Genomic DNA, 112510 nt, shown 5'->3' with positions numbered 1-112510 from the left:
GCCGACGCGGTGGCGCGCGGAGCGCTGGTGCGCGTGCTGGCAGACTGGGAATTCGACAGCGCGCCGGTGACGCTGCTGGTTCCTACGCGACGGGGACGCACGGCGCGCGTGCAGGCGCTGATGCAGTTCCTGGAAGAGGCCCTGGGAAGCGGCAAGCGGAACCAGGTGCCGGCGCGCCGGGCCCGTCCGCCAGGCTGAGACCTTATCCCGCTACCCCCCTGCGTGATCCCTGCGCCAGCTGGCCGGCGCCATCCCGAACTGCGCAGAAAACCACCGGGTAAAGGAGCTGGCCGACCCATACCCCAGCAACTGCGACACCCGCAGCAGCGAATAGCGCGGGTTCTCCACGTACCGTCGCGCCAGTTCGCGCCGCACGTCGTTCAGGATCTCAGTAAAGGTCTCGCCCGCGTCGTCGAGCTGGCGCTGCATGGTGCGCAGGCTCAGGCCCAGGCCCTCCGCCACGGCCTCGCAGGTGGCGCGGCCCATCGGCAGCATCAGGTAGATGGCGGCGCGCACTTCATGGCCGATGGACTGCGGGTTGGCGCGTGGCAGCGTGTCGATAAACTGCTGCGCGTAGCGTGCCATGACCGGATCCGCCGTCGGGTTCGGCGCGTCGAGGTCGGACGCGCGGCAGATGATGCCATTGCAGTCCGCGTTGAATTCCAGCGGGCAGCCGAACAGGCGGCGGTGGATGCGCAGGTCGGCCGGGGGCGCGTGCGTGAAGCTCACGCCGATCGGCTGCCAGCGCGGACCCAGCAGCAGCGCGCACATGCGGAAGACGACGCCGATGGCCAGCTCGGTGGCCTGCCGCGAGGGCGCGTCGCTGAGCACTTCCTGCCGGATGACCACGGCGCTGCCGGCATCCTCGAGCAACAGCGCCACCGAGTCGTTGACCAGGTGCCGGTAGCGGATGGTGGTGGCCAGCGCGGCGCGCAGCGTGGGCTGCTGGCTGATCAAGAGGCTCATCACGCCAAAGTCCGACAGCTGGCGCGACTCCGCCATGCGCAGCCCGAAGGTCGCGCAGGCCGAGGCCTGCGCGGCGGCTTCCAGCAGTGCCACGCAGGCGCTGAGCGGGACGCGCTGGTCGGGATCGTCCAGCCAGGCGCGCCGCAGCCGCGCCTGGCGCAGCAGCGGCTGCGGATCCAGGCCGAGGTCACGTGAAACCTCGAGGAAGTTGGTCAGTGCGGCTGCACGTATCAGGGTTTCCAAGCAGCGTTGCCTTGCGATGAGATGTCTGTTGGCGGCGCAGTCTGCCCGCCCGCAGCAGCGATCATAGGGCCGCGTGGCATGAAATGCAAAGTCATCGGTAGCCAATGCAAAGCCACCCGGGGCAGCAATCTCTACAGTTCCCTGCAGCTGCAGCGTGTTCTGCACCAACCAGATTCCAGGAGACAAGACCATGGCAAACGTTGTCCGCATGTACGAGACCGGCGGCCCCGAAGTGCTGCGCTATGAACACATGGAAGTGGGCGATCCGGGCCCGGGACAGGTCCGCATCCGCCACGTGGCGGTAGGACTGAACTACGCCGACACCTACTTCCGCAATGGCACCTATCCCGTGCCGCTGCCCAGCGGCATGGGCGTGGAGGCCGCCGGCGTGGTGGTATCCGTCGGCCCGGGCGTGACCAACGTGGCGGCGGGCGACCGCGTCACCTACACCGGCTTCGTCAACACGCTGGGCGCCTACAGCACCGAGCGCCTGGCACCGGCCGCGCCGCTGATCCGCCTGCCCGAGAGCATTGCCTTCGAAACCGCCGCGGCCATGACCATGCGCGGGCTGACCTCGGCCTACCTGATGCGCCGCATCTATCCGTTCAGCCAGGGCGACACCATCCTGCTGCACGCCGCGGCGGGCGGGGTCGGGCTGATCGTTTCGCAGTGGGCCAAGCTGCTGGGCCTGACCGTGATCGGCACGGTATCCACCGAAGCCAAGGCCGAAGTGGCGCGCGCGCACGGCTGCGACCACATCATCCAGTACACCCGCGAAGACGTGGCCAAGCGCGTGCGCGAGCTGACCGACGGCGTGGGAGTCTCGGTGGTATTCGACAGCGTCGGCAAGACCACCTTCATGGCGTCGCTGGATTCGCTCAAGCGGCGCGGCACCATGGTGTGCGTGGGTACCGCATCGGGCCCGATTCCGCCGTTCGACCCGGTGCTGCTGGCGATGAAGGGATCGCTGTTCCTGACGCGCCCGGCGCTGGCCGACTACATCGCCGACCCCGCGGAAAAGCAGGCGCTGGCGGGCGAGCTGTTCGACCACGTGGGCGCGGGCCGCATCCGCATCGGCATCAACCAGCGCTATGCGCTGGAAGACGCGGTGCAGGCGCACCAGGACCTGGAGGCGCGCCGCACCACCGGTTCGTCGATCTTCGTCATCTGAGAACAACAACAGAGGAGACCACACCATGCATGCAGAACCCCTGACCTGCACCATCGGCGCCGAACTGAGCGGCGTCAGCCTGGCCGACGCATCACGCGACGCCGGCCTGTTCGCCGAGATCAAGGCGCTGCTGCTGCAGCACAAGGTGCTGTTCCTGCGCGACCAGGACATCACCCGCGCCGAACACGTTGCCTTTGCGCGCCGCTTCGGCGAACTGGAAGACCACCCGGTGGTGGGCAGCGACCCGGAACACCCGGGCCTGGTGCAGATCTACAAGTCGCCCGACAGCAAGGTCGAGCACTACGAGAACTCCTTCCATTGCGACGCCACCTGGCGCCAGGCGCCGCCGATGGGCTGCGTGCTGCGCTGCCTGGAAACGCCGGCAGTGGGCGGCGACACCATCTGGGTGAACATGGGCGAGGCCTACCGGCGCCTGCCGCAGGACATCAAGGCCCGCATTGAAGGCCTGCGCGCCAAGCACAGCATCGAGCACACCTTCGGCGCCAATATGCCGCCGGAGAAGCGTGCGGCGCTGGCGGCGCAGTTCCCGATGGTGGAGCATCCCGTGGTGCGCACCCATCCGGAGACGGGCGAGAAGGTCCTGTTCGTCAACGCCTTCACCTCGCACTTTGCCAACTACCACCGCGACGACGTGGTCCGCTTCGGCAAGGATTTCATGCCCGGCGCGGGCGATCTGCTGCACTACCTGTGCGCGCAGGCGGAGATCCCGGAGTACCAGGTGCGCTGGCGCTGGAAGAAGAACAGCGTGGCGATCTGGGACAACCGCTGCACCCAGCATTACGCAGTGCAGGACTATGCGCCCACGGTGCGCAAGATGGAGCGCGCCGGCATCATCGGCGACGTGCCGTTCTGAAGGAGGCAGACATGCAACCAAACCTTGTGTCTGCGGCGCCGCAGGCTTACGCCTATCCCTTGCTCGTCAAGCAACTGCTGCTCAATTCGCTGTCGCTCTACGGCGACCAGCAGATCACGTACCGCGGGCAACTGCGCCATAGCTATCGCGAATTCCGCCAGCGCGTCGGCCGGCTGGCTTCAGCGCTGGCCGCGCAGGGGGTGGCGCACGGCACCACCGTGGCGGTGATGGACTGGGACAGCCACCGCTACCTGGAATGCTATTTCGGCGTGCCGATGATGGGCGCGACGCTGTTCACGGTCAACGTGCGGCTGTCGGCGCAGCAGATCCTGTACACGCTGAACGATTCCGGCGCCGAGGTGGTGCTGCTCCATCCGGACTTCCTGCCGGTGATGGAAGAGATCCGCGGCCAGCTGACCAGCGTGCGCAGCTTTGTCCTGCTGGCCGACGGCCAGCAGGTGCCGCCGACATCGCTACCGTTCAGCGGCGAGTATGAGGCCCTGCTGAGCGCGGCCTCGCCCGACTTCGACTTCCCCGAGTTCGACGAGAACACCCGCGCCGCCACCTTCTACACGACGGGCACCACCGGCGATCCCAAGGGCGTGTGCTACAGCCATCGCGATATCGTGCTGCATGCGCTGGCCTCGGCCACCAGCCTGTGCGCGCCGCGCGAAGGACAGCGCCTGCATCGGGAAGACGTCTACATGCCGATCACGCCGATGTTCCATGTGCTCGCCTGGGGCATCCCGTATGTCGCGGTCATGCTCGGGCTGCGCCTCGTGCTGCCGGGGCGCTATGCGCCTGACATGCTGCTGCAGTTGCGCGAGACCGAGCGGGTCACGTTCTCGCACTGCGTGCCGACCTTGCTGCAGATGCTGTTGCAGGCGGCGCAGGCAAGCGGCCAGGACCTGTCGGGCTGGAAGCTCATCATCGGCGGCTCGGCGCTGCCGGCGGCCTTGTGCGAGGCTGCCCTCGAGCGCGGCATGGATGTGTTTGCCGGCTATGGCATGTCGGAGACCGGCCCCATCGTCGCGCTGGCCCAGTTGCCGCCGGGCGACGCGCCTCGCGACCACGAGACCGAAGTGCGCATGCGCTGCTCGACGGGCCGGCCGGTGGCGATGGTGGACTTCCGCCTGGTGGATGAATCGATGCACGATGTGCCGCGCGACGGCCAGGCGCGCGGCGAGATCGTGCTGCGCGCACCGTTCCTGACCAGGGCATACCACGGCAAGCCCGAGGCATCGGCCGAGCTGTGGGCCGGCGGCTACCTGCATACGCAGGACATCGCGGTAATGGGGACCGACGGCTTCGTGCAGATCGTCGACCGGATCAAGGATGTGATCAAGACCGGCGGCGAATGGGTCTCGTCGATCGAGGTCGAGAGCCTGGTCACGCAGGTGCCGGGCGTGCTGGAGTGCGCGGTCATCGGCGTGCCGGACGCCAGGTGGGGCGAGCGGCCGATGGCATTCGTGGTGCGCAAGCCAGGTGCAACGGTGACCGCGGATGCGATTCGTACGTCGCTGCTGGCGCGCGTCGAGGCCAACCGGCTCAGCAAGTATGCGGTGCCGGAATCTGAGCGGATCCTGTTTGTCGACGAGATCCCGAAGACCAGCGTCGGCAAGATCGACAAGAAGCGCTTGCGCGGCACCCGCGCCTGAGCCGGCAGCAGGAAGAAGAAAGGGCAGCCTCGGATGAGGCTGCCCTTTTGCGTTGCCGGGAACTGACTCAGGGCTGGATATTGAACGCCTTGACGATGCCGGCATTGCGCTCGAACTCCGTGCGCACTGATTCGCTCAGTTGCGGCAGGGGCTGCGCCGGCAGCGGCTCATAGCCAAGCGCCTCCATGCGGTCACGCACCTTGGCAGAAGCCGCAGCCTTGTAGGCAGCCGCGTGGACCTTCTCGGCCAGTTCGGGCGACAGCTTCGACGACGCAATCACGCCCACCCAGTTGCTGAACTCCATGTCGGGGTAACCCATTTCCGCAAAGGTCGGCACCTGCGGCAGCAGCGCCGAGCGGCTCTTCGACGCCACGGCATAAACCTGCACCTTGCCGGCACGGATCATCGGCAGCGAGGTCACCATGCCGTCGTACATCACGGCGATCTGATTGCCCATCACCTGCGTCAGCGCCGGCGCGGAACCGGCAAAGGGCACATGCTGCAAGTCCAGCCCGGCCTTCTGGTTCATGATCATGCCCGCGTAGTGCGAAGCGGTGCCGGCGCTGTAAGAGGCAAAGCTGAGCTTGCCCGGATTGGCCCGGGCGTAGCTGACCAGGCCCTTCAGGTCCTTGGCCGGCAGGCCAGGCGCGCCAATCATCACCATGCGCGAACGCGCCACGGCGGCGACGGGCCTGATGTCTTTCAGCGGGTCGAACGGCTGCTTGAGCACATGCGGGATCTCGGTCAGCACATTGCTGGCGGTGACCATGATGGTCTGACCATCAGCGGGCGCGGCCAGCATGGTAGTGATGGCAATGCCGCCGCCGGCGCCCGGCTTGTTGTCGACCACCACGGGATGGCCTAGGTCCGCCGACAGCTGGTCTGCCAGCAGGCGCGCGAGCACGTCCATGGTGCCGCCCGCGGGGGCGGGCACCAGCATCCGGACCGGCTTGCTGGTCCAGGCCATGGCAGCGGGAGCCGCCAGCGCCAGGCCGGCCGCCACGGCGGCGATGCGCAGCAGGAATGAAGGGTGGGTGGGCATGTTGTCTCCGTTATGTAGTATGGATCTTCTGTCCAGCATTGCCGGGCGCGGCGTCACCGGGCGGTGAGCGCGATGCCTGGCGGGGGTGGGGAAGCGGGAGATGCGCGGGCCAGCGCCCGCAGCATTGCCTCCAGCAAGGCACGCGGCGGCCTGGCGCCGGCGATCGGCGGCGCACCGTTGATCACAAAGCGTGGCACGCCCAGGCCGGGATTGGGTAGCGGCACCTCCTCGCCATGCAGCGGCGGCAGCCATGCCAGGTCTTGCGCAGTGGCTGGTGCCGCCGCTTGCGGCATCGGCATGCCGGAGGCGATCGCCGCGGCGTGCAGCACGCGTGGATCGCCGAGGTCCTCACCGCGCAGGAAGTACCCTTCAAACAATCGGTCGATCAGCACGGATGCGGCCGCTTCGCCACCAGCCTGGCGCGCATACCGGATCAGGCGATGCGCAAGCACGGTGTTGGGCAGCACTTCGATGCGGTCGAGTTCCAGCGTGATGCCGGCCTCGCGCGCGGCGGCGCACACCTGCGCCTTCCGCAGCGCCACGGCTTCGGCACTGCCGAGCCGCGCCAGGCTGAACTTGCGATAGGGGATGCCGGCAGGCGGCAGCGTCGGAAACAGGAGAGAGCTGCGCCATTCGACCGTGACTGCTACATCGGGCCGTTGCTGGGCCAGTTGCGCCAGCGCCGTTTCAAGATGGCGCTTGCCGATCATGCACCAGGGGCAGACCAGGTCGAACCCGACCTGGATGAAGAGGGAGACGGGCTGGTTCATGGCAGAGCGCCCGTAGCGGCACGCTGCCCGCGGCGGGCCGGCGCCGCCGCCAGCACTTGCGCGCGTTCGGCCTCGCTCATCTGCGCCCAGCGCCCGATTTCCAGCCGCGTCCTGGCGCAGCCCTGGCAATAGCGGTTGGCGAGGTCCATGCGGCAGATGTTGATGCAGGGATTGGCGAGGGCGTCAGGGTGATGCATCACGAACTCCGGTAGTGCATGGCCAGGGCCGGCCGTTATGCCGGCCCCGCGGCCAGGATCAGGCCGCCGCGCGCAGCGGCAGGTTCTTCTGCCCTGCCTTGCGGTTGGGCGCCATGCCATTGGCTTCCAGCGTGGCGTCGGCGCTGTCGTACCAGGTGCCGATGCGGTAGATCTCGCGGGCTTCCTTGCCGGATGCGATCTCGCGGCCCAGTTCCTGCGCCACGCGCACGCACTGTTCGATCTGCTGCACCGAGGTCATGCGCTTGCCGTGCTGGTCGATGATGGTGTCTTCGATGCCGCAGCGCGGGTGCAGGCCCATCGCCATCGCCATCATGTTGAACGGCAGCACGTTCTTCAGCAGCGACTCGGCGGTCAGCGTGCAGCCGTCCGGCGCGCGGTGCACGAAGTTGAAGAAGTTGAACGGGTTGGGGCCGTCGAAGCCGCCGCCGATGCCGATCCAGGTCAGGTTCAGCGGGCCGGTGTAGATGCCGGCGCGCACCAGCCGCTCCAGCGTTTCCAGCGCGTGCATGCCGGTCAGCTGGAAATGCGGCTGGATGCCCGAGGCCTGCAGCCGGCGCAGGTGCTCTTCCACCCAGCCCGGGCCGGCCGGCACGGTCATTTCGCGATAGGCGGCCTGGTAGGCCGGGTGTTCCAGCGAGGTGCCCTTCAGGTATTCCGGATAGAGCAACTCCATGATGTTCATCTGCGTGGTGTTGATCGCCACGGTCACCTGGTCGGGCTTGGGCTCCAGCTCCGCCAGCATGTGGCGGGTGTCGTCGGACAGCCACTTGGCCGCCTGGCCGTCGTCTTCCGGCGCAAACGAGATCGAGCCGCCCACCTGGATGATCATGTCCGGCACCGCGGCGCGCACGCCGGCGATCAGCTCGTTGAACTTGGACAGGCGCTTGGAGCCCTTGCCGTCCGGTTCGCGCACGTGCAGGTGCAGCACCGTGGCGCCGGCGTTGTAGCAGTCCACGGCTTTCTGGACCTGCTCTTCCATGGTGACGGGGATGTCTTCGGGGAAGTCCTGCGGCATCCATTCCGGGCCATAGGGGGCAACGGTGATCACCACCTTGTCCATGTTTTCGGGGTGCAGGGAATCGTCAAGGAATTGCATGGATGGCTCCGGTTGGTTAGTGGTTGGAGTATCGGTGAACGACCGGCCGCGATTTGACGATTGGGGACATCCGATTTACATTTCGGGACACTCAGGGAAAGCACGGAATCCGCCCAATGTCCTACTATCTGCGCAGCGCCAGCCTGACCAATTACGTGGAAGTCGCGCGTTCGCTGGGGCTGGATCCATACCAGCAACTGAGGGCGGCAAAGATCAACCGCTCGGTGCTGCTCGATCCCGATATCCGCATCCCCGCGGCCTCGGTCGGCCGCTTGCTGGATGCGTCGGCACACGCCACCGGGGCCGACGACTTCGGCCTGCGCATGGCCGAGCTGCGCGAGTTCTCCAACCTCGGCCCGCTCGCCTTCGTGGTGCGTGAAGAGCCCACGCTGCGCCGCGCGCTGGAGTCGATGGTCCGCTACATGGGCCTGCAGAATGAGTCGCTGTCGATGCGCATCGAAGACAGCGATGAACTGGTGATGATCCGGCTGCAGGTGCTCACCGAAGCGCCGGGGACCTTGCGGCAGGCCGCCGACCTCGCGGTCGGCGTGGTGTTCCGGATGCTGAGGCTGTTCCTGGGGCAGTCCTGGCGGCCGCGCAGTATCTGCTTCACCCACCCCGCGCCGGCCAACGCGGCCACGTTTTCACGCGTGTTCGGCATGCCCTGCACCTTCAACCAGGATTTCGACGGCATCGTCTGCCTGGCCTCGGACCTGGAGGCGCCGTTGCCGTCGTATGACCCGGTGATGGCGCAGCAGGTCAAGCACTATCTCGGCACGCTGCTGGCGCAGTCGACCGCGGCGACCATGTCGGACATGGTGCGCAAGCTGGTCTATGCGCTGCTGCCCACCGGACTGTGCTCGGTCGAACGCGTGGCCCAGCACCTGAGCGTCGACCGGCGCACCGTGCATCGGCGGCTCGGGCAGGAACATACGACCTACTCCGACATCCTTGCCGAGGCCCGTGCCGACCTGGTGATCCGCTACCTGGAGAACCGCGAGCGTCCGCTGTCGGAAGTGGCTGCGCTGCTGGGGTTTTCGTCGCTGAGTGCGTTTTCGCGGTGGTTCAGCGGGCGTTTTGGGCGCAGTGTGTCGGCATGGCGGGCGCAGGTGGGGTAATTGAGGAAAGGTCCTTTGCGGATTTGAGGGTGGTGGCTGTTGGCGGTGTGGTTGATTGGGCTGTCGCTATGCAACAATCCAACAGCAGCCAACTCAGAACTTGTGCCGCATCCCCAAAGCCACGCCAACCATGCTGCGCTGCCCGTTGGCCGCAGCATAGCTGTTGCCCAACGACAGGCTGTTGGCATAGACCGTGGCCAGCGACTCCAGCATCAGCCCGGCATTGCGAGCATAGGCCGTAGACAGGTACACATCCGTGCGCCGCGAGAACGCATAGTTGGCAACAAAGGCAACCTGCCACGGATTGGCCACCTGCGTATTGCCGAACAGGCTCCTGACATTGTCGTAGTTGTACTCCAGCGTCAGCCCCACGGCGGGGGTGACCTGGTAGTTGGCGCCGATCCAGTAATAGTCATCGCGCTGGATCACCACGTCAGCGGCATTCTTGTTCTGGCCCCAGCGATAGCCACCCATGATCTTGGCCGGACCGAAGGCATAGCTCGCCGCCACGACCGCCTTGCGCACGGTGCCATTGCTGGTGCCGATGGTGGGGTTCCACTGGTCATAGCCGATAGTGGCGCCGAACGGCCCGGTGGCATACGCCAGCGAAGCCCCGTAGGCGGTGTCACGCCGGAACTGTCCGGGCACTTCGCCATTGCCGCCGATCGGCGTGGCAATGCCAACCGTTTGCGGCAGCGCCAGCCCGGCGCCGAACGACCAGTGCGCGCGCGCCGTCAGCGGACCGAACTGGCCGGTGTACTTGACCGTGTTGTCCTCGCGGAAATTGGCGCCCGCCTGCAGCACCACCGGTTCATATTGCGTGGCGTAGGCAGTAGGCGAGAAGTTCGCCAGCGCTTCAAAGATCGACGTGTACTGGCGGCCCAGGCTGAGCTGGCCGATGCCGGCGCGCTGCAGCGCGACAAAGGCCTGGCGGCCGAACAGGCGGCCGCTCTGCTGCATGGTGCCGTTGTCCAGGCTGAAACCGCTTTCCAGCACGAACGACGCCTGCCATCCCGCACCAAGATCTTCCGCGCCGCGCAGGCCCCAGCGCGACCCGGACAGCCCGCCCGAGGCCATGCGGAACACCTTGTCGCCCGGCCCCGGGTTGAAGCCGTTAGTGGCAACCGGCACAGCGCCGACGCGGTTCACGTATTCGACGTTGACGTCCGCCACGCCATACAGCGTGACTGACGATTGCGCGGCGGCCGCGAGCGGGCAGCCCAGCATCAGGGCCATCACGGTGCTTCTGGTTTTCATTTATCTCCTCCTTGATTGCCCGGCCTTTGCGGCCGGATTCTTTTGTTGTGCCGCGGATGCGGCGGGGTCACGAATCGCGCGTGACCAGGGTGCCCAGTTCCGCCAGCAAGTCATGGGCACGCGGCCACGGGCCGTAGCCCGCGGCAGGGTTGAGGTGGCCGACGTTGCCCAGGTCCACCAGGCGGCCGCCCCATGCGGCGGCCATCTCTGCGACACGCGCATGGCTGGCCAAAGGGTCGTTGCCGCTGGCAGCAACCAAAGTTGGGAACGGCAGAGGCGCGAGCGGCGTCGGCAGCCAGCCCCCCTGCACCAGCGCGTCCTGCGCCGGATAGCCGGGCGGCAGCGGCTGCGAGAAATCCGGCGGCGTCACCAGCAGCGCGCCCAGGATCTGGCGCTGGTGCCGTGCCGCCCAGTGCACGGTGATCATCACGCCAGCGCTGTGCGCGACCAGCACGACCGGCTTGTCGATGGCCGCCAGTGCCGCATCGAGTGCAGCGACGCGCGCCGCGCAGCTGAGCTTGTCGTGCTCCAGCGGCGGCACGCAGCGGACGTCGTGCCCCTGCGCCTGCAGTTCGGCTTGCAGCAGCGTTTGCCAGTGCTCGGCGACGTGGTCGCGCAGGCCCGGCACCATCAGGACAGTGTGGGTGGGTGTAGCAGTCATGGTCGGATTGGAAAGAGTCAGGCAGGAACAACGTCAGGCACAGCGTGGCCATCCAGGCGGCGCAGGTCCGCCGCGTAGTGCCGGCGGCCGAGGCAGAACAGCAGGGCCGCGGCCGCACCGGCCAGCGGAATCCATTGCAGCGCGCCGGTCAGGCCAATGTGGTCGGCCAGCACTCCGGTCAGGAACGGTCCCGGCGCCAGCCCCAGCAGGTTGTTGATCAGGGTCAGCGTGGCAAACGCGGTCGCATGGATGGCAGGCCGCGTCAGGTTGGCCACCATCGCGCTGGCGGGGCCGGCGGTGCCGCCCACCACCAGCATGCCCGCGCCGATCAGCACCAGCTGCGCGTGGCCCGCGGGCAGCCGGAACGCCGTCATCAGCAAGACGCAGCAAATCACGCTGTAGGCGATGGCCATCTGCCATTTGCGCGCGGGCACGCGCCGCGCCACGCGGTCGGTCAGCGCACCGCAAGCCACCATGCCTACGCCGGCCACCAGCACCAGCATTGCCGCGGCCACGCCGGCGCGCCCGGTCGCCATGCCGTAGTCGCGCGACAGGAAGCTGGGCAGCCAGCCCAGCAGCGCCGCCATCACCAGCAGTTGCAGCGCACTGCCCGCGCAGGCGCAGAGCATGGAAGGCACCGTCAGCAGCTCGCGCACGATCCGGCGCGGCTCCAGTTGCCGGGCCGAGGCCGCCGCGTCGCCGTTGGCCGCGCCCACACGTTGCTGGAGCCCGCGCAGCCGATGCTCGCTGATGGTCAGGTAGTAGAGCGCCACCATCACCAGGCCGAAGCCGGCGATCCCGGCAAAGGCGATGCGCCAGCCAAAGTGGGCCGACAGGATGCCGCCCAACCCCATACCAAGCACCGAGCCGAAGGCACCGCCGGCAATAAACGCAGCGCTGAGGCTGGCGCGCAGATGGCGCGGGAACACCGACACCACCACCGCGATACCCACGCTGCCATACGCCGCCTCGCCGATGCCGACGCAAAGCCGCGCCAGGAACATCTGGCCGAAGCTGTCCGCCACCGCGCAGCCCAGCGTGGCCAGGCTCCACAGCGCCGCCATCAGGATCAGGCTGCGCACGCGTCCCCAGCGGTCGGCCAGCAGCGACAGCGGAATCGCGAGCACGCCCACCATCAGCGCCACCACGCCGCCGAGCGCGCCCAGCTCCGTATCACCGAGCTGCCATTCGGCCTTCAGCAGCGGAAACACCGCGTTGAGCACCTGGCGCGACATATAGTCCGACAGCAGCAGCGCGAACGTCAGCGCAAAGACGAGCCACGCATAGCGCGGTCCGGCAGCAGCCGGCAGGACCGGCGTGGCCGGCTCTGCGGCAAGGGCAAGGCGGGGTCTGGACATGGGCGTCTCCGGAAGCAGACCGGCGGTCTTCGCGCCGCCGTGCGTTCACAGCCCGCCCCCGAAGGGCGACGAGCGCACGCAGTATCTGGCGATCGGGACCGCGCGGTTTGATATTCCGGGACGTATGTTTGACATTCCGGGACAGCTGGGGAAAACGCCGAGACGAAAAAAAAACCGGCACCCGAAGGTGCCGGTTTCTCGCTGGCCCGCCGTCAGGCGAGGCGCGGCGACGCTCAGTCTTCCAGCTTCGGCAGCGAGGCGCTGACCTTGGTCGACAGCAGGCCGCTCTTGGCATACGTCTGCAGCTTCTCGCGCGTGTCGACGATATCCAGCGTGCGCATGGTCAGCTGGCCGATCCGGTCCAGCGGCGTGAACATCGACTCGCCCTTTTCCATGGTCAGCCGTTCCGGCTTGTAGGTCAGGTTCGGCGAGGTGGTGTTCAGGATCGAGTAGTCGTTGCCGCGACGCAGTTCGATGGTGACTTCGCCGGTGATGGCGCCGGCCACCCAGCGCTGGGCGGTTTCGCGCAGCATGATGGCTTGCGGGTCGAACCAGCGGCCCTGGTACAGCAGGCGGCCCAGGCGGCGGCCGTTGTCGCGGTACTGCTCGATGGTGTCTTCGTTGTGGATGCCGGTGATCAGGCGCTCGTAGGCGATGAACAGCAGCGCCAGGCCCGGAGCTTCGTAGATGCCGCGGCTCTTGGCTTCGATGATGCGGTTCTCGATCTGGTCGCTCATGCCCAGGCCATGGCGGCCGCCGATGCGGTTGGCTTCCATGAACAGGTCGACGCTGTTGGCGAAGGTCTGGCCGTTCAGCGCGACCGGCTGGCCTTCCTCGAAGCGCACGGTGACTTCCTCGCGCTTGACTTCCACGTCATCGCGCCAGAACTGCACGCCCATGATCGGCTGCACGATGCGGATGCCCGAATCCAGGTGCTCCAGGTCCTTGGCCTCGTGGGTGGCGCCCAGCATGTTGGAGTCGGTCGAGTACGCCTTTTCGGCCGACATCTTGTAGTCGAAGCCGTTCTGGCGCATGAACTCGGACATCTCGGCGCGGCCGCCCAGTTCATCAATGAACTGCTGGTCCAGCCACGGCTTGTAGATCTGCAGGCCGGGGTTGGTCAGGAGACCGTAGCGGTAGAAGCGCTCGATGTCATTGCCCTTGAACGTGCTGCCATCGCCCCAGATATTGACACCATCTTCCTTCATCGCAGCAACCAGCATGGTGCCGGTGACGGCCCGGCCGATCGGGGTGGTGTTGAAGTAGGTGATGCCGGCGGTCGAGATATGGAACGCGCCGCACTGCATGGCGGCGATGCCTTCGGCCACCAGTTGCGTGCGGCAGTCGACCAGGCGGGCTTCCTCGGCGCCGTAGGCCTTGGCGCGGCGCGGGATGTCGTCGTAGTCGGGCTCGTCGGGCTGGCCCAGGTTGGCGGTGTAGGCGTAGGGGACAGCGCCCTTCTGGCGCATCCAGAGGAGTGCCGCGCTGGTGTCAAGGCCGCCGGAGAAGGCGATTCCGACGCGCTGGCCGGAAGGAATGTGCTGCAGGATGGTAGTCATCGCCAGAAAATCTAAGTGAATTTGTCGGCTCTTGGGCGGGCTTCCGATACGCGCGTCGGGGCGGCGGGAAGCACGGCGACGCGGCCGGCCGAGTCACGTGCCGCGTCAGTGCCAAACGCGAATTGTGACACGGCAGCGCCCACGCGCCAAACGCCGGGGCTGGCGGGGGCGCCGGCGCCACCTGCATCCGGGCCTGCCGGACCATTCAAATCCCGCGAACGCGCCCTTCAAAACTCTCGACTGGTTCGCGCCAGGACCCCTCCCTATACTCCGCCGCACTGTCGTCTGAAAGCGGAGTCGTCATGCTGCATCGTGCCCTGGAAGGAGTCCGGGTCCTGGACCTGTCGCGCATCCTGGCCGGTCCCTGGTGCACCCAGAACCTGGCCGACCTGGGCGCCGAGGTGACCAAGGTCGAGCACCCAGAGCGCGGCGACGATACCCGCGGCTGGGGCCCGCCCTACCTGGAAGCGCCCGAGGGCAGCGGCGACACCCAGCGCCTGTCCGGCTACTTCATCTGCTGCAACCGCGGCAAGCGCTCGGTCGCGATCGACTACGGCACGCCTGAGGGCGCGGCGCAGGTACGTGAGCTGGCGCGCGAGGCCGACGTGCTGGTCGAGAACTACAAGGTCGGCACGCTGCGCCGCTACGGGCTGGACTACGACACGCTCAAGGCGCTCAACCCGCGCCTGGTCTACCTGTCGATCACCGGCTTCGGCCAGAGCGGGCCGATGGCGGACAAACCCGGTTACGACTATGTATTCCAGGGCATGGGCGGGCTGATGAGCTACACCGGCCAGCCCGACGGCACGCCCGGCGCCGGGCCGCTGCGCACCGGCGTCGCCGTGGTCGACCTGAGCACCGGCATGTATGCCACCTCCGCCGTCCTGGCCGCGCTGTACCAGCGCCAGGCGACCGGGCTGGGTGCGCACCTGGATATCGCGCTGCTCGATGTCGCGGTGGCGATGAACGCCAACCAGGCCGCCAACTACCTGGTGTCGGGCCAGAACCCGCAGCGCAGCGGCAACGCCCATCCCAACTGCGCGCCCTATGAGGTGTTCCGCTGCGCCGACGGCCACCTGATCCTGGCGATCGGCAATGACAGCCAGTTCGCGCGCTTCTGCGCCGTTGCCGGCATGCCGGATCTTGCGCACGACCCGCGCTATGCCACCAATTCCGCGCGCATCGAACACCTGCCCGCGCTGCGCGCCCTGCTGACCGATCTCTTCCCCACACGCACCCGCGCTGCGTGGACCGATGCCTTCGATGCGGCCGGCGTGCCCTGGGGGCCGATCCACACCATGGCCGAAGTCTTTGCCCACCCGCAGGTGCAGCACCGCGGGCTGATGCAGATGGCCGAACACCCCGTCATGGGCCGCGTACCCATGGTGCGCAACCCGATGCTGGCCGGGCACGACCTGCCGCTGCCACCGCCGCCGCTGTTGGGCGAACACAGCCCGGCAGGCTGAACGGCGCGCAGCTACCCACGAGACCGAAAACACCGAGACGGAGACACCGATGAAACCAACCTTCACCGCCATCGCGCTGCTGGCTGCATGCGCAAGCGGCGCCGCGCATGCCACCGCGTATCCCGACCGGCCGATCAAGCTGATCGTCCCCTATGCCGCCGGCGGCACCACCGACATCATCGCTCGCATCGTCGGCACGCGCCTGGGCCCGGTGCTGGGGCAACCGGTGGTGGTCGAGAACCGCCCCGGCGCCGGCGGCGCCGTTGGCAGCGCCTACGCGGCCAAGCAGCCGGCCGACGGCTACACGCTGGTGATGGAGGTGGAGAGCTCGCACGCGGTCAATCCCAACGTCTACCTCAAGACCGCCTACGACCCGGTCAAGGACTTCGCTCCGGTCAGCAACCTGGCCGACGTGCCCAACGTGCTGGTGGTCAACCCGGCGTTCCCGGCCACGGATTTGCAATCGTTCATCAAGCTGCTGAAGGCCAACCCCGGCAAGTACTCGTTCGGCTCGTCCGGCAACGGCGGGCTGAGCCATATGAACGGCGAGCTGTTCATGAACGCCACCGGCACGCGCATGCTGCACGTGCCGTACAAGGGACTGGGCCCGGCGCTCAACGATGCGGTGGCGGGCCAGATCCAGGTGGTGTTCGACAATATCCCGTCGTCGTCGGGCCTGATCCAGGGCGGGCGCCTGAAGCCGCTGGCGGTCGCCGCGAAGCAGCGGCTGAAGGTGCTGCCCAATGTGCCGACCTACGCCGAGGCCGGCCTGCCGGCGATGAACAACCCGTCGTGGTTCGGCCTGGTGCACCGGCAGGCACGCCCGCAGCCATCCTCGACAAGCTCAACGACGCCGTGCGCCAGGTATTGGCCGAGCCGGATGTGATCGCCGCCATCGAAAAGCAAGGCGCGATCCCGGCACCGACTTCGCGCAAGGCCTTCGGCGACCTGATCCGGGCGCAGAATGCGCACTGGAAGCAAGTCGTCGAGGACATCCACTTCACCAAGCTCCAGTAAGCCACAAGGAACGACATGAGCGCACTTCAGCAAGAACCGCACGCCGGCGTCGAGATCGACGCGCGCGGCATCGCCACCGTCACCATCCGCGAGGCGGGCTCGCTCAATATCCTGAGCACGCCGGTGATCGCATCGCTCACGCGCGCCATCGAAGCGCTGGCCGGCAATGACGCGGTACGCGTGCTGGTGCTGCGCGGCGCCGGCGAGAAAGGCTTTGTCGGCGGTGCCGACATCAAGGAGATGGCCGCGCTGGACCGCGCCAGCGCCGAGGCCTTCATCAGCGGCCTGCGCCGCCTGTGCGATGCCGTGCGCCACCTGCCGGTGCCGGTGATCGCGCGCATGCCGGGCTGGTGCCTGGGCGGCGGGCTGGAACTGGCGCTGGCATGCGATATCCGCATCGCCGCCGACAACGCGCAGCTGGGCATGCCGGAAGTGAAGGTCGGCATCCCGTCGGTGATCCACGCCGCGCTGATGCCGCGCCTGATCGGCAATGCGCGCACGGCATGGATGCTGCTGACGGGTGAGATCTCCGATGCCGCCGAGGCGCTGCAGTGGGGGCTGGTGAGCCGCGTGGTGCCGCTGGCGGAGCTGGATCTGGAAATCGAACGCGTGGCCGCGCTGCTGGCCGGCTTTGGCCCGGCCGCGGTGCGCCAGCAGAAGCGCCTGCTGCGCGAGTGGGAGGATGCGCCTCTGGAAGTCTCGATCAACAACAGCGTGACCGAGTTCGGCAGCGCCTTCGACACCGGCGAACCGCAGCAGCACATGGCCGCCTTCCTGAACCGCAAGCGCTGAAGCGCGGGGAAAGTGCTTACGGCGCCGTGGCTGCCACGGCGCCGCCTTCGCGCGTGGCCACCACGCGCGGATCGTTCAGCAGGAACTGCACAAAGGCCTCGGCAAACGCCGGCAGCTTGCCGTCGGCGCGCACGATCAGGTTCAGTTCGCGCAGGGCCCACGGCTCGGCCAGCCGCACCCCCACCACGCGCGCCTCGCGCAAGGCCTGCGCCGCCACGCTGCGCGGCACCAGCGCCACCCCCACGCCGGCCTCGGCCAGCGACAGCACCGCATCGAAGCTGTGCGCATGCAGCCGCACGTTGGGCGCCTTGCCCGCGCGCTGCGCCATGTCGCGCAGGAACAGGAAGTTGCTGCTGGTGCGGCTCATGCAGACAAAGTCGAAGGCCAGCGCCGCGCCGAAGCGCACTTCAGGCTCGCGCGCCAGCGGGTGATCGGCGGCCACCGCAAGGATCAGCTCGTCGCGCGCGTAGCGCACCGAGCGCACCCCGGTGGCTTCACCGCCCGTCTGGAAATCGCCTGCCAGGATGCCGACATCGGCTTCATGCGCCGCCACCGCCGCCAGGATCGACTGGCTGGCGCGCTCCTCCAGGTCGATGTTCACATCCGGGTTGGCCAGCAGGAAGCGGCTCACGCTCGGGATGATGAAGCCGTTGAGCGAACTGCTGTTGGCCAGCAGCCGGATATTGCCCTTCAGCCCGGCAGAGAAGCGCCCCACCTCGCCATGCATGCGCTCCACGCCAAGCAGCAGCTCGCGCACATGAACCAGCAGGGTTTCACCGGCCGGCGTCAGCTCCATGCCGCGCGCGGTGCGCAAGAACAGCGGCGTGCCCATCGCGTGCTCCAGGTTCTTCAGCCGGTAGCTCGCCGCCGACGCGGTGATATGCGTGGCCGAAGCGCCACCTGACAGGCTTTGCGCATCGGCAATGGCCTGGAACAGGCGCAGGTCGGTCAGTTCGTAACGCAAGGCAACTCCGTTTGGGGCGGGACGGTCGAAAGGATTGGCGCTTGGTGGTGTCGCGGCCATTCTAGTGCAGCACCGTGGGCTTCCCGCCCGCCATCCGGTCCGCACACACTCCGCCCATTTAATGTGGACGTCGTCCATTTTCTTTGCTAAGGTATTGTGGACGGCGTACACAAAAGCATGCGCCAGTTGCCAGCGCGCCGCCTGATTCGCGCGCCATGCCGATATCCACGGCCGCCCGAGCGGCGGCCTACCTACAGGAGTTGTCATGCAAGTCCAGCCCTATCTGTTTTTCGAAGGCCGTTGCGATGAAGCCGTTGAGTTCTACAAGAAGATTCTCGGCGCCAAGGTCAACATGCGGATGACGTTCAAGGACAACCCGGAGGCCGACAAGGGCGGCGAGGGTTGCCAGCCCGGCGCCGGCACCGAAGACAAGGTCATGCACATGGAGTTCCAGATCGGCGAGAGCGTGATCATGGCCTCCGACGGCCGCTGCTCGAACCAGCCCAACTTCCATGGCTTCGCCCTGTCGATCAACTACCCTGACAAGGCCGCGGTCGAAAAGGCCTTCAACAGCCTGAAGGAAGGCGGCCAGGTAGTGATGCCGCTGGACAAGACTTTCTTTGCAGACCAGTTCGGCATGGTCACCGACCGCTTCGGCATCATGTGGATGCTGCTGACGGCACCGAAGTAAGCGGCACATCGCGCAAGTTTCCCGGCAGCGACGCGCCCTTTGAGCGTATGGGCTTACAATGCGCCGCCTGCCGGAGAAACCTTGCCATGGACGATCGCATCAACGAACTCGAAATCAAGCTCGCCTTCCAGGAAGACCTGCTTGATACCCTGAACAGCACCGTGGCGCGCCAGCAGCAACAGATCGACCTGCTGCAGGAGCAGTTCCGCGCGCTGTACCAGCAGGTGCGCAGTGCCGCCACCACCGCGGCCGAAGCCGACCCCCAGCAGGAAATCCCACCGCACTACTGATCGACGCGGCCCGCGCCATGCAGGCCGATCGCCGATGTGACGGAACGCCACCCCGCCCGCGCGGTCTGACTGGCTGACCCATCCACCGCCGCCCTCGACAGGCGCGCCCCATCCGCCACATGCGTGTGAAACCTTCCCTGCTGATTGCCGCCGCCTGCGTCGCTGGTGCCTCCTCGGCGCTGGCCGGCTACAACATCTGGACCGGCGAGTACTCCCTCTCCCGGCAGGAACTGCAGACCGCGCTGGACCAGCGCTTCCCCGCCACGCTGCGCTACGCCGATGTCGTAAGCGTGCAGCTCAGCCATCCCCGGCTGGTGCTGGACGAGGCCAACAACCGCGTCACCACCCATGTCGACGCACGCCTGACCAACGCCTTGCTGCCCTCCCCGCCGGTAGACGGCAAGCTTGCGCTGAACAGCGGCGTGCGCTACGACCCGGCCAAACGCGCGGTGCTGCTCGACAACCCGACCGTACAGCAGGTGGAAGTCGCCGGCATGGGGCAATACCGCGAACAGCTCAACGCCATCGGCGCTGTGGTCGCGCAGCAGTTGCTGAAGGACTATCCGGTCTATACGTTCAAGCCCGAGGAACTGCGCGTCGGCGGCAAGGACGTGGAGCCGGGGGCGATTACCGTGGGCAAGGATGAGGTGCGGGTTGAGGTGAAGCAGCGGTAGGCATAGCCTGCGGACCAGGCTCGCTCCCTCTTCCTCTGCCTCAACCCCGCCCACCTCTGAACACCACCCCCAACCCCGCCAGCACCGCACCCATCCCGGCCATCGCCAGCGGCGCCATCCGGTTGCCCAGCAGCAGGTAGTCGAGCACCGCCGTGCCCGCCGGCACCAGGTAGAACAGGCTGGTGACGTTGACCAGGTTGCCAGCGCGGATCAGACGGTAGAACAGCAGCGTCGCGCCGATTGAAATGACCAGCGCCAGCCACAGCAGCGGCGCAGCAAAAGCCAGCGAAGCATCGAAGGCGAAGGGCTGGAACGGCAGGCACAACAGGCAGGCCGCGAGGCTCGCGCCGTACTGCAGCGGCAGCACTTCCGCGGGTGCACGCGTGATGCGCTTCTGCAGGATGGCGCCGACGGTCATGCTGGCGAGCGAGGCCAGTGCGCACAGCACGCCTGCCAGCGACAGCCTGGCCGGCAGCAGGCTGTCTGCCACCACCATGGCCAGCCCGGCGAGCGCGAGGGCAAGGCCCGCCATGCGAGCGGCGCTGAAGCGCCGCTCGGTCAGCAGCAGCGTCAGCATCGGCTGGGCGCCGAGCACGGTGGCGAGCACACCGGGCGTCATGCCGTGGTCGAGCGCAAGGAAGTAAAAGACGGAGTAGCCGCCGATCAGCAGCAGGCCGGTCACGGCGGTGTACAGCCGCTCGCCGCGCGGCGGCAGCAGGCGGTGCCTGGCCAGGCCGATCGCGCCAAGCACGGCGCAGACCAGCGCGAAGCGCAGCGTCAGCAAGGCGAAGGGCGTGGCGTGGTCGAGGGCCAGCCGGGCGGCGATGGCGCCGCTGCTCCACAGCAGCACGAAGAGGGGCGTGGCCCAGGCGGAGGTGTTGGTGGCGCGTGTGCCGGCGGCGGCGTCGAATTGCGCCGCGCAGTCTTTGTCGGTTGTCATGGATGTCATCTGTCGTCAGCTTGGCAGGCTCCGGCGACGCGCATGCGGCCATGGCACGGTGGCAGCACGCGCAGGCGTGCGGCTGCCGTGCGCGCAGGCACACGGATGCGGGACTACCGGAGACGAATGAGGCTGGGGGGCGTGCCCGTCAGCCGCGCGGCGGCGGCGCGACAGATGTGAACGCAGGCTGGCGACGCACGCATGGCCACGCGCGGCCCGGGGGCGCGGCGTTGACGGGGCGTTGGCGGTCTGCGGTCATGGTGGGAATTGAAGACTTCGAAGAAGTAGTCCGGCGATGCTATGCCTGTGCGGCCATCGCGTCAACGCGATTCTGTTGTGCGCTGCTCCAGCCGGGACACCAGCGCCTGCAGCGTCGGCGCGCATCCGGCCTCCACCTTCAGCGCCAGCATCGCGTCCGCCCGCGTGGTGCCCAGGTTGAGCGCGGCCACGGGCTTGCCCATCTGTCCGGCCCAGACGCAGAAGCGGTAGCCGGAATAGACCATCAGCGACGAACCGACCACCAGCATGGCATCCGCTGCTTCCAGCGCCGCGCGGGCGGCATCGACCCGCGGGCGCGGCACGGATTCGCCGAAGAACACCACGTCCGGCTTGAGGATGCCGCCGCAGCGCCCGCACTCGGGCACGCGGAACTGCGCGAACAGCGGCGATTCGAAATGCACGTCGCCATCGGCGGCGGGCTCGGCGATCACGTCGCGCAGCGCGGCGTTCTGTGCCAGCAGCCAGTCCTGCAGGCCGGCCCGGTCATGGCGCGTGCCACAGTCCAGGCAGATGGCACTGGCCAGGCTGCCATGCAGTTCGATCACGCCCTCGCTGCCGGCGCGCTGGTGCAGGCCGTCGACATTCTGCGTGACCAGCGCCGTGAGCCGGCCGTGCGCGCCAAGGCGCGACAGCGCATGGTGCGCGGCATTGGGCCGCGCCTGCCACGCCACCGGCCAGCCCAGCATGCTGCGCGCCCAGTAGCGCTGGCGCCCCGCGTGCGAGCCCAGGAAGGCCTGCAGCGTGATCGGCTGCGAGCGCTGCCACTGGCCGCGCGCGTCACGGTAGCCGGGAATGCCGGAATCGGTGCTGATGCCCGCGCCGGTCAGCACGAACAGGCGCGGGTGGCGCTGCACGAAATCAAACAGGGCGGACGTCGGGTGCGGGGGTTGCAGCGGCTCGCTCAATTTGCCGGATCCTCGGCATGGCGCGCCGCCTGGCGCGCTTCCCAGGCGCGCAGCTCCTCGCGGTAGCGGTCCATCTCCTGGTAGTAGTAGTCGAAGATGCAGGGATCGCAGCCGGAGCCGCAGCACTCGTCATCGCCGGGCCGCTCTGGCGGCACCGGGCGGGGGTCGTCGGGGGGCACGGCGGGGGACGCTTGGGACACTGACAGTTCGCGAACAGGCGCATTGGCGGATCAACCGCCAGTATATTCCCGCCGGCCCCGGCCTGCCGCCGGACCCCTCAGTGGCCGAGCAGCCCCTCGCCGACCGGGATCACCAGCGCCGTGCCCGCCAGGCAGGCGATGTCGTCCTCGGCAAGCCGGCGCGACACCACGCTGGCCAGCCTGGCGCCGATGCGGGCAAGTTCGGCGGCGTCGGCCAGGTAGACGGCGTCGATCACGCTCTGGTCGAACTGCAGGGCCGCGCTCAGGCGGCAGCGTCCGGGCGAGCCGGCCGGCTCGGCCTGCCAGCTGACCTGCACCTGATTGCCGTCGCTGCGGTGGTATTCGGCCGACATCGGAAACAGCCGGCAGGTATGCTCGCGGGCCCACTCGACCAGGGCAGTCATGGCGATTCCCCTTTGGCGGGACAGCGCGTCCGCCGGTACGCCGCGTCAGCGGCTCAGTACATGGTAGAGCCAGTCGTGCGCGCGTGCCGGCACGCCCAGCGCGCTGGCATCGATGCGCCGCCCCTGCACCCGCAGTGTGCCTTCGTGCAGGGCATCCACCGCTGCCTGGGCATCCGGGAACCTCCCCATCACGCCATTGCCCAGCATCAGCATCCAGTCCTTCTCGCGGGGAATGAGCGTGAGCTGTCCCGCAGCGGTCTGGCAAAAGAAATAACCGTACATGCACCCCCCAAGCACCTTACCTGTATCCATCCTAGTGCAGGGCACCGCGGGGTCGCGTGCCGATCTGCACGCTTCCGAACGGCGTGATGAATTGTTTTTGCACGGCCGCGAGTGGGCGGCCTGCATGCAGCATTTTGCCCGAAGATAGCCAGACCTCCCCGCCCGGCGGCCGCCGGGCGGGGCCACTGCCGCCCGCTGCGGCCGACAGCGAACCGATTGCGAACCCACGGTGCCATGAAGGCAGCCCCATTCCATTGCTTGCGCAAACTGCTCGTACCGGCGGCCCCGGCACTGGCTGCGGGCGCGGTCCTGGCCGCTGAGCCGGCCTCCATGCCGGCGGCGCCGGCGATCGAGCCGCCCGCAAACCAGATCGCGGCGGCCACGCCGCAGCGGGCCGCAGGCGCGCGCCCCCGCATCTGCCTGGTGCTCTCGGGCGGCGGCGCGCGCGGCGCGGCGCATATCGGCGTGCTCAAGGTGCTGGAGGCGATGCGCATCCCGGTCGACTGCATCGCAGGCACCAGCATGGGTTCGCTGGTGGGGGGCGCCTATGCCACCGGCATGGCGCCCGCCGAAATGGAGCGGCTGGTCGGCGGCCTGAGCACCGACAAGATCTTCAAGGAGCGCCCGCCGCGCCAGGACCTGACCATCCGGCGCAAGCAGGACGATTTCACCAACCTGTTCACGCCCGAGATCGGAGTGCAGGCCAGCGGCCTCTTGCTGCCCAAGGGCGCGGTCTCGGGCGTGCAGCTGGAGACCGTGCTGCGCCAGCTGGCCAAGGTGCCCGGCTACCGGGACTTCGACCAGTTTCCGATTCCCTACCGCGCTGTCGCCACGGACCTGGTGGCAGGCACGCCGGTGGTGTTCAGCCAGGGCGAGCTGGCCAACGTGATGCGCGCCAGCATGTCGGTGCCGGGCGCGGTGGCGCCGGCCGAGTACGAGGGCCGGCTGCTGGTCGACGGCGGCCTGACCGACAACCTGCCGGTCGACGTGGCGCGCAGGATGGGCGCCGATATTCTGATCGCGGTGAACCTGGGCACGCCGCTGATGAAGCGTGAGGAACTGACCTCGATCATCGGCGTGACCGGCCAGATGCTCAATATCCTGACCGAGCAGAACGTGCGTGCATCGCTGGCCTCGCTGCGGCCCACCGACGTGCTGATCGAGCCGGCGCTGGGCGATTTTTCCGCGACCGACTTCGACCACCTGCCGGCAACCATCCCCATCGGCGAGGCTGCCGCGCGCAAGGTCGCCGACCGCCTCGCGCCGCTGGCGCTGCCGCCGGCGCAATATGCACAACTGCGCGCCAGACAACAGGCGGTGCAGCCGCCTGACACCCGCCCGGTCGATGAGATCAGGCTGGCGCCGCTGCAGCGCGTCAACCCGGACTACGCCACCGCAGTGATGGAAACCAAGCCCGGGCAGCCGGTCGACCAGGCCACGCTGGACCAGGACATGCGCCGCCTGTTCGGCACCGGCGACTTCGAGCACGTCAACTACGGCATCCTGGAGGAGCCCGGCAAGCGCGTGCTGGCGGTCAATGCGGTGGAGAAATCCTACGGTCCCGACTACCTGCGCTTCGGGCTCGGGCTGAGTTCGGATTTCCGCGGCGATGCCTACTTCAACCTGGTGGGCAGCTACCGGCGCACCTGGCTCAATGCGCTTGGCGCCGAATGGCGCACCGATGCGCAGGTGGGCCAGACCTCGTCGCTGATCAGTGAGTTCTACCAGCCGCTGGATACGCGCCAGTACTTCTTTATCGCGCCGCGCATCGAGCTGGAGCGGCGCCCGGTCAATGTTTTCCAGGGCAGCACGCGCATCGCCACCTACGACCTGCGCCGCTTCGACATCGCGCTGGACGCCGGCAGCCAGTTCACCAAGTACGGCGAGCTGCGCGTGGGCGTGCAGACCGGCACGGAGCACGCCACCCTGAGCACCGGCCCCGAGTCGCTGTCGCCAGGCCCGGGCAATATCCGGCGCGGCGCCATCACCGGGCGGCTCTTGTTCGACCAGCTCGACAGCGTCGACTTCCCGCGCTTCGGCTATGCGGCCCGGCTGCACATCTACGGCTCGCAGCCGGGGCTGGGTGCCGACCAGGCTTATGTCAAGGCGCAGGCGGATGGCATCTATGCCCACTCGTTCGGCGACAACACGGTCTCGCTGGCCTTCAAGGTCGGCAGCAATATCGGCGGCAAGCCGCTGCCGCGCTATGACCTGTTCCAGTGGGGCGGCTTCCTGCAGCAATCCGGTTATGCCACCGGGCAGCTGCTGGGCGGCAACCTGCAGTTTGCGCGGCTGGTCTACTACAACAAGCTGGCGCGACAGACCCTGCTGCAAGGCGTGTACGCAGGCTTTTCGCTGGAGGCGGGCCGCATGGGCGACCCGCTGGTGCCGGGGAGCCCGACCGGGCTGCTCAAATCGGGCTCGGTCTTCCTGGCGCTGGACAGTCCGCTGGGCCCGCTTTACCTGGCCTATGGGCGCGCCGCCGCAGGCACATACAGCTTTTACCTGTTCCTGGGCAAACCCTTCTGAGCCGGCCAGCATAAGCACCCACCAAATGTGAGCCTGCCGCACCCTACCAAAGTTGTATGTAATGTCTTAATTCAAATGTCTATACTTTTTACGTCACCAAGACCCCTCTTGAATGACGACCTTCCCCGGTCGCCGCTCCCCAGCGGCGACTTTTTTTTGGGCGCCCGCCTGGCATGCGGCGCCTATAATCCGGGCCTCGGGCTGCACTTGCGGCCGCACTGCGTCCCTTTCGCGCGCCTCCTCCCATGCAGATTGATTTCACCCATTTCACGCCGTGGCTGTCGCTGGCCGGCGGGCTGGTCATCGGCCTCGCGGCGGCGCTGATGATCCTGGGTCTGGGCCGCATTGCCGGCATCAGCGGCATTGTCGGCGGCCTGCTGAAGCTGCCGCACGGCGACAGCGCGTGGCGCGCCGCCTTTGTGATCGGGCTGTTGCTGGCGCCATGGCTGGCGGGCGCGTTCGATGCCATGCCCGCGGCGCAAATCGATGCCGGCTGGGGTGAGGTGCTGGCGGCGGGGCTGCTGGTAGGCATCGGCACGCGCTACGCCGGCGGCTGCACCAGCGGGCACGGCGTGTGCGGCCTGTCGCGGGGCTCGGTGCGCTCGCTGGCCGCCACGCTGACCTTCATGGCGGCGGGCTTCCTGACGGTGCTGGTGCAGCGCCATTGGCTGGGAGGCTGACCGATGGGCATGCTCTTCTCATTGCTGGCCGGGCTGGTGTTCGGCATCGGCCTGATCCTGTCCGGCATGGCCAACCCGGCCAAGGTGCTGGGTTTTCTCGACCTGGCCGGCGCCTGGGACCCGTCGCTCGCCTTTGTCATGGCCGGCGCGATCCTGGTGGGGGTGGTGGCCTTCGCACTGGCGCGCCGGCGCCAGCGCTCCTGGCTGGGGCTGCCGATGCAGTGGCCGGCGCTGGCCGCGGTCACGCCGCGGCTGGTGCTGGGCAGCGCGGCGTTCGGCGTGGGCTGGGGCCTCGCGGGCTTCTGCCCGGGCCCGGCGCTGGTGGCGCTGGGTGCCGGCTATGCCAAGGCCTGGGGCTTTGTCGGCGCCATGCTGGCTGGCATGGCGCTCTACGAGATCGCGGAGCGACGCGGGCGTTGATGCCGTGCAGCATCCGGCCCGCGTGCCATGCGGGCGATGCGCGAATGCAGCAAAGGCTGGCCCCTGGCGGCCAGCCGGTTTAAGATTGCGCGATTATCGGACAACAAGCCCAGACAACACACCTCCCAATGGATGTCCTCCGCCCCCTCGGTCTTGGCCATGCACAGGCCGACACCGTCCGCGTTGCCCGGCCCCAGGCCGACCTGCTCGCCAGTTTTGCCGGCGATCCCAACTTCATGCTGTCGCTGGCGCGCGGGCTGACCGTGCTGGAGGCGTTCTCGGAACGCAAGCGCCCGCTGACGATCTCGCAGGTGGCGCAGCGCACGCAGTTGTCGCGCGCCTCGGTGCGGCGCTGCCTCTATACGCTGGAACAGCTCGGCTACGTCAGCCAGCAGGACGGGCAGTTCGCGCTGCGGCCGCGCGTGCTGCACCTGGGCCACGCGTATTTCTCGTCGACCTCGCTGGTGTCTCTGGCGCAGCCGATCCTGGACAACCTGAGCGCGCGCATCCACGAGACCTGCACGCTGGCGATCCTGGACGGCACCGACATCCTGTACCTGGTGCGCTCCGAAGTGCAGCGGGTGCTGAACTATTCGCTAGGCATGGGCAGCCGCCTGCCGGCCTACTGCACCTCCAACGGCCGGCTGCTGCTGGCGCACCAGCCCGCCACAGTGCTGGACGGCTTCTTCGAGCATGCCGAGCTGCGCCCGCGCACGCTGCAGACCAAGGTCTCGCGCCAGGAGCTGGAAGCGTGCTTCGAGCGCGCCCGCGAAGTGGACTACGTGATCGTCGATGAAGAGCTGGAACCGGGCCTGCGCGCGATGGCGGTGCCGGTGCGCTCGGCCTCGGGCATCGTGCTGGCGGGGCTGAGCGTGAGCGTGCGCGCGGCGCGCGTCTCTGAAGCAGAGATGATCTCGCGGCTGCTGCCGCCGATACGCGAAGCCGCGGCGGCAATCGGCCGGCTGATCGGCTCCTGATTGCCGCTGACTACCCAGGCAGCCGCACGGGAATGAGGTAAGCCGGGCCCGGGTTGCGCGGCCTCGGCACCGGTGCTTCAGCCCCGGTGCGCCAGTTCCAGCGCAAATACCAGCCGCTGCAGGAAGTTCTCCATGCGCCCGTCCGGATGGATGAAGGCGCAGCCGAAATGGTGGATGGCGCTGTCGTCATGGCCCACCAGCCAGTGGCCAACCACCTGCAGGTCCAGCTCAAGCTTACCCAGCTCGCGGAAGTCCAGCCGGCACTTGCCGACCGTGGTGCCGACCGGCAGGTGCTCTGCCGAGACCGTCTTCGAGCGCAGACCCACGCCCGACAGCGACAGGTCGGCGATATCGAGCCCCAGCACGGTCTTGTCCGACATGTGGATCTCGCAGCGGTAGCCTCTCGTCACCAGCGTGCGCGCGCGGAAATGGCGGCGGCGCTGGAAGTGGTAGAGCTTCTCGGGGAATTCGACGACGAAGGCGGGGCCTTCCTCATAGCGCGTGGCGCCCGGCCGGCCCACTACGAAGTTGACCGGCACGCCGCGCAACAGCCCCGAGAACGCATTTTCATCCGAGGTCATCAGCGACATCCGTTCGGGTTCCGCATTGCACCAGTCGAACACGAAGGTGCGGTCGACCGGGTCGACGTGCAGGACCGACGTGACGAACTGGTGCCCGGTGCGGGTGCGCACGCTCAGCATGCACTTCTGCCAGGACAGGTCGCGCAGCACGGTGCCGATCTGCGAGTTGTGCGTCAGGCGATAACGGTCATCCGCCGGCTCAATGTCGGATTCGGCGCCGTTATCGGCTGGCCCGGAGGCATCGTGCTGATTCATGGATTCACGCAACATCTGGAGTGGCTGGGATCGCCGGTTACGGGGGCTTCGGCCTGCCGGCCGCGCGCATGTTAAGCGCGTGTCCCGATGCCCGGCAAGACGCATGCTCTCACTTCGGCAGATCTGTGGCAGAACTTGAGCACAGACTTCCGGGGGGTAGCGCGCACGCCGCTTTCAGGCGTCCGGTGGCGGCGCCGCAAGCGTTGCCTGCGCCTCTTCGCGCAACCACGCCAGCAGCACCAGCCGGCGCGTGTCGTGTTCAAACGGCGCGGGCGACAACAAATGATAGGCCGATCCGTCGGCAACAAAGCCGAACGGCGCGGCCAGCCGGCCATCGGCGATCTCGTCCGCGGCCATCAGCTGCGAGGCCATGGCCCAGCCCAGCCCTGCGGCGGCGGCCTGCAGACTGAGGTAGAAATGTTCGTACCAGGCGTCGCCGTCGCACTGCACGACGGGGGCGGCATCGTCGCGCACCGCCTGCCAGCGCTGCCATGCCTCGGGCCGCGTGCGCGTATGCAGCCGCGCCGGGACCGTGGCTGCCCCCTGCGCAAGCTGCGGCCGGCACACCGGCCCCACCCGTTCCTGCGCCACCTCGCGCGCATGCCAGCGCGCATCGAAGGCAAAGTCATTGCGCCGCAGTGCCAGGTCGGCGCCGCTGCGGGTGAAGTCGATCGGCCCGCCTGCTGCCATCAGGTGCAGCGGGATATCGGGATGGCGCGCGGCAAAGCGCGGCAGCCGCGGGATCAGCCAGCGCATGGCGATGGTCGGCTCGCATGACAGCACCAGCGCTCGCCCCGGCGGTTGCGTGCGGATGCGCGCGGCGGCGCCGGCCAGCACCTCCATCGATTGCGTCGACGCCGCGAACAGCGTGCGCCCCGCCTCGGTCAGGAAGACCCCGCGGTTGCGCCGCTCGAACAGCGCCACGCCCAGCGTGTCCTCCAGCTGGCGGATCTGCCGGCTGACCGCGCCATGGGTCAGGTGCAGTTCCTCCGCCGCCCGGACAAAGCTTTCGTGGCGCGCCGCGGCCTCGAAGAATCGGATCCAGCCCAGCCAGTGCATCAGTCAGTTTTTCTCACGTAATTGCGCGAGTATATATCGGTTGTTGCGGCGCTTTCCGGCACGCAGAATTGGGTACGCCCGGATCTCCCGATGTGGCGATTTCCGGATAACTGTAACGTAACCTCACAGAAAATGCCCCCAATCGCCGAATCCCTGGCGGTCGCCGCCGTGACCGTGCTGGCCGTTGTCAGTCCGGGCCCGGACTTCGCCATGGTCACCCGCAACAGCTACCTGTACGGCCGCCGCGCCGGCCTGCTCAGCGCCCTCGGGATCGCGCTGGGGGTGCAGGTGCATGTGCTCTATACGATATTCGGGGTGGGGCTGCTGATGGCCCATGCGCACAACGTGCTGACGGTGGTGAAGATGCTGGGCGCGGCCTATCTGGTTTGGATCGGTATCCAGACGCTGCGCAACCGCGAGGCCCTGGCAGTAGACCTGCAAGGTGCGCGCACGCTGCCGCCGTGGGCGGCGCTGCGCATGGGCTTCCTGACCAATGCGCTGAACCCGAAGACCACGCTGTTCGTGGTCAGCACCTACACCCAGGTGGTCGATGTGCACACGCCGGTGCCGGTGCAATGGGCTTATGGCGGATTCATGTCGGTGGCGCACCTGGCGTGGTTCAGCCTGGTGGCGTGCGTGTTCACCGCGCCGGCACTGCGCGCGGCGATGCTGCGGCGCCAGCGGCTGCTGGACCGCACCATCGGCTCGGCCTTGTGCGGGCTGGGCGTAACGCTGGGGCTCAGCAACCTGGCGTAGTGCCGGCCTGCGTCAGTGGCCAGGCCTGGCGCACGAGATGCTGGGGGCCTTGCGGGCCGAGCCGGCTTTCGAACAGCACCAGCCGCTGCACCTGCCAAGGCTCGCTGGCCAGGCTACGGTGCGTATCGAGCCACGCGCGCAGCACGCTTTCGGGCACGGACGGCTTGCAGCGCGCCAGCGTCAGGTGCGGATGGAAGCGCCGCCGCTCCGGGGTAATGCCCGCGGCCCCGGCCAGCGCCTGCCCGACGTCGGCATGCAGGGCGCGCAGCGCGTCCAGGCCGGGACCTGGCGCCAGGCCTGCCCACAGCACCGAACCCTGGCCGCTGCGAAAGCGCCCGGTACCGGCTGCCTGAAGCAGGAAGGCAGGTGCGCGGATGCTGTCGAGCGCGGCCTCCAGCGCTGCGCCAGGCACGTTGCACTCACCCAGGAAGTGCAGGGTCAGGTGGACTTGCTCTGGCGCTGCCGGCCGCACACCGTGCGCGGGCGGCAGGATCGACAGCAGCCATGCCGCCAGCGCGGGCGGGACTTCCACGGCAATGAACAGGCGCGGCATGGCAGCGCAGCCGGCGCCATCAGCCGGGCGAGGTGCCGATGCCTTCGCGCTGCAGCAAGGCGCGCTTGCGCTCGATGCCGCCGGCGTAGCCGGTCAGCGCGCCGGCACTGCCCAGCACGCGATGGCAGGGCACGATCACCGACAGCGGGTTGCGTCCCACCGCGCCGCCGACTGCGCGCGCATGCGTGGGCGGCAGGCCCAGGGTGCGGGCCAGTTCGCCGTACGACGCGGTCTCGCCGCAGGGGATGGCCAGCAGCGCCTCCCACACGCGCTGCTGGAACGGGCTGCCGGCAAAGCGCACCGGCACGGTGAAGGTATCGCGGCGGCCGGCGAAATATTCGGCCAGTTCCGACGCGGCGCGGTCGAGCACCGCGGCGTCGGCCGGCGGCACGTCGCGGCTGTCGGCAATGCCTGCGGGATGGTATTTCTGCCCGGCGAAGAAAAGGCCAGTCAGGTGTGCGCCTTGCGCGCGCAGCAGGATGGTCCCGAGCGGGCTGTCGATATGGCGATAGCTGGTCATGTGATCGTCTCCGGTTCGGCCGCGGCACTGGCCGCATCCTTCATCGCTTCATAGCGATGCCACAGGTGGATGGCGGCGTAGGCACGCCACGGCGCCCATTGCGCGGTGCGCTCGTGCATCGCGCGCACGGTACTGACGCCCAGCACCTTGCGCAGCGCATAGTCGGTGCCGGGGAACGCATCGGGCCAGCCCAGCGCGCGCATGGCGACATACTGCGCGGTCCAGTCGCCGATGCCGCCGACCTCGCGCAGCGCCGCCACGGTCTGCTCCGGCGGCGCGTGCGCATCGAGCGCCAGCGTGCCGTCGGCCACGCGCTGCGCCAGCGCCAGCAGCGTGCGCGCCTTGCCCGCCGACACCCCGGCATCGCGCAAGCCTTGCTCTGGCAGTGTGGCAATGGCGGCGGCAGTCGGGAACGTGTAGCGCAGGCCGTCGGGGGGCGTGCCGTCCAGCGACTGCCCCGCGTGCCGCGCCAGCGCGCCCAGGATGCGCCGCGCCTGCACCACCGAGATCACCTGCCCCACCACCGCGCGCACCGCGATCTCGAAGCCATCGACGCTGCCCGGCAGGCGCACGCCCGGCATTGCCTCGGCAAGCTCGCCCAGGTGCCGGTCCACCACGTCCGGGCGGCAGCCCAGGTCGCACAGGCGGCGCACCTTGCCCAGCGCCTGCGGAATCACGCGCGCCAGCGAGGCCGACAACGTGACGCGTAGCACCAGCCGGCGCGGCACATGTTCGATCCGTACCCAGCCGGTATGCGTGCTGCCGCCGGCATCCACCAGCAGCGTGCGCATATAGGTACCGTCCCGGATGGCCTCGATGCCATCCACCGCGCGGGTAGCCAGGAAGCGCAGCCATGCGTCCCAGGCAAACGGCGGGCGGTAGCCCAGGTCGAACACCAGCCGGTCGGCCACGCCGTCGGCGGCGCGGCGGCGCAGCGCCCGCGGCGTCAGGCCGTAGCGGGTCTTCAGCACATCGTTGAAGCGGCGCACGCTGCCGAAGCCCGCCGCCAGCGCCACTTCGGTCACCGGCAGCGCGGTGTCGGCCAGCAAGCGCTTGGCCAGCAGCAGCCGCTGCGTCTGCGCGTACTCCAGCACCGACACGCCGAACTGCGCATCGAACAGGCGCCGCAGGTGCCGCTCGGTCACGCCGATGCGCGCCGCCAGCGTGGCCACGCTGCCTTCGGCCATGAAGCCCTCGTCGATCAGCGTGGCCGCGGCCTGCGCCAGCCGGCCTGAAATATCGGCCAGCCCGTGCCCGGGCGCCAGTTCCGGACGGCAGCGCAGGCAGGGGCGGAAGCCATGCTTCTCCGCCGCCGCAGCGCTCTCGTAGAAGGTGCAGTTTTCGCGCTTGGGCGTGCGCACTGCGCACACCGGCCGGCAGTACACGCCGGTCGACGACACGCCCACGAAGAAGCGTCCGTCGAAGCGGCGGTCGTGCGAGGCCACGGCCTTGTAGCAGGTATCGGGATCGAGGTGCATGACGGCATGCTACCGCTACCTGCAAGTGCTTACCCGCTGGATTCGGACATTTCCCTCTGGCGCGCGGGCGTGGGCTGCGGCACAGTTCCTGGCAGGGGCGGCGGCTAGAATGCGCTTCGTGCCTCACCCGCCAACCCACTGCCACCGCCCGCCCGGAGACGCCATGCGCCGCACTGCCCTGCACCTGTCCTTGCTCGCTTCGCTTGCCTGCGCGCCGGCGTTGGCGCAGCCGGTGCAGACCGCGCCCACGGCGACGCCTGCCACGGCCACGCAGGTGGCATCGGTCGAAGGCATCACCGAATACCGCCTGCCCAACGGCCTGCGCATCATACTGGCACCGGACGCGGCCAAGGCCACCACCACCGTCAACATCACCTACCTGGTCGGCAGCCGCCATGAGAACTATGGTGAGACCGGCATGGCCCACCTGCTCGAGCACCTGCTGTTCAAGGGCACGCCATCGCTGCCCGGCAAGGCCATCCCGACCGAGTTCGCCCGGCGCGGCATGAGCGTGAACGGCACCACCGCGCAGGACCGCACCAACTACTTCGGCACCTTCAGCGCCAACGATGAAAACCTTGACTGGGCGCTGCGCATGGAAGCCGACCGCATGGTCAACAGCGTGATCTCGCGTGCCGACCTGGACAGCGAGATGACGGTGGTGCGCAACGAGATGGAAATGGGCGAGAACAGCCCCGGGCGCATGCTGATGCAGCAGACCATGGCCGCCGCCTACCGCTGGCACAACTACGGCAAGGCCCCGATCGGCGCGCGCAGCGATGTCGAGCACGTCAGCATCGACGGCCTGCGCGCCTTCTATCGCCGCTACTACCAGCCCGACAACGCGGTGCTGGTGGTGGCCGGCAAGTTCGATCCCGCCGCCACGCTGGCACGCATCGAGCGCTACTTCGGGCCGATCCCGCGCCCGACGCGCGTGCTGCCGCCCGAGCATACCGTCGAGCCCGCACAGGAAGGCGCGCGCGAGCTGGTCGTGATGCGCCCCGGCGACAACAGCCTGGTCGCCGCCCAATACCACGTCAGCCCGGGTGCGCATCCGGACAGCACGGCACTCTCGCTGCTGACCCTCATCCTCGGCGATACGCCGGGCGGGCGGCTGTACAAGGCGCTGGTCGAGCGTGGCCAGGCCGTGTCGGTCGGCACCGCGCTCTATGCGATGAAGGACCCGGGCGCGCTGCTGCTCATGGTCGAGACGTCCAAAGACCAGCCGCTCGCGGCTGCGCGCGCCGGGCTGATCACGCAGGTCGAGGGCTTTGCCGAGGCGCCCGTGACCGAGGCCGAGCTGGAACGTGCGCGCGTGCGCATGCGCAACGCCTACGAGCACTACATGAACGATCCCGGCGCGCTCGGCGTGGCGCTGTCCGAGGCCATCGCCAAGGGCGACTGGCGCCTGTTCTTCCTGGCGCGCGACCGCATCGAGACCACCACGCTGGCAGACGTGCAGCGCGTAGCGCTGAACTACCTGCAAGCCTCGAACCGCACCGTGGGCGTGTTCCTTCCCGCCGAGCAGCCGTCGCGCGCGCAGGTGCCGCCGGCGCCCGATGTCACGGCCATGGTCAGCGGCTACCAGGGCAGGCAGGCAATGGCCGCGGTGGCGGCATTCGATCCCAGCCCCGCCAATATCGAGGCCCACACCACGCGCCAGACGCTGGCCAACGGCATGCAGCTGGCGCTGCTGCCCAAGCCCGCGCGCGGTGAAGTGGTGCACGGCGCGCTGGTGCTGCGCATGGGCGACGCGCAGAGCCTGCAGGGGCTGACCACGGTGGGCGCGCTGACCGCCTCCATGCTCCGGCGCGGCGCGGCTGGCATGGACCGCCAGCAGATCGCCGACCGCATCGAGGCGCTGCGCGCACGCGTCGGCATCTCTGGCAGCTCTGAGCGCGTGACCGTCAGCTTCGAGACGCGCCGCGCGCACTTGCCGGAACTGCTGGCCCTGCTGCGCGACCTGCTGCGCGCACCGACCTTCCCCGAGGCGGAGTTCGAAACGCTGCGCAAGACCAGCATCGCGGAGATCGAGAGCATCCGGCGTGAGCCGGGCGTGATGGCGTCCAACGCGCTGGGCCGCCATGGCGACCCCTACCCCGCGGGCGACCCGCGCCATGCGCGCACCTTTGCCGAGAACATCGCCGACCTGCAGGCCGCCACCCTGGCGCAGGTGCGCGACTTCCACGCGCGCTTCTATGGCGCGGGCCATGCGCAATTGAGCCTGGTGGGCGACTTCGATGCCGCGGCCGCGGCCGCGCAGGCAGCGCAGCTGTTCGGCGACTGGAGCGCGCAACGGCCCTACGCGCGCGTCGAGCGCCCCTTTGTGCCGATCCCGCCGGCGGAGTTCACGCTGCCCGCGCCGGGCAAGGCCAATGCCATCTACCTGGCCTCCACGCCGATCGACCTGACCAATGACGCGCCGGACTATGCGCTGATGATGATTGCCAACCGCGTGCTCGGCGGCGCCAGCCTGCGCGGCCGCCTGGCTGACCGGCTGCGGCAGCGGGAAGGCCTGAGCTATGGCGCGAGCAGCTGGGTGCAGGTGGGCGCGCTCGACCGCGCGGGACGCTTCGGCCTGCAGGCGCAATACGCACCGCAGAACCTGCCGCGCTTGCAACGCGCCGTGACCGAGGAGCTGGAGCGTTTCGTGCGCGACGGCATCACCGCGCAGGAACTGGCCGAGGCCGTCAGCGGCCTGCTGCAGCAGGGCATGGTCGGCCGCAGCAACGACGCCGCGCTGGCCGGCGCGCTGGCCAACCAGCTCTACCTGGGCCGCACCATGGCCTTCACCGCCGAACTCGAAGAGCGCCTGCGCAACGCCACGCCGGAAACCGTCAACGCGGCCATTCGGCGCTACATGCAGCCAGGCACGCTGTCGCGCGTCTATGCTGGCGACTTCAGCGGCGCACCGGCGCAACTGGGTCCAACCGGCAGCGGAAGTGGCTCCGGCGCGGCCGGCAGCACAGGCAACGAAGCGGCCGGCGCGGCACCGCAGGCGCAGCCCTGACATACGCGGGAAACAATATTCGGCTGCACTGGCAAGAGGCCGCAGGCGCGGCCAGCGCAACATCGCAGCGGCAAGGCAGGGAGCGGTCGGCAGGCGTCCGGTGCAAGCCCCTTGCCGCGACCCCGGGTTGACTGTATATTCGTACAGTATAAGTCGATATAAGAGGTGTGGATGTCAATCGTGCGAGCTGGCAGCAAGGCAGAAGCGCTCAGGCTTCTGGCCTCGGAAGGCGTGCTGGCGCTTGAGCTGGACTACGAGACAGGATGGCAGGATGCCGTCGAACTCGGCAGGCTCGGAGAAAAGCGCGGTATCAAGGTGCAGTATCGCGGACAAGAAAGCATCGCCGTCCGTTCCCGCGAAGCCCTGATCGAAGGGCTGGCCAAACCCAAGGCCACGTTCCGTCAACGCAATCTCTATTGCCAGTTCGATCTCGGCACGCTGGCGGACCATGAACTGCTCGACCTCGAGGCCAAGGCCACGCGGCTCGGGGACTATATCCTCGCCGGCCATCTGCTGCGCGATGTCGATGGCGTGTGGCCGCAATAAGCGGCTTGCGCGCACGCCGGGCCACTAGAAGAGAAAAAGCCGCCATGCAGGCGGCTTCCGTCATGTTGCGCTGAGCATGTTCTTCGTGCCCGGTACCCCGGTCAATGCCACACCCGCGTGGCGTTGGCCCAGCGCGCCGCGCACGACGACTGCGCTACGGCCGCGTCGATCGTTTCGTTGGCGGCCTCCGCCGCCGGCACCGCCGCGGCGGTATCCAGCGCCGCGCGCCACAGCACCGCCGACACCAGCGTCTTGCACTGCCGCCGTTCGCCATGCGCAAGCGCCAGCAGCCGCTCATAGCCGTCCAGCACGATCAGCCGGTCACCACGGCGCGGATGCAGCGACAGCGTGTAGAGGTGGTCAGACTCGCATTGCAGGCTGCCGCCGCTGACCGCGACCACGATTGCACCCGGCAACGCAATGCCGCTGGCCTGGACCTCGCCACGCAAGCGCGCCAGGTGCGCGTGCGCGCGTGGATCGCTGGTGCCGCCCACACCGCCCGCCATCTCAGCTGGCAGCGCGCTGAGCGCCATCAGCTCGGCCGGCGACACCGCCAGCGTATAGGCCTGCAGCGTGGGACGATAGGTCGCCACCACGGCGCGCAGCCGGTGCGGCGCATCGCCATCATGCCCTGCCTGCAGCGGGCTGTCCGGCCCGCGTAACTGCATCGTGTTCATGTCGACTCCTGCCGCGCCGGGCGGTTGCATGGTCAGTCGCGCAGCAGTTGCTTGGCGATGATCAACTGCTGGATCTGCGTGGTGCCTTCATACAGGCGCAGCAGGCGCACGTCGCGGTAGAAGCGCTCGGCCTTGTACTCGGCGATATAGCCGGCGCCGCCATGGATCTGCACCGCGCGGTCGGCCACGCGGCCCACCATCTCGGTACAGAACATCTTGGTGCACGAGGCCAGCATGCTGACCTCCGGATCGCTCTTGCCGGCGGGCTTGGCGTCGTAGCGCTGGGCGCAGTCGCGCACCATCGACAGGCCGGCGTAGAGCTCGGCCTGGCTGTCGGCCAGCATCGCCTGGATCAGCTGGAAGTCGCCGATGGGCTTGCCGAACTGCTTGCGCTCCCTGGCATAGGCCACAGCGTCGGTGATCAGGCGATGCGCCATGCCGCAGGCCAGCGCCGAGATATGCAGGCGGCCGCGGTCGAGCACCTTCATCGCGGTCTTGAAGCCCACCCCCGGCACGCCGCCGATGATATTGGCAGCCGGCACGCGCACATTCTCAAGCACCACGTCGCAGGTCTTGGTGCCGCGCTGGCCCATCTTCTTGTCCGGCTTGCCCAGCGAGATGCCCGGGGTGTCGGCCGGCACGATGAAGGACGAGATGCCCGAAGCGCCCGCGCCGCCGGTGCGCGCCATCAGCGTGAAGGCGCCGGCGCGCGGCGCGTTGGTGATGAAGCGCTTGGTGCCGTTGATAACGTAGTGGTCGCCGTCGAGCTCGGCCTTGGTCTGCAGCGAAGCCGCATCGGAGCCGGCGTTCGGCTCGGTCAGCGCGAACGAGATGATCAGCTCGCCGCTGGCGATGCGCGGCAGGTATTGCTGCTTCTGTTCCTCGGTGCCATCCATCAGGATGCCCTGCGAGCCGATGCCGACGTTGGTGCCGAACACCGAGCGGAAGGCAAAGGCGGTATGGCCCAGGTCGTAGACCACATCGCATTCCTGCGACATCGACAGGCCGATGCCGCCGTAGTTCTCGGGGATGGAGATGCCGAACAGGCCCATCTCCTTCATGTCCGCGACGATCTCGGCGGGCACGTCGTCGGTTTCCTCCAGCGTGTCTTCGGCGGGCTTCAGGCGTTCGTCGATGAAGCGCTGCACCGAGGCGCGCAGCAGGGCAAAGGATTCTTGGTCAAGGGCCATGATGATTCTCCGGGTCAAGCCAGTGCGTCAGTCTGGCCGCCTATGGTACGCTGGTCGCGGGATTTGACAATCCACTGAAACTTGGACAGAAGCGTCAGTATAATTTGACAATCGCGGCCGGCCTCAACCCAATGTGGCGGATAACAGGCCCGCCACGCCGATGGCCAGCGCCGCCAGCGCATCGCCCGCGATCAGGCCGCCACCGACCAGCGATGCCGTGCTCATATCCTGCGGCAAACCCCGGGCCGTCCTTGCGGGCCTGGCCACGGCGGCGGCCACGCTCGCCGCCACGCCGCCGGCCGCCATCCACCCGGCCGCCGCCAGGTTGACGAAGCCACCGAAAGACGACGCATAGGGCGAGGGCAGGATCGCCGCATCGAGCAGGAAATCCGCCACCCGCCCGCGCCGGCTGGCTTGCGCGAAGCGCTGCCACGCCTGCCGGCCGAGGATGGCCTTGCGCAATACCGCGGTGGCCAGGCCGAGCGCCAGACCCGTTGCCACCGCAACATGCTGGCCGGTGCGGCTTTGCGCCAGCCCGTGCAGCACGCCCACGATCTTGTATGTCATGGCCGAGGTCCAGCGCGCGGGCTGCTGGTCGGCCGGCAGGCTGGTCTGGTCCAGCGCCAGCACCGGATAGGCATGCATGAACAGCCGTGCCATCGCCACCGCCACCAGCGCACCCACGACGATGCCCGCCACCTGGTAGCCGAACTGCACCATGCGGTCGCTGCCCAGGCGCCAGCCGGTGGAGCGGTCCTGCTGCATGTCGCTCGCCTCGGCCGTGGCCACCAGCAAGACCGTGGCGGCGATCAGCCCGACATGGGGCGCGCGCAGCCCGGCGGCGGCCATCAGGATCACGGACAGCACGAAGGCGGACGAGATCGGGTTCTGGTCGACCATGCCGACCGAGATGCCGTTGACCAGCGCAAACACCAGCACCAGCAGCACCGCCATCAGCTGGAAGCCCAACGGCTGGCCGAACCAGGCCACGCCCGCCGCCACCGTGGCCGCGCCCCACAGCAGCGCCCAGGCCGCCACCCAGCCCATGCCCGGCCCGCGCCGCGGCGCAGGGTGGCGGCGCGCGCGCCACTGGCGGCACGCCTGTGCCAGCAGCAAGGCCACATCGACCGCAGCCGCCCCCATGATCATGCCCAGGGCCACCAGGAAGGTGGCCTTGCGATAGGGCTCGCCGGGCGCCATCCAGCCCGCGGCGACAAACCACGGGGTCATGGCCCAGCCGGCCAGCCCGCCCACCAGCGCGGCAATGCCCACGCGCGCGCCGACGATCATCCCGGCGCCGAAGGTCGCGGCCGACAGGTCCAGCGCCGCCAGCCACGGCATGCGCGCGGCGCCCAGGCCGCAACCCAGGCCCAGCGCCAGGCCGCCCCCGAGCCGCGCCACCGAACGCCGCAGCAGCGCCGGATCGGTCAGCGCGCGCAGGATATTGGCCACGGCCAGCCCCGACGGAAAGGTCAGCTGCATCCGGTCCACCAGCAATGGCGTGTACAGCATGCCCACACCCACCCCGAACATGCCGATGCACAGCATGTACAGCACCAGCTGCCACAACGGCGGCTGCGCCATGCCCAGCCACGCCATCGCCTGCAGCACCACGGCCATGCCGCCCATGCCCGCCACCGACGCCGCCGCGGTCTGGATGTAGTTGGCGCCGTGGCGCCCGGGCGCGCCATAGCCTGCAGTCACCACCGAGCCGAGGATGCCCGCCAGCACCTGCCCGCCGACAAAGAAGCCCAGCGAGAAATTCATATACGCGGCAGCGATGCCGCCCAGCGGACCCAGCACCAGCATGCCTGCCGCGCCCAGCAGCACGTGGTACTGCCAGCTGCCCGGCGCAGGCAGCCTGGTGGCGCGGGGTGCGGCATCGGTCGGGAGCGTGGGCATGGCGCAGCGGGTGGGCTGAAGTAGTGTGCCTCTTGCGAAGCATAGGCCAAGGACGGCCTGCGGCGATGTGCGACTTGTTCCCGACTTTCGCCGGATCGCCGTTTCCCGGCCGGGTTAACACTAGTTTCGTGCGCAACCATCTGGTCGATATAGTTGCGCACACAACTACATCGCAGAGACACTACGACCCCGCCATGCCAGACTCCACCGCACCCCACGCGGCCGTGCCGCCGGCACCGCCGCCCTCGTCATCGCGCCCATGGCCGCAGCACGTGCCGGTACTGATTGCCGGCGGCGGCCCGGTCGGCCTGACGCTGGCTGCGCTGCTGGCGCGCCAGGGCATAGCCGCGCTGGTGGTGGAAGCCGACGACGGCTACTGCGCCGGCAGCCGGGCCATCTGCATGGCGCGGCGTTCGCTGGAAATCCTCGGCTGGGTGGGCGCAGACCGCGCCACCGTCGAAACCGGCCTGCCGTGGGTGGGCGGGCGTAGCTACTACCGCGATGCCGAGGTGCTGCATTTCCGCATGCCCAGCGAACCCGGCGAGCGCTTCGCGCCGATGGTCAATATCCAGCAGTACTACCTGGAAGCCCTCGCCCACGACGCCGCGCTGCGCGGCGCTGCGCCAGCGGATGTGCGCTTCGGCGCGCGCGTGCAGGCGGTGCGCCAGCACGGCAGCGGCGTCGTGGCCGAGATCCAGACTGGCGCAGGCGTGGTGCAGGTCGACGCGCAATGGCTGGTGGCCTGCGACGGCGGGCGCAGCACCGTGCGCGAGCAACTGGGGCTGCGCATGGAAGGCACCCAGTACGAAGGCCGCTACGTGATCGTCGATATCGTGCAGAAGACGCGGCGCGAGGTGGAGCGGCTGGCCTGGTTCGACCCGCCTTCCAACCCCGGATCGACCATCCTGATGCACCGCCAGCCTGACGACGTCTGGCGCATCGACTACCAGATCCGCGACGACGAAGACCCTGACGAAGCCGTCAAGCCCGAGAACGTGCTGCCGCGCGTGCAGAGCCACCTCGACATGATCGGCGAGACCGAGCCGTGGCGGCCGCTGTGGATCTCCATCTACAACGCCAAGTGCCTGACCTTGCAGGACTACCGCCACGGCCGCGTGCTGTTTGCCGGCGACGCCGCGCACCTGGTGCCGATCTTTGGCGTGCGCGGGCTCAACTCCGGGCTGGACGATGCCGGCAACCTGGCCTGGAAGCTGGCGTGGGTGCTGCGCGGCCAGGCGCCCGACAGCCTGCTCGATTCCTATTCGGCCGAACGCGTGCATGCCACGCGGCAGAACATCGCCTACGGCGCCAAGAGCACCGAGTTCATGGCACCGCCCGACTTTGCCTTCCGGCTGATGCGCGAAGCCACGCTGCGGCTGGCGCAGCATGAGCCCGCGGTGCGGTCACTGATCAATCCGCGGCAGTCGGCACCGATTGCCTATACGGATTCGGCGCTGAACGGTCCCAGCGACTTTGGCGACGACTGTCCTGGCGCCGCGCCCGGCCTGCCCGCGCCGGAAATGCGCGTGGCAGGCCCCGACGAGGTCGTGCACCTCACGCAATGCTTCGGGCAACGGTTCACGTTGCTGTACTTCAGCGATGCGCCCTCGCTTCCCGAGCCACTGGCCGCATTCGAGAATGCGCATCCGGAGGCCGTGCAGACACACGTGGTGGTCACCGGCGGCAACGTGGCCGGCGCCACGGCGCTGGCCGACGTCGCCGGCCAGGCCCACGCCCGCTACGGCGCACGATCCGGCACGCTCTACCTCATCCGCCCCGATGGCTATGTCCTGGCACGCTGGCGCGAACCGTCATGGGACGCCGTGCGCGCCACCCTCGCCCCCCTGATGCAAACCGGAGCCCGCCATGCAAGCTGAAGACCTCGACCTCGCCTACACCCGCCTGTGCGAGGCTATGGGCCGTGCCGGCGAAGCACGCTCCCCGCTGCTATTGGCAATGGTGTGCCTGGGCCTGATGAGCCGGCAGGAAGCGCTGGCGCCGGTGCTGGCGCTGATCGACGAAGCCGAGGCTCGCAGCCAGCAATAGGGAGTACAGGACGCTAGAATGCCGACGCCTGACAAGGACACGCCATGAAGCCACTGCCACGCCTCGACCAGTTCCTGACCTACCGCCTGCACCAGGTCAACAAGCTCAGCGACAAGGACAGCGCCGCCGCCTACCTGGAGCAATGCGGCCTGCCGCTCAGCGAGGGCCGCTGCCTGGCCGCGATCGGCGCCTTCGCGCCGCTGTCGGTCAACCAGCTGGCGCAGGGCGCCAACCTGACCAAGGGCCAGGCCAGCCGCTCGGCGCAGGCGCTGGTGGCGCGCGGGCTGGTCAGCAAGGAGGCGAGCGAGGCCGACGGGCGCGGCGTGGTGCTGTCACTGACCGCACAGGGCAAGCCGCTATACCGGCAGGCGATCGCGATGATCGCCAGGCGCAATGCGGAGATCTTCGGCTGCCTGAGCGACGCCGAACAGGCGCTGCTGGGCAGCTTGCTCGACCGGCTGGTCGCGCACGCCGGCCAGCAGGACGAAGGCGGCGCCGAAGACGCCAACGCCTGATCCGTCAGCGGCGCAGGTTGTCCACCTGCAGGCGTGCGCCATCGCGGCGCGCGGCGTCGGCCACTTCATTGGTGACCACGGTCTGCCCGATCGGCGCCAGCGCAATGCCGGCCAGCTTCAGGTGCTGGATCGCAAACGGAATGCCGATGATGGTCACGAAGTTGGCGACCGCCGCCATCACGTGGCCGATGGCCAGCCACACGCCGGCAAAGATAAACCACAGCACATTGCCGACCAGCCCCAGCGCGCCGGTGCCGACATCGTCGCGCCCGGTCAGCTCGCGCCGGCTGATGGCCTGCTTGCCGAACGGGAAGAAGGTGAAAGTCCCGATCACGAAGCAGGCCTTGCCCCAGGGGATCCCGATGATCGAGATAAAGGCCAGCAGCCCGGCCAGCCACCAGGCCAGGCCCATCACCACGCCGCCAAGGATGAACCAGAGGAAGTTGCCGATTGCGCGCATGCCGTTCTTTTGCGAGTGAGGAAGAGAACACGCATGATACGCAATGGTGTGATGCGGTCATGGCGCCGAGGGGGGCGTACCCCGCAAAGCGTACCCGTTTCTGCGTGCCTTGCCGGAACCGGCGGAACGGTACTGCCGGCCCTTCGGGAATCGCGTTCGACCCTTGTTTATAGGCATATTCCATTCTGCAAGACCGGTCGCAAACCTCGCTGCCGCAGGCAAAGCGTACCCGTTTCTGCGTGCCTCCGCGCGTGCTGTCGCCTTCGGCAAGCCCGGCGCCGCAGCGCTAGAATGTGACGTCTGCCCGCTATCCGCGTGACGGACTCCGGGTGCATCCCACCCGCTGCCACCCCTCTCCGACTCCACCCCGCCATGAAGCCCACGCTGCTGATCCTGACCCAGGTCGCCACCCACCACCGCGACGCCATTGCCGAACGATTCGAGATCCTCTACGCGCCCGACGCCGAAGGCCGCGCAGCGCAGATCGCCACGCAGGGCGAACGCATCCGCGCGGTACTGACCATCGGCTCCACCGGCCTGACCGCGGCGGAGATCGACGCGATGCCAGCACTGGAACTGGTGTGCGCGCTGGGCGCGGGCTTCGAGAACATCGCCGTGGCCCACGCCCGCGCGCGCGGCATCGCCGTGGCCAACGGCGCCGGCACCAACGACAGCTGCGTGGCCGACCACGCCTTCGCACTGCTGCTGGCGACCGTGCGCGCCGTGCCGCAGCTGGACGCGGCCACGCGCGCCGGTACCTGGCGCACCGCGCTGCCGCTGCGGCCCAATGTCTCGGGCAAGCGGCTGGGGATCGTAGGGCTGGGCACCATCGGCCGGCGTATTGCCCGGCGCGGCGAAGGCTTCGACCTCGAGATCGGCTATCACAACCGCAAGCCGCGCGAAGATGCGGGGTACCGGTACTTCGACAGTATCGGTGCGCTGGCCGCGTGGGCGGACTACCTGGTGATCGCCACACCGGGCGGGGCGGGTACGCGGCACCTGGTCGATGCAAGCGTGCTGGCGGCGCTGGGGCCGGCCGGGTTCCTCGTCAATATCGCGCGCGGCAGCGTGGTGGATACCGAGGCGCTGGCTTCCGCACTGCGCGCTGGCAAGCTTGGCGGGGCCGGGCTGGATGTCTATGAGAGCGAGCCGGCGCCGCCGGTCGCGTTGTTCGACTGTCCTAACGTCGTGCTGACCCCGCATGTGGCCGGCTGGTCGCCGGAGGCCATCACGGCGTCCGTGACGCAGTTCCTGGAGAATGCGCGGCGGCATTTTGCGGGGGAGGAGGTATTGACGCCGGTGGGGTGAGGAGGAAGGTTTTGCATTGGCCAACGGTACGCCGTCGCTCGACAACAGCCCAACCTGCAGCTAAGACCTACCCGGCGCCAAACACCACCCTAACCCGCAACCCCGGCCCCGCATCCTCCAGCACCACCCGCGCCCCATGCGACTGCGCAATCTCCGCCACGATGGCCAGCCCCAGCCCGCTGCCGCCGGTCGGCGCATCGGCCACCCGATAGAACCGGTCAAACACGCGCGTGCGCTCTTCAGCGGGGATCCCCGGCCCGTTGTCGCTGACCACCAGTTCAACGGCGCGCCCATCGGCGCTGCGACCCACCAGCACATCGATACGGCTTCCGGCAGGGATATAAGCCAGCGCGTTATCCAGCAGGTTGGTCAGCAGGATGCGCAACGCATCCACATCACCCCGCACCACCGCCGGCGATGAGTCCTTGGTGCCGTCCAGCCCAAGATCGATATTGCGATCCAGCGCGGCCTGCGCCATGTCCGCGACCACGCTTGCGGCCAGTTGGTGCAGCTCCACCGGTTCGTGCCGGGGCATGGCTGCGCCCGGCTCCTGCCGTGCCAGCGTCAACAGCTGGGTGACCAGGTGGGTCAGCCGCTCCAGCCCCTGGCGCAGCTTGCCGATGGCTTCGTCACGCGCTGCGCCGTTCTCAGCCCGCTCCACCAGCTGTGCCTGCAGCTGCAGCGCTGCCAGCGGCGTGCGCAGGGCGTGCGCGGCGTCGGCGACGAAGGCGCGCTGGGTGTCGATGGCGTGCGAGAGCCGTGCCAGCAGCTGGTTCAGCGCCGCGCTCAGCGGAGCGATCTCGTCCGGCATCTGGCGCACGGCCAGTGGCGCCAGCGTGTTGGCGTCGCGCGCGCGCACCTCGGTGGCGATTTCGCGCAGCGGGCGCAGGCCGCGCCCCACCGCCATCCACACCAGCCAGCCCAGCAGCGGCAACAACAGCAACAGCGGCGCCACGGTGCGCAGCGCCATGCGCGCGGCCAGCGTGCGCCGTGCGCTCATCGGCTGCGCGATCTGCACCACGGTGGGCCCGAGCTGCATGCTGTACAGGCGCCATTCGCCCTGCTGCGTAGTCACGTTGGAAAAGCCCAGCTCCGCGCGCGCGGGCAGCGCCGGGTGCGAATGCGACAGGTACAGGCTGCGGCCGGAGCCGTCCCAGATGTGGATGACCACATCCTCGTCGGCGTGCGTCAGGTCGCCGGGCGAGCCCAGAAAAGGCGGCGCCACCGGGTCGGCAAACTGGCTGGGCAATGCCGCGGCCATCTGCTTCATCTGGTAGTCGAACAGCGCATTGGCTTCCTGCCGTGCCTGCCCGTAGATCAGCGCCGTGGCGACGGCGATGCCGGCAAGCAGGCCCGCGGCCAGCCACCACAGCAGGGTTCGCTGGATGGAGCGCATCAGGGGGTGTCTCCTTCGCCCGCGGATGCTGCATCCCCATCGAGGCGCGGCACCACATAGCCCACGCCGCGGATATTGCGGATCAGCGCCGCGCCGAACTTCTTGCGCAGCGCGTGGATATAGACCTCGACGGTATTGCTGCCGACTTCGTCGTCCCAGCCGTACAGCCGCTCCTGCAGCTGCGGCACCGACCAGACCTTGCCGGGCCGCGCCATCAGCGCGGACAGCAGCGCGAACTCGCGCGCCGACAGCCGCACCGGCTCGCCGTGGTGGGTGGCCTCGCGGGTAGTGGGGTTGAGCACGATGTCACCGTAGCTGACCAGCGGTTCCGCCCGGCCGGCAGCGCGGCGCGCCAGCGCGTGCATGCGCGCCGCCAGTTCCTGCAGGTCAAAGGGCTTGACCAGGTAATCATCGGCGCCGGCATTGAGCCCCGCGACACGGTCCGCGACGGCATCGCGCGCGGTCAGGATCAGCACCGGCGTCGGCACGCCGCGCGCGCGCAAGCTGCGCAGCACGTCGAGGCCCGGGCGCCGCGGCAGGCCGAGGTCGAGCAGGATCAGGTCATAGCATGCCTGGCCGTGCTGCGCGGTGCTGGCCGCCGCCAGGCCCGCGTCGCCGTCGCGCACCCAGTCGACGGTAAAGCCATCCTGGCGCAGCGCCAGCTTGACGCTGTCGCCGATCATGGCGTCGTCTTCCACCAGCAGCACGCGCATGGCTATGCGTTCCGGCCGCGGCCGTCGAGCTGCTCGGCCAGTGCGCGCGCCAGTCCCGGCAGCGCGGGGTGGCTGGCGGTGATGACGTGGACCGGCACGGCCTCCAGCCAGCCGCGCATGCGGCCCTTGGCGACAAAGCGCTCGGCAAAGGCCGAGGCCTGCAGCGCCGGCACGAAGCGCGGCAGGATGCCACCGCCCAGGTAGACCCCGCCACGCGCGCCCAGCACCAGGGCGATGTCGGCCGCAACCGAGCCGAGCAGGCCGAAGAACACCGCCATGGCGCGCTGGCACAGCGGGTCGTGGCGCTCGAAGGCGCCGGTGGTGACCTGCTCCGGCAGCAGCGGCGCGAGCAAAAGCGTACCCGTTTCTGCGGCCAGCGCGGCATGGATATGCGACAGGCCGCTGCCGCACAGGAGCCGCTCCGCCGACACCCGGCCGACGTTGCGATGGGCGGCGCGCCAGGCGATCCATTCGTCGTCAGTGTCGGGCATCAGCTCGATATGGCCGCCTTCGCCGGCCAGCGCCACGGCTGCTCCGCCCGGCGCCGGCACCAGGCCGGAAACGCCCAGCCCGGTGCCCGGCCCGACCAGCGCGAGCGGCGCGGTGCGCACCGCGGTGCCGGCACGCACGGGCACCAGCCCGTCGGCAGGCAGGTGCGGCAGGGCCAGCGCCAGCGCGGTGAAGTCGTTGATGGCCACCAGCGTCTGCAGCCCGAGCGCGCGCCGCATGCCGTCGATCGAGAACGACCAGTTGTGGTTGGTGAGCCGGACCTGGTCGCCGGTCACCGGGTTGGCCAGGCCGATCGCCGCGTGGCGCGGCACCGGCTTGCCCGACGCGGCAAGTCCGTCGAGGTATTGGCGCAGGGCCGCCTCGAGCGACGGGAAATCGGCCACCTTCAGCGCGGTCACCGGGCCGATCCGCATTGGTGCGGTTTCCAGTGCAAAGCGCACGTTGGTGCCGCCCACATCGCCGAGCAGGCGGGGGAAGTCAGCGCGGGAGGATGCAGTGGTGGCCATGGCGTCGGGTTCGCTCCGCTTGGGAATCAGTCTGTCAGGTCTTGAACACGTCAAGCCCGTGCCGGTGCCGTGACAGCACCAGGCTGACCGGCAACGACGGCGCAGGTCCCTGCAACGCGCGTTCGAGCACCTCGGCCTTGGCCGCGCCCGACACTGACAGGAACACGCGCTCGGCGGCCAGCAGCGCCGCCAGGTTGAGCGTGATGCGGGCATGCGGCGCGGCTGACGGGTGCGTGATCACGTAGCCGGGCTGCGGCTCGCTCAGCGCGCCCTGCAGTTCGGGCGCATCCGGGAACAGCGAGGCGGTATGACCGTCCTCGCCCATGCCCAGCACCACCACGTCGGGCTGGCGGAATGCGCTGTTGGCCCGCGCCACCGCCTGTGCCGGCGCGGCAACGTCCTGCGCATCGGCAATCAGCGGTACGAAGGCGGCGCTGGCAGCGGCCTCGCGCAGCAGGTGCGCGCGCACCAGGGCGGCGTTGCTGTCCGCGTGCTCGGGCGGCACCACGCGCTCGTCGACCAGCGTGATGGTCACCGCTTCCCAGCGCACGTGCCGGTGGCGCAGCCGCTCGAACATCGCCACGGGCGAGCGTCCGCCCGAGACCGCCAGCACCGCCCAGCCCTTGACGCGGATGGCCAGCTCCAGCGCATTGCCGATGGAGATGGCCAGCGCCTCGGCCTGGTCCATCGGGGTGGGATGTTCAAACACGCGCATGATGGTTTCCTTTGCGATTCTGCGGGCGCATGGCTCAGGCTTCCTCGTGCCACAGCCCGCCGTCGCGCGACATCAGCGCCGACGACGCGGCCGGTCCCCAGGTGCCGGCGGTATAGGGCTTGGGCGGCACGGTGCTGGCCTCCCAGGTGTCGATGATGGGTTCGACCCAGCGCCAGGCCTGCACTTGTTCATCGCGGCGCACGAACAGGCCCAGCCGGCCGCGGATCACGTCGAGCAGCAGCCGTTCGTAGGCGCCGGCGCGGCGCACCTTGAACGAGTTGGCAAAGTCCAGGTCGAGCGAGGTCGGCGTCAGCTCCAGCGTGTCGCCAGGCTGCTTGACCAGGCAGTACAGGCGGATGCTCTCTTCCGGCTGCAGCTGGATCACCAGCCGGTTCTGCGGCGACAGCGTCAGCGGCCGCGGGAAGATCGCGTGCGGCACGTCGCGGAAATGGATCACGATCTCGGCCACGCGGGACTGCATGCGCTTGCCGGTGCGCAGGTAGAACGGCACCCCTTCCCAGCGCCAGTTGGCGATCTCGGCCTTGATCGCGACAAAGGTCTCGGTGCGGCTGTCGGGCGCGATGCCCGCTTCCTCCAGGTAGCCCGGCACCGGCTTGCCGCCGATGGCACCGGAGCGGTACTGGCCGCGCACGGTCTTCTCGGCCACGTCCTGCGGCGTGATCGGCTTGAGCGCCTTCAGGATCTTGATCTTCTCGTCGCGGATGGCATCTTCGCTGAGGCTGGCCGGCGGCTCCATCGCCACCATGCACAAGAGCTGCAGCAAATGGTTCTGCACCATGTCGCGCAGCGCGCCGGTGCGGTCGTAGAAGTCGCCGCGCGTTTCCACGCCGAGTTCTTCGGCGATGGTGATCTGCACGTCCTGCACCCACTCGCGCCGCCACAGCGGCTCGAACAGAGCGTTGCCGAAGCGGATCGCCATCAGGTTCTGCACCGACTCCTTGCCGAGGTAATGGTCGATGCGGTAGATCTGCTCTTCGGCGAAGAACTTCGCCACTGCCGAGTTGATCGCCTCGTTGGATTCGAGGTCATGCCCCAGTGGTTTTTCCAGCACGATGCGCACGTTGGGCGCCTGGCGCGTGTTCAGGCCGGCGCGTGCCAGCTGCTCGCAGATCGACACGAACAGGTGCGGCGCGGTGGCGAGATAGCACACCACCACGTCAGGCTTGCGCGCCAGCACCTGCTCCGCGAGCGTATCGAAATGCGCAGGCACGCGTGCGTCGGCCTGCACGTAGACAATGCGCGCACAGAACTTGTCCCATGACTCGGGCGGCGCATGGGCCAGCCCGGGGCGCACGGTCTGCTCCAGCGAGGCGAGGTAGTCCGCGGTCGAGAGCGGCTGGCTGCCGGTGGCAAGGATGCGTGCGGCCGGGTGCAACAGGCCGGCGTGGTGGGCATCGAACAGGGACGGCAGCAGCTTGCGCCGCGCCAGGTCGCCGGTGCCGCCGAACAGCACCATGTCGAAATCAGGCATGCTCACCCTGGACTCCTTTAGCGATTTGAAGACCCGCCATGGAAGGCGCGCGTTGTGGCCAGTTTACGTGACTCGCCAGCGCTTGGCGAGGCGCAGGCCGCGGCACTTGCGTGGCAAAGGCATGACCGGAGCGCGAAGCGTACCCGTTTCTGCGTGCGCTGCGCAGTGGATCGTGCGGTACGCGGCAAAGTGCGCTAGGCTGAAAGCTCCCCCGCAGGAGAACCCCATGCCACGTCATCCAGTGCTCGAGCGGGTCACCGCCCGCATCGTCTCCCGCAGCGCCGCCTCGCGCCAGGCGTACCTTGACCGCACCCGCGCCATGGCCGGGCAGAAGGTCGAACGCGCGCAGCTTTCCTGTACCAACCTGGCCCATGCGGTGGCTGCCATGCCGGACGCCGCGAAGATCCGGCTGAAGGCCGACGAGCGGCCAAACCTGGCGATCGTCTCGGCCTACAACGACATGCTGTCGGCGCACCAGCCGCTGGCGGCTTTCCCCCAGTGGCTCAAGGAAGCGGCGCTCGAGGCCGGCGGCACCGCGCAGTTTGCCGGCGGCACGCCCGCGATGTGCGACGGCGTCACGCAGGGCCAGGACGGCATGGACCTGTCGCTGTTCTCGCGCGATGTGATTGCGCTGGCCACGGCGGTGGCGCTGTCGCACCAGATGTTCGATGCCGCGCTGTACCTGGGCGTGTGCGACAAGATCGTGCCCGGGCTGGTGATGGGCGCGCTGTCGTTCGGCCACCTGCCGGCCGTGTTCGTGCCGGGCGGTCCGATGACCACCGGCATCAGCAACGACGAAAAGGCGCACACGCGCCAGCTCTACGCCGAAGGCAAGATCGGCCGCAAGGAGCTGCTCGAGGCCGAGACCCGCTCCTACCACGGCCCCGGCACCTGCACCTTCTACGGCACCGCCAATTCCAACCAGATGCTGATGGAAATGATGGGCCTGCACCTGCCGGGCACGGCCTTCGTCAACCCCAACACACCGCTGCGCGAGGCGCTCACGCGCGAGGCCGCGCGCCAGGCGCTGAAGCTGGTGCACGGCGGCGAGCGCTATACGCCGGTGGCCGAGGTGCTGGACGAGCGCGCCTTCGTCAACGGCATCGTCGGGCTGCTGGCCACCGGCGGCTCTACCAACCACACGCTGCACCTGATCGCGATGGCGCGCGTGGCCGGCATCGTGCTGGGCTGGGACGACTTTGACGAGCTCTCGGCCGTGGTGCCGCTGCTGGCGCGCGTGTACCCGAACGGCAAGGCCGACGTGAACCAGTTCCAGGCCGCAGGCGGGCTGCCCGTGGTGATCCGCGGGCTGCTGTCGCTGGGCCTGGTGCATGACGACGTGACCACCATCGTCGGCCGCGGGCTGCAGGACTACACGCGCGAACCCGTGCTGCGCGACGGCAAGCTGACCTGGATCGACGGCCCGGCCGCGCCGCTCGACGACAGCATCGTGCGCGCCGCCGACGCGCCCTTTGCGCCGGACGGCGGCATCAAGGTGCTGGACGGCAGGCTGGGCCGCGCGGTGATCAAGACCTCGGCGGTCAAGGCCGAGCACCAGGTGGTGGAGGCACCGGCGATCGTGTTCGAGCATCAGGACGATGTGCTGCACGCATTCAAGCGCGGCGAGCTGGAGCGCGACTTCGTTGCGGTGCTGCCGTGGCAGGGCCCGGCCTCGTGCGGCATGCCCGAGCTGCACAAGCTCACGCCCACGCTGACGGTGCTGCAGGACCGCGGCTTCCATGTGGCGCTGGTGACCGACGGGCGCATGTCGGGCGCTTCGGGCAAGGTGCCGGCAGCTATTCACGTCTGCCCCGAGGCGCTGCACGGGGGCGCGATCGGGCGCGTGCGCAGCGGCGACATGATGCGCGTGGATGCGCCCGCGGGCGTGCTCGAGGTGCTGGTGCCGGACGACGAATGGCAGGCGCGCGCGCCTGCCCGTCCGGACCTCAGCGCCAATCGCCACGGCGTGGGCCGCGACCTGTTCGCCACCTTCCGCCGCCATGTCAGCACCGCGGAAAGCGGCGCCTGCACGCTGTTTTCCGACGAGGGCGACGACAACAATAACGCACCTGTGCTCGGCTAGCCCAGGTGCTGCACCGGCTGGCGCGGAGCCGCGCCGGCCGGGTGCGGCGCGCTCGCCGATGGCGCGCTGTCGGCCACCTTCACCGCACCCGGCACCGAGGCGGCGCCCGGCACGTGCAATTCCTGGATCGGCACCGCCAGCTTGCTGCCGGCTTGTTCCAGCACATGCTTGATGCGCTCGTAGAACGCGAAACGCACGTTCCAGTAGTCGTCGTTCGAGGTCCAGTAGCGCACGTTCAGCGTGATGCCCTGCTGCGTGTAGTTGACCACCATGGTCTCGGGCCTGGGTTCGGCCAGCAGGCGCGGCTCGCGCGCGAGCATCGCGCGCAGCGCTTCCAGGCTGCGCTGCACATCGCTGTCGAAGGTCACCGTGGCCTCGATGTCAGCGCGCCGCGTGGCGTTCTCGCTGTAGTTGGTGATGGCGCTGCCCCACAGCTTGCCGTTAGGCACGCGCAGGCAGACGCCATCGAAGGTGGTCAGCTCGGTCATGAAGAGGCCGGTCTCGCGCACGGTGCCGGCCACCCCCTGCGCATCGATGTACTGGCCGACGCGGAACGGCCGCAGCAGCACCAGCATGATGCCGGCGGCAATGTTCTGCAGCGTGCCCTGCAGCGCCAGCCCGATGGCCAGGCCCGCGGCGCCCAGCATGGCGATGATGCTGGCGGTCTGCACCCCGAACTGCGACAGCACCAGCACGATGGTCAGCACGCGCACCATCCATTGCAGAGCGTTGGCCAGCAGCGGGCGCATGGTCTCGTCCACGTGCGTGCCGCTGAGCGCGCGCCGGGCGCCCCGGGCCACGCGGGCCGACAGCCACCAGCCGGCCATCAGGATCAGGATGGCTGCCAGGCAGTTCATTCCCTGGTTGATGGCGAACTGGACCAGGTAGGTCCAGCCCGCCTCCAGCTTGTTGGCATCGATGAAGTTCAGGTCCATGGGAGCGGCTCCGTTTGCGCTTGTTATGGAGGAGACAGGCGGTGCTGCGTACCCGTTTCTGCGTGCGGCAGCGGGCTGCCAGATCGCCCCCAGGCGCCTGGCGGGAAACTTCCCGCTTGACAGATTTCCGTACGTTGCCAGCGCGATGTCAGAGGATCACCGACAATGCCGGCACGGCAATACAGTGAAGGGGACAAGCAAGGCGGGATTTGGTTTCCGGCGATTGCGTCACGCGGTTGCGTGCAGGCGCGCCAGCCCTTGTGCAATCAGGGCTGGCGGCGGATCAGAAAAATCCGAGCGAGGGAGGAACCAGGGGCAGCCAGGCCAGGCACGGCGCGGCGGGCCAGCTGTGCGGCACAACTTTCAGCGACGAAAGTTGGCGAATAGGGGTCGGCGATAGCGCCATCCGGGCATCGACAGGGACGCAGAAACGGGTACGCTCCCTGCCCTGCCCCGGCAATGGGTCAGGCCGGATGATCGTGCAGCCGGTCGCGCGCGGCCAGCGCAGGGAAGAACCGCATCCACAGCGCCACCACCAGCAGCGTGCCGACGCCGCCCAGGATCACCGCGCCCACCGGGCCCAGCAATGCCGCGGTGACGCCGGACTCGAACTCGCCCAGCTGGTTCGAGGCGCCGATAAACACCGAATTGACGGCGCCCACGCGCCCGCGCATGTCGTCCGGGGTGTCGAGCTGGACCAGCGTGGAGCGCACCACCACGCTGATCATGTCCGAGGCGCCCAGCACCACCAGCGCCACCATCGACAACGGCAGCCAGGTCGACACGCCGAACACCACGGTAGCCACCCCGAACAGCGCCACCGCGCCGAACATGATGCGCCCGGCGCGCCGGTTCAGCGGATGGCGCGCCAGCCACAGCGCCATCACCAGTGCGCCGACTGCAGGCGACGAACGCAGCAGCCCCAGGCCCCACGGCCCGGTGTGCAGGATGTCGCGCGCGTAGATCGGAAGCAGCGCCACGGCGCCGCCCAGCAGCACCGCGAACAGGTCCAGCGAAATCGCGCCCAGCAGCACCGGGCGGCTGCGGATATAGGCAAACCCCGCAAACACCGTGCGCACGCTGACCGGCGCGGTCAGGCGCTGCGCGGCCTGGCGCAGCGTGATGCCGCTGACCAGCACGGCGGCAATGGCAAAGAGCGTGGCACTCAGCCCATAGACCACGCCCGGCCCGGCCACGTAGGCAAAGCCACCAATGGCCGGGCCGATGATGATGGCGGCCTGCCCGGCGGAACTGGCCAGCGCCACCGCGCGCGGCAACTGGCGCGGTGTCACCACGCTGGGCAGCAGCGCCTGCAGCGTGGGGGTCTCGAACGCGCGCGTGGCGCCGATCAGCGCGACAAAGACAAAGATGTGATGGCTGTCGATCCAGCCGCTCAGGCTGGCCACAGCCATGCCGGCGGCCAGCAGCGCCTCGATCGCCTGGCAGGTGCGCACGATGCGGCGCCGGTCGAAGCGGTCGGCCACGTGCCCTGACATCAGGATCAGCACCACCGACGGCAGGAACTGCACCAGCCCGACCATGCCGAGCATCAGCGGGTCGCGGGTCAGGTCATACATCTGCCAGCCTACCGCCACCGTAAAGATCTGGTAGCCAATCGTGGTGTACAGGCGTGCGAACCAGTAACGGCGGAAAACGGCGTCGCCGAAGACGCTGTCCGGCGCGGCGGCCGGGACGGTGGCAGGGGAGGACATGAATGCAGGAGGGAGGCGAAGATTGCTGTGCACCGCCCAGCGCCGCCGTGCCGTTGAGGACGCCACGCCAGGCTTTGCAGTGCACAAAGGCAAGATTCTAAAGCGCCTGCTGAATACCTGCATACAGATGCCCACACGCGCACACGGGTTCAGGGAAATGTCGGCAATTCACCTCTTTATGGTGTCCGAATGTCTGCACATTGATGCACAGAAACCACAATGCACCGGCGCCGGGTGCTGGCCGTCTCGCTTCTGAGAATCACTCGCATTTATAATCGCGGCCCATTGGCGCGGCCGCCCACGACGTCCCTCTCTGGCTTGCGGAACGCGCTGCTTTTCAGGAATCTCATCTTGCAGCCCGCTTTCCGCCTTTCCGGGGGTGCCATCGGCGCCGCCCTGCTGTTCGCCCAGCTTGCCGCCCTGCCCGCCCACGCCGCTGATCCTGCCCCAGCTGCAACACCCGCCGCCAACCCCGAAGCCACGCTGAACACCGTCACCGTGGTCGGCAACTGGCTGGAAAACGCCAACGAGGCCAAGGTGCTGGAGCATCCCGGCGCGCGTACCATCGTCGACCGCGAGACCTTCCAGGAAGCCGGCGCCAACAATGTGCGCGAGGTGCTGCGCCGCATCCCCGGCGTGCAGGTGCAGGAGAACAACGGCACCGGCGGCAGCGATGTCTCGCTCAACGTGGGCGTGCGCGGGCTGACCTCGCGCCTGTCGCCGCGCTCGACCATCCTGATGGACGGCGTGCCGCTGGCAGTGGCGCCCTACGGCCAGCCGCAGCTGTCGATGGCGCCGCTGTCGCTGGGCAACCTGGAAACCATCGATGTGGTGCGCGGCGCCGGCTCGGTGCGCTACGGCCCGCAGAACGTGGGCGGCATCATCAACTTCGTGACGCGCCCGATACCGAAGACCTTCGCGGCGGATGCGTCGGTGTCGACCGACATCTACAGCCACGGCGGCAGCGTCAAGACCAACCCGACCGCATTCATCGGCGGCACCAACGACAACGGCCTGGGCGGCGCGCTGCTGTACTCGGGCATCCATGGCAACGGCTATCGCGAGAGCAACGACCACGTCAATATCGACGACCTGATGCTCAAGGGCGCGTACCGGATCTCGAAGACCGATGAACTGAGCGCGGCCTTCCACTACTACGAGGGCAGGGCCGGCATGCCCGGCGGCCTGACTTCGGCCCAGTATGCGGCCGACCCGTTCCAGTCGGTGCGACCCTACGACAATTTCGACGGCCGCCGCAGCGACTTCAGCCTGAAGTACAGCCACAACGACAATAACCGCAAGTTCGAGGTGCTGACGTACTACACCGACAGCTTCCGCGGCAGCAACATCGAGCAGCAAGGCACCGGCACGCAGGCCAACCTGCGCCGCCTGACCGCGGCCCCGCGCAACTACCACACGTTCGCGATCGAGCCGCGCTACTCGCAGCTGTTCCGCGGCGAGAGCATGAGCCACGAGGTCAGCGTCGGCTACCGCTTCCTGCGCGAAGCCAGCGACGAGAAGGCATCGCGCACGGTGTTCTACACCCCGGGCACCATCGACCCGACCACGCTGCGTTCGCCGGTGTACCAGTCGCGCACGGGCGGCACCACCGCCAATGCGGTCTACATTGACGACACCATCAACGTCGGCAGCTGGACCATCACGCCGGGCCTGCGCTATGAGTTCATCCGATCGTACGTGACCGACAACTTCACCGGCGCTCGCAACGACGTCTCGTCCAACGAGCCGCTGCCATCGCTGGCGGTGATGTACCACGTCAGCGACCAGTGGAAGCTGTTCGCCAATGCCGGCGTCTCGTTCGGCCCGCTGCAGTACTTCCAGATCGCGCAGACCACCAACGGCCTGACGCCCGAGAAGGCCAAGACGTATGAGGTCGGCACGCACTTCAACGCCAACGGCTGGGGCGGCGAGCTGACGCTGTTCAATATCGACTTCGACGACGAGCTGCAGCTGCGCGGCGGCACCGGCGGCGCGCCGGATGCGTGGACCAACCTCGGCGCTACCACCCACCGTGGCGTGGAATCGTCGCTGCGCTATGACTTCGGCGCGCTCGACAAGTCGCTGGCCGGCCTGTCGGCATACGCGACCTACACCTTCACCGAAGCCACCTACAACCAGGGCAACTTCGCCGGGCGCGACCTGCCGTTCTATTCGCGCCACGTGGCCACCGTAGGCATGCGTTATGCGCGCAACCGCTGGGCGCTCAATGTCGATGGCTTCGCGCAGTCAAAGCAGCGTTCGCCGGGCGATCCGAGCACGTCGACCAACTACCAGACGGCGGAAAGCGCAAACGGTGCGCTGGGCGATATCCCGGGTTATGCGCTGCTGAACATGCGGCTGGGCTATGACTTCGGCAAGTCGGCGCAGAATCTGAAGGTGGCGGTTGGGGTGAAGAACGTGTTCGATAAGCGCTATTTCACGCGCTCGACCGACAACAATGCGGGCAAGTATGTGGGGATGCCGCGGACGTTCTATATCCAGGCGTCGTTGGCGTATTGAGGCGAAATCAGGGGGGTGCTCCCCTCAGGTAGCAAAACGGTCGCAACTGAACTGCACCCCATCCAATCTTTGGGGTGTTTTTCATGACGAAGTACGACGAGGCATTCAAGCGCAAGGTAGTTCAGGAGTATTTGTCTGGGGGGATTGGGATCCGGGCACTGAGTCAGAAGCATGGGATACAACGGGGAGATCATCGCTTGGCAAACCAGCGAACGACCTGACTTCGCACTGATCCAGGAGATGCTCGACAAGGCATTGCAAAGACTGCGGCCGGGGGAATCCCCTTTGCTGCACTCGGATCAGGGCTGGGCGTACCAAATGGCGGCGTATCGCCACAAACTGGCCGCACGAGGCTTGCATCAGAGCATGTCTCGCAAGGGCAATTGCCTGGACAACGCGGCCATGGAGAGCTTCTTCGGCACGCTCAAGTCAGAGTGCTTCCGGCTTGAGCGTTTCGCCGATCTCGACCAACTGCGCAAAGGCATAGCCGAATACATCCGGTACTACAATCACGACCGCATCAAGCTCAAACTAAAAGGGCTGAGCCCCGTGCAATACAGGACTCAGCCCTTGGCGGCCTAACTTACCCGTCCAACTTTACGGGGTCAGTTCAAACTGCGAGCCGTTTTGTTTTTGCAGCTTTAGTACGCGATCAAACGATCTCGCGCGTCTCCATGAACTGCAGCTCCGGGAACCGCTCCTGGGTCAGCCGCAGGTTCACCATGCTCGGCGCCAGATAGACATGGTCGCCCGCGCCATCGAGCGCCACGTTATGCCCTGCCTTGGCGATCAGCTTCTCGATCTCCGCGGGCGCGCCCTTGAGCCAGCGCGCGGTCGCGCATTCATGCGATTCGAAAATGGCATCGACGCCGTACTCATGCTCGAGCCGGTGCGCGACCACGTCGAACTGCAGGATACCGACCGCGCCCAACACCAGGTCGTTGGAGGCGAGCGGGCGGAACATCTGCGTGGCGCCCTCCTCGGCCAGCTGCTGCAACCCCTTCTGCAGCTGCTTGACTTTGAGCGGGTTGTTCAGGCGCGCGCGGCGGAAAAATTCCGGCGCGAACGACGGGATGCCGGTGAACTTGAGCGGCTCGCCCTCGGTGAAGACATCGCCCAGGCGGATGGTGCCGTGGTTGGGCACACCGATGATGTCGCCGGCATAGGCTTCTTCGGTGGTGTTGCGGTCCTGCGCCATGAAGGTGATGGCGTTGTTGATCGCCACGGTCTTGCCGGCGGACACGTGCAGCAGCTTCATGCCGCGCTCGAAGCGGCCCGAGCACACGCGCACGAAGGCGATGCGGTCGCGGTGGCGCGGGTCCATATTGGCCTGGATCTTGAAGACGAAGCCGGTGAACTTGGGCTCCTGCGGCTCAACCAGGCGCGAATCCGTGTTGCGCGCCAGCGGCGGCGGCGACAGCTCGCACAGCGCATCCAGCAGCGACTGCACGCCGAAGTTGTTGATGGCCGAACCAAAGTAGACCGGGGTCTGCTTGCCGTTGAGGAACGCATCCTTGTCGAAGGTGTGCGAGGCACCGCGCACCAGCTCGATCTCGATGCGCAGCTCTTCAGCCTGGCTGCCCAGGATGCGGTCCAGCTCCGGGTTATCCAGCCCGTCGAGGATCGCGGCCGTGCCCTTCTCGCCGTGCGGATCGAACAGCTGCACCTTGTCGTCGATCAGGTGGTACACGCCGCGGAAGGCCTTGCCCATGCCGATCGGCCAGGTCATCGGCGCGCACTGGATCTGCAGCACCTCCTCGATCTCGTCGAGCAGCTCGATCGGCGAACGGCCTTCCCGGTCGAGCTTGTTGATGAAGGTGAGGATGGGCGTGTCGCGCAGGCGGCAGACGTTGAGCAGCTTGATGGTCTGCGCTTCCACGCCGTTGACCGAGTCGATCACCATCACCGCGGAGTCCACCGCGGTCAGCGTGCGGTAGGTGTCTTCAGAGAAGTCCTCGTGGCCCGGGGTGTCGAGCAGGTTGACGATGTTCTCCTGCGCCTTGCCATCGGCGGTCTCCCGGCGGTAGGGGAACTGCATCACCGACGAGGTCACCGAGATGCCGCGCTGCTTTTCCAGCTCCATCCAGTCCGAGGTGGCGTGGCGGTCGGCCTTGCGCGCGCGCACTTCGCCCGCGACCTGGATGGCGCCGCCGAACCACAGCAGCTTTTCGGTCAGGGTGGTCTTGCCCGCATCGGGGTGGGAGATGATGGCAAAGGTGCGTCGACGCGCAATTTCAGAAACGAGCGAGCTCACGGCAGCGGAGTTTGACTGGGAAATATTGGATGGCCCGGCGGGCGGCCGGGCCAGGGCCAGCAGCGCCCGCGGGCGATGGCGGGGCCGGGCTCTGCGGGCACGCGAAGGGAATGGGGCGCTATTTTACCGGTTTTGGGCACCGCTCCGGGTTTGTGGCGCCCAGGTTCGGCAAGTTATTCCGCCAGCTTCTCTGCCGGCTTGCCACGCAGGCTGCCGAACTGCAGCGCGTACTGGCGCGTCAGTTCCGCGCCGAAAAAGAAGATCTGTGCCGAGTAATACACCCATAGCATCAACGCCACCACCGAGCCCGCGGCACCGTATGACGAGGCCACGGCGCTGTTGCCCAGGTACAGGCCGATCAGCCGCTTGCCAATCGAGAACAGCAAGGCGGTGATGACCGCGCCCATGGTGACGTCGCGCCAGGCAATGCGCGCGTTGGGCAGCATCTTGAAGATCACCGCGAACAGCGCCGTCACTACGGCAAAGGAAAAGGCTGTGGAAATCACATCGGCCACCGGCGCGAACCACGATTGCGTCCACAACTGGCCCCACAGGCGCTCAACCACGGCCAGCGCCGCATTGACGATCAGAGACACCAGCAGCATGAAGGCCAGCACCAGCACCAGGCTGAACGACAGCAGGCGCGTGCGCAGCAATTGCTGCCAGCCCGCGGTCTCGGGCACCGGCACATGCCAGATATCGTCCAGGCTGCTCTTGAGCTCGGCAAAGGCACTCGTGGCGCCCACGAACAGGATGCCCGTCGCCACCAGCGCCGCCATGCCGCTGCCGCCGGCGCGGTGCGTGGCCGCCAGGATTTCCTGGATGGCCGTGGCGCCCTGCTCGCCCACCAGGCCTTCAAGCTGCGAGAAAATCTCGCCGCGTGCGGCCTCGGCGCCGAAGAACAGGCCGGCGATCGAAATCACCAGCACCAGGATGGGCGCCAGCGAGAACAGCATGTAGAAGGAGAGCGCCGCCCCTTTGCTGGCCGCCCGATGCGCGAACCAGGAGTTGATGGCGGCGGCGACCACGCGCAGGGTGCGTGCGCCGGTATGGCGGTCCGGCAGCCAGTGCGGGCGATGCCTGCGGTGCTGTGACGCCGCGCTGCCGGCGGAAGAGGACTGGTGTTCGGTATTGTCGGTCACGGCCAGGTGCTGGCGCGATGCGCCAGGCGGATCGCGTGTGCGTTGCGCATGCCTTCGCGGCGCGGTCTGTGCGGCGAAGGCCCGTGCGTTCATCATACTGCGCATTGCGCGCTGCCCCAAGCCGGCGCACGGAGGCAACCTGCTACAGTAGGACCAGGCACACCTGCCGGCGCAACCCGTGCCTGCGCGCCGGCGCAAGGAGGCACCGTGACCTGCAACCTCCGCACGCGCCCTGCGGCCGTGCTACTGATCATCGGCATGCTGGGCTGCGTCGGCTGCGAACGCAGCCAGCCGGGCCCCAAGCCCATTTCCGGCACGGCGGCCAGCGCCACCCCGGGCGCACCCGCCACGCTCAATCCCGCCGACACACCAGCCAAGCCGGCATCGGGGCAACCACGCTGACGGCACTGCAGGCAGGCACTGACCGGGGCGTACCCGTTTCTGCGTGACGTATCGGCGGCCGGTGCAGATGTTGCCGGGCCGCTTCCGCTGCAACGCCGGTTTCAGGCGTGCAACGCGTTGCAAGTGCGCGCCTGCGAGCGTAGCGCAGCGCGTTATCCCGCACCCCGCGTACGCAACGTGCACCCGGCACCGCACCAGCGCGGCCACCACGCGCGCCGCCGCGCGCATGGCGCGTTGCAGCGGCGAAACCGATTGGTCTGCCACCGCGCTCCGGGGCCTGCCCGCACTCGCCCCGCATACCGCAAACCCGCGTGGCATAAGCCTTTGCGGCCCTTGGCACACTTGTCGCTCAGGCTGGGCAGGGGCACATGGGCCCGTGCCCATGGAATCAGCCATTGCATGCAGGAGAAAACCCAGACATGCGTCATCCGCCATCACGCATGACGGCGCGCCGGCGCTCCTACCGGCTCGCGGGTCCGCCGCCGTCGGTGGTGGACCTGCTGTCGTCGCCACTGCTGCCCCATCCGCGGGCGCGCACGCCGCCCGCCACGCCGGCCGCGCAAGGCGCTGGCTGCGCAGCGACGGCCAGGCACGGAGTTGCCAGGGCTGCCTTCCGGCGCCACGCGGGCAAGCGGCGCGCGTGACCGCAGGCAGCATCGGCAACGCAGGATGTCGCGGCAGGCTGGCGCCGCGAACGGAATGATGGCGGGTACGCGAGCCAGCGTGCCCGCGCGGATTTGGTGCTCCGTCCCCCGGCGGGCACCGTTTTTTCCACAGGGAGGCACCCGCCATGACAGCCGGAATGCTTGCCGCCACGGTGCTGGCGGTGTTCTCAACCAGCGCCGCGGCGGCAAGCTACGCCTGGTTCGACCGCCCCGAAGCGGCCAGCGCCGACAGCCACGCGGCGGTCAGCAATGATGTTTATGTGCGCGGCTTTGGCTGGGCCTGGGGGGAACTGCAGCTATCGCCGGACACGCCGTCCGGTGCCGCCGCGCCAACGCCAGGGCGGCAAGCGCGCGACAAGCCGGAGCGCGGCGCGATCGTGCCGTGGCGCCAGCATGACGAGAACGGGCCGCCGCGCCAGCCGCGCGGCAAGCTCAGCATGAACCTTGCCGCCGAGCCGCTGGATGCGGCCAGCGGCGAGTCCGGGGCCAGGCAGCCCCTTGCGGTGGTGCGCTGACGTGCCGACGGGCACGAGGAAAGGCGGAGCCGGCGAGCGGACGTCGCCTGTTCCCCTTTCCTGCGGCGCCTGGGATTGCGTCCGGCCTCCGGCAACCTGCGCCGGCTTGCCGCTTACTCGCCCGCCGTCGCCTGGCTCTCCACGCGGATGTTGTGCTTGTGCATGAGCCGGTACAGCGTCACGCGCGAGACATTGAGTTCGCGCGCGGCCGGCACCACGTGAAAGCCGTGGCTGGCCATCACGGTGCGGATGGCCTCGCGCTCGGCTTCTTCGCGGATCGCGTCGAGGGTCTTGCGCGGCAGCTCCGCCCCGCCGTGCAGCTGCAGGTCTTCGGCGGTGATCTTGCGGTTGTCGGTCATCACGATGGCGCGGCGCACGCGGTTGATCAGTTCGCGCACGTTGCCCGGCCATGCGTACTGCATCATTGCCTGCGTTGCGCAGGCCGAGAACCCGCGAATGCGCCGGTGCGCCTCGTGCCCGTGCTCGGCCAGCACCGCGTTGGCCAGCTGCAGGATGTCCTCGCCGCGCTCGCGCAGCGCCGGGATGGTCAGCGTCAGCACGCACAGCCGGTGGAACAGGTCGGAACGGAAGCGCCCGTCGGCCTGTGCCGCCACCAGGTCCACGTGCGTGGCCGAGATGATGCGCAGGTTCAGCGGGATCGACTGGTGCCCGCCCAGGCGGGTGATCATGCCCTGCTGCAGGAAACGCAGCAGCGCCACCTGGCTTTCCAGCGGCAGATCGCCGATCTCGTCCAGGAACAGCGTGCCGCCCTGCGCCTGCTCGATCCAGCCGATCTTGCGCTGGTTGGCGCCGGTGAACGCGCCCTTCTCATACCCGAACAGCTCGGACTGCACCAGGTGCGAGGGAATCGCACCGCAGTTGATGGCGATAAACGGTCCCTTGCGCCGGCTCGAGGCATCGTGGATCGCCTGCGCGGCGAGTTCCTTGCCGGTGCCGGACTCTCCGGAAATGAACACCGGTGCTTCGTTGTGCGCCACCTTGGCCAGCGAGCGGAACATCGCCCGCATCGCCGCGCACTCGCCGATCATGGTGCCGCGCGAGGCGGTCTCCTGCGGGCGCGCGCCGTGCAGCGACGCCATGCCCTGCGCATGCTTGAGCGTGTAGAGCAATTCAGGCATCGAGAACGGCATGCGCACGTAGTCGACGCAGTAGTCGCGGATCAGCCGGCGCGCGCGCTCCTGCGCCAGCATTTCATCGGAGGTGATGGCCACCCATGTAATGTGCAGGTACTGCAGTGCCTGTTCGAGTTGCGCGAACTCGGCATCGCTGTAGTCGGACTGCAGGTCGATCACGCCTGCCATGGGTGGGCAGGCCCGCACCACGCGTTCAAGGTCGCGAATCTGCTGGACCCGGCGGATTTCCCATCCCGCGGCTGTGCCAGACGGGTCAAAACCAAAATCTTCATGACGCGACACGACCACGATCTGTGCAGTGCGTGACGCCTTGCACAGTCGGTCCATCACGATCTCCCGGACGTTAGGCTTGTTCTTGGTTCGGGCACCCGTGTCCGCCGTCGCGGCCTGCGGCCGCGGCGGACGGTGGGGCTGAACTGGCTGCGGGCACGCACCCGCGCGCGACGTCGGTATCACGAGCTGGACAGACTGCGGAGTTGCTCATCGGGCGCGGCAAGATCGTCCGCACCCGCCTGGAGCTGAGCGCGGATACGCCGCCGCACAGCCTCCTTTTCACGCATCAACTCCAGGCGCGGCGCCTGCTGCGACTGGCCGGAGTATTGGTAGTAGAGCGTCTTGTAGGTCTGTTGGCTCAGGATCCATTCCTGCAACAGCGTGCGCTGGCGTGTCAGTTCGCCTTCGAGCAGGCGATGGCGGCGCAGCAGGTTGGCCACGGCCGCGCGTGCGCTGTCGCTGAGTTCGCTGTCGTCGGCAAGCAGGGCGGCCACCTCGGCCGTCGCGCCGTCATGGACGGTCCGCTTGCTGGGTGCTTCGCCTGCGGCTTCCCCCACGGCAGCCCAGGCATGATGGATGGCTCGGATGGAGCGGTTATTAGTCTCCCTGACAGGCCCGATAGCGGGTCGCCGGATTTCTCCTGCGGTCATGATAATCCCCGTTGAACAACATCCCCCGGCACTACACGTCTGCGGTTACCACTTGTCAGTCTTTGAACTAGTTTTTGTCTGCGTGGCGCGCGTGTTTCCCGCACGCTCCCGGATGGTGGCTATGCCGCCTTGTTGACGGTCTGGACCGAAATGTCCACCGACCGGCGAACGGCGCTCAGGCGCTCTCGGTTGGCTCCGGCATCCTGCCGCATGCACCGGAGTCAAGAAGGGGCGCCTTGCCGCGCCCCTCTTTGCCACGTCTATAGTTCAGTGCATTTAGGCCACTTTGTCCAGCCCCGCGTGGGTGACTTACAGCCAATCTCATACTTTGGTATGAGGCCGCGCGCACACTGGCCGCCGGCCTGCCACCGCCACCTTTTCGGACACATTCCGAGCAGTCGATGTCTGCATCCATGCTACGCAGAAACGGGTACGCTTTGACACCCCCGAACGGGTGATGGCAGCACCGTCACCGCGGGTGGCGCAAGCCGTGCCGCATGCCCGAGGGGTGTAGCGGACGGTCACGCAGAAACAGGTACGCCCGGCCGGTGGACCCGCTTGCGCGGCACGCAGAAACGGGTACGGCCGGCGAGTGTTGGACGGCGCCACGGCTCCCGCCCGGCATCACGATGGCAATATCATGACAGCAGCGCACCATGGAATAGGGCGGCCCAGGCCGCCCTTCCTTCATCCCATGCCGGCTGGCGCGCTCAATGCCCCGGCAGGTAGTAGAACTTGAAGATGAACACCGCCGCGATGATCCACACCATCACGGGCACGCTGCGTGCGCGGCCGGTCAGCAGCTTGAGCGCCGCGTAGCTGATAAAGCCGAACGCAACGCCGTTGGCGACCGAGTAGGTGAACGGCATGCCAAGCGCGGTCATCACCGCGGGCACGACTTCGGTGACGTCATTCCAGTCGATCTCCAGCAGCTCGCGCAACATCAGGCAGGACACATACAGCAACGCCGGCGCGGTGGCATAGGCCGGCACCGTGCCGGCCAGCGGCGCGATGAACAACGCCGCGAGGAACAGCACGGCCACCGTCACCGCCGTCAGTCCGGTGCGCCCGCCCGCCTGCACGCCGGATGCGCTTTCGATATACGCCGTGGTGGAAGACGTACCGAGGAACGAGCCCGCCATGATCGCGGTGCTGTCGGACATCAACGCCTTGTTCAGCCGGTCCATTTTCCCGGCCTTGAGCAGGCCCGCGCGGTTGGCGACGCCCATCAGCGTGCCGGTGGCGTCGAACAACTCCACCAGGAAGAACACCAGCACCACGTTGATGATGCCGATCGACAGCGCGGCGGAAATATCGAGCTTGAACAGCGTCGGGCTGAGCGACGGCGGCGCGGAGAACACGCCGTGGAAGGTATTGCCGGCAAACGCAAAGCTCAGCAGCGTGGTGAGCAGGATGCCGATCAGGATCGCACCCTTCACCCGCAAGTGGTCCAGCGCCACGATCACGAAGAAGCCGATGATCGCCAGCACCGCCGAAGGCTGGTGCAGGTCGCCGATGGTCACCAGCGTGGCCGGGCTGGCGGTGACGATGCCGGCGTTCTTCAGCGCGACAATCGCCAGGAACAGGCCGATGCCCGCGGTGATCGCCACCCGGATCGAGTGCGGAATGCCGTTGACGATCATCTCGCGCACGCGGAACAGCGTCACCAGCAGGAACAGGCAGCCGGAAATAAAGACCGCGCCGAGCGCCGCCTCCCACGCAAAGCCCATGCCCTTCACCACCGTATAGGCAAAGTACGCGTTCAGGCCCATGCCCGGCGCCATCGCGATCGGGTAGTTCGCGTAGAAGCCCATGATCAGCGTGCCGATCGCCGCGGCCAGGCAGGTGGCGACGAACACCGCGTCTTTCGGCATGCCCGCATCGCCCAGGATCGACGGGTTGACGAAGATGATGTACGCCATCGTCAGGAACGTGGTGACGCCGGCGAGGATCTCGGTGCGCACATCGGTCTGGTGTTCGCGCAGCCTGAACAGGCGCTCGATCAGCGAAGGCGCGGCCTGTGGCTTGCCGTGCGGCGGATTGGTGGTTGACGTGCCCGGCTTGGAAGCGGGTTCCGGCATCGACATGACTGGTCTCCTGATATCGTTATCTGTGCGCGGCGACAACAACGGCGCGGCCGCAGGTGGCTGGCTTCGGCCTGAAGCATCCCGCGACGCCCCGCTGGGCGGCAAGCGTACTCTGGTGCAGGTCGGCCCCGCTTCGCCACGCACAGGCGAATAAGCGATATGCAAAAGGCGTGATGATCCCACAGCGCGAACCGCTGAAGCCAGCGGCGCCACGGGGATGCTTCGGGGCGTCCCCGGCTTGACGCTTGCGGCAATCCCCCGTATAAAGCCGCCTAGATTCAAGCGACGAGGCAACAGTTCATTCGTTAGCCACCGTCTGGTACTTCGGTTGTCCATGGTGTCCTTTCCTTGAGTTTCCCGTGTCGGATGACGTTTTCGTCATGCGATGTTTTTTGTCCTTTTTCTGGAAAGCAAATCATGCAAACCGGTATCGTCAAGTGGTTCAACGACGCCAAGGGCTTCGGCTTCATCAAGCCGGACGCGGGTGGTGACGACCTCTTCGCCCATTTCTCGGAGATCCGCGCCGACGGCTTCAAGTCGCTGCAGGAAAACCAGCGCGTGCAGTTCGAAGTCAAGAATGGCCCGAAGGGCCTGCAGGCCGCGAACATCACCCCGCTGTAAGCATTGACTGCCGGCGCGCCCCGTGCGCGCCGAACAGCGCAGAACCCCGCCCGATGGCGGGGTTTTTTGTTTTCAGGCACGGATAGCGCGATTGGCGGTGCTGGCTGCGCCACCTTCATCACATCCCGGCCCCCGCTCTGTTCCCCGCCTCCCCGGTCATGCAGACCGCCAGGCGCTCCGGCTCCAGCCCCCACCTGCCATGCCGCCGCCAGCCAGCACCTCTGGCCTTGCGCACGGCACGCTTTCCTGCACACCACCCAGCCTTGCGCTCCACGCAGAATCAGGTACGCCCTGCTGCGCCGCACTAGGTCAGCCGCGGCCCGTGAGCCTCGCAGAAATGGGTACGGTCTGTCTGGCAGGCCAGCTCGCGCTGGGCAGCGCGCACGCAGAAACAGGTACGCCCTGCAGCTGCTGTGGTCTTTCCAGGCGCCTTATGGCACGAAGAAATGGGTACGCCCCATATTTTTTTCGAATTCGATTCGGCCGATGCCAGCGATTTTCCGGCCCACATTCCTCCTACATATCCACAAGACCGGGCCGGACCGACGACGCAGAAACGGGTACGGCGGATGTTGCAATGCAATAACCATCTGAAGCCCTGAGGCTGCCGGCACCTCACGCAGAAACAGGTACGCCCACGGGCGCAGGCGCACCACTCAACGCCACGCAGAAACGGGTACGCCACCGACATGCAAGGCCGCTGGCTACCCGGCCGCGCTGCGATATCCATGATCTGTCTGCGCAGAAACAGGTACGGCGTGCAGCGCCGCGAATTTGTCACGTATACGTTGAGTGTAAGCGCTAGCTTTTTATATAAGTCTCATGTAGAATGGAAACTTGGTAACAGTTGCGTCTGAACAGCGCCATGGATTTGCGCAGAAACGGGTACGCATGACTCGGAAGAGCCCGGAAGGAGGTACGCAGAAACGGGTACGCTCCGTGGCACACCAGGGTGCGAGAGTCGGCACGCAGAAATGGGTACGCCGCAGAAACAGGTACGCTGCGGCAGCACGGCAGCGGCTTTTCAGGCCAGCGCAGAAACGGGTACGGTTTCAGGCCTCGGAACGCAGAAACGGGTACGCCTGGCGTGCAAAGCGCCGTTCAGCAGCCCGGCAAATGAACCAGTTTCTGCGGGGATAACCGGTTTCTGGCGGTGCTTCTGCGGGAAAGACGCCCTGGAACGCCCGCAAAACGCGTATATCCGGCGCTCGCTCGCAGAAACGGGTACGGTTTGCGGAGTGGCCGCTGTGGAAAAGGCTGTGGAGCCCGCAAGTTATCCCCGCAGAAACCAGTTCGCCCCGCCCGCAGATACAGGTTCGGCTTGCCGCAGATACGGGTTCGGCCCTTCGCAGAATCGAGTACGTTTGCCCGCAGAATTGGGTTCGGCGGGGTTGGTTTTTCCCTTACGAATCAAGGCGCTGAACTTCACGTATACGGTTTACAAGTAGTTAACCCGTATCGGTATCGTTTACTGGTAGTGGATGGGTGGCGAACCGTGGACAACCCTCGCGGGTTGCCCACCGTCCGCCACCATGCGACCAGTCGTGAGATCCCCGGCTCGCAAAAAACAGAGCGAGCAAGGCAAAGGCTTTGCGTACCTGTTTCTGCGTGACAACCTTTGCGGCTTCGAGTACAAAGGCGGGTAATCCGAAGCACGCCAATATGCCCATCAAACGCTCCCCGGCCACCACGGGGGATCGAAGCGTCCTCGATCTGGACGCCGAACCCTCCCGCATCATTGTTCCCGGCAACGAGAACAACCTGGTTCCGTCCGAGAAATTCCAGCGTCTGTTCGACGAAGCGCAGGCCATGGAGCGTGAAGACGCCTGGCAAAGCGGTGAAGTCGGCTTCCTGAGCCGCGCCAGCGTCCAGGTAACGCTGCCCTACCGCGCGCCCAAGGGCGCGCCGCCGGTATGGACCCGCACCAGCGGCAATATCTCGCTGATGATCCAGCCTGGCTACTTCACGCAGCAACGCTCCGAGCGTGCCGCCAACGGCCGCCAGAAGCTGGTGTCCGAGACCGTCTCGCTGGGCTACCCCTATGGCTCCTATCCGCGACTGATGCTGGCCTGGATCGGCAAGGAGATCATGGCGAAGAAAAAGCGCGGCGAATTCACCGGCACGGTAGAGGACCGGCGCATTTCGCTGGGCAATTCGCTGTCCGAGTTCATGTACAACCTCGGCATTCCGATGGCCACCGGCGGCAAGCGCGGCACCATGACGCTGGTACGCCAGCAGATGATTCGCCTGTTCTCGGCGACCATCGCCATCGTGCAGAACAAGTCGACGCCGAGCCAGAACCAGAATCCCAACCACGAGCCACTGTCGATCGATCGGGTGGGCTACCTGCTGGCCGACCAGCTGTCGACCTGGTGGGACCCCATGCAGCCTGGTCAAGGGTCCATGTTCGAGAGCTTCGTGGTGCTGTCCGAGCCCTTCTTCAACGAACTGGTCAACCGCCCCGTACCGGTCGACATGCGCGCGCTCAAGGCGCTGAAACAGTCGCCGTTCGCGCTGGACGTGTATTCGTGGCTGACCTACCGCTTCTTCACGATCCAGCGCCGCACGGAAATCCCGTGGGAGGCGCTGCAGATGCAGTTCGGCACCGAGACCGAAAGCGAGCGCAAGTTCCGTGCGCTGTTCCGCAAGGCCCTGAAGGATGTGCTGGTGGTGTATCCCGGTGCCAAGGTCGATGCGGATTCGTCCAAGGCGCTGATCCTGCAGCCTTCCCGGACCAGCGTGCGCAAGCTGGGCTGATCTGCTAGCTTCCCGCCCGGGGAGATCCGCGCACGCCGTTGCACGTGCTCTCGGGACGGTATCAGCAGGGCCGGGCGCCCCGGAGCTGAGGCCGGGCACCATGTCCGGCCCCTGAATGCAAAAAAGGCAAGCGTTGAACGCTTGCCTTTTTTGTTTGCCTGCTGCGGACGGAGCCGCAACGGGCGGGATCAGCCGAGGCTGGTCAGGCCGGCTTGATTGCCGAAGCCTGCAGGCCCTTCGGGCCTTGCTTGACTTCAAACGTCACGCGCTGCCCATCCTTCAGGGTCTTGAAGCCCGAGCCCTGGATTTCCGAGAAGTGCGCGAACAGGTCTGCACCACCGTCGTCCGGGGTAATGAAGCCAAAGCCCTTGGTCTCGTTGAACCACTTGACCGTACCGGTTGCCATAGGAATTTCCTTTTCGAAGCAAGTTCTTGTACACAACGCAAACAACCGTTCAAGCACGTTGAGTTCTCGTAGATACCGAACGGAAGCCGACGAGGTTGACACGACTTGACTCGACTGTAGCGCGCATCATAACCACTTTGGATTGCGGTGTCATGTGCGGCGTAATGCGCACTACAGATACTTTAGGCACATTCCGTCCTGCTTTTCAAGCAATTTTACGGTCCGGCCGGTTTCCGGCTGCCAAATGGCGGCCAGTGGGCCCCGTGGCGGCAACATATATTTTGTAAATTTGGAAAACGGTTGAAGCATCACGTGCTTTTGGCTACAGTTGCGCCTTAAGAATCAACCGCGCTTTCAGCGCTGAAAGAGAGGTCGCAGTGCCAGCCAAAATCATCACAGTCTTTAACCAGAAAGGCGGTTGCGGCAAGACTACGGTCAGCATGCACCTTGCTGGCACGCTCGGCCTGCGGGGCGCGCGCTCGATGCTGGTCGACATGGACGAGCAAGGCACCGCCACCCGCTGGGCGGCGCAGGCCAGCGACGAGCGGCCGTTCCCGGCTTCCGTGATCGGCCTGGCGCCCTCGGGCGGCGCCATGCACCGCGAGGTCCGAAAGTTCGTCCAGGATTATGACTACATCGTCGTGGATTGCCCGCCGGCGGTGCATTCGGCAGCGCCCTCGAGCGCGCTGCTGATTTCCGACCTTGCCATTATTCCGGTGGTGCCTTCACCGCCGGATCTGTGGGCGGCGGTTGCGGCCAAGACGCTGGCGCAACACGCCCAGGTCCAGAATGAGTCCTTGCTGATCCGCGTGATGGCCAATATGGTCCAGCGCCGCGTCTCGATCGCGCGCCAGGCCATTGAAATCCTTGGCGACGACGGCGACGTACCGCTTTTGAATTCGATGATCGGGTCGCGCTCGGCATTCCGGGAATGCCAGGCGATCGGCTGCACCGTGCACGGCGTCGCCGGCGCACGCGAGGCGGTGCAGGAGGTCGACATGATGGTCGATGAAATACTGTCTTTGATTGAGCACTAGGCATGGCTACCAAACTGAAGAGCCTCAAGGCTGGCATGCTGGCCGGCATGGCGGCCGAAAAGACCCGCAACGATACGCTGGACCGTTTCGCACGCGCGGAAGCGGCCATTTCCCAGCATCCGAATGGCTTGCTGCAGGGCAGGGGAGCCGATGGAGCGCCTGTTTTCAGCGCTGAAAGTCCTGGCGAAGCCGCCGCGGGTCGGCAGCTGATCAGGATTCCGCTGGCGCAACTGCACGACAATCCTCTCAACGCGCGGCGCCTCTACGATCCCGCCGTGGTGCAGGAGCGGGCGGCATCCATTGCCACGCACGGCCAGAAGACCCCCGGCCTGGCCGCGCCCGATCCGGCGCGCCCCGGCCATTACATCCTGATCGACGGTCATTACCGCAAGCGAGCCCTGGCGTCTGCCGGCAAGCTCGAGATGGAATGTTTTGTCGAAAACGACCTGAGCGACCTGGACTTCTACCGGCTGTCGTTCATGCTCAACGAGCAGCGCTCGGACCAGTCAGCGCTGGACAATGCGATCGCCTGGCGCCAGTTGCTGGACGAAGGCAAGGTCCAGAAGGAAGAGGAAATCTGCGAGCTGACCGGCATGTCGGCCGGCACCGTGAACAAGACGCTGGCGCTGCTGCGCCTGCCCGAGTCCGTGCTGGGCGTGATGCGCGAGCGCCCGAGCGCGATCGGCATCGCCGCGGGCTATGAGCTGACGCTGTACTGCAAGCTGGCGGGCGAGGAGCGCACGCGAGAACTGGTGGCGCGCATCATCAATGACGGCCTGTCGAGCCGCGAGGTTGAAGCCATCCGCAAGCACGCGCAGGAAGGCAAGGCGCGCAAGGTCAAGGAAATCAGCCGGCAATACAAGATCCGGACCGACAGCGGCCAGTTGCTGGGCACCATCAAGGAATGGGACTCGGGACGCGTGATGCTGGACGTGCAGCTGAGCGACCGCAGTGCCCGCGAGGCGCTGGTCGAGGCCCTGAAGGCCCGCTTCGGGCTGGATAACACGCTGCTCTGAGCCGGGAAGGCACGCCATGGCGGCGCTGCGGCAGCATTGCCGCCGCAGCGCTCAGGCCAGCAGGTCGCGCGGCGAGCGCGCGCCAAACTCCGGATCACAGGTCTTGCGGTAGCGCTCAAGCATGCTGGACAGCAGGGCATGCAGGCCACGCACCGAGTAGCCGGCCTGCGGCAATGCCGCCAGCTTGCGCTGCGCGCGCCGGGTCGGCGGCGCGGCCGGTGGACCGATCAGCGAGGCGTCTTCGGTGCCCGCGCCATCCCACTGGAGATTGCGGTCACGCCAATGCCGGGCCAGCGCGTGCTGCGTGGCCAGGCCAAAGCCAGGCGTTCCGTCTGGCACAATACTTTCCACACCGTCTTCCGGAACCCGCGCAGGCTGCTGCATCGGCGCCAGCGAACGCCGCGTGACCGAGGTCAGCCGGTCCAGGCTGAGCCGGTGTTCCCGCAACAGCAGGATTGCCGCATGGGCCGTTCGGTAGCGCTGGCCATCGCCGTCGCCGCCCCGGCGTTCCAGCCATGACAGGAAGGGGGCCAGGCTGGTCTCGGCAACCTGCAAGGTGTCCGGCCGCGCCGCCTTTGTTGCCGTCGAGGCATCGGTGCCATCCGGGATCCGGGCTGGCCAGAGCGCTGCGCCCGGGTAGCCGTTGCCATGCATCCAGCGGAACAGGGCGGCCAGCACCCGCATGCTGTGCCGCACGCTTGCCGGACTGAGCGGGCCGGTGAACGGACGCCATCCGGCCAGGTAGCGCGGCGCCCGTGGTCCGCACCAGCGGCTGGCCGGTTCGGGCTGCGCCAGGAAGCCCAGGTAGGCCCGGCGGTCGTCCAGATCGAGCTGCGACAGGCCCTTGCGCCGCTCCAGCGCTGCCCACAGCAGCAGGCGCTCCGCCTCCTTGCGGTAGGCCGAGAACGTGCTGCCGCTGTCACCAGCGGCATCGCGCAGCCAGGCCTGGACCACGTCGAGGCCCTGGCTGTACGGGCAGCTGGCGTCTGAGGCCAACGCGGGCGACGCGGTCATCCATTCCAGCGGCAACGGCTGGCGCAGCCCTGGTCCCAGCCTGCCTCGCTCGAGCAGAGTGCGGTTGCCGACGTGTTCGCCCAGCAATGGCTTGCCGTCCGGATCCCGGAAGGCAGCGCGGTTCTCGCCGAGCCAGCGGTTGACGGCCGCGCCGGCAAGCGCGCCAATGCGCGGGACGGTCCGCCACCAGGCGCTGCCGCGTCGGTTTGCAAGCTCAAAAAGAGTATTAAGAGTCACAATTTCAGCCTTGTGCAAGCGCCGCGCCAAGGCTGGTGCAAACCACAACTCCACGCCGTGCTGGGGGCGCGGCGCCGCCGTACCCAAGCGTTCGAGCTCGGCCAGCGCGTCGACGCGGCGATCCATGCCGCGGTTGGAGCGGCCAGGGCCGGCCAGCAGCAGTTCGGCCAGGTCCGCCCGTCCGTGCAGGTGCGCGAGCTGGACCATCCGGTCGCGCAGGGCAAGCAGGATTCGCAGCGCAGACTCGGCCCCGGCTTCGTCGTCATCGGCTTCGTCGGCCAGGTAGCGGGGCACCACCATGGCCGCCGGCATGCCCTGGACATAGGCGCGCACCGCTGCAAATTCGCTGCGGGTGAGGCTGACCGTCATCATTCCGGGAATCATGGGCAGGTATGCGCTGAATGGCTAACTTCTTGATTTATAAGGCACTTGAAGCGAGCGAGAATTCATCCGGCCCGAAATGCACAGGTAAATGCAATGCCGATAATTTTATGCGCGTTTTCACTGGAAAGTCATCCCCGCTGCCCTTGTGGGATCCGTATGCTGGTGTCAGGCAGTGCTCGGGGAAAACCCGCCGCAGCGCACCATCACCTTGCATTCGACCTACGCGTTTCATATGCTGCAGGTCAGGAGTTATAAATACTTAGATCAGACTTCAGTCGCATCTAAGACTCTTTCTACATAAGCGTCTTAACACGCAAAACGGGGCGATCCGGTATCTCCACGGGAAGGACGGACCTGCAGCCTGACGGGAAGGCTGCCGGGCGGTCTGGAGCGATGGCGGATCGTATGGAAGTGCAACCGCAAGATAGCGGAGCATTTCCGACAAGCAAGCGCGGATTGTCGCAGGGTCCGTACTTGCCGCAATAATAAGAGAGCGGCCATGGCCACCATCCTCTTGATCGAGCCTCACCCCCTCCTGCGCCTGGGTCTGCGCCATCTGCTGGCCCAAGCACATATTCCTGGTGACCTGATCGATATCGATCCCCTCGCCCCAGTCGATTCAGATTTGTGGCTGTACGATGCCGACCTGCTGATCTATGGCCTGCCAGCCGATCACGCCGGCGGCTGGGCCATGCTGGAGGAACTGTGCCAGCGGCTACGCCCGCAGCGCGTGCTGGTCCTCAGCGATCAGGCGGCGCCATCGCTGCCGGATGCAGGCTTGCCTGACCCGGTGCGCGGTTGCGTGGCCAAGAGCTGCAGTGCGGATGCGCTCGATGCCGCGGTGCGCCTGGTGCTGGCCGGCGGCGAGTGCTTCCCGGCGCGTGCCCAGGGCAGCCACCACGCCTGGCAACCGGAACTCGATGCCGGCCATGCCCCGGTGGCAAGCAGCGCAGGGCAGGGCGAGGCCCGGGTCGTGGCGCTGCGCGCAGGCATCGGCGAGGCCGTGCTCGAGCATGCGGTGCCCGCGCCCCAGCGCCATTTCCAGGCGCACGCGACGTACCACGAAACCCCGTCGGCCGGCGCGCACCTGCTGAACATCACCGAGCGCCAGTATGAAGTGCTGGCGCTGCTGGCGCGGGGCTATCCCATCAAGACGGTCAGCCGCATGCTGAATATCTCGGTAGCCACCGCGAAGACGCATGCCTGCACGCTGTACCAGCGCCTGCACGTACGCAACAAGGGCGAAGCCGTCTACGTTGCCCTGCAGAAGGGTGCAACGCTCAACTGGGCCGGGCCCGCCACGCCCGTTAATCCGGTGACCCGGGTGCCGGCACCCGACCCCACCTGCCAGGCTGCGTGACGGGTGGCGGCGCGGCTTTCACGGGCCGCGCCTCATCCTTCTGGCGTGCGGCTCTCGGCCAAAAGCATGAGGCAATGGCGGCGGCGGCTTGCTACCTTGTGATGAAAGGCATCTGCAGACACTTTTTCCGGCGGCCGGCGCTGCCCTGATGCCCTGCAAGGCGGGCCGCCCACGCGGCCCGGCTCCCGACCGGGTGGCAAGCGCATCTGCGGCCCGGGCCCGCTGCCAGACCGAGTCAATGCCGACCTATCTCATCGCCAGCAATGAAATGATGTGCCGTGTCCTGGCGCGTCGCCTGAACGCACTGGACGTGCCGCAGCCGATCACGTGGCGCACGCCGCAGTGGCTGCATGAATCGGCGCGCGCATCGACGCAGGCTTCGTCTTCGGAGACGAAGCCGGACCCGGCCGATATTGCGCTGATCGATTGCAGCGCGCTGGAGGGCGACCCGCGTGCGTTGCTGGACCAGCTGCAGGCACGCCTGGCGCCACGGCGCTGGCTGGTGCTGTCCGATCGCCTCGATGCCTCGCTGATGCTGCATGCCGCGCTGCTCGGTGCCAGCGGGTGTCTCGCGCTGCCGGCACCGCTTGAACTGGTCTGCGCTGCCACCGCGCTGGTGTGGGCCGGCGGCCAGTGCTTCCCGCGCATGGCGCTGTCGCTGACGGGCGCCAGCGGGACCACCGCCTCCCTCCTTTGAGCGAGCAGGCCTACATCCACCGGATGAGTGCGCATCGCACCTGATTGCCTATGCTTGATTCGCCCGGAGGCAGAAGCCAGCCCAGTTTGCAGGCAGGCCGCCCCGGGGAAGTAAGGGGGTCATATGGAGGCCGGACTGGAATTCCTCGTCGTTCGCGGCTTTGCTGTGCGCGAAGGCAGAGGCAAGTGGGCGTGCTGCTTCGAGATCAGGCTGGCTGCCAGCCTTGACCATGGTTGCCACGCGGGTGCCAACGAGGGCAGCGATGAGCCGCTGCTCTATCGCGGTGAACTGCACGGGCGTCAGTTTGACTGCGAGCTGGCCGCCGCCGACGCGGCCCGCGCGGCCGGTGAGCGCGAAGCGCGGCTGCGTGTGGAAAGCCTGAGGGCGCTGATCATTGCTCAGCATCGGCATCGCGTGCCGCCGCCACTCGTAGCCTGAACCAGCAGGCATCCAGCGAGAATCAGGCACAGTGGCACCCGGCGGCCTCGCCGGGTGCCACTGTGCCTTTGTCGTTCCCCTCGTGATTGCGCAGCTAGTGTCCTGTTCCGTAGATGGCTTGCCAAAATTTCATGGCAAGGTATTTGCGGAACAGGACACTAGCCGGCGAGCCAAAAAAGAAGCCCGCCGACCGGGGGACCATGCGGGCTTTGAAGGCGTGCGGGCCATACTGCCCGCCCACACGTCTCCTTGACGATAACCAATCAGCTCGCGCTCCTCCATCAACCAGAAGCACCATGCGCGCAACTTTGCGGCTGAGTGCCCCTGAACCGCCTGAACCCTTTGCCGGTTTGTGCGCCGTCCAACAGACTGGCCAGAACCGCGCGCGCCAAGATCGCCATCACGGCCAATGGCAGCAAGTATCTGGCTCGGGTTCAGGGGGAGACGGAAAAATGACTGGTGTCAGCGCTCGGCCTGCCGTATCGCTCGTCAGGCACGCGCGCGGGCCCGGCATGGGCCGTCCGTACCCGCTCATGAAACGGCATGGCAGGGGCGGAGGTCACTAGTGCACGGCGACACCAGGATGCGTGGACGGGGCGGACCGGGATTGCGCGGCGGCAATCCGGTGTGGTCGCACGTCAACTGCCATATCGACCTTTGGATCGAGCTGCTGCACGGGCTGGACCTGCCGCCGGTCGCGGCACTGGCCTGCGCGGTGCGGCAGGACTTCGAGGCCGACCACTTCACGCAGTGCCGCTTTCCGGATGCCGACCTGGAGCGGCTGTATGGCCTCACCGTGCACGCCCTGACGTTCTACGACTCGCTCGAGTCGCACGTGGCGGCACAGACCTCGCGCGGCCATATCGTCGTGATGGAGCTGGACAGCAGCCAGTTGCCGCCACCCCGCGGCGCCGGCTACCTGCGCCATTGCATGCCCACCTGCATTGCCATCGATGTGTTGATCCCCGAGGCCGGCGCGGTCGGCTACTACCACTCCGACGGCTACCACACCGCGACCGGCGAGGACTACGCCGCCATCATTCGCCTGGCACCGGGCGTGCGCAGTGCCGAGGCGCTGCCCTTCATGCACGCCGACGTGGTCCGCCGCAACGGGCACCCGCACGCTGCCGAGACGCTGCTCGAGGCCTCGCTGGCATTGCTGCGCTTTCACCTGGGAAACCGTCCGCGCGAGAACCCCGTCACCCTGTTTCGGGCGGTGTTTCCCCAGCATCTCGAGCGGCTGATGGCGCGCGGCGAACCGGGCTTTCACCACTACGCGTCGGGCGTGCTGCGCCAGCTCGGCGCCAATTTCGAGCTGCTGGCGCGCTACCTGCGCTGGCTGGTGATGCATGGGCAGGAGGTGCCTGAGAAGGCGGCGCAAGCCTGCTACACCATGGCCTCGGAGGCGATGGTGATGCAGTTCCGCCTGATGCGCGCGGTCATCAGCCGCAAGCCGGACCGTTGCGAAGACTGCCTGGACCAGCTCGAAGCCTCATACCTGGCCAGCGTGCCGTTGCTGGCCGCGCATTTCGGCGAGTTCACGCCATGAGCCGGCAGACCGTGCCTGCAGCGGGCAACCCGTGGCTTGTGCGCCGCCTCTGGCGCGTGGCACAGAACCGGTTTGATCCGGCGCTGGGGGCAAGCCGGTGCATCCGCCATTTGCACGATAGCCCGGGTCTCATGCCGACAGCGGAGGGCATGCCATGCATCCAGGCTTGCGTGCCTGCCGCGGCTGATTAGCCCGGAACCACTTCCAGCCGCCATGCTGCCTCGCCTCGTGTGGCGGCGGCAGACATCGCGCCCGCCGCGGCGCATGGCGCCTTTGCCAGCGCCCGCTGCACTCTCGCCTTTCCGTCCAACCTCCCGATGGATGACCGTTTCCCAGCCGTTCGCCTACTGTCGGAGCGCGCTGCCATGACGCTAAATAGAGGCACTGGCTTGCAAAGAGCGCCGCATCTGGGTCGGTGGCGTGGCCAGCCGGTTCTCGGATAGCAGTCGTGCCGAGCCAGGCCGGCAGAGCGTTGTTCCCGGACACGGGATTGGACAGGGGGTACGAAAATGATTACGCATCGATCGGATCTGCATGTCAATCACCTGCTCAGCGCGCTGCCGCGCGGCGAGTGGGAGACGCTGGCGCAGCACTTCGAGCTGGTCCGTCTGCGCGCCGGCGAACTCCTGACTGATTCCGGCCAGCGCATCGTCCACGTCTATTTCCCGACCACCGCGGTGGTGTCGCTGCTGTCGCTGCTGGAGGACGGCGCGACGGTCGAGATCGCCGCGGTCGGCAACGAAGGGCTGGTCGGCATCCCGGTGGTCACCGGCGGCGACACCATGCCCAGCCGGGTCGAGGTGCGCAGCCCCGGAATGGCCTATCGCATTCCCGCGCGCCTGCTGCGCGGCGAGTTGCCGCGCCTGCCCACGCTGCAGCGCGTGACGCTGCTGTACGTGCAGGCCATGCTCACGCAGATCGCACAGACCGCGGCCTGCAATCGCCATCACTCCCTGAACAAGCAACTGTGCCGCTGGCTGCTGCTGGCCATCGACCGGCTCAGCTCCAACGAACTGGTGATCACCCAGCAGGTCATCGCCAACATGCTCGGCGTGCGCCGCGAAGGCGTGACCGAAGCGGCCGGCAAGCTGGAAGACCTGGGCCTGATCCACCACAGCCGCGGCCATATCACCGTGATCGACCGCTGCGGGCTGGAGAAGCATTCGTGCGAGTGCTACAAGCTGGTCAAGCGCGAGTATGACCGCCTGCTGCCCGCGCTGGCCAACGCCTGAGCGGCACGCTTCGGCGCGTGGCCTGCGAGGCGCGGCGTGCATACGCCGCGCCGATCCCATTTGAGGAGCCGTACTCGTGAGCAGACTGTCATATGCCGGTGGACCGGCTGAGAGCGCCACCCCGCGCCGTGATGCCCAGCCGGGCACCACGCAGGCGCGCGCGCTGATGGACCACCTCGGCTGGATCGCCGCGGCTGGCGTGGCCGGTGCGGCCGCAGGCTTGCTGGTGGCGCTGTCGGCGCCGCCGCAGTATCGCGCGCAGGCGCTGATGCAGGTAGAGGGGCGCGATGGCGGCATGCGCAGCGTTGCCCAGATGCAGGGCCCGGCGGCCTTCGACGCGGGCCTGCTCAAGAGCCGCGCCGTGGTCGCTCCGGTGGTGGAGCGGCTGCGGCTCGATATCACCGCGCAGCCACTGCGTGCGCCGCTGCTGGGCGCGCTGGTCCAGCGCTTTTCCACACCCGGCCAGCCGCGCGGCACCTGGCCTGCCAGCCTGGGCTATGCCTGGGGCGGCGAGCGCCTGGTAATCGCCAGCATGACCGTGCCCGAGGCGCTGGTAGACCAGCCACTCACCTTCGAGGTGCGCAGCGACGGCCGCTACCGCCTGATGCAGCAGGACACCTTGCTGCTTGAAGGGCGGGCCGGCGAGACCGCGATGGCCAACGGCATTGTGCTGCGCGTGGACAAGATCGAGGCCGCGCCCGGTACGCGCTTCCAGCTCACGCGGCACGACCTGGCCCGCACCGCCGAGTCCGTGCGCCGCGGGCTCATGGTGGAAAGCGAACGCAGCGAAACCCCGGCGAGCCTGGGCGGCGCGGCCGACCCGCTGTCCGCGCCGGGCGGCACCGTGCGCGTGAGCTGGCAATACCCGGACCGCCAGCTTGCCGCCCAACTCGTCAACGGGGTCACGCGCGCCTATATCGACGGCCAGACCGACAAGCGGCGCCAGGACGCGGCCGGCACGCTCGCGTTCCTGTCAGGCGAGCTGCCGCGCGTGCAGAGCGAACTCACGCGCGCCGAAGAGGCGCTCACGCGCTACCGTGCGCGCACGGGTTCGCTGCAGCCCAGCCGCGACGCGCAGTCGTTCCTGAGCAACAGCATGGAGTACCAACGCCAGATCGCAGCGCTCAGGCTTGAGCGCACGCGGCTGCTCCAGCGCTTCACGCCCGAGGCCAACGAGGTCCGCACCGTCGACAGCCAGATCCAGCAGATGACTCGCGAGCGCGCGGAGATCGACGCGCGCATGCAGACCCTGTCGGCCTCCGAGCGCGAATCGGTGGCGCTCACGCGTGACGTCAAGGTGGCCGAGGACATGTACATGTCCTTGCGCAGCAAGGTCGAGCAGCTGTCGCTGATGCTGTCCGACAGCTCTACCCAGATGCGCGTGGTCGATGCCGCGATCGCGCCGGTCACACCGGTCGGTCTCGGCACGTGGCCGTTCGCCTCCGCCGGCGCCTTGCTCGGCCTGTGCCTGGGCGTGGCCGCGGTCAACCTGCGCCAGCGCATGCGCCCGTCGGTAGCCAGCGCCGCCGATGCGGAACAGCGCCTGGGCATGGCCATGCTGGGCGATATCGCCTTCAGCAACGAGCAGACCGCGCTGGAACGACTGGTCGATGCCAAGCGCCGCCTGGGCATCGCCTCTGGCTTTGTGCTGCCGCCCAATGTGCGCCTGGGCTGGCCCGAGTCTGTCACCAGCGTGATCGACGCCGCCACGGCCGCCGCCCCGGAGGACGAGCGCGCGCGCGCCGAACGGCTGATGCGCCAGGGCCTGCACGACCAGTTCCTGCTGGCGCGGCGCGCCCCGCATTCGCTCGCCGTGGAAGGCCTGCGCACGCTGCGGGCGGCGCTGCATTTCGCGTTGCGCGATGCGCCCAACTGCGTGGTCGCGGTGACCAGCCCCGCCGCCGCCGCCGGCAAGACCTTCGCCGCGGTCAACCTGGCGGTGCTGTTCGCCGAAGCCGGCCAGCGCGTGCTGCTTGTCGACGCAGACCTGCGCCGCGGCCGCGTGGCGGACTGGTTCGACCTGCCTGCCGAGCCCGGGCTGGCAGAAGTGCTTGCTGGCCGCAGCGCAATCGCAGACGCGGTCAAGCCGAGCGTGGTCAACGGCCTGTTCCTGCTTAGTCGCGGCGCGGTGCCGGCCAATCCGTCCGAGCTGCTGATGCTGCCCGCGCTGGCGGAATCCCTGCGGCTGTGCGCGGGCCGCTTCGACCTGGTGCTGGTGGACACGCCGCCAGTGCTGGCGGTGGCCGATGCCACGCTGGTGGCCAACCTGGCCGGTTCCACGCTGGTGGTGGTGCGCGCCGATGTCACGGCGACGGCGCAGGTTGATGAAGCCCTCAAGCGCCTGGCGCACGCCAATGCCAGGCTGGCCGGTGGCATCCTCAACGGTGTCATGCCCCGGCGCAGCAACCGGGCGGACTTCAATACCATCAATCCTTATCTGGGGATGCCGTTGCCCCGAGCGGTAGCGAAGCCTCCCGCATTGGCCGGTCAAGCCGATCGGGTAGGGAAAGACTGACGCACGCCAAAGCACGCCAGAAACCGCACCGCCATTTGTGTGGGCGTACCCGTTTCTGCGAGCGTTTGGCGGACGTTCTGAGCACGCGCATTGGTGTGAAAACGCACTGATGCGCGTGCGACGTTCAGGCCCAATAGGTCACCAAGGCGTTGTACCTCAACCTGGAGCCCGGCATGCGAGCAGCGATACGCACCATACTTTTAGAAGTGGCCCGACTTGACGTACCAGTTGAATCGCTGGACGACCAGGCCGATCTATACGAAGCGGGACTGTCATCACTGGCAACGGTGCAAGTCATGCTCGCGATCGAGAATACCTTCGGCATCGAGATACCTGACCGCATGCTGACCCGCCAGCTGTTCCGCAGCATCAGCACACTGGCTGCGGCGACCGAGCAGATCAAACAAGAGCAGGAGGCGGCATGAGCCCGGTCCTCGCCAGCGTCGAGCAGGCCTTTCCGCGCGCAGAGACTGCTGACGCCGCACACTTGCTGGCCGGAGCGCGCCTGGCTGCGGCAGAAGCGGCCAGGCATGCAGACCAGGTCGACGCCGATGCGTGTTTTCCGCACCAGGCGTTTGCAGTCTTGCGTGAGCAGCGGTTGCTGGGCGCCATGGTGCCGCCAGCCTGTGGCGGTGATGGCGCGTCGCTGGAAACGATCGCAGCGGTCTGCCGCGTGCTGGGCGGTGCCTGTGCCTCGACGGGAATGATCTACGCCATGCACCAGATACAGGTGGCATGCCTGGTCAATCATGCGAGCACCAGCTCGTGGCACGCACAGCTATTGCAGCGCCTGGCCAGCGACCAATTGCTGCTGGCTTCGGCCACGTCCGAAGAGGCGATTGGCGGTGCCCTGCGCAGCAGCGGCTGCGCGGTTAACGCCGATGGCGGCAACCTGCACTTGCTCAAGATGGCTCCGACCATTTCCTATGGCGCCCACGCCGACGGGATCCTCGTCACGGCACGCCGCCATCCCGATGCCTCGCCATCGGACCAGGTCATGGTAAGCGTGCTCAAGCCAGACTACGTACTGGAAAGTCTCTCCACCTGGGATACCCTGGGCATGCGCGGCACCTGCAGCAATGGATTCCGGCTGGAAGCCCGCGGGCATACCGATCAGATCCTGCCCGTGTCGTTCGGCGAGATTGCCGACGTCACCATGACCCCCGTGTCGCACATCTTGTGGTCTGCCCTGTGGACCGGCATCGCCGCGGATGCGGTTCAGCGCGCCAAGGTGCTGTTCCAGGGCCAGGCGCGCGCCCGGCCTGGCACGCTTCCGCCCTCGGCTACGCGCGTGGCCGAAGCGGTTGCCATTATCCAGATGCTGGAGGGGAGGCTGGAACTGGCGTTGGCTCACCAACGCCAGCGTCATGCAAGCCAGAGTGTGTCGGCAATTTTCAACCTGGCGGCGGAAATGAACGGGCTCAAGACCAGCGTGTCGTCGCTGGCGCTCGAAGCGGTGCAAATCGCGATGCTGGTCTGCGGCATGGCGGGCTACAAGCATGGCACGCCGTTCAGCCTGGGACGCCACCTGCGGGATCTGTGGTCCGCCCCCTTGATGATCAACAACGATCGCATTCTGACCAATACCGCCAATCTGCTACTGGCGGACCGGTCTGCCTGAGGAGCCGTCCATGGACGATACCAGCAACGCTTACGTGCCAAGCGACGACTCATCCGTTGCCCCGGGTGACCATCATGCCGTGGCCACGCCGGCGCAGGATCCTGACACGGGCCGCCGGGCTTACCGGCAGGCGCTGATTGACGCCCGGGTGCTCTTCCCCACCACGGTCGACGGCATTTATGGTCGTAGCGGACTGTTCGAGAGTATTGCCGACGGCTTGAACTACGCGATCAGCAAACTGGGCGCCGACCAGGACGCGGAGGTGATGCGATTTCCTCCTGCCATGCCGCGCAAGGACTTTGAAGCGAGTGAATATCTCAAGAGCTTTCCCCAGCTGGCTGGGACGGTGCATTGCTTCTGTGGTGGCGATCGCGAGCATCACCGTCTGCTGGCGCGCCTGGAGCACGGTGAGGAATGGGCCGATCAGCAGCAGCCCACCGATGTGGTGCTGGCCCCTGCGGCGTGCTATCCCGTCTACCCGGTGCTGGCCAGCCGCGGTCTGATGCCTCGGGAGGGGCTGGTGGTTGACGTGTTGACGTATTGCTTCCGCCATGAGCCTTCGATCGACCCTGCACGCATGCAGATGTTCCGCCAGCGCGAATATGTCCGGCTCGGCACGGCCGGGCAGATCGTGGAATTCCGTCAACGATGGATGGAACGTGGTACGCAACTGGCCAGCCTGCTTGGCTTGCCGCACGAGGTTGACGTGGCGAACGATCCGTTCTTTGGCCGTGGCGGCAAGATCGTGGCCGACAGCCAGCGCGAGCTCAAGCTGAAGTTCGAGTTGCTGGTGCCGATCAATGATGGCGCGCCACCCACGGCTTGCATGAGTTTCAACTACCACATGGACCATTTCGCGCACGCGTGGCCGTTGCGTACCGCGGACGGCGCGCCGGCGCACACCGGCTGCGTGGGCTTTGGCATCGAGCGCCTGACGCTGGCACTGCTGCGTCATCACGGCTTCAAGCTGGCGAACTGGCCCCAGCGGGTGCGTGATGTGCTCGGAGGCATCTAGTACGTGCCAGCACGGCGCGACTGGACGACTTTACGTGCCGCATCCGTTCGGCCAATGAGGTGCCGTGACGGCGGATGCGGCCGGGGCCTCGCCCGGCGCGGCCGTCCCGTGCTGTCACGCGTGCTCCGCCATGCTGGCGTTCCGGTCCTGTCAGGTTTTCTCAGGGAAGGCAGTCCATGAAGGCGCAAACTAACGCGGACACGGGCACTTCGGCGTCCGCTCGGCAGGCATCGCCCGGCAGCCGTCCCGGCGTCGCCATCGGCAGTGCCGCGTTCGGCGGCGAGTGGGCTTGGGTGCAAACGCCCGCCGGCGCCGCCGATAGCCCCGCCGCACTGGATCCCGCCGCAGCCTGGTTGCCAGCACCCGTGCCCGGCACGGTGGCCAGCGCCCTGCGCGCTGCCGGGCGCTGGGACGACTCGGCGCCACCGCCACTGCACCTGCATGATTATTGGTATCGCGTCAGCTTTGCCGGCCGTGGCCGCCGCGTGCTGCGCTTTAACGGGCTCGCCACGGTGGCCGAAGCCTGGCTTAACGGAAAGCTCGTGCTGAGCGCGCAGCATATGTTCGTCGCGCATGAGGTCGAGGCCGACCTGGATGGCGACAACCTGCTGTACCTTTGCTTTCGCGCGCTCTATCCATGGTTGCGCAAGCAGCGCGGCCCCGTGCGCTGGAAGCCGCGAATGATCGTGCCGCCGACGCTGCGCACCGTCCGCACGACGCTGCTTGGCCACATGCCGGGGTGGTGCCCGCCGGTGCATGCGGTGGGTCCCTGGCGCTCGGTGGAATTGCTCGACCCGGCCAGCGACGACATCCTGCATGGGGTGCGCTCTGACCTGTGGGGACAGGTGCAGGGCGATCTCGGTGTCATCACGCTGCGCCTGCATTTTCCGGCCTCCGCGCCGGCTTCGGGATCGATCGAAGCCAGGGACGCGGAGGGTTGCGGCTATCCCGGCTCGCTGTCGCGCGTTGACGATCACACCCTGGTGGGCACGGTGCGCGTGGAACGCCCCAGGCTGTGGTGGCCGCATACGCATGGCGAACCTTGCCTCTACGGCGTCGATGCGAACATCGAGGGGCGCGCCATCGACTGCGGCCGGGTGGGCTTTCGCACGGTATCGTCGGATCGTGCTGGCGAGTCCGGGCACTTCGCACTGTGCATCAACGGCGAGCGGGTGTTTTGCCGCGGGGCCTGCATCTCAAGCCATGACCTGCCCGGCCTGGCAGACACCGATGAAGCATCCAGGCGTTGGTTGACGCTGGCGCGCCAGGGCGGCATGAACATGGTGCGAATCAGCGGCGTCACCTGCTATCCGGGCGAAGCGTTTTACCGGATCTGTGACGAACTTGGCTTGCTGGTCTGGCACGATTTCATGTTCGCCAATTTTGACTATGGCGGCATCGGGCCTGGCATTGGCCTTACCGATGACATCACGCGCGAAGTCAGCGAGTGGCTGACATCAACCCGGGCGCATCCGAGTCTCGCGGTGCTGTGTGGCGGTAGCGAGGCAGAGCAGCAGGCCGCGATGCTGGGCGCGTCGCGCAGCAACTGGAAGCAACCGCTGTTCGATGAACTGATTCCGGGCCTGGTTGCCGCCCATCGGCCGGACGTGGTGTATGTCAGCAATTCGCCGACCGGCGGCAGCTGGCCGTTCCAGCCTGACACGGGCATCAGCCACTACTACGGCGTCGGGGCCTACCAGCGACCGTTGGCCGACGCACGCCTGGCGCAAGTGCGCTTCGCTTCCGAATGCCTGGCTTTTGCCAATGTTCCCGGTGACCGCACGTTGACGGAGCACGGCTTGTCTGCGCCGCTGCACGCGCCGCGCTGGAAGGCCACGGTGCCGCGCGATGCCGGCGCTCCGTGGGACTTCGAGGATGTGCGCGAGCACTACTTGCGCGTGCTGTATGACGTGGATCCGCCGCGCCTGCGGTACGAACAGCCCCGGCGCTACCTGATGCTGTCGCGCGCCGTGGTCGCGGACGTCATGACCGAAGTCTTCAGCGAATGGCGGCGTGTCGGGTCGAGTTGCGCGGGTGGTCTGGTCTGGCAATTGCAGGATCTGATGCCTGGCGCCGGCTGGGGTATCGTCGACGCGTGTGGCCGTCCCAAATCGGCCTGGCATGCCTTGAGGCAAGTCTGGCAGCCGCTGCAGGTACTGATTACCGATGAAGGCCTCAACGGACTGCACTTGCACGTGCTCAACGAAACGCCGCAGCCACGTGCATTGCGGCTGGAGCTGGATTGCCTGCGCGATGGCGAGGCGGTCGTGGCGCAGGCTCGGCACAGCCTGTGCCTGCCGGCCCGCAGTGCGCAGCGCGTGGAGGCTGCTGCGTTGCTTGACCGCTTCGTCGACCTGACTTATGCCTACCGCTTCGGCCCGCTGACGCATGACGTCGTGGTGGCGACATTGCTTGCTGCCGACAGTGGCGAGCCACTGAGTCAGGCCGTCTATTTGCCCGACCGCCGTGCCGCGGCGCTCAAGGCGCCAGGCTTGCGGGCACAGCTTGAGCAAGCGGCAGGTGAGTGGTGGCTGACCGTGTCAACCCAGCGCTTCGCTCGCTGGGTGCACATCGAGGATCATGCCTACCATGCCGCCGAGAACTGGTTCCACCTTGCGCCGGGCAGCAGCAGGCGTGTCCGCCTCGTGCATGAGGGCAAGGTGGGGGCGCATGCTGTTCCGCCGCCTTCCGGCGAGATTTACGCTGTCAACGTGGAACATTCGCTTGGCTATGATGGTTGACTTTGGCCGATCGGATCATTGTCGACGCCACCGAAGGCAGCGATCAGTCCTTCCATGGTCCTGTCATGGCAGGTTTCCAGTGTGTCGAGGCAGTCCGTGCAGGGATCGGCGCGGCGGCGTGCCACCGCACGCGCCAGGCGGAACTGCAATACCTTGCTTTCTGTCGCGATGGTCCGTGCGGCGTTGATAGCGGCCATTGGCACCTCGCGTCCCTGCTCGCGCAGCCAGCACAGCCAGTGGTGCAGCATCTCGAAATTGGCGCCGAGCTGACGCGGGAAATTGAAGGTGTACAAGTGGAAGTAAGCCTCATCACGTGCCAGCAGCGCGTCCATATGCTTGCCGAAAACTTGTCGCCAGCGTCCCACCGGGTTGGCCGCAGGGCGCCGGGCCAGGTGGTAGTCCATCAACGCGACCGAGGCGTCGACCAGCGCGGACGACTCGAGCGATGGCCGCACGCGCTTCGCGCATTCGGCATAAGGGAACAGGATATTGCCATTGCCGCTGAGTTCAGGCAAAAGCCGCAGCAGGCCGCGATAGTCTTCATCCTGCGCGCTGTGATAGCCGAGACTGTGGTAGTACCAGAGGCGCTGGGCCTGGCTGTCGATACGGTCGATGGCCACGGTGGTCTTGACGTGCTCGCGCCGGTACGCGGTGGCGTGCGTGTCGGGCAGGTAATAGCTGTCGACCTCAAGCAGTACGGTGTGACCGCGTTCGACCTGGGCCAGGACGTGCGCCTGGAGCGTGTCGTAGACCGCCATTTCCTGCACGACGGTTCCGTACAGCGTCTCCAGATCCATCTGCGGGTACTTGAAGAAGGTGAAGTGATCCCCTTCAAAGTCCTGGGCAACCGTGAACGGAAGTCCCGCGCGCGGATCGAGCCCCCAGCCATGCAGCAGTTCCACCCAGAGGTCGATATAGCAATTGGTTTCCTGCCAGATGGCATCGGCGCCATGCAGCAGGTGGCGATGCGCGATCGCCGCGGGGCTAGCGTCGACTCCGCCGCCACCCTCGCCGCATGCTGTGGTTGCTTTCATTTCGGTTCTCCGGACCTGTCTCGCCCCAAGGCATTGCCTGCTTGCCTGCGCGTCGACGTTCACTCTAGCGGGAGGGCTCCCATCTCTCGGTGCGCTCTCCAACAGAATCGGAGGCTTGCCCCGTACGCCAGTGTATGGTGGCGAGGCGCCAGTGCAACGTGACCGGGGCCTGTAGCACAGGCCACTTGCACCGGCAATTTGCGTTCCGTGCCCGCCATCACATAGCCGCGCAACGCATGCTTGTCACCTTGACTATATTGAGCCAGTGGAGGCGTGCAGTCAGCGCTCGCGTGCGTGGCCGAAAACCAGGCCAAGGCGCAGGCGCAGGCGCGGGATGCGGCCTCTGCCTGCAATGTTCACACCTTCCCCGGGCATTCCTCCATGCGGCGACGCGGTGCCCACCTCCATCGCCTGAGGCCGGATTTCAACGGCAGGATGAACCATCATGAAGCGCATCTTTGACGTCTGCCTGGCCTCGCTGGGTCTCCTGGTGCTTGCCGTTCCGCTGCTGCTCCTGGCTTGCGCGATCCGGCTGAAGCTGGGCAAGCCGGTCTTCTTCCGGCAAGTGCGGCCAGGGCTTCACGGCGAGCCATTCGAGCTCCTCAAGTTCCGCACCATGACTGACGCCCGCGGCGAGGATGGCGAGCTGCTGTCTGATCCCGAACGGCTGACGAAATTCGGCGCATTCCTGCGCGCCACGAGCCTTGACGAGCTGCCGGAGCTCTGGAACGTCCTCAAGGGCGACATGAGCCTGGTGGGCCCGCGTCCGCTGTTGGTGGAATACCTGCCGCTCTACTCGGCCGAGCAGGCGCGCCGGCATGACGTTCGTCCTGGCATCACGGGGCTGGCGCAGATCAGCGGACGCAACGCCATCAGCTGGGAGGAGAAATTCAGGCTGGACGTATGGTACGTCGACCACGTATCGGTGTGGCTGGACGTGGTGATCCTGTGGAAGACGGTCATCAAAGTGCTGGCACGCGACGGTATCAGCGCCGCGGGAGAATTCTCCGCCCCCCGGTTCCGGGGCAGCAAGCGCAGCATGCCGGATGTCGATGTCGCCTGACATCGCGGTAACGGGGGCGACATGCCTGGAGGCGCAAGAGAGATCGGCGATTCCATGAGCAGGGCCGACGGTGCATAAGCCCTGGTGCAAATGCTGCTTGCCTGCTGGCCTACCGCAGCTTACCGGAGCTTACCGGAGCTTACCGGGACTCTTCCGAGCGTCCCTGCGTCAAGTCCCGGTAATCTTATATCACTGGTCGCGAATGCGGCGTGAGGTAATCTGGTGAGTCCCGGTAGTGATGAACTGCCGGTCTTTGGCGTTGGCCGAAACGCCGGTGTGTGAGTCCACCACGCATTCCGCACCGATTCTTATGCCGGGGTAGAGCGTCGCACGTGTGCCGAGGAAGCACCCCGGTCCGACCGCGGTGTTGCCATTGAGCACGGCGTGCGGCGAAAGCACCGAGCACGCGCCCACGCAAGCACCGTGGCCAATCCCCGAGAAGACATTGGCAACCACGCCGTCTTCCACCACCGCGCCCCGGCTGACGACGGTGAAAGGAAAGATCAGGGCCCCGATGCCCAAACGGGAGGAAGGCGAGATCAGGGCTTTGTCATGCACGTACAGCGGGACCGTGATCCCGTTCTGCAAGAGCCACGACAGTACCTCCTGACGCGCTTGCGGGGAGCCGATCGCGACCAGCACTGCCTGTCCCGGTGCGGGGCGGAACTGGCGAACTGACCCCAGATTGGGCGCATCGACCCCATCGGGAACCTTGCCTGGCGTGTCGTCAAGGAAGCCAGCCACGGTTGGCCCGCCGCGCAATGCCTCTTCGTACAGATAATCGTAGAGCTCTATCCCAAGGCCGCCGGCGCCGGCGATCACTACGGAAGAGACGGCAGGCGCATTAAGAAGTGGCATGGCTGGTTGAACGCCGAAGAAACGAAACTGAGGCCGACGGTGGCTGAAAGGCAACGGTGGCGCCCGTACCGGCCGCCACCGTTTATCTAAGCCTGCTTGGTCGGTGCATTGCCGTACTCGGCGAGATAGCGATACTTGCCGAAGTAATTGTGGGCCCGATACCAGCGTCCCTCGATCACGAGCCCGTTGAACAGCACGCCCTTGACCTCTGCGCCAGCCTGGCGGATGGTTCGCTGCGCCGCGACCAGCTCGCCGGCGGTGGTCTTCTCGGCGCGCGCCACGAGGAATACGGCGCCTGCCTTGCCGGCCAGGATGCCGGCGTCAGCGGCCGCGAGCACTGGCGGCGTATCGATCAGCACGAGGTCATAGCGCGATTTGAGTTGCGCCAGCAGAGAATCCATGCCCGGGCTCAGCAGCAGATCCGCCGTGTGCGGAGGCTTGGTGCCGGTCGAGATGAAATCCAGGCCGGGCGCCACCTGCCGCTGTATGACGTGCTCCAGCGGCGCACCCATCAGCAGCTCAGTCAGGCCGGGACCCCGCTTGGCCTCGAAGAGGCCATGCAAGCCGCCGCGGCGCAGGTCGGCATCGATGAGCACCACACGGTGCCCGGCTGCGGCAATCGCGGCGAAGTTGGCGCAGATGAAGGACTTGCCGACGCCTGGCGCGGGGCCGCTGATCACCACCGTCCGGCTGTTGTTGCCTGCAAGGGCGAACCGCAACGCGGTGCGGAAGCTGCGCAGACTCTCCATGGCGGGGTCGTCCGGCTTTTGGAGCGCCAGTAGCCCGCCTCCGGATGGTAGCAGCGACTGCTGCCTGCTGAAGGGGATGGTCGAGTAGACGGTCATGCCTGTCTGCCGCTCGATTTCATCCGCATCGGCGATGCCGCCATCGAGAGCGTGGCGCACAAAGATCACCAGAAGGCCGGCAAACAAGCCCATGGCCAATGACATTCCGGCAATCATCACCCGGTTAGGGCGCACTGGCTTGAGCGGTACATCTGCCGGGTCGACCATCCGCGCGGTGCCCACCTTGCTCGCCTTGATTAGCCTGAGCTGTTGGGCATCGTTTAGCAGCGACTGGAGCGACTCGGTGCTGACCTTGACGTCGCGCATCAGGCGCAGCACGTTCTGCTCTACATCCGGCAGCTTCTGGATGCGCCCGGATACGCCATTCAACTGAGCGTTCAGGCCGGCAATCTGATTATCGATCAGTGCAATGGCCGGGTGGTTTGCAGTAAAGCGCGCAGCCAGTTCCTGCCGCCTCTGCTGCAATTCCTGCAGCCTGGTCTGGATTTGCACCGATTGTCCCAGGATCAGCTTGGACTCTTCGCTGAGATCGATCGTGCCGCGCTGATTGCGCATCGCGTTGTAACGGGTCTCGGCCGCGTCGACCTGCTGCCTGAGCACCGGTAGCTGTTGCTCGAGAAAGGCCAGCGACTTTTCCGCTTCCGCAGCTTTGCGGCGGATGTTCTGGTCGACATAGGCGTTGCCGATCTCGTTGAGGACCGCTGCCGTCATGCTCGCCGAGATGCCTTCCAGCGACACGCCAAGCACGCCGCTTTGCTTGCCACGCTCGCCGATCATCAGCCGCTCCTGCAGCCGCGTGATGGCCGCGCTGCGAGGCAGTCGACGGAGCACGAACTGGCTGCCGGGGCGCCCATCGAGCTGGCTGACCAGCATGGTGACCGTGCCGGTGGCGGTGGTGATTGCCAACGGCGTTCCAACTGTGCCCGTAGCCTCGGCATTGTCGCTGGCGAACCGCACCCGATACTGGTTGTCACCCAGCGCTGTCAGCATGATCTTGCGCTCCTCCATCGGCGCAGGCACGTCGAGCTGGGGCACGGTGATCGACTCATGTCCCCAGGCAAAGCCGCCCCATCCAAACAGCCCCGGGCGCGACAGCTCCGGGTTGAAATTGGAGATGGCCGGACCAATCAGGGGGAAATAGCGCGGCGCGGCCTCGATATACAGGCGCAGGTTGTCGACCGCCTTGCCGACCACCATTCGTGAACGCAGGAGTTCGATCTCGGCAGAAGCGGCGGGCTTGACGTCAAACACCGGCGAGACGCCGGCCGCGAGCCTGTTGGAGGCATTGCCGCTCAATTCCTCCACCTGCACCGTCATGTCGGCGCGGTAGATCGGCTTGGCAACAAGGGCATAGACAAGGCCTACGCCGATGACCAGCCCGGCTACGGACAGGAAGGTCCGGCGATAGCGAACCAGCAAATCGAGATAGGCGGTCAGATCCACTGCTGTGCCGCAATCGTCCGCACCAGCGGGGACATTGTCCCGCGTACTGACCGTTTTCATGATGCCTCTCCTTGACCATCGGCCGGTACGACTTCCTCCAGCCGCATAGACCATGATGCGATGCCCTGCTTGATCAGTTCCAGCACGATAACGAACATGCCCGGCGAACATCCGTATGGATATGGCCTGCCACCGCCACGAGCGCTTCATCGGCAGCGCAGGCGCGATGACCGGCGAGATCGTATCCCTCGCTCGCACGCAACCTGACAGCGCTCGGGTCGGCGGGTGCACCAACTGGCGGTGCGAGCCCGGCAGAAACCACATCGCATGCGGGCAGGACACGGCTCAGCAGGCAAGCCGCCATCGGGCTGCGGCAGACGTTGCCGACGCAAATGACCAGGATTGAGCGAACCATCTCTCGCGTCCCGTTATCGCAGTGCGCTTGTGGCACTGAACACCGGCTGCGTACTCGGTATCAGCTGGTTGATCACGCGACTCCAGCGGACGACCTGGCGTGCGTCCACATACACCACGTCCTTCGGTTCCAACTCGAAACCCTCGGCGATGGCCAGCGCTGCTGGCGAATTGCCGTCCAGGTGGAATATATTGGGTTCGCCATCGGCCGCCTTGCGGATCACGTAGATCTGCTCCGCATTGGCCGAACTCGGATTGACCCCACCGGCATCGCCAAGCGCCTCGTTCAGTGTCATCCGCCCATTGCGCATCAGCAGGGAGGCCGGGCGCACCACTTCGCCGGTGACGAAGATCTTGTTGTCCTCGCGCTGTTCCACGCGGACAATATCGCCGGAGCGCAGCATGATGCGGGCCGGATCGACACCCTTGGCCAACAGCGCGGGGATGTTGACATACCAACTGCGCTCGCCGCGGGTAACACGAATGCGGCTGTTGTCACCGGTCAGGTTCAGCACACCGCCGGCGCGGTTGAGCGCTTCCACCAGCGTCATCGGCGCATCGTCGATGGCCTGCATGCCAGGCGTCTTGACCTCGCCGTCGACATAGACGCGCTGGCTGCGGAAGCCGAGCACGCGAACCGTCATCTGCGGATCCCTGACCACTCGCGACAGCACGCGCGCCATCTGGTTGCGAACATCGTTTGCCGTTCTGCCGGCCACCTTCATGACGCCGGCGTAGGGGAACTGAATATCGCCCTGCGCGCTGACCACATAGCCAGGCACGTTGGAGCCACCGGTCGACGTGGGGGGCTCAAAGGCGGCTCCGATGCTGTAGGTCTGGGTGGGAAAGACCAGTTCCGGATGGTCCCACACCACGACCGAGATGATGTCGCCAGGGCCGATCCGATAAGGCTGCGGAGTCGCGAACAGTTCCTCGACCCGCTCGTTGTCCGTACGAGCCTTACTGCGTTGAGCTTTCACCAGATCGAGGGTGATCGGTGTCACCTTGGGTACGACATCGGGCCCGATTGCACTCACTACCGCCTTGTTGTCGAAGTACATGCCCGGCGACGCGGCGCAAGCCGCGAGCAGACCTGTAGCAATAACTATCGCCAGACTGGAAAGGACATTATGGCGATCGGTAGCGAAGGTCCGGGAATGAATGCGCCAATTGACTGGTCTCACGGCGATCTCCTTGCTGATAGCAGTGGACATCGCACCGTATATGCCATGCCCCCCGACGATTGCATCGTAGGAGGGGCTGCTCCCCGATTCGGTGCGTTGTCGCACACTGAATGCGACGTCTGCGAAGCCCGCTGCTAGATGGTCGCAAGCACATCATGCCTGCGCGCGCTGCGGCTTTTTTGGCTATTACGCAGGCCGAAGTCTCCGGTGACCTTCCAGATGCCGGGGCACGGGGGATGCAAAGCTGCCGCAGCATCAAGATAGGCGGTCAGGCCAATCGGCTTGGCATAGGCACCCTGACCGTTGGACACGGCTTCGCGTGTACCGACTGTCTTCATGATGCGTCTCCATCGGTGTGTGCGGATGTTGCAGCCTCAATCTGTGCCGACCACGTCTCGATGCCTTGCTTGATCAGCCCCAGTACGATGTTGAACATACTGAGGGAGCCGCCGTACGGATCCGGCACATCCGCAGGCACAAATTCGCAAAGGCGGTATGTCTTTCCCCGGGCTTGCGGAAAGAGCAACTCCAGTTCCGTGCGCTGTTCGTTGTCCATCACCAGGACCAGCTCGGCAGCTGCCACCATGATCGCGTCGACGGCGCGCGCGCGATGGCTGGCGAGATCACAGCCCTCATCTGCCAGCAGCCTGATCGCACGCGGATCGGCATTCGCGCCAATCGGAGGCGCGAGTCCTGCCGAGGCGATCTCGCAGCCCGGCAAGGCGCGCCGGAGCAGGCACGCTGCCATCGGGCTGCGGCAAACGTTGCCGACGCAGATGACAAGGATGGACCTGATCATGCTGTCGCGCCTGTCAGACAACACTGATGGTACTGAACATGGGCTGGGTGACGGGGAGCGGCAGGTTGATCATGTGGCCCCACCGTACCATGTCAGTCACGTCTGGCACAGCGTCGGGTCCGATTGCCGCAACTTTTGTCTTCAACCCGGAATACGTGCCTGGCGACGCGGCGCGTGCGGCCAGCACCAATACAGAGCCAAGCAAGACGAAGCATGATGTGATGGCATGGCAGAGCCATCCTAGTCCCACCCCACCTGAGTCCTTCCCGGCCGGGATCGGTCTCATAGCAGTCTCCTTTATGGATACGAGCGGACATGGTGCCCCATGCATGTCTCAGCTATTGCATCGTAGGGAGGCACAAGCAATTACTCGGTGCGCTCTCGCACACTGGTCGGGTTCGCCGCCATGGGTGGAAAGCGGGCAGGCTGCATTTGGGCGTCTGATCGGAGGACTCATCCCTGAGGATGAGAGCGCAGTGGGCGAGGCACCGTCCATGCGCTTTTCCTCGGGCGCGCAGCATCGCATTCAGCCTTTAGAACGACAGCCATAGCGCGGCGTCGTTGCCAGACCCCAGCGGTCGGCTGCGGCCGAGTTTGGCAGCTTCGTCTCAAGTTGTGCTGCCGGCCAATTGTCCTTGCTGCCCGGCCCGGGAATGTGCGGGCGGCAACGGTGCTGAAGAAGAACCCTGGGCCAGTATTTCCCCAATCCACTGAAACAGCCCGAGCTGCGCAATGTATCCACAGATTTCCGATTCGCCCGGTCCGATTGAAGGCGCGGCGCGCCCGCTATCCATCCGGTCTTCTGTACGCCAAGGCACGAAGCCCCGCGCACAGAGCGCTGCCCGCCCCGGATAATCCTTCAAAAGTCCGCTCTTCCATGCCGGCCCCGTCAGGCTCACTCACCCAGGAGATCACGGCCATGGACCTCAGTAATGCACAAATCGCCATCATCGGCCTGGGTTACGTCGGCCTGCCGCTCGCGGTGGAGTTCGGCAAGCAGCGGCCCGTCGTGGGCTTCGACATCAATGCCGCGCGCATCGATGAGCTGCGCAGCGGCCGGGATGCCACGCTGGAGGTCAGCCCGGATGACCTGCGCAGCGCACGCCACCTGAGTTACAGCAGCGACCCCGCGGCCCTGAGGGACTGCAAGGTCTTTGTCGTTACCGTACCCACGCCGGTGGACAAGGCCAAGCGTCCGGACCTGACACCGCTGATCCTGGCGAGCGAGACAGTGGGCCGCGCAATGGCGCCAGGCGCCGTAGTGATCTACGAATCGACCGTCTACCCAGGCGCCACCGAGGAGATCTGCGTGCCGGTGCTGGAACGGCATAGCGGCCTGAAATTCAACGCGGACTTCTTCTGCGGATACAGCCCGGAACGCATCAACCCGGGCGACAGGGAGCACCGGCTGCCGGATATCCGTAAGGTTACCAGCGGCAGTACGTCCGAGGTCAGCGAGGCCATCGACGAGCTCTACCGGAAGATCATTGTGGCCGGCACGCACCGCGCGAGCAGCATTCGTGTGGCCGAGGCCGCGAAGGTCATCGAGAACACCCAGCGGGACGTGAACATTGCGCTGATGAACGAACTCAGCCTGCTCTTCCATAAATTGGGAATCGACACGCTCGAAGTGCTGAGGGCTGCCGGCACGAAGTGGAACTTCCTGCCATTCCGCCCGGGCCTGGTTGGCGGGCACTGCATCGGCGTCGATCCCTACTATCTCACGCATAAGGCGCAGGAGGTCGGCTATCACCCGCAGGTGATCCTGGCCGGAAGGCGCATCAACGACAAGATGGCCTTCCACGTTGCCGACGAGGTGGTGAAGCTCATGTTGCGTCGGGGTATTCCCGTGCTCGGCAGCCGCATCCTCGTGCTTGGCCTGACCTTCAAGGAGAACTGTCCGGACGTGCGCAATACCAAGGCCGTGGACATCGTGACGACGCTGCGGGGCTACAACGCCGAGATCGACGTCTATGACCCCTGGATCAACGTCGAGGAAGCCGAGGAGGAATATGGCCTGGCGTGCCTGCGCGAGCCTCCGCGGTGCGATCAGTACGACGCGATCGTGCTGGCCGTGCCCCATCACCAGTTCGTCACCATGGGCGTGAGAGCAATCAAGGCCTTCGGCAAGCCCCATGCGGTGCTGTTCGACGTGAAAGGAATCTTGCCGAGGAGCGAAGTTGACGCACGCCTGTAGGAATGCCCGGAAAGCAGCCGGAACCGGCACGGCACAAGAGCAAGCCATGGAAGCCAACAGCTACGCGCCTCTCAAGGTCCGCCTGGCCGCTACGCCATGCACGTGGCTTGTCACCGGCGTCGCCGGATTCATCGGCAGCAATCTGCTGGAAACATTGTTGCGGCTAGACCAGCGCGTTGTAGGCCTGGACAACTTCTCCACTGGCCATCGCCGCAATCTCTGCGAGGTCGAGGCGCTGGTGTCGCCCAGGCAGTGGGCCAATTTCCAGTTCATCGAAGGGGATATCCGCAACTTCGAGCATTGCCGCAGCGCCATGGTATTTCGCGAGCCCCAGGCCAAGGGAGCAGCCGCCGACGTGTATCCGGTGGATTTCGTGCTGCATCAGGCGGCTCTCGGCTCCGTGCCCCGCAGCCTGGAAGACCCCATCTCGACTCACAGTGTCAACATCAGCGGCTTCCTGAACATGCTGGTCGCCGCCCGCGACGCCCAGGTCAAAACCTTCGTCTATGCGGCAAGCAGCAGCACCTACGGCGACCACCCGGGCCTGCCGAAGGTGGAAGAAAACATTGGCAAGCCCTTGAGCCCATATGCGGTCACCAAGTGCGCGAACGAGCTGTACGCAGACGTCTTCGCCCGCTGCTACGGCGTGCATGCCGTCGGACTGCGCTACTTCAATGTGTTCGGACCGCGCCAGGACCCCAACGGCGCCTATGCGGCCGTGATCCCGAGATGGATCGCGGCGCTGTTGCGACGTGAAACTGTCTACATCAATGGCGACGGGGAAACGAGCCGCGACTTCTGCTACGTCGCGAACGCCGTGCAGGCCAACCTGCTGGCCGCCGCCAGCGAAAGCCAGGAGGGCGACAGCCAGGTCTACAACATCGCCGTCGGCGACCGCACCACGCTGAGCACGCTGTTCCAGCTTCTTCGCGATGGGCTCGGCCCCTACGGCATCGCCGCCGACACCGAACCGGTCCATCGCGCCTTCCGGGCGGGCGATGTGCGCCACAGCCAGGCGGACATCGGCAAGGCGAAACGGCTGCTGGGATACCGGCCCACTCACCGCATTCGCGACGGCTTGGCCGAGGCGATGCATTGGTATGTGCAGATGCATCAGGCGCTGGACGTCTGATCGTAACCGGAAGATAGGGGAAGACAACGATGTGCGGATTCGCAGGATTTCTTGGCGGCTTGCCTGCCGCTCCGCCCGACCGTGCGGCCATGCTGTCCGAGATGGCACGCCGGATCCGCCACCGTGGGCCGGACCACGGCGATCTCTGGTGCGATCCGCACGCGCCGTTCGGCTTCGCGCACCGGCGCCTGGCGATTGTCGATCTCACCCCCGCCGGCCAGCAGCCGATGATGGCGGCCAGTGGCCGATACGTCATTGTGTTCAACGGCGAGATCTACAACCATCTCGAAATCCGCGCCGAGCTCGAAGGCGTCGGCGCCGCGCCTCAGTGGCGAGGGCATTCGGACACGGAGACGCTGCTCGCCAGTATCGATGCCTGGGGCGCCGATGCCACCGTCCGGCGCGCCATAGGGATGTTCGCCTTTGCATTGTGGGACCGGCAGACGCGCACGCTGACGCTGGCGCGCGACCGGATCGGAGAAAAGCCGCTCTACTACGGCTGGCAAGGGGCAGGCAGAGGCCGTACCTTTCTCTTCGGGTCGGAACTCAAGGCACTGCGCCCGCATCCGGCATTCGAGGGCCGCATCGACCGCGACGCGTTGAGCCTGTACATGCGCTACAACAACGTGAGCGGTGCCCATTCTATCTACCACGGCATTGCCAAACTGCCACCGGCGCACCTGTTGACCGTCTCCATGCAGGCGCCCGATCCTGTGCCGCGCGCCTACTGGTCTGGCGCCGCGGCGGCGCTGAATGGCAAGCAAGACCCCTTCTCAGGTGATCCCGAACAAGCGGTGGACAGGCTGGAGGCGCTGTTGCGCGAGGCGGTGCGCCGCCAGATGATGTCGGACGTGCCACTGGGCGCCTTTCTTTCCGGCGGCGTCGACTCCTCGACCGTAGTGGCGCTGATGCAGTCCCAGTCGTCCCAGCCGATCCGCACATTCTCCATCGGCTTCCATGACTCGGACTACAACGAAGCCGCGCACGCGAAGGCCGTCGCCCGGCATCTGGGCACGAGCCATACCGAGCTGTACGTCACGCCGGAGCATGCGATGGCGGTCATCCCGGAGCTGCCCGAAATCTACGACGAGCCGTTCTCCGACTCCTCGCAGATCCCGACGCTGCTTGTCAGCGAACTGGCCAGGCAGCACGTTAAGGTGTCGCTCTCGGGCGACGCGGGCGATGAGTTGTTCGGCGGGTATAACCGCTACCAGATCACGGCCGAACTGTGGCATCGACTTGCTCACATTCCCCGCCCAGTGCGCGCCGCAGCGGCATGGGGGCTGACCCGCCTCTCTCCGCGCCGGATCAATCAGATCGCAGCATCGCTTCCCATGGCTTCGCGCTGGGCCAACGTGGGCGAAAAGGTCCACAAAGGTGCCGGCGTCATGGCCGCGCGCTCTGCAAACGAGCTCTACCTTGGCATGGTTTCCCAGTGGCAATTCCCGAAGGCAATCGTCGTGGGTGGGGCGGAGCTGGCCTCTGTGCTGGACAGCGCCATGGGTTCGCTCGAGACGCTGAGCGACGTAGAACGCATGATGGCGTCCGATATGCTGACCTATCTGCCCGACGACATCCTCACCAAAGTCGACCGCGCGGCTATGGCGCGAAGCCTGGAGACGCGCGTGCCGTTCCTCGATCACCACGTGGTCGAGTTTGCCTGGCGCCTGCCCCTGGCTTACAAGATCCGCCGGGAAGGCGTCGGCTACACCACAAAGTGGGCGCTCAGACGCGTCCTTGACCGCTACGTGCCCAGTGAACTGATCGAGCGGCCGAAGATGGGTTTTGGCGTCCCGATCGACGCCTGGTTGCGAGGGCCGCTGCGTGACTGGGCTGAGGATCTTCTTGACGCGCAGCGCTTGCGACGCGAGGGCTATCTGAATCCGGAACCGGTTCGCAGGCGGTGGGCAGAACATCTTTCCGGGCAGCGCAATTGGCAGCATCCGCTGTGGTGTGTGCTCATGTTCCAGGCTTGGTTAGCACACGAAACCGCACAGCAGACTTCCCCCGAACAGGCCTGCCGGGTTGAATTCAATTGGAGGCCGGCATGCGCTTTCTGATGATCGCGAGCTTTGCCGAGTCGCTGATCGCGTTTCGCGGCCCGCTCATGGAGGCATTGCAGGAAAAGGGACTGGAGATGCATGTCGCCGCGCCGGACATGCCGGTGGGACACTCCATCCGCACCGCGCTGGAGTCGCGCGGCGTGGTCGTGCATCACGTTCCCCTCGAACGTAACGGCAAGAACCCGCTGGCCGACGCGCGCACGCTGCTCGCTTTGCATCGCCTGATGCGGCGGGTCAGGCCTGACTGCGTAATGTGCTATACGATCAAGCCCGTCATCTACGGCATGCTGGCGGCCTGGCTGGCCCGTGTGCCACGCCGCTTCGCGTTGATCACGGGGCTGGGCTACGCCTTTGGCGAGGACAGGGGCAGGAACGGCCTGCGTGCCGTGGTGCAGCGGCTGTATGCGCTGGCACTCAGCCGGACAGATACCACCTTTTTCCAGAATCCGGATGACGAGGCGCTGTTCCGCCGGTCCGAGATCCTGCCACCCGACAGGCGTTCGTGTATCGTCAACGGCTCCGGCGTCGACGTCGCCAGCTTCCAAGTCGCGCCCTTGCCGGACGACAGCCCCCGCTTCCTGCTGATCGCCCGCCTGCTGGGCGACAAAGGCGTGCGCGAGTATGCCGAGGCGGCTCGGCGCATCCGGGCGCGGGGCGCCAGAGCGCGCTTCAGCCTGGTCGGCTGGATCGACAACGGCCCCGACGCCATCGCGCAGCAGGAACTTGACGCATGGGTGGCCGATGGAACCATCGACTACCTCGGTCGCCTGTCCGACGTCCGCCCGGCTATTGCTGGCTGCAACATCTACGTGCTGCCTTCCTACGGAGAGGGCACACCGCGTTCCGTGCTCGAAGCCATGGCGATGGGGCGCCCCATCATCACCACCGATGCACCGGGCTGCCGCGAGACGGTGGTTGATGGAGACAACGGCCTGCTGGTGCCGGTCAGGTCAGTCGGCGCGCTGGAGCAGGCCATGATGCAGCTGATAGAGGACTGGGAAAAGGTCGTAAACATGGGCCAGCGCTCGCGCCAGATCGCCGAAAGCAAGTACGACGTGCGCAAGGTCAACGCGGCGATGCTGCGCGAGATGGGGTTCGAGTAGGCGCCGGCAGACGCAGGGCGCGTGGAGCATCGCTTGCCCGGATCGCACATCCATGGATTGGGCCTTGAGTCGTCCGGCCTGACGTGCAGAGGATCATGAGGTCCGCTGCCCGTGACGTCGTTGCCGGAAATCTGGATACCCACAGGGTGGAGCCCGTCTAACCATGAGCGAACCGAGGCGCAGTTTCCTGGCGGGGCTAGCCGTCTTCCCTTTCGTATCCGGCCGGAGTGTCAGGTTTGAGTTTGGATGTCATCGTGTTGATGTTGCGGCCTGCGAGAACATGGTCGCCATTTTCGGGGCTATCTTTTGCACGCAGTAGAGGTTTTCGACGAGCCCGCGTCCAGCTCTCCCCATGGTGTCTCGAAGCTCGGCGCTAGTGAGCAATAGCGACAGTCTCGAGATCCAGTCCGCCTCGCCCCGCGCCAGAAAGCCATTAAAGGTATCCCGCACAATCTCCTGGTTGACCCCTATTGGCGAGGCGATCACTGGCAGGCCGCATGCCATGTACTGGATCAGCTTGTACCCGCATTTGCCTCGTTCCCATGGAGAATCGACGAGCGGCATGATACCGACGTCGCAATCCGCAATGGAGGCAGCCTCCGTGTCTTCGGTCCAGGGGATGCATTCCACGTCCACGCCCGGGGCGCTGAACTGGCTGCCTATCACGCGCAGGGTGAATTCATGGTGGTCGGCCAGGGAAGCTAGGGCTGATTTCAGAACACCCAGGTACTTGACAGTGGAGGGCGAGCCGATCCAGACAATACGCAAAGGCGTGGCAGGATTCTCGCTCAGTCGACGCTGGACGGTGTAGCGGCCCAGTTCGACGACTGTCGGGACAATCTCGACCCAACTCGCGCCTGCGCGCCTTGCGCGCTCCGCCAGGTACTCGTTCCCGGCGATGACCAGGCGGGCGCCCGACATCAGGGTGTCCAAACGACGACCGTACAAGGATCGCACCAGTGCGGAACGATGGAGATCATAGACATGGAACTGCGCGTCATCGTAGTCCAGAATATATGGCACCCCCTTCAACAGGCCACTTTCCAGCCAGACCGGGAACCAAGGGAGCGCCTCTTTCTCGATCCAGATGAGGTCAAAGTCTCGCCGCCTGACCAGCGCGAGCAAACGTCGCGCATAGGACTGAAGCAGCGACGTGATGACGTAACCGGCACGGCTGTAGCGCTGTCTGAGAACCGCATCAGATAGCAGCGGCTGCACCGTCACCGACAGGCCGGCGCGTTCCAGCCATGGCAGAAATTGCAGGCCGCGCAGACGAGACGATGCGCCAAGCCGTCCGTACCTTGTAAGCACCAGGATGCGAGGTCCTTTCATTGCCGATTCCCCTTGGCAGGGAACTGCCGGTTCACGAGATGGGCCACGGGAAGGATGTAAATCCATTGGAAGGTGACAGCTTCGATATAGCGTCCGGCGTTATCCGTCTTCAACGCCGGTTCGTGGGTCAGGGCACATCGCCACGACTCACGGCACTTGCCGGTTTGAGCTCATCCGGACTGTCGCCAAGCAGGCCACGTGCCGTGATTTTCCGGATCGTCGCGTGTAACGGCTCGCGGGCCTCTTCCGCTGATTTCGGCCTTCGTTCGCCAGAGCGGGTTGCATCCAGCGAGCTGTAGGGAGCGTATTCCGGCACGATCAACTGCACCGCCGTCTGGATCGCGATTTCGTCGCGCATTTCGCAGGCGGCGAATAGCCGGTCCAGCCTGCTGTGCAGATCGGCCTCTTCCAAGCATGGCTCATGCGAGCACATGATGCGTTCGTGCACACTGGGCGTGACGTCACCGCCGATCAGCAGTTCCTCGTAAAGCTTTTCGCCCGGTCGCAGCCCGACGAACTTGATCTCAATGTCGCCACTTGGATTCTTGCGTGTACGCTCGACCAGCCCGGACATCTCGATCATCGTGCGCGCCAGATCAACAATGCGTACCGGCTTGCCCATGTCCAGCACGAAAACCTCACCGCCCTTGGCGATGGCGCCGGCCTGGATGACGAGCTGGGCCGCCTCCGGGATCAGCATGAAGAAGCGGATCACATCCGGATGCGTGATCGTGATGGGCCCGCCCTCGCGGATCTGCTTGCGGAACAGCGGTACCACGGAGCCGGATGAGCCCAGCACATTGCCGAAGCGAACCATCGAGAAGGTAGTGCGCGTGCTCGGGCGCGCGGCCGCGGCCTGGAACACGAGCTCGGCAATGCGCTTGCTGGCCCCCATCACGTTGGTGGGCCGTACAGCCTTGTCGGTGGACACCAGCACGCAGGTTTGCACGCCGAAATGGTCCGAAAGATTGGCGACTGTGCACGACCCTAGCACGTTGTTGCGTATGCCTTCCGGCATGTTCGCTTCCACCAGCGGCACATGCTTGTAGGCCGCGGCGTGGTAGATCGTGTCCACACGCTGGCCGCGCAGCGCGGCGGAGACTGCCGTGGCATCGCAGACGGAGCCGATCCGTGCGGTGATCTCCAACTCGGGGTAACGCAGCCTGAGTTCTTGCTCGATCGCGTAGAGCGCGTACTCCGAGTGTTCGAACAGGATCAGGCGCTGGGGATCCTGGGTCGCGATCTGGCGGCACAGCTCCTTGCCGATGGACCCGCCTGCGCCGGTGACCATGACCGTCTTGCGATGGATGCATTTGGCGAACAGTTCTTCGCGAGGTCGGACACTGTCGCGGCCCAGCAGGTCCTCGATGCTGACGTCGCGGATGGACTGCACGCTGATTTTTCGATCTACCAGTTCCAACAGGCTGGGCAGCGTGCGCACGCTGACTGAATAGCGGTGCAGTCTGTCGATAATCTGCCGGCGGCGCTCGACAGACAGTGACGGCACCGCCAGTACGACCTCATGGATGCCGTGCTGCTGAATCTGCTCGCGCATTTGGTTGCTGTGATAGACCGGCAGGTCGGCGAAGATATTGCGGTTGAGCGTAATATCGTCGTCGAAGAAGCATACCGCCTTGTGGCCAACGCTTGATCGCATGGCAATGGCTAACTGGAATCCTGCTTCGCCAGCACCGAAGATGCCAACACGCAACGCCGAGCGATCGCGCTGAGCCTGGCGATTTTTTTCTTGGGAGAACGTCAGCAACGAGCGTGCGACGAAGCGTGACGTCACAAGATAGGCAAATGCAATGAACCAGTAGATGAGCAGACCGCTACGAGGCAGCCGGTCGAGATGCACAAGGAACGAGAGTGCATAGGTGAGTCCGACCAGGCAGGCCAGGCTGATGCCGGTGGTCCAGAGAACCTTCAGATCAAAATATCTGATCACAGTCCGATACAGCCCGCTCAGCGAGAAGACGGGGATCGTACATGCGGCAATGATGAGCGGCGGCGCCATGCCGTACTGCACCAGCAGTTCGGGATTGCCCGCGCGCAGGAACAACGCCAGCGCGAAGCACAGGGGCAACGCCAGCAGGTCCGCCGACAACATGAGTGCCACCTTATGGCGTCTTGGTAGCGCTATAAGCCACTGCGACAGGAGATTTTTCATTTGCCAAGGCCTCACGTCATCACAGCTGAGGTCCGGCTGCGACCAGACCATAACCCAGGTGCGCCCAATGGCGGGACACACAACAGCGGTTTCGCGGCGTTCTCCATTGTTTTGAGTTTTCTTAGGGAAAGGCTGTGGCGGCAACCGGCATCTTGCTGCCGGCATTGACGCCCGACTTGCCTTTAATGCCGTCCGGGCGACGGAATGCCTTCGACACTGGTGCAGATGGAAGCCATTATGGGTTTTGCCCGGCGACGCGTAATGTCGCAAGGTGCGTTCGCGTACGAAAGTGCATAAGTCCGGGAGAGCGCACATGAGTCTCAACTGTGCGAACTAGTCCATCTGGCCGGCTTCACGCCCGAGGTCAGGTCTGATTAGATAAACGCAGCTTCCATGAGCAAAGCGGGCGGCATCGTGCAACGAGTCCCCCATATGTTTGTTCGGCTTTGTGGCGGATGCCATGGAGACTGCGACGCCCGTGCCGACTTCGATTGCTGAGGTGGATGACCATGTTAGACAGCGGTTTTTCTCCCTGGCCGAGCTTTACTACCGAGGAGGCAGCCGCCGTGCAGCGGGTACTGCTTTCGAACCGGGTGAACTATTGGACCGGCGCCGAATGCAGGGCGTTCGAGAAGGAGTTTGCCGAGTGGACCGGCTCGTCCTACGCGGTCGCGCTGGCAAACGGTACGCTCGCGCTGGACCTTGCCCTCAAGGCGCTGGACGTCGGCCCCGGGGATGAGGTGGTGGTCACGCCGCGGACATTCATCGCCAGCATTTCGTGCGTGGTCAATGCCGGTGCGATTCCGGTGTTTGCCGATGTCGATGCCGATAGCGGCAATCTGACGGCGAATACCATTGCGCGCGTGCTGACGCCAAGAACGCGTGCGATCATCTGCGTGCATCTCGCGGGCTATCCGTGCGACATGGACCCGATCATGGAACTGGCGCGATCGAGAGGGTTGAAGGTCATCGAAGATTGTGCGCAGGCGCATGGGGCTCGTTATCGCGGGCGTGCTGTTGGCACAGTCGGACATGTCGGTGCCTGGTCTTTCTGTCAGGACAAGATCATGACCACCGGCGGCGAAGGTGGCATGGTGACCACCAACGACGAGGCGCTTTGGTCGCGCATGTGGTCTTACAAGGATCACGGAAAGAGCTGGGAGGCCGTGTACCAGCGCCCCCATCCGCCTGGATTCCGTTGGCTGCACGAGTCTTTCGGCACCAACTGGCGCATGCTGGAGCTGCAGGCCACGATCGGCCGCCTGCAGCTCAGGCGCATGGAGCATTGGACTCGCCAGCGCACTGCCAACGCGATGGCGCTGATCCAGGCGCTCGCTTGCTGTCCTGCGTTGCACGTGCCGCTGCCACCTGCCGACTGCCAGCACGCCTGGTACAAGCTTTACGCCTACGTCCGGCCGCATGCGCTGAACGCTGGCTGGGACCGCGACCGCATCATGGCCGAAATCAACGCCGGCGGCGTGCCCTGCTACGCGGGAACGTGCTCAGAGGTCTACTTGGAGAAGGCCTTCGAGGATACCGGCTGGCGCCCGGCTGAGCGGCTGTCTGTGGCGCGCATGCTGGGTGCGACCAGCCTGATGTTTCTGGTGCACCCGACCCTGACCGCGGCCGAGATCGAGAAGACTGGCGCGATGGCGTGTGCTGTGATGCGGTCTGCCACGCGAGCGGTTGCATGATCGGATGGATATGTCATAGCCGCGCCGGCCGGCGGCGGGGGCAACGATGAGTCCCTGGATGCCACTAATCCTGCTTGGGGACAGCAGGTTGGTTTTGCCGCTGGCGGCCGCTATTGCGCTATGGCTGACCGGCGCTGGGCAATGGCGCCACGCCTTGCGTTGGCTGGTCTGGTTCGGATCGGGGGCGGCCCTGGTTGCCGCGGACAAGCTCGCGTTCGCGTCCAGTGGCTGGTCCTGGCCCGCGATTGACTTGTACGTTGTCAGCGGCCATGCCATGCTGACAACAGCGACCTACCCGGTATTGCTGATGTTGATGGGCGCGCGAATCAGCGTACGTGGGGCGCGCTGTGGGTGGTTGGCGGGGCTTGGGATGTCGGCCCTGATGTGCGTCGTGCTGGTGGCGGGACACTACCATACCATTGCGGAGACCCTGACAGGTGCCGTCATCGGGCTGGCAATTTGCACGTTCAATGCCGGTATGCCGACGCGCCTGCAAAGCAGGTGCACTCCGATAATGTTGGCATTGCTATTATTTTTGGCCTGTGCGGCCGCGATTCCGGCCGGGCGCAAGACAGCCAGGCACGCTGTCCAGTTGCTCGGTACGGAGCGGCAGGGCATATCACTGCAGTACTTGCGGCACATTCATGTGAACCCTGATACGGGAAAGACCGTAGTGACCGTCTTGCGGTGCTGGGGGTAATGCGACGTGACGGTCGACCAAAATAATGACTCTTTGGGAAGACCTGGTGCATGCCAATCTGTTTAGATCGGATGATGCCGAATGGCGCGATCTTCTGAAGCGTTGCTGGCACGACTGCCACCAAAAGCCGGGCTGGCTGCGAGCCGCTGAGCATGCTGATGGCGGGATTGCACTGGCGGTGCATGTGAGTGATGGCAAACACGAGTTGCTGGTGCCGATCTTGCGTCGTGAGCTCGGTGCAGGCATCTGGGATGCAACGTCGCCCTATGGCTATGCCGGCCCTGTTGTTACCGGGGCGGCGCGGGATGGCTTTGCCGACGAGGCCATGCAGGCTGCAGTTTCATTCCTGCGCGAGCAAGGCTGCGTGTCATGGTTTATCCGGCTGCATCCGATCCTCAACGCGGACTGGCGGAGCAGACTTGGCCTGGTGGTAGTGCACGGTCCAACGGTTTCGATCGATCTCTGCAAAACGCCGGAGGAACACTGGCGCGAAACCCAGTCTCGTCATAGGCGCGGCATCGACCGTGCTCGGCGCGCCGGTGTCACCGTACGGCTGGACACGAAATTCGAGAGCATTCCGTGTTTTGTCGATGTCTACAACCGCGCCATGGACAGGCTTGGTGCATCGAGTTACTACTATTTCGGGCAGTCCTACTATGAGGCCCTGATCGAGCAACTCGGCGACGAGTTGCTACTGTTCGTCGCCGAGGAAGAAGGGCGCATCATCGGTGGCGCGACGTTCACAGTGGCACCACAGGCCGGCATTATGCAATATCACCTGTCCGCGGCCGAAGACAAATTCCGCCACCGTCAGCCGGCCAAGCTGATTATCCACACGGCCCGAGAATGGGGGCGCCAGAATGGTTACAAGCGCCTTCATTTGGGTGGAGGCCTGGGCTCGCAGCAGGATTCGCTGTTCGAGTTCAAGGCCGGCTTTTCAGCTGATACCCATGTGTTTCGCACCCAACGGGTGGTGGTCGATCCGCAACGGTATGTGGCGCTGGCGGGCAATACGGCATCGGTACTGGACGACCTGAGTGGCTTCTTCCCCGCCTACCGGAGCGATGCGCAGAGGCCCACCCGCCCGCCTGCTGACCAGCCTGACACGAAGGCTCGTCTCTAGGGGCAGCTTCGGTTCGGCGTTGCCAATGCCTTCGCCGCATGGAGTGAAAAGCCACCATGATGCGGACATACGTTGTTCACCACGGTTCGCAGAAACGGGTACGCGATAGCGCTATTCGCGCGGCACAGGCGTGCGCAGGCCAGCAGCGGGCCCAGTTCCCAAGCGCTCATCGGCATAACGGTTGCGCAGCAGCCACCACAGGTAGCTCGCTGTAGCGTAGAAGAGGCGGATTCCGTGCGGACCTGCTGCGCGCAGATTGCGCCCAAGGTCATGAGGAAGCGCCATCAGCAGGAACAGGGCTTTGGACGGACGTTGCCTGCCGTGGCCATTGCGACGGCACGCCACAAACAGGCGAGAGGCTTCACTGGCGGGGCAAGACCGGCCTCCAGACAGCGACGGCAAGCGTTGGTTGACAGCAGTCGCGACCATCTCGATGCGGTAGCCGTGTTCCTGTACTGCGCAGCCAGACAGTTCGAGCTCGTCATATCCTCCGGCCAATTGCTCGTCAAACACCACACTCGCGAACAGTTCCCGCGGGAACACGGCGCTGCGCAGCAGCACTGTGCACAACCGCTCGCCATGGCGATAGTTCTGCGTCGGATACCCGAGGAAGGCCGGCTTGCGTGGATCGCAGCGCTGCCCCTGGCAGAGTTCGGCCCCGGTCAGGATGAGCGGCGTCGCACAGCCGGCGGTGGCCCGGCGGATATGGTCGTCGGCAATACACTCGGCCATCTGCTGCAGAAAGGTCGCACCCAGCAGCGTCTGATCATCCAGGAACAGCACATGCGAGCCGGTGGCCGCGCACAGAGCGCGGTTGCGGTTGGCCGCCGGGGTACGGCGCGGGCCTTCCAGGTAGGTGATGTCCGGATAGTCCCGGCGCATCATCTCGCGCGTGTCGTAGCCGCTGCTGTCGTCGGTGACGATGAGCTGGTGCGGCGGCATGGTGGAATCAGCGACCGATTGCAGCGTGTGCCGCAGCTGCTCGGGATGGTCGCACGTGTAGATGCACACCGAAACGGTGGGCAGGAACGAGCTTGCCGGCATGGTGACCCCTCCAATGTTCGGCAGATGGCAGACACCTGCGCCGGCCCGTCTGGTGCGGGCGCGGCGCAAGGTCCTGAACTACAGCACCGGGCTGGCGGCCTGGAACGCGGCTTCGCCGGTGCGGGACGCAACCACAGGGCGCGCGGTGCTGCCGCGCGTGAAGCGTTCATCGCCGCTGACCCACTCGAGCGTCGCGCCACGTTGCAGCGCGGCATAGACGGCCTCGCCCTTGTTGCGTACCTTCAGGCGCTGGTACAGCGTGCAGGCGTGACTCTTGACCGTTGCCACCGAGATATTGAGCATGCGGCTGACGGTCTTGATCGGGTAGCCGCGTGCCAGCAGCACCAGCACCTCGTACTGGCGCGGCGTGATCTTCAGCATTTCGGCTTCGTCGTAGCTGGGCTCTTCCTCGACCAGCGGCGCTGCATTGGTGGCAGCCGGGGCCGACAGCGGCTGCCCCGGCCGCAGGCCGGTGAGGTCGCGCACCGCCACGGTGGTGCGTGCGGCACCGGGCGTGCCGGCGCATGCCACCAGCGACAGTTGCTCGCCTGTGAGCGCGTGCGCAGGGTTCAGCGGAAGCGGCGCGGCCGAGGCCAGCGACTGCACGGCCGGCATGGCCGAACGCGACGCCGACGGCATCGAGCCGGTTTCGGCCGAGAACAGCAGCCCCTGCACGCCTGACACCGCCAGCCGGATGGCCGCCTCGATCACCGCCAGCGAAGCGGATTTCGGCAGGCAGCCGCAGACGCCGCGGGCGCTGTCCGCGTTGGGCACATGCAATGGCAAGATGTCTGCCAGGATCAGGATGCGTTGCGGCGACAGTGCTTCGCGGGCCTGTTCGAGCTGCGGCCAGCCAGACCCCACATCGGCGGGCATGCCGAATACCAGCAGGTCTGCGTTGTGGTGCCGGGTGTCCAGCCTGGCGATGTCCGCGGGCGCAATGGCGGCAACCTGGGCAGACTCCTGGATGTTCTCGAGCATCTGCAACAGCCCGAGCCGGAGCAGTGGATGCTCCTCGATCAGCAACGCGTTCATTGACTTCACTCCCCGTTACTCGAGGGCGGAATGCGGGGCGCTTTGCGTATGGAGGGCATTGCAGGACAGCAGTCACCTGCGGCGACTGGCTGCTTGTCTGACCCCCATGCTTCCATGCTCCGGCAGTCCCGTTCTTCTGGATGGAACTTGTCGGTGGCTGGAAGGTTGACCCGAACCCGAACCCGAAAGATTCTCGCTCCTAAATCGGCTTAAATTCATCTTATGGGCTGGTTGAATGGAATGCAAGCGGGCCGGTCTGGGACGAGTGGGGGTGGGAATGAAAGGACATACATAATCCTTTCAAAAATCATCCGAACGCACCGGTCCAGGTTCCGCAAACGCCGCGCTGACGCGGGGTCCAGGAGGTTTCACGGATGTGACATCCGGATTTAATTTGGTTGCAGCATTGAAACAGATAGCATTATCTACACCCCCTGTAAGTAGTGTTCTTAACCCCATGGTGGGGTATCGGTAATATATCTGCGGCGGATTGCTCCAATCATGAAACGCCGCTTTCATATGTGTTTTCGAAATAGGCCTGCCTGATTTTCAGGCAGGTCGGGCGCATGGCCTAGTGCTTCTGGATGAGAGACGTCTCCCACCTCGGGATGAGCCCTGCGGCGCCGGCTGCGCCGGCCTGCACCGGACTTGCCACCGCCTGCCGGGAGGACAGCGTGGCGGGCCCGGGGCCGGCCGGCAGGTCCGCCCGCGGCGGCGTCAGCGGGCCCAGTGGCCGGGGCGCATGACCCAGCCGTGCGGGCCGCGCACCCAGCGCTCGGGCACATAACGGTAGCCTGGACGCTGCGCCTTCCAGTAGCCGGCGCGCCAGTCGTAGCGCCCGCCGCTGGCGGTCCAGTGGCCCGGCACCCAGACCTGGCCGCGGCGCGCGGCGGGGTGCGGTTCATAGCGCGGCGGCGGGGGCGGATGGCCATAGCCGTGGGCGACCGCCACCGCATGGGCCTCGGCGGGGGCGGTCAGTCCGAAGGCGCCGCCCGTGGCGAGGACGGCTGCGGCAAGCAGGAGCTGGCGTTTCATGTGGATTCTCCTTGGGGCGGTTGGAAGCAGTTGGAAGCGGCTGGATCGGTCAATAGCGGTCGTAGTGGTGGTGGCGCGGCGGCGGGCCGCCCCGCGGTGGCACTACGATGCAGGCGGACAGCAGTGCGGCCGTGGTGGACAGCAGCACCAGCAGCGAGAGGGCGCGTTTCATATGGGCTCCTGGCGGGTTCGCGTTGGACATGGCTTCAATGTAGCGAGCCGACCCCGCAGCGCGTGCTTGCACTTGTAAGGCTGTCTCACAAGGGCTTGTGCTGCTGGCGCAGGCCCGCCCCGGGCGCGCGGCATCCCGGAAGCCCTTGCGTATCAAGGCGTTGCGCGCATGGCGGCAGGCCCATGGCGTGGCCTGCGCGTGCCGGGGCGGAGGTAATGTGACGTTACACGGGAAATAATTCTCGCAACGCAACGGGCCCCGGAGCGGGCGCCGCACCCTTTGTGGGCGGCCTGGCCGGGCACGCAGAAACGGGTACGCCGCGATGGTGCGCGATGCCTCGGCATGGACCGGCGGGGGGCACTGGCAGCATCACGGCGCCATCACGGTGCGTTCAGTCGCGCAAATCGGTGGGGCGGAAATGGCATGAAGCTTGCGCCATGGGCTATACCAGTCGGAAGTGGCCTCGTGTGCTTGAAGGAGGCGTCATGCCGGTCATGCTCATCGTGCTTGCCCTGCAATGGCTGCAGGGGCTGTCGCCGCCCGCCGCGGCGTTGTTCGCGCTGCCGCAGGAGATGGCGCCTGCGGATGCCGCGGCCATCGTCGAACCCGCGCTGACACGCTGACATGGGCTGACGCCGGGGTGGTATGACTACCCTGCCGCCGCGGCAGTCCGAGTGGTTCCATCCAACCTACCACTGTCATGGAGTCAGCATGAACCGCAGCGACGTCACCGACCTCATCATCGAAGCCAAGGTCACCCGCGGCATTGCCTGGGCGCAGGTGGCCGAACGCGTCGGCCGCAGCAAGGAATGGACAACCGCGGCGTGCCTGGGCCAGATGGCATTCGACGCCGCCGGCGCGCGCGCGGTGATGGAGCTGTTCGGGCTGCCGCCCGAGGCCGAACCCTGGCTGCGCGAGGTGCCGTACAAGGGCTCGCTGCCGACGCAGGTGCCGGCCGATCCGCTGATCTACCGCTTCTACGAACTCATCAGCGTGTACGGCACCACGTTCAAGGCGCTGATCCATGAAGAGTTTGGCGACGGCATCATGAGCGCGATCGACTTCCGCATGGACCTGCAGCGCGAGCCCGATCCCAACGGGGACCGGGTGCGCATCGAGATGTCGGGCAAGTTCCTGCCCTACAAGACCTACTGAGCAGCGACTGCGCGCATCGGCGGCAGCGCAAGCGACACGCCATAGCGCGTCGGGTCCAGGCGCATGGTCAGCACGCCCACCAGCGCGGCGCAGGCCAGGTGGTACCACCAGCCCGCGGCGAAGCCGCCGGTGCGTTCGTGCAGTATGGCGGTGATCCAGGGCGCCAGCGACGCCAGCAGGAAGCCGCCGCCTTGCATCAGGGCGCTCAGCGCGCCGGCGCTGTCGGGGTCCGG

Annotated in this window: 102 protein-coding genes and 2 pseudogenes (2 of these 104 only partly in view); 52 read left to right on the top strand and 52 right to left on the bottom strand. The window is 66.7% G+C overall.

Annotated features, from left to right (window positions below):
• Positions 1-198 carry the 3' end of a LysR family transcriptional regulator gene (locus tag AC3WVS_RS15925; protein ID WP_492319425.1) on the top strand. It extends 750 nt beyond the left edge of the window, so 198 of the gene's 948 nt are visible here — the last part of the coding sequence; its start codon lies off the left edge, out of view; the stop codon is at positions 196-198.
• A gap of 12 nt (positions 199-210) precedes the next feature.
• Here AC3WVS_RS15925 and AC3WVS_RS15920 read toward each other — a convergent pair whose 3' ends face one another.
• The gene (locus tag AC3WVS_RS15920) at positions 211-1209 is read right to left on the bottom strand and encodes an AraC family transcriptional regulator (RefSeq protein WP_492319424.1); all 999 of its coding nucleotides are present in this window, start codon (positions 1207-1209) and stop codon (positions 211-213) included.
• A 190-nt stretch (positions 1210-1399) separates the two neighbouring features.
• Between AC3WVS_RS15920 and AC3WVS_RS15915 the strand changes: the two genes are divergently transcribed.
• From AC3WVS_RS15915 to AC3WVS_RS15905, 3 genes are read left to right on the top strand one after another with little or no spacing between them, the layout of a single operon-like run.
• Positions 1400-2380 carry a quinone oxidoreductase family protein gene (locus tag AC3WVS_RS15915; protein ID WP_492319423.1) on the top strand — a complete coding sequence of 327 codons (981 nt, stop codon included), beginning with the start codon at positions 1400-1402 and terminating at the stop codon, positions 2378-2380.
• Between the two features lie 25 nt (positions 2381-2405).
• On the top strand, positions 2406-3254 hold the full coding sequence (locus AC3WVS_RS15910) for a TauD/TfdA dioxygenase family protein (protein ID WP_492319422.1): 849 nt from the start codon (positions 2406-2408) through the stop codon (positions 3252-3254).
• 11 nt (positions 3255-3265) lie between these two features.
• A complete protein-coding gene (locus AC3WVS_RS15905) occupies positions 3266-4912 on the top strand; it encodes a fatty acid--CoA ligase (protein WP_492319421.1) in 1647 nt (548 codons plus the stop codon).
• Between the two features lie 67 nt (positions 4913-4979).
• On the opposite strand, the gene AC3WVS_RS15900 is transcribed toward AC3WVS_RS15905, so the two are convergent.
• Genes AC3WVS_RS15900 through AC3WVS_RS15885 form a run of 4 tightly spaced genes read right to left on the bottom strand, consistent with a single transcriptional unit; the run spans position 4980 to position 8038 of the window.
• Positions 4980-5954 carry a Bug family tripartite tricarboxylate transporter substrate binding protein gene (locus tag AC3WVS_RS15900; protein ID WP_439669490.1) on the bottom strand — a complete coding sequence of 325 codons (975 nt, stop codon included), beginning with the start codon at positions 5952-5954 and terminating at the stop codon, positions 4980-4982.
• Between the two features lie 53 nt (positions 5955-6007).
• Complete coding sequence (locus tag AC3WVS_RS15895) at positions 6008-6724, bottom strand: DsbA family oxidoreductase (protein WP_492319420.1); 717 nt, start codon at positions 6722-6724, stop codon at positions 6008-6010.
• The gene (locus AC3WVS_RS15890; RefSeq protein ID WP_010810818.1) at positions 6721-6921 is read right to left on the bottom strand and encodes a DUF1289 domain-containing protein; all 201 of its coding nucleotides are present in this window, start codon (positions 6919-6921) and stop codon (positions 6721-6723) included. The genes AC3WVS_RS15895 and AC3WVS_RS15890 overlap by 4 nt, the downstream gene beginning before the upstream one ends.
• A 58-nt stretch (positions 6922-6979) precedes the next feature.
• On the bottom strand, positions 6980-8038 hold the full coding sequence (locus tag AC3WVS_RS15885) for a beta-keto acid cleavage family enzyme (RefSeq protein WP_492319419.1): 1059 nt from the start codon (positions 8036-8038) through the stop codon (positions 6980-6982).
• A gap of 116 nt (positions 8039-8154) precedes the next feature.
• On the opposite strand from AC3WVS_RS15885, the gene AC3WVS_RS15880 reads away from it, so the two are divergent.
• Entirely contained in the window at positions 8155-9156 is a 1002-nt protein-coding gene (locus tag AC3WVS_RS15880; RefSeq protein ID WP_492319418.1) for an AraC family transcriptional regulator, read from the top strand.
• Positions 9157-9249: 93 nt separating this feature from the next.
• Here AC3WVS_RS15880 and AC3WVS_RS15875 read toward each other — a convergent pair whose 3' ends face one another.
• The 4 genes from AC3WVS_RS15875 to argG all read right to left on the bottom strand — a co-directional run bounded on the left by AC3WVS_RS15875 (position 9250) and on the right by argG (position 13991).
• Positions 9250-10413, bottom strand: coding sequence for a porin (locus AC3WVS_RS15875; protein WP_035823417.1), 1164 nt, complete (start codon positions 10411-10413; stop codon positions 9250-9252).
• Between the two features lie 67 nt (positions 10414-10480).
• Entirely contained in the window at positions 10481-11074 is a 594-nt protein-coding gene (locus AC3WVS_RS15870) for an RBBP9/YdeN family alpha/beta hydrolase (RefSeq protein WP_492319417.1), read from the bottom strand.
• Positions 11075-11091: 17 nt separating this feature from the next.
• Complete coding sequence (locus tag AC3WVS_RS15865; protein ID WP_492319416.1) at positions 11092-12432, bottom strand: MFS transporter; 1341 nt, start codon at positions 12430-12432, stop codon at positions 11092-11094.
• Between the two features lie 233 nt (positions 12433-12665).
• A complete protein-coding gene (gene argG / locus AC3WVS_RS15860; RefSeq protein ID WP_013954052.1) occupies positions 12666-13991 on the bottom strand; it encodes an argininosuccinate synthase in 1326 nt (441 codons plus the stop codon).
• A gap of 302 nt (positions 13992-14293) precedes the next feature.
• On the opposite strand from argG, the gene AC3WVS_RS15855 reads away from it, so the two are divergent.
• From AC3WVS_RS15855 to AC3WVS_RS15845, 3 genes and pseudogenes are all read left to right on the top strand, one after another.
• Positions 14294-15457, top strand: a complete 1164-nt coding sequence (locus AC3WVS_RS15855; protein WP_492319415.1) for a CaiB/BaiF CoA transferase family protein — start codon at positions 14294-14296, stop codon at positions 15455-15457.
• Positions 15458-15506: 49 nt separating this feature from the next.
• Positions 15507-16474 (top strand): annotated as a pseudogene (locus tag AC3WVS_RS15850) (tripartite tricarboxylate transporter substrate binding protein).
• Positions 16475-16489: 15 nt separating this feature from the next.
• Positions 16490-17266 (top strand): enoyl-CoA hydratase, encoded by a 777-nt coding sequence (locus tag AC3WVS_RS15845; RefSeq protein WP_492319414.1) that lies wholly within the window; start codon positions 16490-16492, stop codon positions 17264-17266.
• A gap of 16 nt (positions 17267-17282) precedes the next feature.
• On the opposite strand, the gene AC3WVS_RS15840 is transcribed toward AC3WVS_RS15845, so the two are convergent.
• Positions 17283-18230 carry a LysR family transcriptional regulator gene (locus tag AC3WVS_RS15840; protein ID WP_492319413.1) on the bottom strand — a complete coding sequence of 316 codons (948 nt, stop codon included), beginning with the start codon at positions 18228-18230 and terminating at the stop codon, positions 17283-17285.
• 265 nt (positions 18231-18495) lie between these two features.
• Between AC3WVS_RS15840 and AC3WVS_RS15835 the strand changes: the two genes are divergently transcribed.
• From AC3WVS_RS15835 to AC3WVS_RS15825, 3 genes are all read left to right on the top strand, one after another.
• A complete protein-coding gene (locus AC3WVS_RS15835) occupies positions 18496-18921 on the top strand; it encodes a VOC family protein (RefSeq protein WP_492319412.1) in 426 nt (141 codons plus the stop codon).
• Positions 18922-19007: 86 nt separating this feature from the next.
• Positions 19008-19211: a SlyX family protein gene (locus tag AC3WVS_RS15830; RefSeq protein WP_010811191.1), complete on the top strand. Its 204-nt coding sequence runs from the start codon at positions 19008-19010 to the stop codon at positions 19209-19211.
• Positions 19212-19330: 119 nt separating this feature from the next.
• On the top strand, positions 19331-19885 hold the full coding sequence (locus AC3WVS_RS15825) for a DUF1439 domain-containing protein (protein WP_492319411.1): 555 nt from the start codon (positions 19331-19333) through the stop codon (positions 19883-19885).
• 40 nt (positions 19886-19925) lie between these two features.
• Here AC3WVS_RS15825 and AC3WVS_RS15820 read toward each other — a convergent pair whose 3' ends face one another.
• The 5 genes from AC3WVS_RS15820 to AC3WVS_RS15800 all read right to left on the bottom strand — a co-directional run bounded on the left by AC3WVS_RS15820 (position 19926) and on the right by AC3WVS_RS15800 (position 22895).
• A complete protein-coding gene (locus AC3WVS_RS15820) occupies positions 19926-20825 on the bottom strand; it encodes a DMT family transporter (RefSeq protein ID WP_492319410.1) in 900 nt (299 codons plus the stop codon).
• Positions 20826-21145: 320 nt separating this feature from the next.
• Complete coding sequence (locus AC3WVS_RS15815) at positions 21146-22009, bottom strand: NAD-dependent protein deacetylase (protein ID WP_492319409.1); 864 nt, start codon at positions 22007-22009, stop codon at positions 21146-21148.
• Positions 22006-22209, bottom strand: coding sequence for an oxidoreductase-like domain-containing protein (locus AC3WVS_RS15810; protein ID WP_492319408.1), 204 nt, complete (start codon positions 22207-22209; stop codon positions 22006-22008). The genes AC3WVS_RS15815 and AC3WVS_RS15810 overlap by 4 nt, the downstream gene beginning before the upstream one ends.
• Positions 22210-22286: 77 nt before the next feature.
• A complete protein-coding gene (locus AC3WVS_RS15805; protein WP_035823400.1) occupies positions 22287-22613 on the bottom strand; it encodes a hypothetical protein in 327 nt (108 codons plus the stop codon).
• 45 nt (positions 22614-22658) lie between these two features.
• Positions 22659-22895: a hypothetical protein gene (locus tag AC3WVS_RS15800; protein WP_010811185.1), complete on the bottom strand. Its 237-nt coding sequence runs from the start codon at positions 22893-22895 to the stop codon at positions 22659-22661.
• Positions 22896-23129: 234 nt separating this feature from the next.
• On the opposite strand from AC3WVS_RS15800, the gene AC3WVS_RS15795 reads away from it, so the two are divergent.
• From AC3WVS_RS15795 to AC3WVS_RS15780, 4 genes are all read left to right on the top strand, one after another.
• Positions 23130-25424, top strand: a complete 2295-nt coding sequence (locus AC3WVS_RS15795) for a patatin-like phospholipase family protein (RefSeq protein WP_492319407.1) — start codon at positions 23130-23132, stop codon at positions 25422-25424.
• 245 nt (positions 25425-25669) lie between these two features.
• Complete coding sequence (locus AC3WVS_RS15790) at positions 25670-26104, top strand: YeeE/YedE family protein (protein WP_035819085.1); 435 nt, start codon at positions 25670-25672, stop codon at positions 26102-26104.
• A 3-nt stretch (positions 26105-26107) separates the two neighbouring features.
• The gene (locus AC3WVS_RS15785; protein ID WP_492319406.1) at positions 26108-26524 is read left to right on the top strand and encodes a DUF6691 family protein; all 417 of its coding nucleotides are present in this window, start codon (positions 26108-26110) and stop codon (positions 26522-26524) included.
• Between the two features lie 128 nt (positions 26525-26652).
• Positions 26653-27501 carry an IclR family transcriptional regulator domain-containing protein gene (locus tag AC3WVS_RS15780; protein ID WP_013954068.1) on the top strand — a complete coding sequence of 283 codons (849 nt, stop codon included), beginning with the start codon at positions 26653-26655 and terminating at the stop codon, positions 27499-27501.
• A 77-nt stretch (positions 27502-27578) separates the two neighbouring features.
• Here the strand turns inward: AC3WVS_RS15780 and AC3WVS_RS15775 are convergent, their stop codons facing one another.
• Positions 27579-28352: a flagellar brake protein gene (locus tag AC3WVS_RS15775; RefSeq protein WP_492319405.1), complete on the bottom strand. Its 774-nt coding sequence runs from the start codon at positions 28350-28352 to the stop codon at positions 27579-27581.
• A 159-nt stretch (positions 28353-28511) separates the two neighbouring features.
• Positions 28512-29396: a LysR substrate-binding domain-containing protein gene (locus tag AC3WVS_RS15770; protein WP_492319404.1), complete on the bottom strand. Its 885-nt coding sequence runs from the start codon at positions 29394-29396 to the stop codon at positions 28512-28514.
• A 132-nt stretch (positions 29397-29528) separates the two neighbouring features.
• Between AC3WVS_RS15770 and AC3WVS_RS15765 the strand changes: the two genes are divergently transcribed.
• A complete protein-coding gene (locus tag AC3WVS_RS15765; RefSeq protein ID WP_492319403.1) occupies positions 29529-30152 on the top strand; it encodes a LysE family transporter in 624 nt (207 codons plus the stop codon).
• On the opposite strand, the gene thpR is transcribed toward AC3WVS_RS15765, so the two are convergent.
• Genes thpR through AC3WVS_RS15750 form a run of 3 tightly spaced genes read right to left on the bottom strand, consistent with a single transcriptional unit; the run spans position 30136 to position 32703 of the window.
• On the bottom strand, positions 30136-30705 hold the full coding sequence (thpR, locus tag AC3WVS_RS15760) for an RNA 2',3'-cyclic phosphodiesterase (protein WP_492319402.1): 570 nt from the start codon (positions 30703-30705) through the stop codon (positions 30136-30138). The two genes, AC3WVS_RS15765 and thpR, sit on opposite strands and share 17 nt — an antisense overlap.
• A gap of 19 nt (positions 30706-30724) precedes the next feature.
• Positions 30725-31225: a methylated-DNA--[protein]-cysteine S-methyltransferase gene (locus tag AC3WVS_RS15755; protein ID WP_492319401.1), complete on the bottom strand. Its 501-nt coding sequence runs from the start codon at positions 31223-31225 to the stop codon at positions 30725-30727.
• Positions 31222-32703, bottom strand: a complete 1482-nt coding sequence (locus AC3WVS_RS15750) for an AlkA N-terminal domain-containing protein (RefSeq protein ID WP_492319400.1) — start codon at positions 32701-32703, stop codon at positions 31222-31224. The genes AC3WVS_RS15755 and AC3WVS_RS15750 overlap by 4 nt, the downstream gene beginning before the upstream one ends.
• Positions 32704-32866: 163 nt before the next feature.
• On the opposite strand from AC3WVS_RS15750, the gene AC3WVS_RS15745 reads away from it, so the two are divergent.
• Both AC3WVS_RS15745 and AC3WVS_RS15740 read left to right on the top strand, forming a co-directional pair.
• Entirely contained in the window at positions 32867-35713 is a 2847-nt protein-coding gene (locus AC3WVS_RS15745; RefSeq protein WP_492319399.1) for a M16 family metallopeptidase, read from the top strand.
• Between the two features lie 171 nt (positions 35714-35884).
• Complete coding sequence (locus AC3WVS_RS15740) at positions 35885-36259, top strand: hypothetical protein (protein WP_010811174.1); 375 nt, start codon at positions 35885-35887, stop codon at positions 36257-36259.
• Between the two features lie 101 nt (positions 36260-36360).
• On the opposite strand, the gene AC3WVS_RS15735 is transcribed toward AC3WVS_RS15740, so the two are convergent.
• From AC3WVS_RS15735 to AC3WVS_RS15725, 3 genes are all read right to left on the bottom strand, one after another.
• The gene (locus AC3WVS_RS15735; RefSeq protein ID WP_492319398.1) at positions 36361-36936 is read right to left on the bottom strand and encodes a hypothetical protein; all 576 of its coding nucleotides are present in this window, start codon (positions 36934-36936) and stop codon (positions 36361-36363) included.
• Between the two features lie 32 nt (positions 36937-36968).
• Positions 36969-38126, bottom strand: a complete 1158-nt coding sequence (locus tag AC3WVS_RS15730; protein WP_010811172.1) for an acyl-CoA dehydrogenase family protein — start codon at positions 38124-38126, stop codon at positions 36969-36971.
• Between the two features lie 123 nt (positions 38127-38249).
• The gene (locus tag AC3WVS_RS15725) at positions 38250-40028 is read right to left on the bottom strand and encodes an OPT/YSL family transporter (RefSeq protein ID WP_492319397.1); all 1779 of its coding nucleotides are present in this window, start codon (positions 40026-40028) and stop codon (positions 38250-38252) included.
• A 194-nt stretch (positions 40029-40222) separates the two neighbouring features.
• On the opposite strand from AC3WVS_RS15725, the gene AC3WVS_RS15720 reads away from it, so the two are divergent.
• The 3 genes from AC3WVS_RS15720 to AC3WVS_RS15710 are packed head-to-tail and all read left to right on the top strand — an operon-like array spanning position 40223 to position 42589.
• Positions 40223-41905, top strand: coding sequence for an FAD-dependent oxidoreductase (locus AC3WVS_RS15720; protein ID WP_492319396.1), 1683 nt, complete (start codon positions 40223-40225; stop codon positions 41903-41905).
• Positions 41895-42074: a hypothetical protein gene (locus AC3WVS_RS15715; RefSeq protein WP_010811169.1), complete on the top strand. Its 180-nt coding sequence runs from the start codon at positions 41895-41897 to the stop codon at positions 42072-42074. The genes AC3WVS_RS15720 and AC3WVS_RS15715 overlap by 11 nt, the downstream gene beginning before the upstream one ends.
• 44 nt (positions 42075-42118) lie before the next feature.
• Positions 42119-42589, top strand: coding sequence for a MarR family winged helix-turn-helix transcriptional regulator (locus AC3WVS_RS15710; protein WP_492319395.1), 471 nt, complete (start codon positions 42119-42121; stop codon positions 42587-42589).
• Positions 42590-42593: 4 nt separating this feature from the next.
• Here the strand turns inward: AC3WVS_RS15710 and AC3WVS_RS15705 are convergent, their stop codons facing one another.
• Positions 42594-43049 (bottom strand): YccF domain-containing protein, encoded by a 456-nt coding sequence (locus AC3WVS_RS15705; protein ID WP_492319394.1) that lies wholly within the window; start codon positions 43047-43049, stop codon positions 42594-42596.
• 372 nt (positions 43050-43421) lie between these two features.
• Here AC3WVS_RS15705 and AC3WVS_RS15700 point away from each other — a divergent pair, with 372 nt between their 5' ends.
• The gene (locus tag AC3WVS_RS15700; protein WP_492319393.1) at positions 43422-44357 is read left to right on the top strand and encodes a 2-hydroxyacid dehydrogenase; all 936 of its coding nucleotides are present in this window, start codon (positions 43422-43424) and stop codon (positions 44355-44357) included.
• 67 nt (positions 44358-44424) lie between these two features.
• On the opposite strand, the gene AC3WVS_RS15695 is transcribed toward AC3WVS_RS15700, so the two are convergent.
• The 5 genes from AC3WVS_RS15695 to zwf are packed head-to-tail and all read right to left on the bottom strand — an operon-like array spanning position 44425 to position 49689.
• Positions 44425-45753 carry a sensor histidine kinase gene (locus AC3WVS_RS15695; RefSeq protein ID WP_492319392.1) on the bottom strand — a complete coding sequence of 443 codons (1329 nt, stop codon included), beginning with the start codon at positions 45751-45753 and terminating at the stop codon, positions 44425-44427.
• Positions 45753-46466, bottom strand: coding sequence for a response regulator (locus AC3WVS_RS15690; protein ID WP_492319391.1), 714 nt, complete (start codon positions 46464-46466; stop codon positions 45753-45755). Before AC3WVS_RS15690 ends, AC3WVS_RS15695 begins: the two co-directional genes overlap by 1 nt.
• A gap of 2 nt (positions 46467-46468) precedes the next feature.
• Complete coding sequence (gene glk / locus AC3WVS_RS15685) at positions 46469-47482, bottom strand: glucokinase (RefSeq protein ID WP_492319390.1); 1014 nt, start codon at positions 47480-47482, stop codon at positions 46469-46471.
• A gap of 34 nt (positions 47483-47516) precedes the next feature.
• Positions 47517-48197, bottom strand: a complete 681-nt coding sequence (gene pgl / locus AC3WVS_RS15680; protein WP_492319389.1) for a 6-phosphogluconolactonase — start codon at positions 48195-48197, stop codon at positions 47517-47519.
• Positions 48198-48231: 34 nt separating this feature from the next.
• A complete protein-coding gene (gene zwf, locus AC3WVS_RS15675) occupies positions 48232-49689 on the bottom strand; it encodes a glucose-6-phosphate dehydrogenase (protein ID WP_492319388.1) in 1458 nt (485 codons plus the stop codon).
• A gap of 226 nt (positions 49690-49915) precedes the next feature.
• Between zwf and edd the strand changes: the two genes are divergently transcribed.
• Positions 49916-51772, top strand: coding sequence for a phosphogluconate dehydratase (edd, locus tag AC3WVS_RS15670; RefSeq protein ID WP_492319387.1), 1857 nt, complete (start codon positions 49916-49918; stop codon positions 51770-51772).
• Here the strand turns inward: edd and AC3WVS_RS15665 are convergent.
• Both AC3WVS_RS15665 and AC3WVS_RS15660 read right to left on the bottom strand, forming a co-directional pair.
• Positions 51769-52707 carry a mechanosensitive ion channel family protein gene (locus tag AC3WVS_RS15665; RefSeq protein ID WP_058697703.1) on the bottom strand — a complete coding sequence of 313 codons (939 nt, stop codon included), beginning with the start codon at positions 52705-52707 and terminating at the stop codon, positions 51769-51771. The two genes, edd and AC3WVS_RS15665, sit on opposite strands and share 4 nt — an antisense overlap.
• Before the next feature lie 464 nt (positions 52708-53171).
• Positions 53172-54419 (bottom strand): MFS transporter, encoded by a 1248-nt coding sequence (locus tag AC3WVS_RS15660; RefSeq protein ID WP_492319386.1) that lies wholly within the window; start codon positions 54417-54419, stop codon positions 53172-53174.
• A gap of 351 nt (positions 54420-54770) precedes the next feature.
• Between AC3WVS_RS15660 and AC3WVS_RS15655 the strand changes: the two genes are divergently transcribed.
• Together AC3WVS_RS15655 and AC3WVS_RS15650 are read left to right on the top strand one after the other, a co-directional pair.
• Positions 54771-56939, top strand: a complete 2169-nt coding sequence (locus AC3WVS_RS15655) for a TonB-dependent receptor family protein (RefSeq protein WP_492319385.1) — start codon at positions 54771-54773, stop codon at positions 56937-56939.
• Positions 56940-57116: 177 nt separating this feature from the next.
• Positions 57117-57521: pseudogene (locus AC3WVS_RS15650) on the top strand (IS3 family transposase); the annotation flags it as partial.
• Between the two features lie 70 nt (positions 57522-57591).
• Here AC3WVS_RS15650 and AC3WVS_RS15645 read toward each other — a convergent pair.
• Positions 57592-59193 (bottom strand): peptide chain release factor 3, encoded by a 1602-nt coding sequence (locus tag AC3WVS_RS15645; protein WP_492319384.1) that lies wholly within the window; start codon positions 59191-59193, stop codon positions 57592-57594.
• 173 nt (positions 59194-59366) lie between these two features.
• The gene (locus AC3WVS_RS15640; protein WP_492319383.1) at positions 59367-60440 is read right to left on the bottom strand and encodes a YihY/virulence factor BrkB family protein; all 1074 of its coding nucleotides are present in this window, start codon (positions 60438-60440) and stop codon (positions 59367-59369) included.
• Positions 60441-60542: 102 nt separating this feature from the next.
• Between AC3WVS_RS15640 and AC3WVS_RS15635 the strand changes: the two genes are divergently transcribed.
• From AC3WVS_RS15635 to AC3WVS_RS15625, 3 genes are all read left to right on the top strand, one after another.
• Positions 60543-60737 carry a hypothetical protein gene (locus AC3WVS_RS15635; RefSeq protein ID WP_492319382.1) on the top strand — a complete coding sequence of 65 codons (195 nt, stop codon included), beginning with the start codon at positions 60543-60545 and terminating at the stop codon, positions 60735-60737.
• Positions 60738-61156: 419 nt separating this feature from the next.
• Entirely contained in the window at positions 61157-61381 is a 225-nt protein-coding gene (locus tag AC3WVS_RS15630) for a hypothetical protein (RefSeq protein ID WP_231881471.1), read from the top strand.
• 146 nt (positions 61382-61527) lie between these two features.
• Positions 61528-61917, top strand: a complete 390-nt coding sequence (locus AC3WVS_RS15625; protein WP_492319381.1) for a hypothetical protein — start codon at positions 61528-61530, stop codon at positions 61915-61917.
• 113 nt (positions 61918-62030) lie between these two features.
• Here AC3WVS_RS15625 and AC3WVS_RS15620 read toward each other — a convergent pair whose 3' ends face one another.
• The 3 genes from AC3WVS_RS15620 to AC3WVS_RS15610 all read right to left on the bottom strand — a co-directional run bounded on the left by AC3WVS_RS15620 (position 62031) and on the right by AC3WVS_RS15610 (position 66081).
• Positions 62031-63398: a sigma-54 dependent transcriptional regulator gene (locus AC3WVS_RS15620; RefSeq protein WP_492319380.1), complete on the bottom strand. Its 1368-nt coding sequence runs from the start codon at positions 63396-63398 to the stop codon at positions 62031-62033.
• A gap of 125 nt (positions 63399-63523) precedes the next feature.
• The gene (locus AC3WVS_RS15615) at positions 63524-63994 is read right to left on the bottom strand and encodes a hypothetical protein (RefSeq protein ID WP_492319379.1); all 471 of its coding nucleotides are present in this window, start codon (positions 63992-63994) and stop codon (positions 63524-63526) included.
• Between the two features lie 710 nt (positions 63995-64704).
• Positions 64705-66081 carry an NCS2 family permease gene (locus AC3WVS_RS15610; protein ID WP_492319378.1) on the bottom strand — a complete coding sequence of 459 codons (1377 nt, stop codon included), beginning with the start codon at positions 66079-66081 and terminating at the stop codon, positions 64705-64707.
• A 417-nt stretch (positions 66082-66498) separates the two neighbouring features.
• On the opposite strand from AC3WVS_RS15610, the gene AC3WVS_RS15605 reads away from it, so the two are divergent.
• Positions 66499-66702 carry a cold-shock protein gene (locus AC3WVS_RS15605; protein ID WP_010811149.1) on the top strand — a complete coding sequence of 68 codons (204 nt, stop codon included), beginning with the start codon at positions 66499-66501 and terminating at the stop codon, positions 66700-66702.
• Between the two features lie 1662 nt (positions 66703-68364).
• A complete protein-coding gene (locus AC3WVS_RS15600) occupies positions 68365-69459 on the top strand; it encodes a replication protein RepA (RefSeq protein ID WP_010811148.1) in 1095 nt (364 codons plus the stop codon).
• Positions 69460-69661: 202 nt separating this feature from the next.
• Here AC3WVS_RS15600 and AC3WVS_RS15595 read toward each other — a convergent pair whose 3' ends face one another.
• Complete coding sequence (locus AC3WVS_RS15595; protein ID WP_006159056.1) at positions 69662-69865, bottom strand: cold-shock protein; 204 nt, start codon at positions 69863-69865, stop codon at positions 69662-69664.
• Positions 69866-70242: 377 nt separating this feature from the next.
• On the opposite strand from AC3WVS_RS15595, the gene AC3WVS_RS15590 reads away from it, so the two are divergent.
• Both AC3WVS_RS15590 and AC3WVS_RS15585 read left to right on the top strand, forming a co-directional pair.
• Positions 70243-70902, top strand: coding sequence for an AAA family ATPase (locus tag AC3WVS_RS15590; protein WP_010811147.1), 660 nt, complete (start codon positions 70243-70245; stop codon positions 70900-70902).
• A gap of 2 nt (positions 70903-70904) precedes the next feature.
• Positions 70905-71918 (top strand): ParB/RepB/Spo0J family partition protein, encoded by a 1014-nt coding sequence (locus AC3WVS_RS15585; protein WP_492319377.1) that lies wholly within the window; start codon positions 70905-70907, stop codon positions 71916-71918.
• Between the two features lie 51 nt (positions 71919-71969).
• Here AC3WVS_RS15585 and AC3WVS_RS15580 read toward each other — a convergent pair whose 3' ends face one another.
• Positions 71970-73553 carry a phage integrase family protein gene (locus AC3WVS_RS15580; RefSeq protein WP_492319376.1) on the bottom strand — a complete coding sequence of 528 codons (1584 nt, stop codon included), beginning with the start codon at positions 73551-73553 and terminating at the stop codon, positions 71970-71972.
• 499 nt (positions 73554-74052) lie between these two features.
• Between AC3WVS_RS15580 and AC3WVS_RS15575 the strand changes: the two genes are divergently transcribed.
• From AC3WVS_RS15575 to AC3WVS_RS15530, 10 genes are all read left to right on the top strand, one after another.
• Positions 74053-74913, top strand: coding sequence for a helix-turn-helix transcriptional regulator (locus tag AC3WVS_RS15575; protein WP_492319375.1), 861 nt, complete (start codon positions 74053-74055; stop codon positions 74911-74913).
• Positions 74914-75151: 238 nt separating this feature from the next.
• Positions 75152-75610 carry a DNA-binding response regulator gene (locus AC3WVS_RS15570; RefSeq protein ID WP_492319374.1) on the top strand — a complete coding sequence of 153 codons (459 nt, stop codon included), beginning with the start codon at positions 75152-75154 and terminating at the stop codon, positions 75608-75610.
• Positions 75611-75733: 123 nt separating this feature from the next.
• The gene (locus tag AC3WVS_RS15565; protein WP_010811142.1) at positions 75734-76048 is read left to right on the top strand and encodes a hypothetical protein; all 315 of its coding nucleotides are present in this window, start codon (positions 75734-75736) and stop codon (positions 76046-76048) included.
• A gap of 583 nt (positions 76049-76631) precedes the next feature.
• Entirely contained in the window at positions 76632-77597 is a 966-nt protein-coding gene (locus AC3WVS_RS15560; RefSeq protein WP_492319373.1) for a DUF1839 family protein, read from the top strand.
• Positions 77598-78106: 509 nt separating this feature from the next.
• A complete protein-coding gene (locus AC3WVS_RS15555) occupies positions 78107-78829 on the top strand; it encodes a Crp/Fnr family transcriptional regulator (RefSeq protein WP_492319372.1) in 723 nt (240 codons plus the stop codon).
• A gap of 76 nt (positions 78830-78905) precedes the next feature.
• Positions 78906-81344, top strand: a complete 2439-nt coding sequence (locus tag AC3WVS_RS15550; RefSeq protein WP_492319371.1) for a polysaccharide biosynthesis tyrosine autokinase — start codon at positions 78906-78908, stop codon at positions 81342-81344.
• A gap of 173 nt (positions 81345-81517) precedes the next feature.
• Positions 81518-81769, top strand: coding sequence for an acyl carrier protein (locus AC3WVS_RS15545; RefSeq protein WP_010811137.1), 252 nt, complete (start codon positions 81518-81520; stop codon positions 81767-81769).
• Complete coding sequence (locus AC3WVS_RS15540) at positions 81766-82965, top strand: acyl-CoA dehydrogenase family protein (RefSeq protein ID WP_492319370.1); 1200 nt, start codon at positions 81766-81768, stop codon at positions 82963-82965. The genes AC3WVS_RS15545 and AC3WVS_RS15540 overlap by 4 nt, the downstream gene beginning before the upstream one ends.
• Positions 82966-82975: 10 nt before the next feature.
• Entirely contained in the window at positions 82976-83980 is a 1005-nt protein-coding gene (locus tag AC3WVS_RS15535; RefSeq protein ID WP_492319369.1) for an amino acid--[acyl-carrier-protein] ligase, read from the top strand.
• A 176-nt stretch (positions 83981-84156) separates the two neighbouring features.
• Complete coding sequence (locus tag AC3WVS_RS15530; RefSeq protein WP_492319368.1) at positions 84157-86721, top strand: beta-mannosidase; 2565 nt, start codon at positions 84157-84159, stop codon at positions 86719-86721.
• Here AC3WVS_RS15530 and AC3WVS_RS15525 read toward each other — a convergent pair.
• Positions 86709-87755, bottom strand: a complete 1047-nt coding sequence (locus AC3WVS_RS15525; RefSeq protein ID WP_492319367.1) for a DUF1839 family protein — start codon at positions 87753-87755, stop codon at positions 86709-86711. The genes AC3WVS_RS15530 and AC3WVS_RS15525 overlap by 13 nt on opposite strands.
• Positions 87756-88200: 445 nt before the next feature.
• On the opposite strand from AC3WVS_RS15525, the gene AC3WVS_RS15520 reads away from it, so the two are divergent.
• Positions 88201-88818 carry a sugar transferase gene (locus AC3WVS_RS15520; RefSeq protein ID WP_492319366.1) on the top strand — a complete coding sequence of 206 codons (618 nt, stop codon included), beginning with the start codon at positions 88201-88203 and terminating at the stop codon, positions 88816-88818.
• A gap of 189 nt (positions 88819-89007) precedes the next feature.
• Here the strand turns inward: AC3WVS_RS15520 and AC3WVS_RS15515 are convergent, their stop codons facing one another.
• The 6 genes from AC3WVS_RS15515 to AC3WVS_RS15490 all read right to left on the bottom strand — a co-directional run bounded on the left by AC3WVS_RS15515 (position 89008) and on the right by AC3WVS_RS15490 (position 94322).
• Complete coding sequence (locus AC3WVS_RS15515) at positions 89008-89676, bottom strand: acetyltransferase (protein WP_492319365.1); 669 nt, start codon at positions 89674-89676, stop codon at positions 89008-89010.
• A gap of 86 nt (positions 89677-89762) precedes the next feature.
• The gene (locus AC3WVS_RS15510; protein ID WP_492319364.1) at positions 89763-91985 is read right to left on the bottom strand and encodes a polysaccharide biosynthesis tyrosine autokinase; all 2223 of its coding nucleotides are present in this window, start codon (positions 91983-91985) and stop codon (positions 89763-89765) included.
• Between the two features lie 73 nt (positions 91986-92058).
• The gene (locus tag AC3WVS_RS15505) at positions 92059-92289 is read right to left on the bottom strand and encodes a hypothetical protein (protein ID WP_492319451.1); all 231 of its coding nucleotides are present in this window, start codon (positions 92287-92289) and stop codon (positions 92059-92061) included.
• Positions 92290-92353: 64 nt separating this feature from the next.
• Positions 92354-93565 (bottom strand): polysaccharide biosynthesis/export family protein, encoded by a 1212-nt coding sequence (locus AC3WVS_RS15500; protein ID WP_492319450.1) that lies wholly within the window; start codon positions 93563-93565, stop codon positions 92354-92356.
• A 92-nt stretch (positions 93566-93657) separates the two neighbouring features.
• Complete coding sequence (locus tag AC3WVS_RS15495) at positions 93658-93861, bottom strand: hypothetical protein (protein ID WP_492319363.1); 204 nt, start codon at positions 93859-93861, stop codon at positions 93658-93660.
• Complete coding sequence (locus AC3WVS_RS15490; RefSeq protein ID WP_492319362.1) at positions 93858-94322, bottom strand: low molecular weight protein-tyrosine-phosphatase; 465 nt, start codon at positions 94320-94322, stop codon at positions 93858-93860. Before AC3WVS_RS15490 ends, AC3WVS_RS15495 begins: the two co-directional genes overlap by 4 nt.
• Positions 94323-95241: 919 nt before the next feature.
• Between AC3WVS_RS15490 and tviB the strand changes: the two genes are divergently transcribed.
• Genes tviB through AC3WVS_RS15470 form a run of 4 tightly spaced genes read left to right on the top strand, consistent with a single transcriptional unit; the run spans position 95242 to position 100817 of the window.
• Positions 95242-96519: a Vi polysaccharide biosynthesis UDP-N-acetylglucosamine C-6 dehydrogenase TviB gene (gene tviB, locus AC3WVS_RS15485; RefSeq protein WP_492319361.1), complete on the top strand. Its 1278-nt coding sequence runs from the start codon at positions 95242-95244 to the stop codon at positions 96517-96519.
• Between the two features lie 46 nt (positions 96520-96565).
• On the top strand, positions 96566-97651 hold the full coding sequence (locus AC3WVS_RS15480) for an NAD-dependent epimerase/dehydratase family protein (protein ID WP_492319360.1): 1086 nt from the start codon (positions 96566-96568) through the stop codon (positions 97649-97651).
• A 29-nt stretch (positions 97652-97680) separates the two neighbouring features.
• The gene (asnB, locus tag AC3WVS_RS15475) at positions 97681-99711 is read left to right on the top strand and encodes an asparagine synthase (glutamine-hydrolyzing) (protein ID WP_492319359.1); all 2031 of its coding nucleotides are present in this window, start codon (positions 97681-97683) and stop codon (positions 99709-99711) included.
• Positions 99699-100817: a glycosyltransferase family 4 protein gene (locus tag AC3WVS_RS15470; protein WP_492319358.1), complete on the top strand. Its 1119-nt coding sequence runs from the start codon at positions 99699-99701 to the stop codon at positions 100815-100817. Before asnB ends, AC3WVS_RS15470 begins: the two co-directional genes overlap by 13 nt.
• Positions 100818-101066: 249 nt before the next feature.
• Here the strand turns inward: AC3WVS_RS15470 and AC3WVS_RS15465 are convergent, their stop codons facing one another.
• Positions 101067-102149 carry a glycosyltransferase family 4 protein gene (locus tag AC3WVS_RS15465; RefSeq protein ID WP_492319357.1) on the bottom strand — a complete coding sequence of 361 codons (1083 nt, stop codon included), beginning with the start codon at positions 102147-102149 and terminating at the stop codon, positions 101067-101069.
• Between the two features lie 127 nt (positions 102150-102276).
• Complete coding sequence (locus AC3WVS_RS15460) at positions 102277-104319, bottom strand: polysaccharide biosynthesis protein (RefSeq protein WP_492319356.1); 2043 nt, start codon at positions 104317-104319, stop codon at positions 102277-102279.
• A 509-nt stretch (positions 104320-104828) separates the two neighbouring features.
• On the opposite strand from AC3WVS_RS15460, the gene AC3WVS_RS15455 reads away from it, so the two are divergent.
• The 3 genes from AC3WVS_RS15455 to AC3WVS_RS15445 are packed head-to-tail and all read left to right on the top strand — an operon-like array spanning position 104829 to position 107836.
• A complete protein-coding gene (locus tag AC3WVS_RS15455) occupies positions 104829-106013 on the top strand; it encodes a DegT/DnrJ/EryC1/StrS family aminotransferase (protein WP_492319449.1) in 1185 nt (394 codons plus the stop codon).
• 58 nt (positions 106014-106071) lie between these two features.
• Positions 106072-106713: a hypothetical protein gene (locus AC3WVS_RS15450; RefSeq protein WP_492319355.1), complete on the top strand. Its 642-nt coding sequence runs from the start codon at positions 106072-106074 to the stop codon at positions 106711-106713.
• A gap of 25 nt (positions 106714-106738) precedes the next feature.
• Entirely contained in the window at positions 106739-107836 is a 1098-nt protein-coding gene (locus AC3WVS_RS15445; RefSeq protein WP_492319354.1) for a lipid II:glycine glycyltransferase FemX, read from the top strand.
• A 111-nt stretch (positions 107837-107947) separates the two neighbouring features.
• Here AC3WVS_RS15445 and AC3WVS_RS15440 read toward each other — a convergent pair whose 3' ends face one another.
• The 4 genes from AC3WVS_RS15440 to AC3WVS_RS15425 all read right to left on the bottom strand — a co-directional run bounded on the left by AC3WVS_RS15440 (position 107948) and on the right by AC3WVS_RS15425 (position 111122).
• Entirely contained in the window at positions 107948-108880 is a 933-nt protein-coding gene (locus tag AC3WVS_RS15440; RefSeq protein WP_492319353.1) for a glycosyltransferase family 2 protein, read from the bottom strand.
• Positions 108881-108958: 78 nt separating this feature from the next.
• Entirely contained in the window at positions 108959-109915 is a 957-nt protein-coding gene (locus tag AC3WVS_RS15435) for a response regulator transcription factor (protein WP_492319352.1), read from the bottom strand.
• Between the two features lie 717 nt (positions 109916-110632).
• Entirely contained in the window at positions 110633-110950 is a 318-nt protein-coding gene (locus AC3WVS_RS15430; protein WP_492319351.1) for a hypothetical protein, read from the bottom strand.
• Positions 110951-110999: 49 nt separating this feature from the next.
• Entirely contained in the window at positions 111000-111122 is a 123-nt protein-coding gene (locus AC3WVS_RS15425; protein WP_010811106.1) for a hypothetical protein, read from the bottom strand.
• A 485-nt stretch (positions 111123-111607) separates the two neighbouring features.
• Here AC3WVS_RS15425 and AC3WVS_RS15420 point away from each other — a divergent pair, with 485 nt between their 5' ends.
• Both AC3WVS_RS15420 and cynS read left to right on the top strand, forming a co-directional pair.
• Positions 111608-111745, top strand: a complete 138-nt coding sequence (locus AC3WVS_RS15420; protein WP_010811105.1) for a hypothetical protein — start codon at positions 111608-111610, stop codon at positions 111743-111745.
• 88 nt (positions 111746-111833) lie between these two features.
• The gene (gene cynS, locus AC3WVS_RS15415) at positions 111834-112277 is read left to right on the top strand and encodes a cyanase (protein ID WP_010811104.1); all 444 of its coding nucleotides are present in this window, start codon (positions 111834-111836) and stop codon (positions 112275-112277) included.
• On the opposite strand, the gene AC3WVS_RS15410 is transcribed toward cynS, so the two are convergent.
• Positions 112271-112510, bottom strand: the final stretch of a protein-coding gene (locus AC3WVS_RS15410) for a cyanate transporter (protein ID WP_492319350.1). The gene runs 993 nt beyond the window's last position; only the last 240 of its 1233 coding nucleotides appear in the window; the start codon falls outside the window, past its right edge — the gene reads right to left on this strand; its stop codon occupies positions 112271-112273. The two genes, cynS and AC3WVS_RS15410, sit on opposite strands and share 7 nt — an antisense overlap.

The organism is Cupriavidus sp. CPT47-8839-RL05A (assembly GCF_058792255.1).
Note: the sequence above shows the minus strand (reverse complement) of the source record. Positions and strands in the feature narration are given on the sequence as shown.

Excerpts from the sequence above, each read along its gene's own strand:
- AC3WVS_RS15915 (WP_492319423.1), top strand. The coding sequence starts at position 1,400 with ATGGCAAACGTTGTCCGCATGTACGAGACCGGCGGCCCCGAAGTGCTG.
- AC3WVS_RS15910 (WP_492319422.1), top strand. The coding sequence starts at position 2,406 with ATGCATGCAGAACCCCTGACCTGCACCATCGGCGCCGAACTGAGCGGC.
- AC3WVS_RS15905 (WP_492319421.1), top strand. The coding sequence starts at position 3,266 with ATGCAACCAAACCTTGTGTCTGCGGCGCCGCAGGCTTACGCCTATCCC.
- AC3WVS_RS15900 (WP_439669490.1), bottom strand. The coding sequence starts at position 5,954 with ATGCCCACCCACCCTTCATTCCTGCTGCGCATCGCCGCCGTGGCGGCC.
- AC3WVS_RS15895 (WP_492319420.1), bottom strand. The coding sequence starts at position 6,724 with ATGAACCAGCCCGTCTCCCTCTTCATCCAGGTCGGGTTCGACCTGGTC.
- AC3WVS_RS15890 (WP_010810818.1), bottom strand. The coding sequence starts at position 6,921 with ATGCATCACCCTGACGCCCTCGCCAATCCCTGCATCAACATCTGCCGC.
- AC3WVS_RS15885 (WP_492319419.1), bottom strand. The coding sequence starts at position 8,038 with ATGCAATTCCTTGACGATTCCCTGCACCCCGAAAACATGGACAAGGTG.
- AC3WVS_RS15880 (WP_492319418.1), top strand. The coding sequence starts at position 8,155 with ATGTCCTACTATCTGCGCAGCGCCAGCCTGACCAATTACGTGGAAGTC.
- AC3WVS_RS15875 (WP_035823417.1), bottom strand. The coding sequence starts at position 10,413 with ATGAAAACCAGAAGCACCGTGATGGCCCTGATGCTGGGCTGCCCGCTC.
- AC3WVS_RS15870 (WP_492319417.1), bottom strand. The coding sequence starts at position 11,074 with ATGACTGCTACACCCACCCACACTGTCCTGATGGTGCCGGGCCTGCGC.
- AC3WVS_RS15865 (WP_492319416.1), bottom strand. The coding sequence starts at position 12,432 with ATGTCCAGACCCCGCCTTGCCCTTGCCGCAGAGCCGGCCACGCCGGTC.
- argG (WP_013954052.1), bottom strand. The coding sequence starts at position 13,991 with ATGACTACCATCCTGCAGCACATTCCTTCCGGCCAGCGCGTCGGAATC.
- AC3WVS_RS15855 (WP_492319415.1), top strand. The coding sequence starts at position 14,294 with ATGCTGCATCGTGCCCTGGAAGGAGTCCGGGTCCTGGACCTGTCGCGC.
- AC3WVS_RS15845 (WP_492319414.1), top strand. The coding sequence starts at position 16,490 with ATGAGCGCACTTCAGCAAGAACCGCACGCCGGCGTCGAGATCGACGCG.
- AC3WVS_RS15835 (WP_492319412.1), top strand. The coding sequence starts at position 18,496 with ATGCAAGTCCAGCCCTATCTGTTTTTCGAAGGCCGTTGCGATGAAGCC.
- AC3WVS_RS15830 (WP_010811191.1), top strand. The coding sequence starts at position 19,008 with ATGGACGATCGCATCAACGAACTCGAAATCAAGCTCGCCTTCCAGGAA.
- AC3WVS_RS15825 (WP_492319411.1), top strand. The coding sequence starts at position 19,331 with ATGCGTGTGAAACCTTCCCTGCTGATTGCCGCCGCCTGCGTCGCTGGT.
- AC3WVS_RS15820 (WP_492319410.1), bottom strand. The coding sequence starts at position 20,825 with ATGACAACCGACAAAGACTGCGCGGCGCAATTCGACGCCGCCGCCGGC.
- AC3WVS_RS15805 (WP_035823400.1), bottom strand. The coding sequence starts at position 22,613 with ATGACTGCCCTGGTCGAGTGGGCCCGCGAGCATACCTGCCGGCTGTTT.
- AC3WVS_RS15800 (WP_010811185.1), bottom strand. The coding sequence starts at position 22,895 with ATGTACGGTTATTTCTTTTGCCAGACCGCTGCGGGACAGCTCACGCTC.
- AC3WVS_RS15795 (WP_492319407.1), top strand. The coding sequence starts at position 23,130 with ATGAAGGCAGCCCCATTCCATTGCTTGCGCAAACTGCTCGTACCGGCG.
- AC3WVS_RS15790 (WP_035819085.1), top strand. The coding sequence starts at position 25,670 with ATGCAGATTGATTTCACCCATTTCACGCCGTGGCTGTCGCTGGCCGGC.
- AC3WVS_RS15785 (WP_492319406.1), top strand. The coding sequence starts at position 26,108 with ATGGGCATGCTCTTCTCATTGCTGGCCGGGCTGGTGTTCGGCATCGGC.
- AC3WVS_RS15780 (WP_013954068.1), top strand. The coding sequence starts at position 26,653 with ATGGATGTCCTCCGCCCCCTCGGTCTTGGCCATGCACAGGCCGACACC.
- AC3WVS_RS15775 (WP_492319405.1), bottom strand. The coding sequence starts at position 28,352 with ATGTTGCGTGAATCCATGAATCAGCACGATGCCTCCGGGCCAGCCGAT.
- AC3WVS_RS15770 (WP_492319404.1), bottom strand. The coding sequence starts at position 29,396 with ATGCACTGGCTGGGCTGGATCCGATTCTTCGAGGCCGCGGCGCGCCAC.
- AC3WVS_RS15765 (WP_492319403.1), top strand. The coding sequence starts at position 29,529 with ATGCCCCCAATCGCCGAATCCCTGGCGGTCGCCGCCGTGACCGTGCTG.
- thpR (WP_492319402.1), bottom strand. The coding sequence starts at position 30,705 with ATGCCGCGCCTGTTCATTGCCGTGGAAGTCCCGCCCGCGCTGGCGGCA.
- AC3WVS_RS15755 (WP_492319401.1), bottom strand. The coding sequence starts at position 31,225 with ATGACCAGCTATCGCCATATCGACAGCCCGCTCGGGACCATCCTGCTG.
- AC3WVS_RS15750 (WP_492319400.1), bottom strand. The coding sequence starts at position 32,703 with ATGCACCTCGATCCCGATACCTGCTACAAGGCCGTGGCCTCGCACGAC.
- AC3WVS_RS15745 (WP_492319399.1), top strand. The coding sequence starts at position 32,867 with ATGCGCCGCACTGCCCTGCACCTGTCCTTGCTCGCTTCGCTTGCCTGC.
- AC3WVS_RS15740 (WP_010811174.1), top strand. The coding sequence starts at position 35,885 with ATGTCAATCGTGCGAGCTGGCAGCAAGGCAGAAGCGCTCAGGCTTCTG.
- AC3WVS_RS15735 (WP_492319398.1), bottom strand. The coding sequence starts at position 36,936 with ATGAACACGATGCAGTTACGCGGGCCGGACAGCCCGCTGCAGGCAGGG.
- AC3WVS_RS15730 (WP_010811172.1), bottom strand. The coding sequence starts at position 38,126 with ATGGCCCTTGACCAAGAATCCTTTGCCCTGCTGCGCGCCTCGGTGCAG.
- AC3WVS_RS15725 (WP_492319397.1), bottom strand. The coding sequence starts at position 40,028 with ATGCCCACGCTCCCGACCGATGCCGCACCCCGCGCCACCAGGCTGCCT.
- AC3WVS_RS15720 (WP_492319396.1), top strand. The coding sequence starts at position 40,223 with ATGCCAGACTCCACCGCACCCCACGCGGCCGTGCCGCCGGCACCGCCG.
- AC3WVS_RS15715 (WP_010811169.1), top strand. The coding sequence starts at position 41,895 with ATGCAAGCTGAAGACCTCGACCTCGCCTACACCCGCCTGTGCGAGGCT.
- AC3WVS_RS15710 (WP_492319395.1), top strand. The coding sequence starts at position 42,119 with ATGAAGCCACTGCCACGCCTCGACCAGTTCCTGACCTACCGCCTGCAC.
- AC3WVS_RS15705 (WP_492319394.1), bottom strand. The coding sequence starts at position 43,049 with ATGCGCGCAATCGGCAACTTCCTCTGGTTCATCCTTGGCGGCGTGGTG.
- AC3WVS_RS15700 (WP_492319393.1), top strand. The coding sequence starts at position 43,422 with ATGAAGCCCACGCTGCTGATCCTGACCCAGGTCGCCACCCACCACCGC.
- AC3WVS_RS15695 (WP_492319392.1), bottom strand. The coding sequence starts at position 45,753 with ATGCGCTCCATCCAGCGAACCCTGCTGTGGTGGCTGGCCGCGGGCCTG.
- AC3WVS_RS15690 (WP_492319391.1), bottom strand. The coding sequence starts at position 46,466 with ATGCGCGTGCTGCTGGTGGAAGACGACGCCATGATCGGCGACAGCGTC.
- glk (WP_492319390.1), bottom strand. The coding sequence starts at position 47,482 with ATGGCCACCACTGCATCCTCCCGCGCTGACTTCCCCCGCCTGCTCGGC.
- pgl (WP_492319389.1), bottom strand. The coding sequence starts at position 48,197 with ATGCGCGTGTTTGAACATCCCACCCCGATGGACCAGGCCGAGGCGCTG.
- zwf (WP_492319388.1), bottom strand. The coding sequence starts at position 49,689 with ATGCCTGATTTCGACATGGTGCTGTTCGGCGGCACCGGCGACCTGGCG.
- edd (WP_492319387.1), top strand. The coding sequence starts at position 49,916 with ATGCCACGTCATCCAGTGCTCGAGCGGGTCACCGCCCGCATCGTCTCC.
- AC3WVS_RS15665 (WP_058697703.1), bottom strand. The coding sequence starts at position 52,707 with ATGGACCTGAACTTCATCGATGCCAACAAGCTGGAGGCGGGCTGGACC.
- AC3WVS_RS15660 (WP_492319386.1), bottom strand. The coding sequence starts at position 54,419 with ATGTCCTCCCCTGCCACCGTCCCGGCCGCCGCGCCGGACAGCGTCTTC.
- AC3WVS_RS15640 (WP_492319383.1), bottom strand. The coding sequence starts at position 60,440 with ATGCGCAGTATGATGAACGCACGGGCCTTCGCCGCACAGACCGCGCCG.
- AC3WVS_RS15630 (WP_231881471.1), top strand. The coding sequence starts at position 61,157 with ATGCGTCATCCGCCATCACGCATGACGGCGCGCCGGCGCTCCTACCGG.
- AC3WVS_RS15625 (WP_492319381.1), top strand. The coding sequence starts at position 61,528 with ATGACAGCCGGAATGCTTGCCGCCACGGTGCTGGCGGTGTTCTCAACC.
- AC3WVS_RS15620 (WP_492319380.1), bottom strand. The coding sequence starts at position 63,398 with ATGGACCGACTGTGCAAGGCGTCACGCACTGCACAGATCGTGGTCGTG.
- AC3WVS_RS15615 (WP_492319379.1), bottom strand. The coding sequence starts at position 63,994 with ATGACCGCAGGAGAAATCCGGCGACCCGCTATCGGGCCTGTCAGGGAG.
- AC3WVS_RS15610 (WP_492319378.1), bottom strand. The coding sequence starts at position 66,081 with ATGTCGATGCCGGAACCCGCTTCCAAGCCGGGCACGTCAACCACCAAT.
- AC3WVS_RS15605 (WP_010811149.1), top strand. The coding sequence starts at position 66,499 with ATGCAAACCGGTATCGTCAAGTGGTTCAACGACGCCAAGGGCTTCGGC.
- AC3WVS_RS15600 (WP_010811148.1), top strand. The coding sequence starts at position 68,365 with ATGCCCATCAAACGCTCCCCGGCCACCACGGGGGATCGAAGCGTCCTC.
- AC3WVS_RS15595 (WP_006159056.1), bottom strand. The coding sequence starts at position 69,865 with ATGGCAACCGGTACGGTCAAGTGGTTCAACGAGACCAAGGGCTTTGGC.
- AC3WVS_RS15585 (WP_492319377.1), top strand. The coding sequence starts at position 70,905 with ATGGCTACCAAACTGAAGAGCCTCAAGGCTGGCATGCTGGCCGGCATG.
- AC3WVS_RS15580 (WP_492319376.1), bottom strand. The coding sequence starts at position 73,553 with ATGATTCCCGGAATGATGACGGTCAGCCTCACCCGCAGCGAATTTGCA.
- AC3WVS_RS15575 (WP_492319375.1), top strand. The coding sequence starts at position 74,053 with ATGGCCACCATCCTCTTGATCGAGCCTCACCCCCTCCTGCGCCTGGGT.
- AC3WVS_RS15570 (WP_492319374.1), top strand. The coding sequence starts at position 75,152 with ATGCCGACCTATCTCATCGCCAGCAATGAAATGATGTGCCGTGTCCTG.
- AC3WVS_RS15565 (WP_010811142.1), top strand. The coding sequence starts at position 75,734 with ATGGAGGCCGGACTGGAATTCCTCGTCGTTCGCGGCTTTGCTGTGCGC.
- AC3WVS_RS15560 (WP_492319373.1), top strand. The coding sequence starts at position 76,632 with ATGCGTGGACGGGGCGGACCGGGATTGCGCGGCGGCAATCCGGTGTGG.
- AC3WVS_RS15555 (WP_492319372.1), top strand. The coding sequence starts at position 78,107 with ATGATTACGCATCGATCGGATCTGCATGTCAATCACCTGCTCAGCGCG.
- AC3WVS_RS15545 (WP_010811137.1), top strand. The coding sequence starts at position 81,518 with ATGCGAGCAGCGATACGCACCATACTTTTAGAAGTGGCCCGACTTGAC.
- AC3WVS_RS15540 (WP_492319370.1), top strand. The coding sequence starts at position 81,766 with ATGAGCCCGGTCCTCGCCAGCGTCGAGCAGGCCTTTCCGCGCGCAGAG.
- AC3WVS_RS15535 (WP_492319369.1), top strand. The coding sequence starts at position 82,976 with ATGGACGATACCAGCAACGCTTACGTGCCAAGCGACGACTCATCCGTT.
- AC3WVS_RS15530 (WP_492319368.1), top strand. The coding sequence starts at position 84,157 with ATGAAGGCGCAAACTAACGCGGACACGGGCACTTCGGCGTCCGCTCGG.
- AC3WVS_RS15525 (WP_492319367.1), bottom strand. The coding sequence starts at position 87,755 with ATGAAAGCAACCACAGCATGCGGCGAGGGTGGCGGCGGAGTCGACGCT.
- AC3WVS_RS15520 (WP_492319366.1), top strand. The coding sequence starts at position 88,201 with ATGAAGCGCATCTTTGACGTCTGCCTGGCCTCGCTGGGTCTCCTGGTG.
- AC3WVS_RS15515 (WP_492319365.1), bottom strand. The coding sequence starts at position 89,676 with ATGCCACTTCTTAATGCGCCTGCCGTCTCTTCCGTAGTGATCGCCGGC.
- AC3WVS_RS15510 (WP_492319364.1), bottom strand. The coding sequence starts at position 91,985 with ATGAAAACGGTCAGTACGCGGGACAATGTCCCCGCTGGTGCGGACGAT.
- AC3WVS_RS15505 (WP_492319451.1), bottom strand. The coding sequence starts at position 92,289 with ATGGCGGCTTGCCTGCTGAGCCGTGTCCTGCCCGCATGCGATGTGGTT.
- AC3WVS_RS15495 (WP_492319363.1), bottom strand. The coding sequence starts at position 93,861 with ATGAAGACAGTCGGTACACGCGAAGCCGTGTCCAACGGTCAGGGTGCC.
- AC3WVS_RS15490 (WP_492319362.1), bottom strand. The coding sequence starts at position 94,322 with ATGATCAGGTCCATCCTTGTCATCTGCGTCGGCAACGTTTGCCGCAGC.
- tviB (WP_492319361.1), top strand. The coding sequence starts at position 95,242 with ATGGACCTCAGTAATGCACAAATCGCCATCATCGGCCTGGGTTACGTC.
- AC3WVS_RS15480 (WP_492319360.1), top strand. The coding sequence starts at position 96,566 with ATGGAAGCCAACAGCTACGCGCCTCTCAAGGTCCGCCTGGCCGCTACG.
- asnB (WP_492319359.1), top strand. The coding sequence starts at position 97,681 with ATGTGCGGATTCGCAGGATTTCTTGGCGGCTTGCCTGCCGCTCCGCCC.
- AC3WVS_RS15470 (WP_492319358.1), top strand. The coding sequence starts at position 99,699 with ATGCGCTTTCTGATGATCGCGAGCTTTGCCGAGTCGCTGATCGCGTTT.
- AC3WVS_RS15465 (WP_492319357.1), bottom strand. The coding sequence starts at position 102,149 with ATGAAAGGACCTCGCATCCTGGTGCTTACAAGGTACGGACGGCTTGGC.
- AC3WVS_RS15460 (WP_492319356.1), bottom strand. The coding sequence starts at position 104,319 with ATGAAAAATCTCCTGTCGCAGTGGCTTATAGCGCTACCAAGACGCCAT.
- AC3WVS_RS15455 (WP_492319449.1), top strand. The coding sequence starts at position 104,829 with ATGTTAGACAGCGGTTTTTCTCCCTGGCCGAGCTTTACTACCGAGGAG.
- AC3WVS_RS15450 (WP_492319355.1), top strand. The coding sequence starts at position 106,072 with ATGCCACTAATCCTGCTTGGGGACAGCAGGTTGGTTTTGCCGCTGGCG.
- AC3WVS_RS15445 (WP_492319354.1), top strand. The coding sequence starts at position 106,739 with ATGACTCTTTGGGAAGACCTGGTGCATGCCAATCTGTTTAGATCGGAT.
- AC3WVS_RS15440 (WP_492319353.1), bottom strand. The coding sequence starts at position 108,880 with ATGCCGGCAAGCTCGTTCCTGCCCACCGTTTCGGTGTGCATCTACACG.
- AC3WVS_RS15435 (WP_492319352.1), bottom strand. The coding sequence starts at position 109,915 with ATGAACGCGTTGCTGATCGAGGAGCATCCACTGCTCCGGCTCGGGCTG.
- AC3WVS_RS15430 (WP_492319351.1), bottom strand. The coding sequence starts at position 110,950 with ATGAAACGCCAGCTCCTGCTTGCCGCAGCCGTCCTCGCCACGGGCGGC.
- AC3WVS_RS15425 (WP_010811106.1), bottom strand. The coding sequence starts at position 111,122 with ATGAAACGCGCCCTCTCGCTGCTGGTGCTGCTGTCCACCACGGCCGCA.
- AC3WVS_RS15420 (WP_010811105.1), top strand. The coding sequence starts at position 111,608 with ATGCCGGTCATGCTCATCGTGCTTGCCCTGCAATGGCTGCAGGGGCTG.
- cynS (WP_010811104.1), top strand. The coding sequence starts at position 111,834 with ATGAACCGCAGCGACGTCACCGACCTCATCATCGAAGCCAAGGTCACC.